This window comes from Streptomyces sp. NPDC051320, from assembly GCF_040682175.1.
Classification (GTDB): Bacteria; Actinomycetota; Actinomycetes; order Streptomycetales; family Streptomycetaceae; genus Streptomyces.
The window spans coordinates 681011-791387 of record NZ_JBFBAL010000001.1 but is presented as its reverse complement, the minus strand read 5'-3'; the positions used below and the strand labels follow the sequence as shown (position 1 = coordinate 791387).

At 69.7% G+C, this 110377-nt stretch carries 115 protein-coding genes and 3 pseudogenes (2 of these 118 cut by a window edge); 68 read left to right on the top strand and 50 right to left on the bottom strand.

Features of this window, described 5'->3' with window-relative positions:
- Positions 1–728, bottom strand: partial view of a class II fumarate hydratase gene (locus tag AB0M87_RS03850; RefSeq protein WP_365849811.1) — the 5' portion only. Its footprint begins 661 nt before the window's first position; 728 of the gene's 1389 nt are visible here — the first part of the coding sequence; the start codon lies at positions 726–728; its stop codon lies off the left edge, out of view.
- Positions 729–865: 137 nt separating this feature from the next.
- On the bottom strand, positions 866–2533 hold the full coding sequence (locus AB0M87_RS03845) for a fumarate hydratase (RefSeq protein ID WP_365849810.1): 1668 nt from the start codon (positions 2531–2533) through the stop codon (positions 866–868).
- A gap of 156 nt (positions 2534–2689) precedes the next feature.
- On the opposite strand from AB0M87_RS03845, the gene AB0M87_RS03840 reads away from it, so the two are divergent.
- Entirely contained in the window at positions 2690–3364 is a 675-nt protein-coding gene (locus AB0M87_RS03840; protein WP_365849809.1) for a DUF1707 domain-containing protein, read from the top strand.
- Between the two features lie 120 nt (positions 3365–3484).
- Positions 3485–3850 (top strand): WhiB family transcriptional regulator, encoded by a 366-nt coding sequence (locus AB0M87_RS03835; protein WP_365849807.1) that lies wholly within the window; start codon positions 3485–3487, stop codon positions 3848–3850.
- A gap of 161 nt (positions 3851–4011) precedes the next feature.
- Here AB0M87_RS03835 and glpX read toward each other — a convergent pair whose 3' ends face one another.
- Positions 4012–5043, bottom strand: a complete 1032-nt coding sequence (gene glpX, locus AB0M87_RS03830; RefSeq protein ID WP_365849805.1) for a class II fructose-bisphosphatase — start codon at positions 5041–5043, stop codon at positions 4012–4014.
- A 126-nt stretch (positions 5044–5169) separates the two neighbouring features.
- On the opposite strand from glpX, the gene AB0M87_RS03825 reads away from it, so the two are divergent.
- Complete coding sequence (locus AB0M87_RS03825; RefSeq protein ID WP_365849804.1) at positions 5170–5739, top strand: DUF4245 domain-containing protein; 570 nt, start codon at positions 5170–5172, stop codon at positions 5737–5739.
- Positions 5740–5835: 96 nt separating this feature from the next.
- Here the strand turns inward: AB0M87_RS03825 and AB0M87_RS03820 are convergent, their stop codons facing one another.
- The 5 genes from AB0M87_RS03820 to AB0M87_RS03800 form a co-directional block, all read right to left on the bottom strand.
- Complete coding sequence (locus AB0M87_RS03820; protein WP_365849802.1) at positions 5836–6426, bottom strand: malonic semialdehyde reductase; 591 nt, start codon at positions 6424–6426, stop codon at positions 5836–5838.
- A gap of 133 nt (positions 6427–6559) precedes the next feature.
- Positions 6560–6784, bottom strand: coding sequence for an exodeoxyribonuclease VII small subunit (locus AB0M87_RS03815; protein WP_365849801.1), 225 nt, complete (start codon positions 6782–6784; stop codon positions 6560–6562).
- A gap of 61 nt (positions 6785–6845) precedes the next feature.
- Positions 6846–8117, bottom strand: coding sequence for an exodeoxyribonuclease VII large subunit (xseA, locus tag AB0M87_RS03810; protein WP_365849800.1), 1272 nt, complete (start codon positions 8115–8117; stop codon positions 6846–6848).
- Between the two features lie 96 nt (positions 8118–8213).
- Positions 8214–8432 (bottom strand): hypothetical protein, encoded by a 219-nt coding sequence (locus AB0M87_RS03805; RefSeq protein ID WP_365849798.1) that lies wholly within the window; start codon positions 8430–8432, stop codon positions 8214–8216.
- 412 nt (positions 8433–8844) lie between these two features.
- Positions 8845–10236 (bottom strand): APC family permease, encoded by a 1392-nt coding sequence (locus AB0M87_RS03800; RefSeq protein ID WP_365849796.1) that lies wholly within the window; start codon positions 10234–10236, stop codon positions 8845–8847.
- Between the two features lie 62 nt (positions 10237–10298).
- On the opposite strand from AB0M87_RS03800, the gene AB0M87_RS03795 reads away from it, so the two are divergent.
- Together AB0M87_RS03795 and ppgK are read left to right on the top strand one after the other, a co-directional pair.
- On the top strand, positions 10299–11279 hold the full coding sequence (locus AB0M87_RS03795; protein ID WP_365849795.1) for a 4-hydroxy-3-methylbut-2-enyl diphosphate reductase: 981 nt from the start codon (positions 10299–10301) through the stop codon (positions 11277–11279).
- 103 nt (positions 11280–11382) lie between these two features.
- Positions 11383–12120, top strand: coding sequence for a polyphosphate--glucose phosphotransferase (gene ppgK, locus AB0M87_RS03790; RefSeq protein ID WP_365849793.1), 738 nt, complete (start codon positions 11383–11385; stop codon positions 12118–12120).
- Positions 12121–12195: 75 nt separating this feature from the next.
- Here ppgK and AB0M87_RS03785 read toward each other — a convergent pair whose 3' ends face one another.
- Positions 12196–12576, bottom strand: coding sequence for a DUF6542 domain-containing protein (locus AB0M87_RS03785; protein WP_365849899.1), 381 nt, complete (start codon positions 12574–12576; stop codon positions 12196–12198).
- Between the two features lie 321 nt (positions 12577–12897).
- Here AB0M87_RS03785 and ychF point away from each other — a divergent pair, with 321 nt between their 5' ends.
- The 3 genes from ychF to AB0M87_RS03770 all read left to right on the top strand — a co-directional run bounded on the left by ychF (position 12898) and on the right by AB0M87_RS03770 (position 16721).
- Positions 12898–13986 carry a redox-regulated ATPase YchF gene (ychF, locus tag AB0M87_RS03780; protein ID WP_365849792.1) on the top strand — a complete coding sequence of 363 codons (1089 nt, stop codon included), beginning with the start codon at positions 12898–12900 and terminating at the stop codon, positions 13984–13986.
- Between the two features lie 146 nt (positions 13987–14132).
- Entirely contained in the window at positions 14133–15551 is a 1419-nt protein-coding gene (locus tag AB0M87_RS03775) for a DUF234 domain-containing protein (RefSeq protein ID WP_365849790.1), read from the top strand.
- Positions 15552–16223: 672 nt separating this feature from the next.
- The gene (locus AB0M87_RS03770) at positions 16224–16721 is read left to right on the top strand and encodes an NUDIX domain-containing protein (RefSeq protein WP_365849788.1); all 498 of its coding nucleotides are present in this window, start codon (positions 16224–16226) and stop codon (positions 16719–16721) included.
- Between the two features lie 260 nt (positions 16722–16981).
- On the opposite strand, the gene AB0M87_RS03765 is transcribed toward AB0M87_RS03770, so the two are convergent.
- The 5 genes from AB0M87_RS03765 to AB0M87_RS03745 all read right to left on the bottom strand — a co-directional run bounded on the left by AB0M87_RS03765 (position 16982) and on the right by AB0M87_RS03745 (position 19823).
- The gene (locus tag AB0M87_RS03765) at positions 16982–17245 is read right to left on the bottom strand and encodes a type II toxin-antitoxin system RelE/ParE family toxin (protein ID WP_365849787.1); all 264 of its coding nucleotides are present in this window, start codon (positions 17243–17245) and stop codon (positions 16982–16984) included.
- A gap of 7 nt (positions 17246–17252) precedes the next feature.
- Positions 17253–17519, bottom strand: coding sequence for a type II toxin-antitoxin system Phd/YefM family antitoxin (locus tag AB0M87_RS03760; RefSeq protein ID WP_365849786.1), 267 nt, complete (start codon positions 17517–17519; stop codon positions 17253–17255).
- Positions 17520–17807: 288 nt separating this feature from the next.
- Positions 17808–18626 carry an SAM-dependent methyltransferase gene (locus AB0M87_RS03755; RefSeq protein ID WP_365849785.1) on the bottom strand — a complete coding sequence of 273 codons (819 nt, stop codon included), beginning with the start codon at positions 18624–18626 and terminating at the stop codon, positions 17808–17810.
- 82 nt (positions 18627–18708) lie between these two features.
- Positions 18709–18960: a DUF397 domain-containing protein gene (locus tag AB0M87_RS03750; protein WP_365849783.1), complete on the bottom strand. Its 252-nt coding sequence runs from the start codon at positions 18958–18960 to the stop codon at positions 18709–18711.
- Positions 18957–19823: a helix-turn-helix transcriptional regulator gene (locus tag AB0M87_RS03745; protein WP_365849781.1), complete on the bottom strand. Its 867-nt coding sequence runs from the start codon at positions 19821–19823 to the stop codon at positions 18957–18959. Before AB0M87_RS03745 ends, AB0M87_RS03750 begins: the two co-directional genes overlap by 4 nt.
- Before the next feature lie 536 nt (positions 19824–20359).
- On the opposite strand from AB0M87_RS03745, the gene AB0M87_RS03740 reads away from it, so the two are divergent.
- Positions 20360–20764 (top strand): ATP-binding protein, encoded by a 405-nt coding sequence (locus AB0M87_RS03740; RefSeq protein ID WP_365849779.1) that lies wholly within the window; start codon positions 20360–20362, stop codon positions 20762–20764.
- Between the two features lie 209 nt (positions 20765–20973).
- Positions 20974–21354: a hypothetical protein gene (locus AB0M87_RS03735; RefSeq protein ID WP_365849777.1), complete on the top strand. Its 381-nt coding sequence runs from the start codon at positions 20974–20976 to the stop codon at positions 21352–21354.
- 226 nt (positions 21355–21580) lie between these two features.
- Here AB0M87_RS03735 and AB0M87_RS03730 read toward each other — a convergent pair whose 3' ends face one another.
- The 4 genes from AB0M87_RS03730 to AB0M87_RS03715 form a co-directional block, all read right to left on the bottom strand.
- On the bottom strand, positions 21581–22012 hold the full coding sequence (locus tag AB0M87_RS03730) for a hypothetical protein (protein ID WP_365849776.1): 432 nt from the start codon (positions 22010–22012) through the stop codon (positions 21581–21583).
- Between the two features lie 20 nt (positions 22013–22032).
- Positions 22033–22293 carry a hypothetical protein gene (locus AB0M87_RS03725; RefSeq protein ID WP_365849775.1) on the bottom strand — a complete coding sequence of 87 codons (261 nt, stop codon included), beginning with the start codon at positions 22291–22293 and terminating at the stop codon, positions 22033–22035.
- Entirely contained in the window at positions 22290–22652 is a 363-nt protein-coding gene (locus tag AB0M87_RS03720; protein WP_365849774.1) for a DUF2089 domain-containing protein, read from the bottom strand. The genes AB0M87_RS03725 and AB0M87_RS03720 overlap by 4 nt, the downstream gene beginning before the upstream one ends.
- Before the next feature lie 151 nt (positions 22653–22803).
- Positions 22804–23847, bottom strand: coding sequence for an SMP-30/gluconolactonase/LRE family protein (locus AB0M87_RS03715; RefSeq protein WP_365849772.1), 1044 nt, complete (start codon positions 23845–23847; stop codon positions 22804–22806).
- 105 nt (positions 23848–23952) lie between these two features.
- Between AB0M87_RS03715 and AB0M87_RS03710 the strand changes: the two genes are divergently transcribed.
- Together AB0M87_RS03710 and AB0M87_RS03705 are read left to right on the top strand one after the other, a co-directional pair.
- The gene (locus AB0M87_RS03710) at positions 23953–24459 is read left to right on the top strand and encodes a MarR family transcriptional regulator (RefSeq protein ID WP_365849771.1); all 507 of its coding nucleotides are present in this window, start codon (positions 23953–23955) and stop codon (positions 24457–24459) included.
- A gap of 64 nt (positions 24460–24523) precedes the next feature.
- A complete protein-coding gene (locus AB0M87_RS03705) occupies positions 24524–25171 on the top strand; it encodes an excalibur calcium-binding domain-containing protein (RefSeq protein WP_365849770.1) in 648 nt (215 codons plus the stop codon).
- Positions 25172–25313: 142 nt separating this feature from the next.
- On the opposite strand, the gene AB0M87_RS03700 is transcribed toward AB0M87_RS03705, so the two are convergent.
- Positions 25314–25649, bottom strand: a complete 336-nt coding sequence (locus AB0M87_RS03700) for a YkvA family protein (protein ID WP_365849769.1) — start codon at positions 25647–25649, stop codon at positions 25314–25316.
- Positions 25650–25882: 233 nt separating this feature from the next.
- Between AB0M87_RS03700 and AB0M87_RS03695 the strand changes: the two genes are divergently transcribed.
- Genes AB0M87_RS03695 through AB0M87_RS03685 form a run of 3 tightly spaced genes read left to right on the top strand, consistent with a single transcriptional unit; the run spans position 25883 to position 28326 of the window.
- Positions 25883–26350, top strand: coding sequence for a MarR family transcriptional regulator (locus tag AB0M87_RS03695; protein WP_365849768.1), 468 nt, complete (start codon positions 25883–25885; stop codon positions 26348–26350).
- Positions 26347–27765, top strand: coding sequence for an MFS transporter (locus AB0M87_RS03690; RefSeq protein ID WP_365849766.1), 1419 nt, complete (start codon positions 26347–26349; stop codon positions 27763–27765). Before AB0M87_RS03695 ends, AB0M87_RS03690 begins: the two co-directional genes overlap by 4 nt.
- A 9-nt stretch (positions 27766–27774) precedes the next feature.
- Complete coding sequence (locus AB0M87_RS03685) at positions 27775–28326, top strand: isochorismatase family protein (RefSeq protein ID WP_365849765.1); 552 nt, start codon at positions 27775–27777, stop codon at positions 28324–28326.
- 339 nt (positions 28327–28665) lie between these two features.
- Here the strand turns inward: AB0M87_RS03685 and AB0M87_RS03680 are convergent, their stop codons facing one another.
- On the bottom strand, positions 28666–29754 hold the full coding sequence (locus AB0M87_RS03680) for a threonine synthase (protein WP_365849897.1): 1089 nt from the start codon (positions 29752–29754) through the stop codon (positions 28666–28668).
- A gap of 162 nt (positions 29755–29916) precedes the next feature.
- On the opposite strand from AB0M87_RS03680, the gene AB0M87_RS03675 reads away from it, so the two are divergent.
- The 5 genes from AB0M87_RS03675 to AB0M87_RS03655 all read left to right on the top strand — a co-directional run bounded on the left by AB0M87_RS03675 (position 29917) and on the right by AB0M87_RS03655 (position 34754).
- Positions 29917–30669: a GntR family transcriptional regulator gene (locus AB0M87_RS03675; RefSeq protein WP_365849764.1), complete on the top strand. Its 753-nt coding sequence runs from the start codon at positions 29917–29919 to the stop codon at positions 30667–30669.
- A 192-nt stretch (positions 30670–30861) separates the two neighbouring features.
- Positions 30862–31041, top strand: coding sequence for an SPOR domain-containing protein (locus AB0M87_RS03670; protein ID WP_365849762.1), 180 nt, complete (start codon positions 30862–30864; stop codon positions 31039–31041).
- An 80-nt stretch (positions 31042–31121) separates the two neighbouring features.
- Entirely contained in the window at positions 31122–31547 is a 426-nt protein-coding gene (locus AB0M87_RS03665) for a (deoxy)nucleoside triphosphate pyrophosphohydrolase (RefSeq protein ID WP_365849760.1), read from the top strand.
- 133 nt (positions 31548–31680) lie between these two features.
- Entirely contained in the window at positions 31681–32085 is a 405-nt protein-coding gene (locus AB0M87_RS03660) for an ATP-binding protein (RefSeq protein ID WP_365849759.1), read from the top strand.
- 155 nt (positions 32086–32240) lie between these two features.
- On the top strand, positions 32241–34754 hold the full coding sequence (locus tag AB0M87_RS03655) for a SpoIIE family protein phosphatase (protein WP_365849757.1): 2514 nt from the start codon (positions 32241–32243) through the stop codon (positions 34752–34754).
- Positions 34755–34772: 18 nt separating this feature from the next.
- Here the strand turns inward: AB0M87_RS03655 and AB0M87_RS03650 are convergent, their stop codons facing one another.
- Positions 34773–35726, bottom strand: coding sequence for an aldo/keto reductase (locus AB0M87_RS03650; RefSeq protein WP_365849755.1), 954 nt, complete (start codon positions 35724–35726; stop codon positions 34773–34775).
- A 168-nt stretch (positions 35727–35894) separates the two neighbouring features.
- Between AB0M87_RS03650 and AB0M87_RS03645 the strand changes: the two genes are divergently transcribed.
- Complete coding sequence (locus AB0M87_RS03645) at positions 35895–36473, top strand: TetR/AcrR family transcriptional regulator (RefSeq protein WP_365849896.1); 579 nt, start codon at positions 35895–35897, stop codon at positions 36471–36473.
- 46 nt (positions 36474–36519) lie between these two features.
- Here AB0M87_RS03645 and AB0M87_RS03640 read toward each other — a convergent pair whose 3' ends face one another.
- On the bottom strand, positions 36520–37140 hold the full coding sequence (locus AB0M87_RS03640; RefSeq protein WP_365849754.1) for a hypothetical protein: 621 nt from the start codon (positions 37138–37140) through the stop codon (positions 36520–36522).
- 96 nt (positions 37141–37236) lie between these two features.
- On the opposite strand from AB0M87_RS03640, the gene AB0M87_RS03635 reads away from it, so the two are divergent.
- Positions 37237–38286 (top strand): hypothetical protein, encoded by a 1050-nt coding sequence (locus tag AB0M87_RS03635; RefSeq protein ID WP_365849753.1) that lies wholly within the window; start codon positions 37237–37239, stop codon positions 38284–38286.
- An 18-nt stretch (positions 38287–38304) separates the two neighbouring features.
- On the opposite strand, the gene AB0M87_RS03630 is transcribed toward AB0M87_RS03635, so the two are convergent.
- The 4 genes from AB0M87_RS03630 to AB0M87_RS03615 form a co-directional block, all read right to left on the bottom strand.
- Positions 38305–39075 carry a succinate dehydrogenase/fumarate reductase iron-sulfur subunit gene (locus AB0M87_RS03630; RefSeq protein WP_365849751.1) on the bottom strand — a complete coding sequence of 257 codons (771 nt, stop codon included), beginning with the start codon at positions 39073–39075 and terminating at the stop codon, positions 38305–38307.
- Positions 39072–41009 (bottom strand): fumarate reductase/succinate dehydrogenase flavoprotein subunit, encoded by a 1938-nt coding sequence (locus AB0M87_RS03625; protein ID WP_365849750.1) that lies wholly within the window; start codon positions 41007–41009, stop codon positions 39072–39074. The genes AB0M87_RS03630 and AB0M87_RS03625 overlap by 4 nt, the downstream gene beginning before the upstream one ends.
- A gap of 34 nt (positions 41010–41043) precedes the next feature.
- Positions 41044–41868, bottom strand: coding sequence for a hypothetical protein (locus AB0M87_RS03620; RefSeq protein ID WP_365849748.1), 825 nt, complete (start codon positions 41866–41868; stop codon positions 41044–41046).
- Positions 41869–42039: 171 nt separating this feature from the next.
- Positions 42040–42336 (bottom strand): hypothetical protein, encoded by a 297-nt coding sequence (locus tag AB0M87_RS03615; RefSeq protein WP_365849746.1) that lies wholly within the window; start codon positions 42334–42336, stop codon positions 42040–42042.
- A 302-nt stretch (positions 42337–42638) separates the two neighbouring features.
- Here AB0M87_RS03615 and AB0M87_RS03610 point away from each other — a divergent pair, with 302 nt between their 5' ends.
- The 7 genes from AB0M87_RS03610 (at position 42639) to AB0M87_RS03580 (ending at position 53584) form a co-directional block, all read left to right on the top strand.
- The gene (locus AB0M87_RS03610) at positions 42639–44804 is read left to right on the top strand and encodes an ABC transporter family substrate-binding protein (protein WP_365849744.1); all 2166 of its coding nucleotides are present in this window, start codon (positions 42639–42641) and stop codon (positions 44802–44804) included.
- Positions 44805–44991: 187 nt separating this feature from the next.
- The gene (gene typA / locus AB0M87_RS03605; RefSeq protein ID WP_365849742.1) at positions 44992–46863 is read left to right on the top strand and encodes a translational GTPase TypA; all 1872 of its coding nucleotides are present in this window, start codon (positions 44992–44994) and stop codon (positions 46861–46863) included.
- 476 nt (positions 46864–47339) lie between these two features.
- Positions 47340–48368, top strand: a complete 1029-nt coding sequence (locus AB0M87_RS03600) for an ABC transporter permease (protein WP_365849741.1) — start codon at positions 47340–47342, stop codon at positions 48366–48368.
- Positions 48369–48467: 99 nt separating this feature from the next.
- Entirely contained in the window at positions 48468–50267 is a 1800-nt protein-coding gene (locus tag AB0M87_RS03595; RefSeq protein ID WP_365849739.1) for an ABC transporter substrate-binding protein, read from the top strand.
- Between the two features lie 114 nt (positions 50268–50381).
- Complete coding sequence (locus tag AB0M87_RS03590; RefSeq protein WP_365849738.1) at positions 50382–51359, top strand: ABC transporter permease; 978 nt, start codon at positions 50382–50384, stop codon at positions 51357–51359.
- 10 nt (positions 51360–51369) lie between these two features.
- Positions 51370–52434, top strand: coding sequence for an ABC transporter ATP-binding protein (locus AB0M87_RS03585; RefSeq protein ID WP_365849736.1), 1065 nt, complete (start codon positions 51370–51372; stop codon positions 52432–52434).
- 25 nt (positions 52435–52459) lie between these two features.
- Positions 52460–53584 (top strand): dipeptide ABC transporter ATP-binding protein, encoded by a 1125-nt coding sequence (locus tag AB0M87_RS03580; protein ID WP_365849735.1) that lies wholly within the window; start codon positions 52460–52462, stop codon positions 53582–53584.
- A 222-nt stretch (positions 53585–53806) separates the two neighbouring features.
- On the opposite strand, the gene AB0M87_RS03575 is transcribed toward AB0M87_RS03580, so the two are convergent.
- Together AB0M87_RS03575 and AB0M87_RS03570 are read right to left on the bottom strand one after the other, a co-directional pair.
- The gene (locus tag AB0M87_RS03575; protein ID WP_365849734.1) at positions 53807–54244 is read right to left on the bottom strand and encodes a cytidine deaminase; all 438 of its coding nucleotides are present in this window, start codon (positions 54242–54244) and stop codon (positions 53807–53809) included.
- Between the two features lie 235 nt (positions 54245–54479).
- The gene (locus tag AB0M87_RS03570; protein WP_365849732.1) at positions 54480–54935 is read right to left on the bottom strand and encodes a hypothetical protein; all 456 of its coding nucleotides are present in this window, start codon (positions 54933–54935) and stop codon (positions 54480–54482) included.
- A 513-nt stretch (positions 54936–55448) separates the two neighbouring features.
- Here AB0M87_RS03570 and AB0M87_RS03565 point away from each other — a divergent pair.
- The 6 genes from AB0M87_RS03565 (at position 55449) to AB0M87_RS03540 (ending at position 62277) form a co-directional block, all read left to right on the top strand.
- A complete protein-coding gene (locus AB0M87_RS03565; protein ID WP_365849730.1) occupies positions 55449–57086 on the top strand; it encodes an ABC transporter substrate-binding protein in 1638 nt (545 codons plus the stop codon).
- 77 nt (positions 57087–57163) lie between these two features.
- A complete protein-coding gene (locus AB0M87_RS03560) occupies positions 57164–58087 on the top strand; it encodes an ABC transporter permease (RefSeq protein WP_365849728.1) in 924 nt (307 codons plus the stop codon).
- Positions 58080–59048, top strand: a complete 969-nt coding sequence (locus AB0M87_RS03555) for an ABC transporter permease (RefSeq protein ID WP_365849726.1) — start codon at positions 58080–58082, stop codon at positions 59046–59048. Before AB0M87_RS03560 ends, AB0M87_RS03555 begins: the two co-directional genes overlap by 8 nt.
- Positions 59049–59060: 12 nt before the next feature.
- Positions 59061–60038 (top strand): ABC transporter ATP-binding protein, encoded by a 978-nt coding sequence (locus AB0M87_RS03550; protein WP_365849724.1) that lies wholly within the window; start codon positions 59061–59063, stop codon positions 60036–60038.
- Positions 60028–61167, top strand: a complete 1140-nt coding sequence (locus tag AB0M87_RS03545) for a dipeptide ABC transporter ATP-binding protein (protein ID WP_365849723.1) — start codon at positions 60028–60030, stop codon at positions 61165–61167. The genes AB0M87_RS03550 and AB0M87_RS03545 overlap by 11 nt, the downstream gene beginning before the upstream one ends.
- Positions 61168–61254: 87 nt before the next feature.
- Positions 61255–62277: a hypothetical protein gene (locus AB0M87_RS03540; RefSeq protein WP_365849721.1), complete on the top strand. Its 1023-nt coding sequence runs from the start codon at positions 61255–61257 to the stop codon at positions 62275–62277.
- A 35-nt stretch (positions 62278–62312) separates the two neighbouring features.
- On the opposite strand, the gene AB0M87_RS03535 is transcribed toward AB0M87_RS03540, so the two are convergent.
- Positions 62313–64448, bottom strand: a complete 2136-nt coding sequence (locus AB0M87_RS03535; RefSeq protein ID WP_365849719.1) for a prolyl oligopeptidase family serine peptidase — start codon at positions 64446–64448, stop codon at positions 62313–62315.
- A 271-nt stretch (positions 64449–64719) separates the two neighbouring features.
- Between AB0M87_RS03535 and AB0M87_RS03530 the strand changes: the two genes are divergently transcribed.
- The 8 genes from AB0M87_RS03530 (at position 64720) to AB0M87_RS03495 (ending at position 72095) form a co-directional block, all read left to right on the top strand.
- Positions 64720–64914, top strand: coding sequence for a hypothetical protein (locus AB0M87_RS03530; protein ID WP_365849717.1), 195 nt, complete (start codon positions 64720–64722; stop codon positions 64912–64914).
- 74 nt (positions 64915–64988) lie between these two features.
- Complete coding sequence (gene mshB, locus AB0M87_RS03525) at positions 64989–65894, top strand: N-acetyl-1-D-myo-inositol-2-amino-2-deoxy-alpha-D-glucopyranoside deacetylase (RefSeq protein WP_365849716.1); 906 nt, start codon at positions 64989–64991, stop codon at positions 65892–65894.
- A gap of 61 nt (positions 65895–65955) precedes the next feature.
- Entirely contained in the window at positions 65956–66363 is a 408-nt protein-coding gene (locus AB0M87_RS03520; protein ID WP_365849714.1) for a DUF6113 family protein, read from the top strand.
- Positions 66364–66527: 164 nt separating this feature from the next.
- On the top strand, positions 66528–68489 hold the full coding sequence (locus AB0M87_RS03515; protein WP_365849713.1) for a hypothetical protein: 1962 nt from the start codon (positions 66528–66530) through the stop codon (positions 68487–68489).
- A gap of 174 nt (positions 68490–68663) precedes the next feature.
- Positions 68664–69608, top strand: a complete 945-nt coding sequence (locus AB0M87_RS03510) for an ABC transporter ATP-binding protein (protein ID WP_365849711.1) — start codon at positions 68664–68666, stop codon at positions 69606–69608.
- Complete coding sequence (locus AB0M87_RS03505) at positions 69605–70345, top strand: ABC transporter permease (protein WP_365849709.1); 741 nt, start codon at positions 69605–69607, stop codon at positions 70343–70345. Before AB0M87_RS03510 ends, AB0M87_RS03505 begins: the two co-directional genes overlap by 4 nt.
- A complete protein-coding gene (locus tag AB0M87_RS03500; protein ID WP_365849707.1) occupies positions 70342–71493 on the top strand; it encodes a sensor histidine kinase in 1152 nt (383 codons plus the stop codon). The genes AB0M87_RS03505 and AB0M87_RS03500 overlap by 4 nt, the downstream gene beginning before the upstream one ends.
- Positions 71490–72095, top strand: a complete 606-nt coding sequence (locus tag AB0M87_RS03495) for a response regulator transcription factor (protein WP_365849706.1) — start codon at positions 71490–71492, stop codon at positions 72093–72095. The genes AB0M87_RS03500 and AB0M87_RS03495 overlap by 4 nt, the downstream gene beginning before the upstream one ends.
- Positions 72096–72103: 8 nt before the next feature.
- On the opposite strand, the gene AB0M87_RS03490 is transcribed toward AB0M87_RS03495, so the two are convergent.
- Positions 72104–72592: a DUF2000 domain-containing protein gene (locus AB0M87_RS03490; protein WP_365849704.1), complete on the bottom strand. Its 489-nt coding sequence runs from the start codon at positions 72590–72592 to the stop codon at positions 72104–72106.
- A gap of 49 nt (positions 72593–72641) precedes the next feature.
- On the opposite strand from AB0M87_RS03490, the gene AB0M87_RS03485 reads away from it, so the two are divergent.
- A complete protein-coding gene (locus AB0M87_RS03485; RefSeq protein ID WP_365849703.1) occupies positions 72642–73460 on the top strand; it encodes an AraC family transcriptional regulator in 819 nt (272 codons plus the stop codon).
- On the opposite strand, the gene AB0M87_RS03480 is transcribed toward AB0M87_RS03485, so the two are convergent.
- Both AB0M87_RS03480 and AB0M87_RS03475 read right to left on the bottom strand, forming a co-directional pair.
- Positions 73453–74298: a transglutaminase-like domain-containing protein gene (locus AB0M87_RS03480; RefSeq protein WP_365849701.1), complete on the bottom strand. Its 846-nt coding sequence runs from the start codon at positions 74296–74298 to the stop codon at positions 73453–73455. The genes AB0M87_RS03485 and AB0M87_RS03480 overlap by 8 nt on opposite strands.
- 32 nt (positions 74299–74330) lie before the next feature.
- Positions 74331–75326: a GNAT family N-acetyltransferase gene (locus tag AB0M87_RS03475; RefSeq protein WP_365849699.1), complete on the bottom strand. Its 996-nt coding sequence runs from the start codon at positions 75324–75326 to the stop codon at positions 74331–74333.
- A gap of 113 nt (positions 75327–75439) precedes the next feature.
- On the opposite strand from AB0M87_RS03475, the gene fdxA reads away from it, so the two are divergent.
- Positions 75440–75760, top strand: a complete 321-nt coding sequence (gene fdxA / locus AB0M87_RS03470; protein WP_003985062.1) for a ferredoxin — start codon at positions 75440–75442, stop codon at positions 75758–75760.
- A gap of 108 nt (positions 75761–75868) precedes the next feature.
- Positions 75869–76966 carry a succinyldiaminopimelate transaminase gene (dapC, locus tag AB0M87_RS03465; protein WP_365849698.1) on the top strand — a complete coding sequence of 366 codons (1098 nt, stop codon included), beginning with the start codon at positions 75869–75871 and terminating at the stop codon, positions 76964–76966.
- Positions 76967–77084: 118 nt separating this feature from the next.
- On the opposite strand, the gene AB0M87_RS03460 is transcribed toward dapC, so the two are convergent.
- Positions 77085–77381, bottom strand: a complete 297-nt coding sequence (locus tag AB0M87_RS03460; RefSeq protein WP_365849697.1) for an ATP-binding protein — start codon at positions 77379–77381, stop codon at positions 77085–77087.
- A 377-nt stretch (positions 77382–77758) separates the two neighbouring features.
- The gene (locus tag AB0M87_RS03455; RefSeq protein WP_365849696.1) at positions 77759–78688 is read right to left on the bottom strand and encodes a hypothetical protein; all 930 of its coding nucleotides are present in this window, start codon (positions 78686–78688) and stop codon (positions 77759–77761) included.
- Positions 78689–78786: 98 nt separating this feature from the next.
- On the opposite strand from AB0M87_RS03455, the gene dapE reads away from it, so the two are divergent.
- Entirely contained in the window at positions 78787–79866 is a 1080-nt protein-coding gene (gene dapE, locus AB0M87_RS03450; protein WP_365849694.1) for a succinyl-diaminopimelate desuccinylase, read from the top strand.
- A gap of 65 nt (positions 79867–79931) precedes the next feature.
- Positions 79932–80687, top strand: a complete 756-nt coding sequence (locus AB0M87_RS03445) for a TIGR00730 family Rossman fold protein (protein ID WP_365849692.1) — start codon at positions 79932–79934, stop codon at positions 80685–80687.
- A 250-nt stretch (positions 80688–80937) separates the two neighbouring features.
- Here AB0M87_RS03445 and folP read toward each other — a convergent pair whose 3' ends face one another.
- The gene (gene folP / locus AB0M87_RS03440; protein ID WP_365849690.1) at positions 80938–81798 is read right to left on the bottom strand and encodes a dihydropteroate synthase; all 861 of its coding nucleotides are present in this window, start codon (positions 81796–81798) and stop codon (positions 80938–80940) included.
- A gap of 139 nt (positions 81799–81937) precedes the next feature.
- On the opposite strand from folP, the pseudogene AB0M87_RS03435 reads away from it, so the two are divergent.
- Positions 81938–82216: pseudogene (locus AB0M87_RS03435) on the top strand (DivIVA domain-containing protein); the annotation flags it as partial.
- A 23-nt stretch (positions 82217–82239) separates the two neighbouring features.
- Complete coding sequence (locus AB0M87_RS03430) at positions 82240–82830, top strand: DNA-3-methyladenine glycosylase I (RefSeq protein WP_365849688.1); 591 nt, start codon at positions 82240–82242, stop codon at positions 82828–82830.
- Positions 82831–82851: 21 nt separating this feature from the next.
- On the opposite strand, the gene AB0M87_RS03425 is transcribed toward AB0M87_RS03430, so the two are convergent.
- A complete protein-coding gene (locus AB0M87_RS03425) occupies positions 82852–83652 on the bottom strand; it encodes an enoyl-CoA hydratase-related protein (RefSeq protein WP_365849687.1) in 801 nt (266 codons plus the stop codon).
- Between the two features lie 315 nt (positions 83653–83967).
- Between AB0M87_RS03425 and AB0M87_RS03420 the strand changes: the two genes are divergently transcribed.
- Positions 83968–84135, top strand: coding sequence for a DUF3117 domain-containing protein (locus tag AB0M87_RS03420; protein WP_003966491.1), 168 nt, complete (start codon positions 83968–83970; stop codon positions 84133–84135).
- A 76-nt stretch (positions 84136–84211) separates the two neighbouring features.
- Here the strand turns inward: AB0M87_RS03420 and AB0M87_RS03415 are convergent, their stop codons facing one another.
- Positions 84212–84877 carry an O-methyltransferase gene (locus AB0M87_RS03415; protein WP_365849685.1) on the bottom strand — a complete coding sequence of 222 codons (666 nt, stop codon included), beginning with the start codon at positions 84875–84877 and terminating at the stop codon, positions 84212–84214.
- A 127-nt stretch (positions 84878–85004) separates the two neighbouring features.
- Here AB0M87_RS03415 and sigE point away from each other — a divergent pair, with 127 nt between their 5' ends.
- The 5 genes from sigE to AB0M87_RS03390 all read left to right on the top strand — a co-directional run bounded on the left by sigE (position 85005) and on the right by AB0M87_RS03390 (position 89621).
- Positions 85005–85778, top strand: coding sequence for an RNA polymerase sigma factor SigE (gene sigE, locus AB0M87_RS03410; protein ID WP_365849684.1), 774 nt, complete (start codon positions 85005–85007; stop codon positions 85776–85778).
- Entirely contained in the window at positions 85775–86668 is an 894-nt protein-coding gene (locus tag AB0M87_RS03405) for a zf-HC2 domain-containing protein (protein WP_365849683.1), read from the top strand. The genes sigE and AB0M87_RS03405 overlap by 4 nt, the downstream gene beginning before the upstream one ends.
- An 85-nt stretch (positions 86669–86753) precedes the next feature.
- A complete protein-coding gene (locus tag AB0M87_RS03400; RefSeq protein WP_365849682.1) occupies positions 86754–88361 on the top strand; it encodes a trypsin-like peptidase domain-containing protein in 1608 nt (535 codons plus the stop codon).
- Between the two features lie 109 nt (positions 88362–88470).
- On the top strand, positions 88471–88926 hold the full coding sequence (locus tag AB0M87_RS03395; RefSeq protein WP_365849681.1) for a sec-independent translocase: 456 nt from the start codon (positions 88471–88473) through the stop codon (positions 88924–88926).
- Positions 88927–89009: 83 nt separating this feature from the next.
- Positions 89010–89621 carry a hypothetical protein gene (locus AB0M87_RS03390; RefSeq protein ID WP_365849679.1) on the top strand — a complete coding sequence of 204 codons (612 nt, stop codon included), beginning with the start codon at positions 89010–89012 and terminating at the stop codon, positions 89619–89621.
- Positions 89622–89697: 76 nt separating this feature from the next.
- Here the strand turns inward: AB0M87_RS03390 and AB0M87_RS03385 are convergent, their stop codons facing one another.
- From AB0M87_RS03385 to AB0M87_RS03375, 3 genes are read right to left on the bottom strand one after another with little or no spacing between them, the layout of a single operon-like run.
- Positions 89698–90831: an Mrp/NBP35 family ATP-binding protein gene (locus AB0M87_RS03385; protein ID WP_365849677.1), complete on the bottom strand. Its 1134-nt coding sequence runs from the start codon at positions 90829–90831 to the stop codon at positions 89698–89700.
- Between the two features lie 43 nt (positions 90832–90874).
- Positions 90875–91396 carry a DUF1003 domain-containing protein gene (locus tag AB0M87_RS03380; protein WP_365849675.1) on the bottom strand — a complete coding sequence of 174 codons (522 nt, stop codon included), beginning with the start codon at positions 91394–91396 and terminating at the stop codon, positions 90875–90877.
- A complete protein-coding gene (locus tag AB0M87_RS03375) occupies positions 91386–92702 on the bottom strand; it encodes a CBS domain-containing protein (RefSeq protein ID WP_365849673.1) in 1317 nt (438 codons plus the stop codon). Before AB0M87_RS03375 ends, AB0M87_RS03380 begins: the two co-directional genes overlap by 11 nt.
- 174 nt (positions 92703–92876) lie before the next feature.
- Between AB0M87_RS03375 and AB0M87_RS03370 the strand changes: the two genes are divergently transcribed.
- Positions 92877–93608, top strand: a complete 732-nt coding sequence (locus AB0M87_RS03370; protein WP_365849672.1) for a hypothetical protein — start codon at positions 92877–92879, stop codon at positions 93606–93608.
- An 80-nt stretch (positions 93609–93688) separates the two neighbouring features.
- On the opposite strand, the gene AB0M87_RS03365 is transcribed toward AB0M87_RS03370, so the two are convergent.
- Positions 93689–94207, bottom strand: coding sequence for a hypothetical protein (locus AB0M87_RS03365; RefSeq protein WP_365849671.1), 519 nt, complete (start codon positions 94205–94207; stop codon positions 93689–93691).
- Positions 94208–94254: 47 nt separating this feature from the next.
- The gene (locus AB0M87_RS03360) at positions 94255–95370 is read right to left on the bottom strand and encodes a magnesium and cobalt transport protein CorA (RefSeq protein ID WP_365849669.1); all 1116 of its coding nucleotides are present in this window, start codon (positions 95368–95370) and stop codon (positions 94255–94257) included.
- A 448-nt stretch (positions 95371–95818) separates the two neighbouring features.
- Between AB0M87_RS03360 and AB0M87_RS03355 the strand changes: the two genes are divergently transcribed.
- Complete coding sequence (locus AB0M87_RS03355; RefSeq protein ID WP_365849668.1) at positions 95819–96403, top strand: suppressor of fused domain protein; 585 nt, start codon at positions 95819–95821, stop codon at positions 96401–96403.
- 17 nt (positions 96404–96420) lie between these two features.
- On the opposite strand, the pseudogene AB0M87_RS03350 reads toward AB0M87_RS03355, so the two are convergent.
- A pseudogene (locus tag AB0M87_RS03350) lies at positions 96421–96602 on the bottom strand (MFS transporter); the annotation flags it as partial.
- Between AB0M87_RS03350 and AB0M87_RS03345 the strand changes: the two are divergent.
- The 4 genes from AB0M87_RS03345 to AB0M87_RS03330 all read left to right on the top strand — a co-directional run bounded on the left by AB0M87_RS03345 (position 96561) and on the right by AB0M87_RS03330 (position 99094).
- A complete protein-coding gene (locus AB0M87_RS03345; protein ID WP_365849667.1) occupies positions 96561–96692 on the top strand; it encodes a hypothetical protein in 132 nt (43 codons plus the stop codon). The pseudogene AB0M87_RS03350 and the gene AB0M87_RS03345 sit on opposite strands and share 42 nt — an antisense overlap.
- A gap of 141 nt (positions 96693–96833) precedes the next feature.
- The gene (locus tag AB0M87_RS03340) at positions 96834–97469 is read left to right on the top strand and encodes a DUF6758 family protein (protein ID WP_365849666.1); all 636 of its coding nucleotides are present in this window, start codon (positions 96834–96836) and stop codon (positions 97467–97469) included.
- A gap of 83 nt (positions 97470–97552) precedes the next feature.
- The gene (locus tag AB0M87_RS03335; protein WP_365849664.1) at positions 97553–98416 is read left to right on the top strand and encodes a PHP domain-containing protein; all 864 of its coding nucleotides are present in this window, start codon (positions 97553–97555) and stop codon (positions 98414–98416) included.
- A 72-nt stretch (positions 98417–98488) separates the two neighbouring features.
- Complete coding sequence (locus AB0M87_RS03330; RefSeq protein ID WP_365849662.1) at positions 98489–99094, top strand: MarC family protein; 606 nt, start codon at positions 98489–98491, stop codon at positions 99092–99094.
- A gap of 81 nt (positions 99095–99175) precedes the next feature.
- Here the strand turns inward: AB0M87_RS03330 and AB0M87_RS03325 are convergent, their stop codons facing one another.
- Entirely contained in the window at positions 99176–99328 is a 153-nt protein-coding gene (locus AB0M87_RS03325; protein WP_365849660.1) for a hypothetical protein, read from the bottom strand.
- Between the two features lie 243 nt (positions 99329–99571).
- Here AB0M87_RS03325 and AB0M87_RS03320 point away from each other — a divergent pair, with 243 nt between their 5' ends.
- Positions 99572–100462 (top strand): NYN domain-containing protein, encoded by an 891-nt coding sequence (locus AB0M87_RS03320; protein WP_365849659.1) that lies wholly within the window; start codon positions 99572–99574, stop codon positions 100460–100462.
- Between the two features lie 67 nt (positions 100463–100529).
- On the opposite strand, the gene AB0M87_RS03315 is transcribed toward AB0M87_RS03320, so the two are convergent.
- The gene (locus AB0M87_RS03315; RefSeq protein WP_365849657.1) at positions 100530–101405 is read right to left on the bottom strand and encodes an alpha/beta hydrolase; all 876 of its coding nucleotides are present in this window, start codon (positions 101403–101405) and stop codon (positions 100530–100532) included.
- A gap of 134 nt (positions 101406–101539) precedes the next feature.
- Positions 101540–103312 (bottom strand): annotated as a pseudogene (locus AB0M87_RS03310) (DEAD/DEAH box helicase); the annotation flags it as partial.
- 300 nt (positions 103313–103612) lie between these two features.
- On the opposite strand from AB0M87_RS03310, the gene AB0M87_RS03305 reads away from it, so the two are divergent.
- Complete coding sequence (locus tag AB0M87_RS03305) at positions 103613–104338, top strand: ferritin-like fold-containing protein (protein ID WP_365849655.1); 726 nt, start codon at positions 103613–103615, stop codon at positions 104336–104338.
- A 72-nt stretch (positions 104339–104410) separates the two neighbouring features.
- Here the strand turns inward: AB0M87_RS03305 and AB0M87_RS03300 are convergent, their stop codons facing one another.
- From AB0M87_RS03300 to AB0M87_RS03285, 4 genes are all read right to left on the bottom strand, one after another.
- Entirely contained in the window at positions 104411–104677 is a 267-nt protein-coding gene (locus tag AB0M87_RS03300) for a hypothetical protein (protein WP_365849654.1), read from the bottom strand.
- Positions 104678–104885: 208 nt separating this feature from the next.
- Complete coding sequence (locus AB0M87_RS03295) at positions 104886–105113, bottom strand: DUF3107 domain-containing protein (protein ID WP_365849653.1); 228 nt, start codon at positions 105111–105113, stop codon at positions 104886–104888.
- Between the two features lie 140 nt (positions 105114–105253).
- Complete coding sequence (locus AB0M87_RS03290; protein ID WP_365849652.1) at positions 105254–105895, bottom strand: TetR/AcrR family transcriptional regulator; 642 nt, start codon at positions 105893–105895, stop codon at positions 105254–105256.
- A 140-nt stretch (positions 105896–106035) separates the two neighbouring features.
- Positions 106036–106260: a hypothetical protein gene (locus AB0M87_RS03285; protein WP_365849651.1), complete on the bottom strand. Its 225-nt coding sequence runs from the start codon at positions 106258–106260 to the stop codon at positions 106036–106038.
- 115 nt (positions 106261–106375) lie between these two features.
- Between AB0M87_RS03285 and AB0M87_RS03280 the strand changes: the two genes are divergently transcribed.
- The 4 genes from AB0M87_RS03280 to AB0M87_RS03265 all read left to right on the top strand — a co-directional run.
- On the top strand, positions 106376–107341 hold the full coding sequence (locus AB0M87_RS03280; RefSeq protein WP_365849650.1) for an alpha/beta hydrolase: 966 nt from the start codon (positions 106376–106378) through the stop codon (positions 107339–107341).
- A gap of 8 nt (positions 107342–107349) precedes the next feature.
- Positions 107350–108600: a DUF3152 domain-containing protein gene (locus AB0M87_RS03275; protein WP_365849649.1), complete on the top strand. Its 1251-nt coding sequence runs from the start codon at positions 107350–107352 to the stop codon at positions 108598–108600.
- A 67-nt stretch (positions 108601–108667) separates the two neighbouring features.
- Positions 108668–108763, top strand: a complete 96-nt coding sequence (locus tag AB0M87_RS03270) for an Ms4533A family Cys-rich leader peptide (protein ID WP_365849647.1) — start codon at positions 108668–108670, stop codon at positions 108761–108763.
- 161 nt (positions 108764–108924) lie between these two features.
- Positions 108925–110377, top strand: partial view of an ABC transporter substrate-binding protein gene (locus AB0M87_RS03265; protein WP_365849646.1) — the 5' portion only. Its footprint extends 263 nt past the window's final position; 1453 of the gene's 1716 nt are visible here — the first part of the coding sequence; its start codon is at positions 108925–108927; the stop codon falls past the right edge of the window.

Genomic DNA, 110377 nt, shown 5'->3' with positions numbered 1-110377 from the left:
GCGATGACCGCGGCGGAGAAACCGGCCGGGGTGTTGATGCCGGTGCCCACCGCCGTACCACCGAGCGGCAGTTCGGCGAGGCGGGGGAGGGAGGCGTGCAGCCGCTCCACGCCGTAGCGAATCTGCGCGGCGTAGCCGCCGAACTCCTGGCCCAGGGTCACCGGTGTCGCGTCCATCAGGTGCGTACGCCCGGACTTGACCACATCGGCGAACTCCTCGGCCTTGCGCTCCAGCGAGGCCGCCAGATGCTCCAGCGCGGGGACGAGGTCGGCGGTCACGGCCGCCGTCGCAGCGATGTGGATGGAGGAGGGGAAGACGTCGTTCGACGACTGCGAGGCGTTGACGTGGTCGTTCGGGTGCACCGCGCGGCCGAGCCGCTCGGTGGCGAGGGTCGCGACGACCTCGTTCATGTTCATGTTGGAGGAGGTGCCGGAACCGGTCTGGAAGACGTCGATGGGGAACTCCGCGTCCCAGCGGCCCTCGGCCACCTCGTCGGCCGCCTCCTGGACCGCTCCGGCGATGTCCTTGTCGACCACTCCGAGCTCGGCGTTGACCTTGGCGGCCGCGGACTTGATCCGGGCCAGCGCCTCGATGTGGGCCCGCTCCAGGTGCTGCCCGGAGATGGGGAAGTTCTCCACCGCGCGCTGCGTCTGCGCACGCCACTTGGCGTCCGCGGGCACCCTTACCTCGCCCATGGAATCGTGCTCGGTCCGGAACCGCTCAGTCATGACGTGCCTCCCGCTCGGGTCATACCTCCGCCTCGGACAGCAATGTCCTGCAGGAGCGTGTTCCCGGTCGGGCGCAAAGGATCGCCCCTCCTACCGCCGGACGGCGGTAGGAGGGGCGATCGGGGAGCGGGGCCCGGTTACGCCTGACCGGGCGCCCGCACCGGGATGTTCAGGATGGTCGGGGACTCGGCAGGGGCCCGGAAGAAGTCGTTGCCCTTGTCGTCGACCACGACGAAGGCCGGGAAGTCCTCGACCTCGATCTTCCAGACGGCTTCCATACCCAGCTCCTCGTACTCCAGGACCTCGACCTTCTTGATGCAGTCCTGGGCCAGTCGCGCCGCGGGGCCGCCGATCGAGCCCAGGTAGAAGCCGCCGTGCGCGTCGCAGGCGTCGGTCACCTGCTGGGAGCGGTTGCCCTTGGCGAGCATCACCTTGGAGCCGCCGGCCGCCTGGAACTGCGCCACGTAGGAGTCCATCCGGCCCGCCGTGGTCGGCCCGAACGAGCCGGAGGCGTAGCCCTCGGGCGTCTTGGCCGGTCCCGCGTAGTAGACCGGGTGGTCCTTGAGGTACTGCGGCATCTCCTCGCCCGCGTCGAGCCGCTCCTTGATCTTGGCGTGCGCGATGTCGCGGGCCACGACCAGCGGTCCGGTGAGCGAGAGCCGGGTCTTGACCGGGTACTTGGTCAGCTCGGCCAGCACCTCGTCCATCGGCCGGTTGAGGTCGATCTGCACGACGTCGCCGCCCGCGTCGAGGTGCTCGTCCGTGGTGTCGGGCAGGAAGCGCGCCGGATCGGTCTCCAGCTGCTCCAGGAAGACGCCGTCCGCGGTGATCTTGGCGACGGCCTGGCGGTCGGCCGAGCAGGACACGGCGATGGCGACGGGCAGCGAGGCACCGTGGCGGGGCAGCCGGACCACCCGGACGTCGTGGCAGAAGTACTTGCCGCCGAACTGTGCGCCGATGCCGATCTTCTGCGTCAGTTCGAAGACCTTCTGCTCCAGGTCGGTGTCCCGGAAGCCGTGCCCGGTCGGCGAGCCCTCGGTGGGCAGCTCGTCGAGGTAGTGCGCCGACGCGTACTTCGCCGTCTTCAGCGCGAACTCGGCGGAGGTGCCGCCGACGGTGATCGCCAGGTGGTACGGCGGGCAGGCGGCCGTGCCCAGCGAGCGGATCTTCTCCTCCAGGAACGTCATCATGGACGCCTCGTTGAGGACGGCCTTGGTCTCCTGGTAGAGGAACGACTTGTTGGCGGAGCCGCCGCCCTTGGCCATGAAGAGGAACTTGTACGCGCCGCCGTCGGTCGCGTACAGCTCGATCTGCGCGGGCAGGTTCGAGCCGGTGTTCTTCTCCTCCCACATGGTGAGCGGGGCCATCTGCGAGTAGCGCAGATTGAGCTCGGTGTACGCGTCGAAGATGCCGCGCGAGAGGGCCTCCTCGTCGCCGCCCGCGGTGAGCACGTTCTGCCCGCGCTTGCCCATCACGATCGCGGTGCCGGTGTCCTGGCACATCGGGAGCACCCCGGCCGCGGCGATGTTCGCGTTCTTCAGCAGGTCGAGGGCGACGAACTTGTCGTTCGACGAGGCCTCGGGGTCGTCGACGATCTTGCGCAGCTGGGTGAGGTGGGCCGGCCGCAGGTAGTGCGAGATGTCGTGCATGGCCTCGGCGGCGAGCTTGCGCAGGGCCTCCGGCTCGACCTTGAGGAACGTACGCCCGTCGGCCTCGAAGGTGGCGACGCCCTCGGCGGTCACCAGCCGGTACGGCGTGGTGTCCGCCCCCACGGGGAGCAGATCGGAGTACGCAAACTCTGGCATGACGGGCCATTCCTCACTCGGCAGACGCGGCTGGCCTCCATCGGCCCAGCGCTCACCAGCGTAGGACCCCGCGCGGAGCGGTCGGCTGTGAGGTAGGGCTCAGTTCGCGGCGCGGGGCCCTAGTCGCGATCTATCGCGTTTGGGTACGCTGAGCCGGTGGACCTCGAAAAGCACCCTCAGCAGCCGCCGCCCCCCGTAGGTATCCGCGCGTCCGACGCCGATCGCGACCGGGTCGCGGACATCCTCCGGGATGCCCTGGCCGAGGGCCGTCTGGATGCCGACGAGCACGCCGAGCGGATCGACTCCGTCTACCGCGCCAAGACCCTCGCCGAGCTGGAACCGCTGGTCCAGGACCTGCCGGCGGTCGGCGGGCGGCGTGAGCCCGTCGGCGGGGCGGCGTACGCACCCGCGGACGCCACGGACGCGGCGCCGGTCACGGCCGAGAATCTGATCGCCGTCTTCTCCAGCTCGACCCGCAAGGGCCGCTGGCGCGTCGGGCGCAGGACCAACGCCTTCTCGCTGTTCGGCAGCGTGGAGATCGACCTCACCGAGGCGCTGTTCGAGCAGCGCCTCACGGTCATCAACGCCACGGCGATCTTCGGCAGCGTCGAGGTCCGCGTCCCGGAGAACATCACGCTGCGCGGCAGCGGCACCGGGGTCTTCGGGAACTTCGAGGTGCGCACGCTGGAGTCGGAGGATCCGCAGGCGCCGGTGGTCGTGGTGAACGGCTGCTCGGTCTTCGGCAGCATCGAGGCGAAGCCGAAGCGCGGCAAGCTGATCGCCGACCTGCACGACCACATCCAGCAGAAGCTCCGCAAGCACCTGGGCTAGCAGCGGTCATCGGTGGCCGGTCTTGGCGGGCGCTTCGGAACTCCGTGCATAGGCGCATGCACAGCGGGTAGGGAGCCCTGCATCGTCTCTCGCTCGCGAAGCCGTCGTCAGGAGTAGACCGTGCTGCATCCGCCGCATCAGTCCGTGCAGGTCGCTGCCGTCCCGTCGCAGCGCGGCCCCCGGGAGGATCAGGCAGGGCCCTGGCATGCCGACGCGGTGTGCCGCCGCGACGAGGCGGGGCTGTTCTTCGCCCCGTCCAAGGAGCCGACCGCCGCCCGGCTCGCCCGCGAGGAAGCGGCGAAGCGGGTCTGCGCCCGCTGCCCCGTGATGGTCGAATGCCGGGAGCACGCGCTGCTCCAGCCGGAGCCGTACGGGGTGTGGGGCGGCCTCACCGCGGCCGAGCGCAGAGTGGTGCTCGCCCGGCGCAGGCGGCGCGAGGTCGAGCTGCGCAGCGCCATACCGGACCCGATGGCCCAGGCCGGCTGACCGGCCGGATACCGGGCCGGGAACCTGACGGGCCGGGAAGCCGCCGGGCCGGAACCTGACGGAGAAAGAGCGAGGGGCGCCCCCGGCCGCACACCGGGGGCGCCCCATCTCGCGCGTACGGACGCCGTTGTCCGTACGGGTCTGCTCAGCTCCGGCCGGCGCTACTTGGCGCGGTCGAAGTCCACCGTGCTGTAGGCGCGCAGCTTCGACAGCCGGTGCGTCGAGTCGATCTGGCGGATGGTGCCGGACTTGGACCGCATCACCAGCGACTGGGTCGTGGCGGTCTCGGCCCGGTAGCGCACCCCGCGCAGCAGCTCGCCGTCGGTGATGCCGGTGGCGACGAAGAACACGTTGTCGCCGCTGACCAGGTCGGTCGTCGACAGCACCCGGTCCAGGTCGTGACCGGCGTCGATCGCCCGCTGCCGCTCGGCGTCGTCCTTGGGCCAGAGCTTGCCCTGGATGGTGCCGCCGAGGCACTTGATGGCACAGGCGCTGATGATGCCTTCGGGCGTGCCGCCGATCCCCATCAGCAGATCGACGCCGGTGCCCTCCCGGACGGCCATGATCGAGCCGGCCACGTCGCCGTCGGAGATGAACTTGATCCGCGCGCCGGTCTCCCGGATCTCCTTGACGATGCCGTCGTGGCGGGGACGGTCGAGGATGACAACGGTCACATCCTCCGGCGTCGAGTGCTTCGCCTTGGCGACCCGGCGGATGTTGACCGATACGGGGGCGTTGATGTCGACGAAGTCGGCCGCCTCCGGTCCGGTGACCAACTTGTCCATGTAGAAGACCGCGGACGGGTCGAACATGGAGCCGCGGTCGGCGGCCGCCAGTACCGCGATGGCATTGGGCATGCCCTTGGCGTTGAGCGTGGTGCCGTCGATCGGGTCGACTGCGATGTCGACCTCGGCACCGGTGCCGTCACCGATGTGCTCTCCGTTGAAGAGCATCGGGGCTTCGTCCTTCTCGCCCTCCCCGATGACGACGACGCCGTTCATCGACACGGTGGAGACGAGAGTCCGCATCGCGTTGACCGCGGCGCCGTCCGCGCCGATCTTGTCGCCGCGTCCCACCCAGCGGCCTGCGGCCATGGCGGCGGCCTCGGTGACCCGGACGAGTTCCAGGGCGAGGTTGCGGTCGGGGGCCTCCGGGGAGACCTCGAGCTGGGAAGGGAGGTGATGCTCGGTCATCGGCACGCACCTTTCTGATACGGCGACGGCCGTATGTAGAGGGTTCGTTCGATTCTATCCTCCGGTCGCCAGAATGAGCAGAGGACCCCACGGATGAGCGTGACGGTGACCTGAGACCATGGGGGAGTGGCAGCTACCCGAGGCAAGCAGACGGTGCGCGGACTGGTTCAGTCGATGGCGGTGATCGGCGCCGTCGTCGCGTGCATCTACGTATTCGTACCGCATGGTGGCAGTTCCGAACCGACCAAGACGGTCGACTACCGCGTCGAACTGCTTTCCGCCCAGCGCGCGGCCCCCTACCCGGTGGAGGCGCCGGTGGGGCTCTCCGCCAAGTGGAAGCCGACATCGGTCTCCTACGCGGAGCAGGACGGCAACGCCTGGCACCTCGGGTTCCTGGACCCGGAGGGGCAGTACGTCGCGGTCGAGCAGTCCAGCGGGGACGCGGAGAAGTTCGTGACGACGGTGACCCGGGACGCGTCGAAGACCGCGAAGACCCAGCAGGTGGACGGCAAGAGCTGGCAGCGCTGGAAGGGCCCGAAGTACGACGCACTGGTGCGCCAGGACAAGGGCTCGACGACGGTGGTCATGGGGACCGCGCCGTACGACCAACTGGCGGAGATGGCTTCGGCGCTGCAGGCGAAGGGCAAGCCGGCGCAGAGCTCGACGAGCGGAACTCCGGACGAGCAGAGCTCCTGACAAGCAGAGCTCCTGAAAAGCGGAGCGCTTGAGATACGGCGGAAGGCCGCCGTTCCCCGAGGGGAGCGGCGGCCTTCCGCTTGCTGCGGGCCGTACTCAGGCGGTGGTGACGACCTCGTCGTAGGCGAGCCGCGGGCTGCGCGGGAACCAGGCGTCCTCGCCCGGCTTGCCGATGTTGACGATCATCAGCGGGGTGTGGTCGTCGTCCAGGAACTCCTTCTGGACGGCGGCGAAGTCGAAGCCCGTCATCGGCCCTGCGGCAAGACCGGCGGCGCGGACACCGACGATGAAGTAACCGGCCTGCAGCGCGGCGTTCAGCGTGGCGGCCTGCTCGCGGACCGGACGCTCGGAGAAGAACGCGTCCTTGGCCTGCGGGAAGTGCGGGAACAGCTGCGGGAGCTCCTCGTGGAACTCGTTGTCCGCGGAGAGGATCGCGACCAGCGGTGCGGTGCTGGTCTTCGGCCGGTTGCCCTCGGCCATCAGCGGCACCAGGCGCTCGCGCGCCTCGGGGGAGCGGACCAGGGTGACCCGCAGCGGCGACTGGTTGAAGGCGGTCGGCCCGTACTTGACCAGGTCGTAGATCGCCTGCACCTGCTCCTCGGTCACCGGCTCGTCGGAAAACGTGTTGGCGGTGCGGGCCTCACGGAAGAGGAGGTCCTGGGCGGCGGGGTCGAGAACGAGCGACATCTTTCGTACCTTCCGGACATGCGGTGGATCAAGCGATGCTCCGACTGTACGGCCGCGATGTATTAAGTTTCAACTAAATCGAATGCCGGGTGACGGGCCTCACATGCCGCCCCGCCCGCGTGGCCGGCCCCCGCTACTCCTCCTCCGCTTCCGCACCCGCGAGCGCCGCGTCCAGGCGCGCCCGCGCCCCCTCCAGCCACCCCCGGCACACCTTCGCCAGCTCCTCGCCCCGCTCCCACAGGGCGAGGGACTCCTCCAGCGTCGTGCCCCCGGCCTCCAGCCGGCGCACCACGTCGATCAGCTCGTCCCGAGCCTGCTCGTATCCCAGCGCCGCTTCGTCCGGCTTGGCCTCGGCCATCTCATCCACCCTGAACTCGCCCCATCCGGCTCTTCCCGTTCATCATCCGGTGACCGCCCTGCTAACCGTCATGCGGTGACTGCCCCTGAGACTGCCCGTTCGACTGCCCCGGCAGCGCATCCCCGTGCGAAGCGACAGCGACATGCAACTCCCCGCCGGACACCCGGGCCCGCAGCGGCTCCCCGTCCGAGACGTCGTCCGGCGACCGCACCACCGCACCGTCCGCCCGCTGCAGCACCGCATATCCCCGCTCCAGCGTCGCCGCGGGGGACAGCGCGACCACCCGGGCGCGGGTGTGCGAGAGCTCCGAGTCCGCGCGGTCGAGCAGATGCCGCAGGGTGCGTCTGCTCCGGTCGACGAGTGCGTCGACCATCTCCTCGCGCTCCTCCACCATCCGCTGCGGCCGCTCCATGCACGGCCTGGCCAGCGCGGCTGCCAGGCCACGCTGCTCCCGGTCGAGCAGGCCGCGCAGCGTCCGCAGCGAGCGGTCCCGCAGCAGCCGCACCCGGTCGAGTTCCTCGCCGACGTCCGGCACGACCTTCTTCGCGGCATCCGTCGGCGTCGAGGCCCGCACGTCCGCCACCAGGTCCAGCAGGGGTGAGTCCGGCTCGTGACCGATCGCCGACACGACGGGTGTCTGGCAGTCCGCCACGGCCCGGATCAGCTGCTCGTCGGAGAACGGCAACAGGTCCTCCACGCTGCCGCCGCCCCGGGCCACGACGATCACGTCCACGTCCGGCAGCCGGTCGAGCTCCTGCACCGCATCGACCACCTGAGGCACCGCGTGGACGCCCTGCACCGCCACATTCCGTACCTCGAACCGCACCGCCGGCCACCGCCGGCGCGCGTTCTCCAGCACGTCACGCTCGGCCGCCGACGCCCGGCCGGTGACCAGCCCGATCAGCTGCGGCAGGAAAGGCAGCGGCCGCTTGCGGTCCAGGGCGAACAGCCCCTCACCGGCCAGCGCCTTTTTCAGTCTCTCCAGCCGGGCCAGCAGCTCACCGATACCGACCGGCTTTATCTCCACGGCCCGCAGCGAGAGCTGCCCCCGCGGCGCATACCACTCCGGCTTCGCGTACACGACGATCCGGGCGCCCTCCGACACCACATCGGCAACCGCGTCGAACACCTGACGGAAGCAGGTCACGGACACCGAGATGTCGTACGACGGATCGCGCAGCGTCAGGAACACCACGCCGGCGCCCGGCCGGCGCGAAAGCTGGGTGATCTGACCCTCCACCCACACGGCACCGAGCCGGTCGATCCATCCACCGATCAGCCGCGACACCTGCCCCACCGGCAGGGGGGCATCCGCGGACGTGTTCACAGCCATGGTTGCGAGCGTATAGGCCGCCTCGGACAACCCGGCAGTGCCGAACGGCGCGTAGCCCGGACCTGGACGGCCCGGGCTACGCGCTGTGGACTCTGCTCAGACGGTGGGGACGAGCCCCGTGAGGCCGCCGGCCAGGCCGGTGAGGCCGGTGAGCGCCGATATGTCGGCGCCGCCCTGGGTGGAGAGGCTGAAGCCGGCCGGCACGAGGCCGTCGACGCCGCCCGCCACGGTCACGCCGCCGCCGACGCCGCCGGACATGGCGTCCAGCTCGTTCTCGGAGATTTCCTGGGTCGCAATCTGGAAGGCCGAAGTCATGAGGTGCGTTCCCCTTCGAGTGGCATACGAGTGGCATGAGAAATGGGTGCGACCGCTCCCCTGACCGGCGGACCGGTCAGGCTGCGATCGCGGGAAGTGGTGCGTCACCGGGCGCCGACGGGCGTGATCCGTCACCGGGCTTCCGCACCGCGAAGAGCAAAGCATGGGCGAGGCCCGCAAAGCCAACATGCTGGATTGCTCCCGTGAATCTCTTCTTCTCGGGCGGCAGTTCACGTGTCGGTTCGTCCATGAAGTGGTGGCACATTCTCCGCAGCACCGAAAGGTGCGCGTTTCCGGCCCTTCACACGCGGGCCGATCGGCCGGGTCCTCCCCCGCGGGCGGCGTGACCTGGTGGTCGGTACGCCAAGAAGCAGCGAAGATCGTGTGGCGCCCGAGTGATCGGTGTGCAGATTCACTTCGGTGGTCGGACCCGGTCCGGCGTTTCGGACGAGTCCCGCCGCAGCGTCACGAACACCATCACCAGCCCCACCACCAGCCATACCGCTCCCACCACCAGCGCCGCCCCCGACGCCTCCCAGATCACCGCGACGATGATGGCCGCCCCCACCACCGGGGCCACCACATGCCGCCACCACCGCACCGGACCGCCCAGCCGGCGCACCGCGAACCAACCCACCACCGAGGCGTGCAGCAGGAAAAAGGCGGTCAGCGCCCCGATGTCGACCACCGACACCAGCCGGTCGAGGCCGTCGTCGCGCCGGGCCGCCCACACCGCGGCCAGCAGCGTGATCACCGCGGCCAGCGACACCGCGATCCGCGGCACCCCCGAGGAGGCGCTCACCCTCGACAGCAGCCGCGGCAGCCGCCGCTCCCGGCCCATCGCGAAGAGCAGCCGGCCCGCGGCGGCCTGACCCGCCAGCGCGGCGAACGCGGCACCGATCGCCTTGCTCACCGCTACCAGGTCGTGCAGCCAGCTGCCGACGGCCGCATCCACCGTGTCGTAGAAGGCCGAGCCCTGGGCGACCGGCTTCGCAGCCAGTTGCGACGACGACAGGGGCTCGAGCACCGCCGCCAGATACGACTGCACGATGAACAGCACCCCCGCGAGCACCAGACAGAACAGCACCGCCCGCGCCACCCGCGCCGAACCCCCGGTGACCTCCTCCGCGAACGCGGCGATCGCGTCGAACCCCAGATAGGAGAGCACCGCGATCGAGACCGCCCCCACCACGGCGCTCATGGAGAACCCCGCGTCGCCGGTGAACGGGGTCAGCCAGCCGCGCCGCTCCGCCCCCTCCGCGAGCACCACGACGGCCGCCGCCACGAACACCACCAGCGCCACGATCTCCAACGCCAGCACCGCGAAGCCCACCTGGGCGGCCGCCTTCACCCCCCAGAGATTCAGCAGCGTGGTCACCACCACGGCGATCGCCGTCCACACCCACCGCGACACCGAGGGCACCAGCGAGTTCATCGCGATCCCGGAGAACAGGTACGCGACCGCGGGGATCAGCAGATAGTCGAGCAGCGCCATCCACCCGGCGATGAAACCCGGGCCCCTGCCGAGTCCCTTGGTGGCGTAGGCGAACACCGAACCGGCTCGCGGAACGACCCGCACCATCTGTGCGTAGCTGAACGCGGTGAAGGCCATGGCGACGGTCGCCAGCACGTAGACCAGCGCGACGGCACCCTGCGACTTCGCGTCGAGCGTCCCGAAGATGCCGACCGGGGCCATGGGCGCGATGAAGAGCAGCCCGTAGACCACAAGGTCACGGAAGCCCAGCTCCCGCCGTAGGGTCGGCTCCTTCACCGCGCTGCTCGCACCACCGCTGTCCGTAGTCATGCAGGCAGTCTTCCCGCAATGCGGCACCCCGGCCCCTCCTGCACGGCCTTACGATGGACGGCATGACTGCTACGACCGCCCGCCGTGTCCTCCTCGCCGCGCCCCGTGGGTACTGCGCCGGCGTGGACCGTGCCGTGATCGCCGTCGAGAAAGCCCTCGAGCAGTACGGTGCGCCCGTCTACGTGCGCAAGGAGATCGTCCACAACAAGTACGTCGTGCAGACCCTGGAGAAGAAGGGCGCCGTCTTCGTCGACGAGACGCAGGAGGTCCCCGAGGGCTCCATCGTGGTGTTCTCCGCGCACGGTGTCGCACCGGTCGTCCACGACGAGGCCGCCCAGCGCAAGCTCGCCACCATCGACGCCACCTGCCCGCTGGTCACCAAGGTCCACAAGGAAGCCGTCCGGTACGCGAACGACGACTACGACATCCTGCTGATCGGTCACGAGGGCCACGAGGAGGTCGTCGGCACCAGCGGAGAGGCGCCCGAGCACATCACGCTGGTCGACGGACCCGAGGACGTCGCCAACGTCAGCGTCCGCGACGAGTCGAAGGTGGTCTGGCTCTCCCAGACAACCCTCTCGGTCGACGAGACGATGGAGACGGTCGACGCACTGAAGACCAAGTTTCCCCAGCTGATCTCGCCGCCCAGCGACGACATCTGCTACGCCACCCAGAACCGCCAGACCGCGGTGAAGCAGATGGGCTCCGACGCCGATCTGGTCATCGTCGTCGGCTCCAAGAACTCGTCGAACTCGGTACGGCTGGTCGAGGTCGCCCTCGGCGCCGGCGCCCGCGCCTCCCACCTCGTCGACTTCGCCGGCGAGCTCGAAGAGGCCTGGCTGGACGGCGTCACCACGGTCGGTGTCACCTCCGGTGCCTCGGTCCCGGAGATCCTGGTCGACGGCGTACTGGACTGGCTGGCCGCGCGCGGTTTCGGCGACGTGGAGATCGTGAAGGCCGCCGAGGAGTCGATCACCTTCTCGCTGCCCAAGGAGCTCCGCCGCGACCTGCGCGCCGAGGCGGCCGAGCTGTCCGGCGAGTAGCGGCCGGGCCGGGGCCGCTGTGCACAGGCCGCGGCAAGGCAGCCATCCGCTACGTACAGCCATCCGCTACATAACGGCCTGCTCCGCGTCGTAACGTTGGGCCATGCAGATCTTCGGTGTGGACATCGGCGGATCAGGGATCAAGGGCGCTCCCGTTGACCTGGACCGCGGAGACCTGGCCCAGGCCCGCCACAAGGTGCTGACCCCGCATCCGGCCACCCCCGACCGCATCGTCGACGGCGTGGTCGAGGTCGTCCGGCATTTCTCCTGGTCCGGCTCGGTGGGGATCACCTTCCCCGGTGTCGTGACGGACGGCACCGTCCGCACCGCGGCCAACGTCGACCGGAGCTGGATCGGCATCGACGCGGCGAAGCTCATCAGCGACCGGCTGAGCCTGCCCGTCACCGTGCTCAACGACGGCGACGCGGCAGGCATCGCGGAGATGACCTTCGGAGCGGGCAGCAAGCGCAAGGGCACCGTCATCCTGCTCACCTTCGGCACCGGCATCGGCTCGGCGGTCTTCCACGGCGGCAGCCTGGTACCCAACACGGAGCTCGGCCACCTCGAACTGCACGGCCACGACGCGGAGACCCGCGCCTCGACGAAGGCCAAGGAGGACGAGGACCTGAGCTGGCAGCACTGGGCGCACCGGGTGCAGAAGTATCTGGCCCATGTGGAGATGCTCTTCTCGCCGGAGCTGTTCATCATCGGCGGCGGCGTGAGCCGCAAGGCGGAGAAGTTCCTTCCGCTCATCGAGGGCATCAGCGCCGAGATCGTCCCCGCCCGGCTGCAGAACAACGCGGGCATCGTGGGTGCGGCGATGGCGGCGTCCAGCGGCTGACCGTGCCCGACCGCCCTGCCCGGGTCAGCGGCCCAGGTCAGTGGCCGGGGTCGGCGGTCCGGAACCCGGTCCCCGTCAGCGGTAGCGCCGCCGGATGTGCAGTACCTTCCGTACGCTCGCGATGACCCCGGCGACCAGCGTCCCGCCGTACAGCCAGCCCGCGTTCAGCGCGAGGACGGTGATCAGAGCCGTGATCCGGCCGCCGAGCCCCCCGCTGTCGGTGATCGGCAGGGCGCCGAACGCGAAAGCGATCGGCACGCTGATCGGCGCGGTGACCAGGTCGGCGGTGCGCACCCACAGCGCGGTCAGCGCGCCGACCGGCACGAAGAGCAGCCCGTACATCAACGGTGCGCCGTCGAACAGCAGCGAGTCCAGGCAGCCGACCATGAACATCACCGCACAGGAGAACAGCCCGCCGCCGAGGCCGGTCAGCCGTGGATTGGGCATCCGCCGCATCGCCAGCACCACGGGCGGCACCGGCCGCCCCGCTCGGGACGCGGATGCCCGGTAGACGGTCGCGGGGGCTGTCGTCGTCGCCGCGATTCTCTTGTCGGGGGGCCCGTCGGGCCGAGAGGTACGCATACTCGGTTGCTGCTCCACCGGACCACGTTAGGTCGCAAGGTGGGAGGAATCCGGCGTTGGACACGCCCTTTGGACGAGCTTGGCGATGCGTTCGACGCCACGGGGCGCCGAGCCGCGCACGACACGCCCGTAAACTGGGGGATCGGCCCACCTCCGGGCCGAGTCCATCAGCTCTCGCTACGGGAAGTCGCCAACGTGTCGCTCACGATCGGAATCGTCGGTCTGCCGAATGTCGGCAAGTCGACCCTGTTCAACGCCCTGACCAAGAACGACGTGCTGGCGGCCAACTACCCGTTCGCCACCATCGAGCCGAACGTCGGCGTCGTCGGTGTCCCCGACGCCCGCCTGACGAAGCTCGCCGAGGTCTTCGACTCGCAGAAGACCATCCCGGCGACGGTCGACTTCGTCGACATCGCCGGCATCGTGCGCGGCGCCTCGGAGGGCGAGGGCCTGGGCAACAAGTTCCTGGCGAACATCCGTGAGTCCGACGCGATCTGTCAGGTCATCCGCGCCTTCAAGGACGAGAACGTCGTCCATGTGGACGGCAAGGTCTCGCCCAAGGACGACATCGAGACCATCAACACCGAGCTGATCCTCGCCGACCTGCAGTCCGTCGAGAAGGCGATCCCGCGCCTGCAGAAGGAATCCCGCCTCCAGAAGGACAAGGTCGCGGTCCTCGCCGCGGTCGAGGCCGCCCAGAACATCCTCGAGGCGGGCGACACCCTCTTCGCGAAGGGCATCACCGCGTCCACCGAGCAGGGCCGCCTCCTGCACGAGCTGCACCTCCTCACCACCAAGCCCTTCCTCTACGTCTTCAACGTCGACGAGGACGAGCTGGTCGACGAGGACTTCAAGAACGAGCAGCGCGCCCTGGTCGCCCCCGCCGAAGCGATCTTCCTCAACGCCAAGATCGAGTCCGAGCTGATCGAACTCGACGACGAGGAGGCCCTCGAACTCCTCCAGTCCATGGGCCAGGAGGAGCCCGGCCTGGCCACCCTCGGCCGCGTCGGCTTCGCCACCCTGGGCCTCCAGACCTACCTGACGGCAGGCCCCAAGGAGTCCCGCGCCTGGACCATCAAGAAGGGCGCGACCGCCCCCGAGGCGGCCGGTGTGATCCACACCGACTTCCAGAAGGGCTTCATCAAGGCCGAGGTCATCTCGTTCGCCGACCTGATGGAAACCGGCTCGGTCGCCGAGGCCCGCGCGAAGGGAAAGGCCCGCATGGAGGGCAAGGACTATGTGATGCAGGATGGGGACGTGGTGGAGTTCCGGTTCAATGTCTAGCCGGTGACTTGGCACCAATCCCCGGGCTGAGGCGGCCTCCGAATATGAGCAGAGCCCGTGACCGAGAGCGACAACTGGCGAAGGCCATGCGCTAACCTCTATGTTACTAACATCGTTGTTAGTGGCGTGCGTGGAGGTCGACGGGCGTGGTGGATTTCGTAGGCCGTCGGCAGGAGCTGGCGACGCTGGAGCGAGAGCTGCAGAAGGTGGCGGCAGGGGTCGGCGGGCAGCGGCCCGGTCGGTCTGTGATGCTCCGTGGGCGGCGCCGGGTGGGCAAGTCGCGACTGGTTGAGCGGTTTGCGGAGCACTCCGGAGCCCCGTTCTTGTTCTACGCGGCGACCGGTGCGTCCCCCAGGGATGATTTGGCACGGCTGGCCCGTGACGCCCAAGCGTCGACGCTGCCGTTGGCGGGGCTGGTGGCAGCCGCGCGGCCGGAGAGCTGGGACGCCGCGTTCGATGTGCTGGCTGCGGCCCTGCCCGCCGACCGGGCGAGCGTGCTGGTCATCGACGAGGTGCCGTACCTGATGGACGCCGATGGCGCCTTTGAGGGGATGCTGCAACGGGCCTGGGACCGGGTACTGGAGACCAAGCCGGTGCTGCTGGTTCTCATTGGCTCCGATCTGTCGATGATGGAGGCTCTGAACAGCTATGGACGCCCCTTCCATCAGCGCGGCCGGGAGATGGTGCTGGGGCCGCTGAACCCCGCTGAGGTGGGGAGGATGCTCGATCTGGAACCGGCGGAAGCCTTCGACGCCGCGCTGGTCACTGGCGGGCTGCCGCTGATCTGCGCGGAGTGGTCGCGAGGGGAGGGGCTGTGGGACTTCCTCGGCGAGGCGCTGAGTGATCCGGTCTCGGCCCTGCTGGTGTCCGCCGAGCGCTCGCTGGCTGCCGAATTCCCCCCGCAAGCCCAGGCGCGTACAGTGCTGGCGGCCATTGGGAGTGGTGAGCGGACCTTCACCAACATCGCCCGTGCAGCCGGCGGGATCGGGGCCACGCCGCTGCAGCGAGCGCTGGAACTGCTTACCGACAAACGGATCGTCGCCGCAGAGCTGCCCGTATCACTGCGTCCGTCGAAGGATCGCCGCTACCGGGTGACAGATCCCTACCTGCGGTTTTGGCTGTACCTGCTCGGCCCCTCCATGGAGGAGATCGAACGGGGGCGAGGTGATCTGACCTTGGCGCGCATCCGGGAGAACTGGACCAGCTGGCGCGGCCGGGCCGTCGAGCCCCTTGTCCGGGAGGCCCTGGCGCGGATACTGCCCGACGACCGGCTCCCCGCCGCGCCCGCGGTGGGCGGCTATTGGACCCGCACCAACGACGTCGAGATCGACATCGTCGGGGCGGACCGCGCCCCCATCGCCAAGGAGCTTCTCTTCGTGGGTTCCATCAAGTGGCTGGAGCAGTCACCCTTCGACCGGCACGACCTGGCCGCTCTCCATCGACACCGGGCCGCCCTCACCGACGAACCCGTTCCCGTCGTGGCGGTCTCGCGCAGCGGCGTCGACTCTCCGGGCCTCGATGCCGTCTACGGCCCCGGTGACTTGCTTACCGCTTGGCCGCTGTGAGTGGTGGATTGCAGGCGAGGCGCGGGAGTTGGTGAGCGCGATCAGGCCGCAGATGTTGAGGAGAAGTCCCTCGGACATCGACCCCTTGCCGACGCTGTTGTGTGGCGTTGGCGATCCTGAGCCCTCTCGTACTTTGTCGTGAATCCCGTGCTGGGATGGTTCTGGGATGACGCCGCATACCTGCAGGTCAAAGCCTTGTGGTGGAGTTCCGTTTCAACGTCTCATACGTTCGGCGAAAGTCTGTCTGATTTGCTGCGGGGTGGGTTGGGCGGCCTTTGTGGTCCGCATGGAGTGCGCGGCTGATGTCTTGAGCTGGCGCATCTCCGATCGGCCGACGAGCGCGGGCCGCCAGGACCCGCGTCGGAGCCGGCGGGGCGACTGCGATGCTGGGCAGGCAGCTCAACCGCTTACGGACGCTGCCAGGCGTCGCCCGTGCAGGTGGACCCTCACAGATGAGGCGGGTCCGCGGGGCAGGACACGGGCCCGCCTCCGCGCGGTTGCGCCCTTGGCGGCGCTAGAGGGCGTCCATGGCTTCATTCGTGCGCGACTGCAGGGCCGCCCACTCCCGTACCTCCACGAGGTGGCCGCCGCGTTCCCGGTGCCGCTGATCTCGCCCACCGTGCCCGGGACAGCCCTTAGCATGCCCAACGACCGCCCGCCGAAGGGAACACCGTGGCCCAGCAGACCGACGACTGCTCCCAAGCCCTCGAGCCGGCGCTCGAATCGATGACCCTGCTGGTCGCGGCCGTCATCGTCCACGACAAGGTCACCCACCGCGTCGTCCTCCTCCAACGCAGTGAGAACGCCAAGTTCGCCCAGGGCATGTGGGACCTCCCCGTCGGCAAGAGCGAGCCCGGCGAACCCATCACCGAAACCGCGGTCCGAGAGCTCTACGAGGAGACCGGTCTCATCGTGGAGCCCGGGTCCCTCAAGGTCGCCCACATCATCCACAGTGCCCGGGGCGTCGAAGCCCCCAACGGCTTCCTCACCCTTGTCTTCGCCGCCGACGAATGGACTGGCGAGCCGGAGAACCGCGAACCCCGCAAGCACTCCCAGGTCCGCTGGGTCGACGCCCATGCCATCCCTGAGGCGTTTGTCCATACAACCGCCCATGCTCTTCAGAAGTACCTGAGCGGAAGTTTTCAGGTATCGCTTGACGGGTGGAGTTGACCTCGGTCTTGCATGACAGTTTCAAAGCAGTATTTGTCGCGTCATGCATTAATTTCGTCAAACTCTTTGGAGCATGACACCAGGGGTTATCGATGGACCTGTCTTCAGTCCGCCGGCTTGGCTCCGGCTGTGTCCACCCGTTGGCGAAGGCGCAGCGGAGGTCCGCCCACCGGCGCTGCTCGGCGGGGGCGTAACCGGTGTGGTCGCGGAGGTGGAGGGGGTGGGCGATCGACAGCCCGCAGTGAGCCGCGGACGGGACCTCACGTCTCGTAGACCGTGGAGCGGTGTCCGACATGAACGACCCACACGATCAGCTCGCCGTTGTCGATGGTGTACATGACGCGGTAGTCGCCGACCCGGAGGAGACGGCGCTCGGGTTGGGACACGAGCGCCGTGGTGCTGAACCCGAGCGGGTCGCTCTCCAGTTCCGTCAGCTTGGCCAGGATGCGCAGCGCCATGTCGCGGGGGACTTTGCGAAGCTCGGCCTGCGCCTCGGGCCGGAAAACGGTGCGGTACTCACTCACGCCGGTCTCATTCACTGCGTGCCAGCGTCTCCTTCATGATGTCCTCGATGGGGGCGCCGGCCGAGCGGTTCGCCATCCGCTCGTCGATGATGCGATTGATCTCGCGCTCTTCCCACTGTTGGTACTTGTGCAAGACATCGATCGAGACGACGGCGGCGACTTCTTTTCCTCGTCGCGTGATCACGGTGGGCTGGTCATCGCGATCGGCTCGCTCGACGACTTCGGCAAGGTGCGCGCGGACGTCACGGATGGACTCTATGGGCATCTGCGTCATGCGCCCAAGGGTACCGAGTGTTCCATGTGTACACAACGGTGGCGGGGGTGAGCTCGAGTGAGTGCGGGCCAGATGCGTCGGGGGGTGCGCAAGAGGGCCTCAGAGCAGCATGGTGCTGGGACGGGGCCACCGTGCTGGGGTAGCCCCTCCGGAACTGCGTTGTCTCAGGTGGGAGCTCTGTATGACGGATTCCGCTTCGACAAGTAGCGGATCCCCTACCCCCAGTCGCTGATCTGGCAAACGTGCAGGTGGGAAGGGCTCCGACTCCTCGGAGCCGGGCCCTTCCGGCTAGCGTTTGATGCCTACGCCTGCCAACAGACTGATCTGGGCGTCCGCGATCTCCGGACCGTCCGTGGCCGGTTTGCCGGGCCGCCAGCGGTGGCAGCAGCAGATGCCGGGCTCGATCAGGTCGAGCCCGTCGAAGAAGCGGCTGACCTCGCTGTGCGAACGGAACTGCACCGGCGACCCGGAGTTCGTGTAGGCCTCTGCGACCTGGTTCCAGGTGTCGGGGTCGAAGTCGGGCGTGCAGTGGTTCATGGCGAGGGCGCTGCCCACCGGGAGCGGGTCGAGCAGTTGGCGGACGATGCTGTACGGGTCGTGCGGGTCGGTGATGAAGTGCATGAGCGCGTTGAGGGAGAGGGCGATGGGCTGGTCGAAGTCCAGGACCCCGGCGTCCTCCACGGCGCTCAGCAGTGCCTCGGGGTCGGTGGCGTCGGCCTCGACGTAGGCCGTGCGTCCCTGCGTCGTACTGCGCATGAGGCGTTCGGCGTACTTGAGGACGAGGGGATCGTTGTCGGCGTACACGACGCGGGCCTCGGGCACCACGGACTGGGCGATCTGGTGCAGGTTGGGCTCGGTCGGGATGCCCGTGCCGATGTCGAGCCACTGGCGGATGCCGTGCTCCTGCGCCAGCACATGGGTGGCCCGCTGCATGAACGCGCGGTTTTCGCGGGCGGTCAGGTAGAGACCCGGGTGGGCCTCAGCGGCTGCCAGGGCCGCCGCCTCGTCGATTTCGAAGTGGTCCTTGCCACCGAGAAAGTAGTCGTACATCCGGGCCGAGTGCGCCCTGCTCGTGTCGAGATCCCGGCCGGCGTGCCTGGTGGTCATGTTCTCCCCTTCACGTGTGTGTCTGTCGGCCCGCAGGCCGGGAACGGGACCGGTGTCGTTGTCCCTGCTGCCCACCGCCGGTTCACCCGGCGGTCAGGTGATCGGCCAGGCCCTCCTTGACTCCGCGGACGAACGCGGCGATCTCCTCCGGCGCGTAGATCAGCGCCGGACCGGCCGGGTCCGTCGACTGCCGGACGGCCACGCGGCCGTCGGTGAGTTGTTTGGTCTCGACGCACTGACCGCCGTTCGGTCCGCTCCAAGGGCGTTCCCAGCCCTGTTCGCCGAGATCGCGGGCCGGCATGCCGTTGTAGACGCCCTCGCCGGTGGTCGTCATGAGTACTCCTTGCGCATGCGGTTCAAGAGCGCCTTGCTGTCCTCCGACGACGTCAGCAGCGCCATGCGGGAATGCGCCTCGAGATGGGAGACGACGTCCGCGCGCTGGTCGAGGTAGACGGACGCCGACAGGAGTTCGCTGTAGACGATGTCGGGCAACTCGGGTTCCTCGAACCGGAAATACGTGAACGGGGCGCACGCGCCGACATGCGCACCCGCGGTGAAGGGCACGATGTCGAGGCTGACGTGCGCGAGCTCGGAGACGTCAAGGAGCCGCTCGAGCTGCTCTCGCATCACCTGAGGGCTGCCCACCGCCCGGTGCAGGACGGCTTCCTCCATGACCACCCACAACGTGGGCGCGTCCTTTCGCTCCAGCAGGCTCTGGCGGCGCAGCCGCAACTCCACGCGGCGTGTGAGCTCCTCCTCGCTGCCGTTCGGCAAACCGCCGCGCAGCACGGCGCGCGCGTAGTCGGGGGTCTGCAGAAGGCCGGTGACGTACTGGGGTTCATAGGTGCGGAGGGTCTTGGCGCCGGTCTCCAGGCTGACGTAGGCGGTGAACCAGCTGGGGACGGCGTCGCGATAGGAGTGCCACCAACCGGGCTTGTTGGCCTGCTCGGCCAGGTCGATGAACTCGTCGATCTCCTCGCGGTCCGCGCCGAAGGTCTCCAGGAGCTTCTCCACGTAGAGAGGCTTCAGTGCGACCTCGGCCTTCTCCAGCCGGCGGATCGTCAGGGCCTTGACGCGCAGTGCCTTCGCCGCGTCCTCCAGCGAGGCACCGGCGCCAACCCGCATGTCCTGTAGCCGGCGGCCGAGGATCATGCGCAGGACTGTCGGCGCGCTGGTGCCGGAACGGGCTTCGCTCACGCCCAAACCTCCTGAGGGTCCGTCAATAAGTCCATTCTGACACTGACTTGATCCGGACGCCAGGGTGATACCCGTGCTGCTGAAATTATCACCAAGTCGGTTGCAGTGTGAGTGCGATCACGCGCATAGTTGCTGTGTGAGCGGTCAAGTCGCACCTCTGACGCAGGATCCGGCCCGGACGGCAGGCGTGAGGCTGATGCCGTCGTTCGGTCCCCCACCGCCGGGCGCTTGCCTCGGCATACGCCTCTCACTGCTCGAGTTGCAGCCCGAACCCCCACGCCGCGCCCGCCCCCGAAGGGCACTGGAAGGCGACATCCGTGACTCTGCCCCTGTCCTCAGCCCCGGCCTCGACCCCCGCTTTAGGTCCTGTCCGGCCGATCTTCGCCGGGCCCGGAACGCCTGGCACCGCACCTCGCCGCGTTGCCGAAATGCCCACGGGAAACCACCCTGCGGACACTTCGGCGCCTTGCGATGCACCGCACCGGACGCCCCGGGCTGATCCGACTAGATCGACCGGACAGGAACTGGTCAGGACCGTGGCGCGCCGGGAGTACTGGTTCGGCCTGCCCGGCCTGCGTACCAGCGCGAGATCCGCCCGCGACACCGTGCGCGACCGGCTCCGTGCTTGGAAGCTGCCCGGCGACACATGCTGCGACGCGGTGCTGCTGGTCTCCGAGCTGACCACGAACGCTGTACTCCACACCGACAGCGGTCAGGTCCTGTGCGGCCTCACGCTGACCGGCGAGGAGCGGCGCCTGCGCATCGAACTCCACGACGAGGGCAGTACGCCGGTCCGCCCGCCCGAGCGCCACGCCGGCCCCGGTGAGGAGAACGGGCGAGGGCTGTTCCTCGTCCAGCAACTCGCGGACAGCTGGGGCTCCGCCCGGTCGACGCGGGTCGAAGGCCGGTTCGTCTGGGCAGAGTTGACGGCCCACCCGTGACGCCGTGGACATCGGACGGCGCCGAACGCGGCGCGCATCCCGGCAGCGCCGGCCGGGATGCCGCGTGGCCGGAATGCAGCGCGGTCGGGAACCGGCCGGTTGCGCACCGGACCACTGCTCCGTCCAACGGCGGCGACCGCACGGCCCCGCTGCATCTCCTTCGCGCGGCGGGCGACCCCTTCTCCCCGACCCCTCCACAGAAGGCGCCCATGACTCCGCACGGTGAAACCGCCTCTCCCGTCGTGCTGTACGTATGCGCCGACCGAGCCCCGAGCCCGCCCGGGGAAGCCACGCAGCGCGCGCAGACAGAAGGCCGCGCGTTCGCCCGGGAGCGCGGACTGACGATCGCCGAGGTCGTCACCGACACGTACGGGGAGCCCGACCCGGCCCAGCGCAGAGGGTGGCGTCGGGTGAGACAGCTGGCACAGACGGGCCACGTCACCGCGGTGCTCGTCCGCTGGCCCAGCGCCATCGCCCCGGAGTCCGCGCGCGAACTCCGGCACCGCGAGGCCGCCTGGCTCCGCGATCAGGGCGTGCGCGTCCGGTACACCTGGGCGCCTTTGTCATCGCGGGGCGTCGAGGCCCGGTGATCCCGCCCGGCGGGGTCGCGCGTTGCAGGCATGCGCGGTGGGCGCGGCGCAGAGCCATCACTTGATCATTCTTGCGCGGCTCGTTATCGCTACTGACCCTGGCGGCTGGTCTTGCCTCGGATGGCCTGACCCGTGCGGCGGACCGGGCCACATCCGCGTGGTCGTGAGCGCCCACCGCGACGCGTCGAACGCCTGCGGCTGCCGACCGGCCGCCGCCGTGACGGTGTCACTCGCAGAAGACCTGGACCTTTCCGTCCGGGTCGTCGACGTCGACGACGACGTCGTCGAGCTGCTCGATGAACTCCTCGAGGTGCTGCGGCTTGAGCTCGGTGAGGTCGATCGGTACCCCTGACCTTTTCAGCTCAGCGTTGGCCCTGGTGAGCGCCTGCGGGGGGAGAAGGCTCGCGAGCCGGACCCCGGCGCGCAGCAGCTGCAGCGGGATCTGGATGTTGACCCGGCTCGGCCCGTCGCCGTCTGCGGGGTCCTCCGAACTCACCACCACGCGCAGGTACTTGGGTCGGGGTTTCGCGCGGGTGGCGGTTCCCTGCGGCGACTCGGGCTGTTGCCGTGCGAGGGCGTCGATCAGCCGCTCGGCCTCGTCCGCGGTGATCTCGCCCTCGCCCAGCATCTGCAGGATCTGGCGGCGCTGCTCGTTCATCGATGCTCTTCCCCTCTGACTCATCGGATGCTTACCAGTACGGCCGTTCGGCCCTGCTCAATCTCGAACCGGGTGCCGGGCAGCGCCCACAGCAGTTGCCCGACGCCGCGCAGCGCGCCCACTGGGCTCACTCGGAGGACGAGGCACGCGACCAGTCCGGCCGGCACGATCAGCAACAGCAGCGGTGACAGCACCAGCAGTACCGGCAGGACCGGGACGTACAGCCGTCGCCATCGGCCGTCGGAACGGCGATGGCGCACCGTCACCAGGTGGGGCATCATCGGGACTTCTCCAGCTCGGCCAGCGCCTCCTGGACGCTGATCTCCCCCTGCCGCAGGCGGTCCACGACGTCGGCGCCGGTGGGCGCCGGGTCGGTATCGACGAAGTCGAGACGCTCGGCGATCCGGTTCAGGCGGGACTTGATCGTCGGGTAGCTCACCCCGAAGATCCGCTCCATCTCCTTGATCGAACCGTGTGACCGTACGAACGCGGTGATGAACACCTGATCATCGCCGCTGAGTTGGGCCAGCTGGGGCGGCTCGAACGGACCCTCGATCGCAATGCCGCTGCCGGCGAGGCGGACCCGTTCGACCACGAACGGCCGGCCGTGCGTCAGGTCCGTCAGTTCCTGCCAGTCCACCCTCGGCTCCCTCGCTCTCGGTGACGCGCTCACTGTTCATTTGTATATTGGCTTTATTAAGTCGTCAATGCATTAACATTGATTTTTATCAGTGGATCTTCAAATATCCGGAGATCGCGGTCGGCTGGTGTGCTTCACGGCCGGGCGAGCGTCAGATCCCGTTCACCGCCGCGACGGTGAACGGGGGCTGTGGCGTCCCCTGCCCCAGCGGGCCGCCCTTGTCGAACTGTGAGCGAACGACGAGCAGGCGCCCGCCCTGGTGGACCAGGGTGGTGGGGACCTGGAGGGCGGCATCGGTGATCTGCCGCTCCCGGTGTGCCCGGGTGCCGTCGGCGGAGATGCGCCAACGGCTGATCGCGTTGCCGGTGTTGTGAGCCACCCAGAGGGTCTTCCGGCGCAGTTCGAGTCCGTCGGCCAGCGGCATGCTGCCGCCCTGCAGATCGACCCGGGCGATGGCGCCGGACCGAAGGTCGAGACGGTAGAGGTCGCCGCCGGTCGAGTCGGCGGTCAGCAGATAACGGCCCGATGGGTCGGAGACGATGCCGTTGAGGGTGTACGCGTCCGGCGCATGCGGGGCGAGCGCGCCGGCGAGATCGAAACCAACGGTGAGCGTGGCGCGTCCGTCGTGCGCCTCGGCGCTCGCCAGTTGGCGGGGAGTGACGCGGTAGACCACCGCTCTGGAGCTGTCGGTGAGATAAGCGCTGCCGTCCGGGGCGATGGCCAGGTCGTTGACGAAGGACGCGTCGCTGCCGGGCACGTCGAACCGGGCGAGCAGGGCGCGGGTCCGCAGGTCGTAGACGGCGACGCCCGCGGTGGAGTCGATGACCCACAGGCGGCCGGCGCGGTCCACCTTCAGGCCGTTGGCGGTGTTCCTGCCGTCGGCGCCGGCGCCCAGGTAGACCTTCGCGGCGGGGTGGCCGGGGGTGATCCGGTAGACCGCGCCGGTGCCGAACGAGCCCACGTAGACATCGCCGGTTCGCGGATCGCGGGCTATGCCTTCCGGGTACGCGCGGTCACCCGGCAGCCGGTACGCGGTGTGGATCCCGGGATGCGTACTGCTCCGGACCTGCCCGGCGACCTGGGCCCGGTCCGTGGACCGGGGCGGCGCGGCGTGAGCGGCGGCGGTCAGTGGCAGAAGGGTGGCCAGCGTCAGGACGGAGACGGTCAGGGGGTGGTGCCGGAGATGACGGTGCATGGTGCCTCTCGCTGTCTGTAGGAGGGTGTATTTGAGGTCTAACTCTAATTAGAACCCTAATGCTCGTCAAGGTCCTCATGTCGATACGGTCGTTACGATGCGGTCATGACGTCCATGCCTGCCGCCGAGCGCATCGGCTCGCACATCAAGCGCGCCGAACAGGCCCTCGCCTCGACCAAGCAGGCCGTGCTCAAGCCGGCCGGACTGACCGTCGCGCAGTACGGGGCCCTGCTGTTTCTCTCCGAGCAACCGGGCGCCTCGGCCGCCGGGCTGGCCAGGGCGTGCGGGGTCACGCCGCCGACGATGAACACCGTGCTGAAGAATCTTCAGGAGCGCGGCCTGATCGTGCGCACCCGGCATGAACTGCACCGGAACGTGCTGGAGACCCGGCTCACCGACGAGGGGGAGCGGGTCGTGGCCGACGGTGACTCCCGGGCCGTCCCGGTCGAACGCGCCCTCGCTGCTGAGTTCACCGCCGAGGAACGGGAGTCGCTCATCGCCCTGCTCGGCCGCTGCGTGGACCTCCTCGAATCGGTCAGGCCTGCTGAGAGCTTCGCTCGGCCCGAGCGCCGGCCGCCGAGTGGAGGCCGGCGCGGAACCGGCGGACCATGAGGGCAGCCGGGCTCGCGTTCGCGCGATCGCCGACGGTGAACCGACGAACGGTTGGGAGATCGGCATGTCGGACCGCAGAGCCCTTTTTCTTCTCGCCGCGTTCCTGCTGGCGGCGCCGGTCGCACTGGTCGGCTGCGGCGGTACGGATTCCTCGTCGACACCGTCCGGAGCCGCCACCGTCACCCGGACCGTGAGCAGCCCCGCCGCGCCGTCGTCCCGGGCCACGGTCACGGTCCAGCCGCCCGCGTCCACGCATACGGCGCCGCCGGCCGGCCGGTCCGCCGCCGATACGGTCACCGCGTACTACGCCGCCATCAACGCGAAGGATTTCCGGACGGCGTGGAACATGGGCGGGCGGCACTTCGCTCCGTCGTACAGTGCGTTTGTGGCGGGGTTCGCCGGGCTGGCGCACGACGATGTCACCGTGCTGTCGAGCAGTGGCCACACCGTCACGCTGGAGCTCGAAGCGGTGCAGACGGACGGCTCGGCCAAGGTGTTCGAAGGAACCATGTCGGTGTCCGGCGGGGAGATCACCGGCGCGAACATCCACGAAGTGACCGGGCCCGAGCCGACCGGACCGGCCTCCTACAAGAACTGCACCGACGCTCATCGGCACGGCGTGTACGACATTCCGCGCAGCAGCCCCGCCTACCGACCGGCGCTGGACCGGGACGGCGACGGCATCGCCTGCGAGCACTACGAAGGCAACTGACCGCAGGCTGCCGGGCGCCCGTGGCGGGTTCGGTCAGCAGCCCCGCAGTACGACCTGGCTCCGACCGTTGAACGCCGCCAGGCACAGCACCTTGCGCGGGGCGGCATGAGGACCCCCAGCGGAGTGTCGGCCATGCGTTGGATTAGCGGGCCGGCGGCTGCCCCACGGTGCCAAAATTCGCGGACGCATGTCCAGGGTCCCGGGCGGATACCCGCCGCGCCGCCCCCTGGAGGGAGTGCAGTGCGAACAGCAGTACGCCGATGTCGTCCAGCAGGATCGGATCCGGCAGCAGGTCGACCGGACTGACGGTGTAGATCAGGGCGCCCCAGAAGGCGAGCTTGTTGTGGAGCGGGATGCCCGCGTCGCGCAGGTGACGGCGGGCGCGGACCAGGCGGATCGCGAGGACGACCGTCAGCGCCAAGGTCGCGAGGAACGCGAGCGCGGCGACCACGAGCAGCGCTTCGGTGGAGTGGCTCATGGAGGTACGGATTCCCGCTGGGCGGGGAGCCACGCCGGGGCGGACGTCGCGCCGGGTGATCGTTCGGAGACGGTGCGGCATGGTCGGTCGCGATCCGGGAGAGAGGGCCCGGCCGCGGTTCGCACGAGGAGATCGATCGGTCGCGGTCCGCAAGAGGAGATCGCCCGGTCGCGGTCCGGAAAGATGGACAGGGCAACTTGCAAGGCTGCCTGCCGAAATCGTACGGTGGCGACATGGTCGACCACCCCGCCGACAGCCCCACCGAACATGCCGCCACCCCCACCTCCGCCCAGGTCGCAGCTGAACTGGCGGTAGCGCTCGGGCGAGTGGCACGCCGACTGCGGCAAGCGTCGCCGGACCTCGAGCTCACGCATTCCCAGCGGTCCGCGCTCGCCCTGCTCGACCGGGAGGGCCCGTCCACCACCGCCGCGCTGGCGCGCGCCGAGCTGGTGCGGCCGCAGTCGATGCGGTTGACCGTCGGGGCGCTGGAGAGCCAGGGGCTGGTGGCGCGGGCGCCGGACCCCACCGACGGACGGCAGGCCGTCATGTCGGTCACCGAGCTCGGCCGCCGCACCTTGGCGGGTGTGCGGGCCGACAAGCGGGGCTGGCTCACCCGGGCCATCGACGAGGAACTGGACGAGACCGAGCGCCGCACGCTCGCCGACGCGGTGGCGTTGCTCGAACGGTTGGTGCACCGGTGAGGACAGCCGCCGGGACGCAGCGACAGCAGGCACCGGTCGCCCGAAGGGACCCGGATGCCGGGGCCGGGGCCGGGTTCGGGGCGCGGCTGACGGCCCCGCTGCTGCTGGGGTCGCTGCTCAATCCGCTCAACACCACCATGATCTCCACCGCGCTGGTGGCGATCGGCCATGACTTCGGGATCGGAGCCGCCAGGACCGTATGGCTGGTGTCGATCCTCTACCTCGCCAGCGCCGTCGCCCAGCCGGTGCTCGGCAGACTCGCCGACTCGATCGGGCCGCGCCGGGTCTTCCTGGCCGGTCTTGCCGTGGTGGCCGCCTCCGGCCTCGTCGGCATGCTGGCCCCGGATTTCGGCTGGCTGATCGCCTCCCGGCTGCTGCTGGGGGTCGGTACGTCCGCCGCCTACCCCGCCGCCATGGCCGTACTGCGCGCCGAGTCGCGCAGGCTCGGCCGGCCAACCCCGCGTACCGTCCTGGGCCGGCTCTCCTTCGCTGCGCTCGGCAGCGCGGCGGTGGGACCCACCCTCGGTGGGCTGCTGGTCGGCACCTGGGGGTGGCGCGCCATCTTCGCCGTCAACGTGCCGCTCGCGCTGATCGCCTTCGGCTGCGCGGTCGCCTGGATCCCCAAGAACGACCACGCCGCGGCGCCCGGCGAGCCGGCCGGGCTCGATGCGCTCGGCATCGTGCTGTTCAGCGGGGCGCTCACCGCGCTGGTCTTCTTCCTGCTCGGCCTCGCCCATCCGGCCTGGTGGCTGCTGATTCCGGTGGCCGCGCTCTCCGCCGTCCTCACCTGGTGGCAACTTCGCTGTCCGCGGCCCTTCATAGACCTGCGGATGCTCGGCCGCGACCACGCGCTGGCCCGCACCTACCTGCGCCACGGCCTCGCCTACCTGGTCATCTACTGCGTGATGTACGGCTTCACCCAGTGGCTGGAGGAGGGCCGCGGTTTCTCCTCGCTGCACACCGGGCTGCTGATGCTGCCGATGTCCGTGACCGCGCTGGTCTGTTCGCTGGTCGGGGCCCGTACGAAGGGGATCCGCGCCCCGCTCACGATCGCGGCCGTACTGCTCACCGCGGGCAGCGCGGTGCTGCTCTTCGCCTCCGGCGCGACCCCGCTCGCCGTGCTGCTGCTCGCCGGGGCGTGCTTCGGCATCCCGCAGGGGCTCATCGGCACCAGCAACCAGGCCGCGGTGTACCAGCACGCGCCCGCCGACGCCGTCGGCTCGGCGGCGGGGCTGCAGCGGACCGCGCAGTATCTGGGCGCCATCACGGCGTCCAGCCTCATCGGCCTGGCCTACGGGCAGCGGGCCGACGACGGCGGCCTGCACCTGATGGCCGCCGTCTCCCTAGTCCTCGGTCTGGCGCTTGTCGCCCTGACCGTCTCCGACCGGGCGCTCCGTACCCGCAACCGAAAGTGAGCCATCTCCATGACTGCCACCACCCTTGACCCGAAGACCGCGCTGATCCTGGTCGATCTGCAGAAGGGCATCGTCGGGCACCCGACCGTGCATCCGGCCGAGGAGGTCGTCGAGCGGGCCGCACGGCTGGCCGCGGCTTTCCGCGAGCACGACCTGCCGGTCGTGTTGGTACGGGTCACCGGCGGCGCCCCCGGCCGCAACGAGGGGACCGGCCGGCAGGGCACGCCGCCCGCCGACTGGGCCGAACTCGTCCCCGAGCTGAACCGGCAGGACAGCGACATCGTCGTCACCAAGCAGACGTGGGGAGCGTTCTACGGGACCGACCTCGACATGCAGCTGCGGCGGCGGGGGATCACGCAGGTGGTCGTCGGGGGCATCGCCACGGCGATCGGTGTCGAGTCGACGGCGCGGTCGGCGCATGAGCGGGGGTATCACGTGACGATCGCTACGGACGCGATCACCGACCTGGATGCGGAGACGCATCGCAACTCGGTGGAGCGGGTGTTTCCGCGGCTCGGCGAGACGGACACCACCGAGGCGATCGTCAAGTTGCTGGGCTGAGTCGGGTGTGGGGGCGGGGATGGGCAGTGGCCGCTGCGCGGAGCTTGCCCCTCCCCGCCCCTCCCCGCTGTGACATCGTGCGGCTCCGCGACGCGGGGGCTCCGCCCCGGCCCCCGGTTCTCAAACGCCGGACGGGCTGGGTGGGGCCGAACCGGCTGGATCGGGTTGGGCGGGCAGAAGTGGGCTCGGCAGGCAGGAGTGGGTTGGGCAGGCTGGATCGGGCCGGGCGGGCCGGGGGTCGGACGATGGGCTGGGTGGCCGTACGGACGAGGGTCCCCGGGGACGGCTGGGGCCGCTCAGGGCGGATGGCTCAGCGGCAGGCAGAGCCGGCCCCGTAGTTCATGCCAGTCCCGTCTTCGCCCCCGCGCCGCACAGCGGCACCACGGCCCGGCGCGCCCCGAGCGGCTCCGTCGCCATCGCCGCCCAGCAGGCCACGCCGGTCGGCTCGACGAACAGGCCGCGTGCTGCCAGGTCCAGCTGGGCGGCGCGGATCCGGCCCTCCGGCACGGTGAGGAACGTACCGCCGGAGTCCCTTACCGCTGCGAGGATCTGGCGGGCGCGCGGTGGGCGGGGGATGGCGATGCCTTCGGCCAGGGTGGGGGCGGTGGCTGTTTCGGCGGGCAGGTCGTCGGCTCCGGCGTGGAAGGCCGTGGCCAGCGGCGAAACCGCCTCGGCCTGGACCGCGTAGAGCGCGGGGCGTTCGGTGATCAGGCCGAGGGAGTGGAGTTCGGCGATCGCCAGGGAGGCGCCCAGCAGCAGCGTGCCGTTGCCGACGGGGACGACGATCACCTCGGGGAGCCGGCCGCCCAGGTCCTCCCAGAGTTCGTAGACGTACGTCTTGGTGCCGTGCAGGAAGTACGGGTTGAAGACGTGCGAGGCATAGAAGGTGCCGGGCGCGTCGGCCGCGGTACGGGCGGCGGTGGCAGTGGCCTCCCGGTCGCCGGGGACGAGTTCGACGCGCGCTCCGTGGGCCCGGATCTGCTCGGTCTTCTTGGCGGACGTCGCAGCCGGTACGTACACCGTGCAGGGCAATCCGGCGCGTGCACAGTACGCGGCGACCGCCGTTCCTGCGTTGCCGCTGCTGTCGGCGACGACCCGGCGCGGGGCGAGCCTGCGGGCGAGTTCGGCGAGCATCACCGCGCCGCGGTCCTTGAAGGAGAGCGTCGGCATCAGGAAGTCGAGCTTGGCAGAGACTGCGTCGGTGAGCGGTACCAGCGGCGTGCGGCCCTCGCCGAGAGTGACGGGGACCGGACCGTGCAGCGGCAGGGCCTCCTCGTACCGCCAGAGCGAGCCGACCCGCCCGCCGAGCGAGCCGAGCGGGACGGCCTCGGCATCGAAGTCCAGGTCCCAGGGGCCCCGGCAGCGGGGGCAGCACCAAGGGGCCGTGTCGACGGGGGCGGTGGTGGCGTCTGCGGGGCAGCGATACAGGGGCGGCTTCACCAGGCGAGCGTAATCGTGGGGGGCATACTGCCGGTAAGCCCCCGCATGAAGAGGGGTCATCGCTTTGAGTAAAGCCATGGCCTTCGCTTGCGGTCGACAACCTACGGTTGCCACGCTGTTGCGGTCTGTCAATCTTAGGGGGAGTGGCCAGTGTCTTTCGGTGAGCAGCCGGCCTATCTGCGCGTCGCGAGCGATCTTCGGCAGAAGATCACCGACGGCTCGCTGGCACCGCACACCAGGCTGCCCTCGCAGGCCCGCATCAGGGAGGAGTACGGCGTCTCCGACACGGTCGCCCTCGAAGCGCGCAAGGTGCTGATGGCCGAGGGGCTCGTCGAAGGGCGGTCCGGCTCGGGGACCTACGTCCGCGAACGGCTCGTCCCGCGTCGTATCGCCCGATCCGGGAACCGGATGGCCACGGGCGCGACTCCGTTCCGCCAGGAGCAGGCCGACGAGCGCGCGCAGGGCACCTGGGAGTCCGGCAGCGAACAGGACGCCGCCGGTACCGACATCGCACTGCGGCTCTCCGTCTCGCCGGGGGCGCGGGTGATGCGCACCCGGTATGTCTATCGCGACGCCGGTGAGGTGATGATGCTCTCGACCTCCTGGGAGCCCCTGGAGATCACCGGGCGTACGCCGGTGATGCTGCCGGAGGAGGGCCCGCTGGGCGGTTGCGGGGTCGTGGAGCGGATGGCCGCGATCGACATCGTGGTGGACAACGTGGTCGAGGAGGTCGGCGCCCGGCCCGGTCTCGCGGAGGAACTGCTCGTCCTGGGGGGCGTGCCCGGCCATGTGGTGGTGGTCGTCTCCCGCACGTACTACGCGTCGGGGCGGGCCGTGGAGACCGCGGACATCGTGGTGCCGGCCGACCGCTACCGCATCGCGTATCACCTGCCGGTGAGGTGACGGCAGGGAGGCGTTCGGGTCCCGCTGGGGTGGTGTGTGCGGTCTGCAGAGTGCAGAGTGGCCGAATCCGTATCTCTTTGTGTAAACACGTATCCGCTCCGTAAAGGTCAGGCGTACGCTCGGGCATATGCAGAACGCGGTTTCCAGGGGACTCTCAACGACCTGCACGCCGGCGCGACACAGGGGCGCACGATGACGGACAGTGCCGCCCTGCTGCCGTGGCAGGTGATACGGCAGGACGACAACGGCAACCGCTATCGCGTCGGCCAGTACGCGACCAGGGACGAGGCGCAGCGGATCGCCGACACGCTCGATGGCCGGGGGCACAAGCAGCTGTACTGGGTGGAGCGCATCGGCCAAGTCGTCCAGTAGGTCCAGGTCCTTCAGCAGGGCCGGTCGTTCAGTACCCCGGTCGGTCGGGAGGCTCTCCGTCCGATCGGTAGGCTGGCGCGATGGCGGACCGGGTAGTCGTGGGTGGAGCCCTGTACGACGGGGGCAGGCTGCTGGCCGCGCGCCGCAGCGCCCCGCCCGAACTGGCGGGTCGATGGGAGTTGCCGGGTGGCAAGGTCGAGCCGGGGGAGAGCACCGAGCAGGCGCTGGTGCGTGAGCTGCGCGAAGAGCTGGGCGTCGAGAGCGAGGCTCTGGAGCGCATTCCCGGCGAGTGGCCGCTGAAGGAGGGCTACGTCCTGCAGGTGTGGACGGCCAGGCTGGTGGCCGGCGAGGCGCGGCCGCTCCAGGACCACGACGCGCTCCGCTGGCTGGGCCCGCAGGAGATCGACGCGGTCGACTGGCTGGACCAGGACCGGCCCGCGGTGGCTGAGGCCGCGCGGCGGCTGGCGGCGGGGCGGGGCGGCGGCGAAGAGCCGGGTAGCAGCTGAAAGCTGCCGAAAATACGGTGCGTTCAGCGCGAAAGGCTCCCTGGTCGGCGAAGATCGATATTTTGCGGTGAATATGGGGTATGAGCTGATTAATCCCGCAAAACGGACGCACCTCCGTCGTTGGCCTTGGGAAGTGATCGGTGTGCTCGACCCCGAAGGTGGCTGCGTCGAGTGGACCTTCCCCGCCGAACCGGGCGCCGTACGCATCGCCCGCCGGTCGGTCCGGGACGCGCTGCTCGGCTGGCGGCTCGACGGGGACCTGGGGGACGTCGCCGCGCTGCTGGTGAGTGAACTGGTGACCAATTCCCTGTGCCATGGCTCCGGGCCGATCGGGGTCCGGGTGGCGCGGCTGGATCCGGCCATTCTTCGGTTCGAAGTCTCCGATACCCATCCGGAACCGCCCCGGGAACGTGCGGCGGGACCCGAGGACGAGGGCGGCCGGGGACTCCAACTGGTCGCGTGTTCCGCGCAGCGATGGGGCACCCGGCGCGGCAGATCGGGCAAGACGGTGTGGTTCGAGCTGGCTCAGCCTGGTTAGGAGTGTGTTGGGACATCGATCGCAGCAGCCTTGTCCGAAATCGACTGAGACCGTGCTGTGATCGTGAACGCCGTGCCGGTTGGGGCCGTAGTGCTGAATACTGCGGTAGCCACCTGGGCCGGTCCGGTGCGTGGTGAGCTGGAGGGGACGGTCGCGTGAGCGATATATCTGGTGCGACGGGCGATGTCGTATGGCAGAGCAGTCCGCCCGGCTCGATCTATGACTACATCAGGGTGGCCTCGTTCTCCATCGGCCCCGACGGGCTGGTGGAGCAGTGGAGCCGGCGGGCCGAGGAGCTCTTCGGCGTGCCGGCCCGCGAGGCCGTCGGCATGGACCCGGTCGAGGCGTTTCTGCCGCCGGAGCTGCGCGGGAGAAGCCACGGCAGAGTTGCCGAAATACTCGACGGCAAGGAGTGGACGGGCACCGTTCCGTTCCGGCTGCCCGATCAGGACGGGGCCCACGGGCTCGCTGAGCTGTATGTGATGCCCAGTGAGACGGCGAGCGGTGAGCGCGCGGCGGTGTGCATCGTGGTCGACGTCAAGGTGCTGCGTCACATCGAGGCCGACCTCGCATCTTCACAGGCGATATTCGGCCAATCCCCTTTCGGTTTCCTCTTGTTCGGCACGGACCTCACGGTGCAGCGGGTCAACAGCCGCTTCGCCGCGATCTTCGGGGACGGTGTCAAGGCGCACCGCGGCCGTACGGTCCACGACTATCTCGCCCGCTCCGAGGCCGACCGGATGACCGCAGCGCTCAAGCGGGTCCTGGAGACCGGCGAACCCGTCACCGACCTCCAACTCGCCGGATCGCCGCCGGGCGCCTCGGAACGCCGGCAGTGGTCGCTCAACCTCTACCGGGTCAACAGCGGATCGGGGCGGCCCATCGGTGTCGCGGGTCTGGGCACCGATGTCACCCGCCGTCACGTGCAGGCCCGCGAGGCGGCCAGCGCCCGCCGTAACCTGGCCCTGCTGAATGAGGCAGGCGCCAGGATCGGGAACTCTCTCGATCTGGAGACCACCGCACGAGAACTCCTCGATGTGGCGGTGCCCGGCTTCTGCGACCTGGCGTCGGTGGACCTGTACCAGGGACTGCTCGAGGGTGACGAGTCCACGAAGGGCAGCGCCGACGGCAGTGCCGAGCTGCGCCGGGTGGCTTTCGCCAGCGCCGTCTCGGACATCCCGCTGCCGCGCACCGAGGACGCGCCGACGCTCGGCGCGGTCCACCGGTATGCCTTTCACTCGCCCTGCGCGGGAGCCCTGCGCACCGGAAAGGTCCAGTCGGTTCCGGGCGCCGACGGCAGCCCGGTCCGCTCCACGCTCGCCGTGCCGATGGTCGCCCACGACACGGTGGTCGGGTTGGCCCAGTTCTCCCGCACCAAGGGCAGCGAGCCCTTCGGGGAGCGGGACCGGGCCCTCGCCGTGGAACTCGCCGCCCGCGCCGCCGTCTGTATCGACAACGCGCGGCTCTACCGGCGCGAGCACGAACGTGCCCTGATCCTGCAGCGTTCGCTGCTGCCGCCCGGCGACCCCGAGGCGGCCGGACTCGACATCGCCTGCCGCTACCTGCCGGGCAATACCGCGACCGAGGTCGGCGGCGACTGGTTCGACGTCATCGAACTGCCCGGCCACCGGACCGCGCTGGTCGTCGGCGACGTCATGGGCCACGGACTGCGCGCCGCCGTCGCCATGGGTGAACTGCGCACTGCGGTGAGGACGTTGGCACTGCTGGACCTGGAGCCGGCCGAGGTGCTCGAAGCACTCGACGAGATCGCCCGCGGTCTCGGCACGCCGAGCGGCACCCAGCAGGCATCCCGGGCGGCCCACAAGTCCCGCGAGGCGGATCTCTCCGAGGTCTATCTGGCGACCGCCGTCTACGCGGTATACGACCCGGTCACCCGGCGCTGTACCTTCGCCAACGCCGGCCATCTGCCGCCCGTCCTGGTCGAACCCGGCCAAGAGGCCCTGCTGCTGGACGTTCCGCCCGGGATGCCGCTCGGCGTCGGCGGCGAGCCCTTCGAGGAGGTCGAGGTCGAGATCCCCGAGGGCGCGCTGCTGGCTCTCTACACCGACGGACTCGTCGAATCCCGTGACCAGCCGCTCGACGAGGGCCTGCGCGCCTTCCGCGGTGCGCTCACCCACTCCGAGCGTCCGCTCGAAGACGTCTGCGACCACGTCCTCACCACCCTGGACACCGGCCACGGCGAGGACGACATCGCCCTCCTGATGGCCCGGATCCAAGGTCTGCCGGCCGGCTCGGTCGGCGACTGGCGCCTCCCCCGCGAGCCACGCTCGGTGGGCCGGGCCCGCGAACTGGCCCGCGCCCAGCTGGTGTCGTGGGACCTGGATGATCTGGTCGACACCACCGAACTCCTGGTCAGCGAACTGGTCACCAATGCCCTGCGGTACGGCGAGGGCGAGATCAGGCTGCGGCTGCTGCTCGACCGCACCCTCGTCTGCGAGGTCTGGGACGCCGGACTGGTCCAACCGCGCAGGCGCCGGGCCCGTGACACCGACGAGGGTGGCCGCGGGCTGCAACTGGTCGGCATGCTCAGCGCGGCCTGGGGTTCCCGCCGCACCCCGCGCGGCAAGACCGTCTGGTTCGAGCTCGCCCTCCCGGACGGGGCGCCGGCCGCGGAGCTGAGCGTGGAGCAGCTGCTGAGCATGTTCTAGCGCCGCTCCCGGCGGAGCTCACCCGGTCGCCGGCAGCGCGACGGCCGCCGAGCGCGTCGGGACGGCGTCCAGCGCGGCAAGCGTCGCGTCGTCGAGGGCGATCGTGCCCGCGGCGATGTTCGCCTCCAGGTGGTCGGGGTCAGCGGTACCGGGGATGAGGAGCACGTTCGGGGCGTGCCGAAGCAGCCAGGCGAGGCCGATCTGCGGCGGGGTGCTGCCGAGCGCCTGACCCGCCGCGCGGACCGCCGGCTCGTCGGTCACCTTCGGCATGCCGGCGAACGCGCTGCCGAGCGGGAAGTACGGTACCCAGGCGATTCCCTCGGCGACGCAGAGCGCGAGCATGTCCTCGTCGTCACGCGTCACGAGGCTGTACGCGTTCTGCACGCAGGCGATGCCCGCCGGGATCGCCCGGCGCAGCCCATCGACGGTCACGCTGCTGAGCCCGATCGCGCCGATCTTTCCCTCGTCGCGCAGCGCGACCAGCTCGGCGAGCTGATCGTCGATGTCGACCACCTGGTCGCCCTCGGCCCGCAGGCCGGGCCCGGAGTCCGCACGGCGCAGGTTCACGAGCGCGAGCTGGTCGACGCCGAGGCCGGCGAGGTTGTCCTCGACGCTCGCCCGGAGTTCCTGGGGCCGCTGGGCGAGCCGAATCCGGACGGGACCGCCGGTGTCCGGGTCGGCGCCGACCTTAGTGACGACGAGAACGCCGTCCGCGGGGCGGATCGCCTCCCGGATGAGCCCGTTGACGAGACCATCGCCGTAGAACTGGGCCGTGTCGATGTGGTCGACGCCGAGCTCGACCGCGCGGCGCAGCAGGGCGATGGCCGCCGGACGGTCGCCGTGCAGGCGCTCGAGCTGCATCGCCCCGTACCCGATACGCGAAACGGGGCGGCCGGCGAGCAGGGCCGAGCCCCCCGGGCGTGGAGCGCCGGTGGCGGCGGTATCGGCAGAAGGGGTGCTGCTGGATGTCATGGCGATCCCGTTCTCGTGCGACGATGAGGGAAGCGGAGGGCCCTCCGTTCATTCGACTGTAGCACTACCGGAGGTGCCTCCGTTTTGAGTCCGCCCGAACCGACGCCCCCCGGCGTCCCCACCGACCAGCCCACCGGCGCCGAGCCGCCACCGCGTGCCGAGCCCCCGCTGCGGGCCGACGCACGGCGTAATCGCGAGAAGCTCGTCGCTGTCGCCCGCGCCGCCTTCGCGGCCGCCGACGACACCGTCCCGCTCGAAGGCATCGCCCGCGGGGCCGGGGTGGGAATCGGCACGCTCTATCGCCACTTCCCCACCCGCGAAGCACTCGTCGAGGCGGTCTACGCCGCCGAACTCGACGATGTCGCCACCAGCGCCCCTGCCCTCATCGCCGAGCTCCCGCCCGAGACCGCGCTCCGCGCATGGATGGACCGCTACGCCGCGTTCGTCGCGGCGAAACGCGGGATGATCGACACCCTCCGCGCCGGCTGGGCTTCGGGCCGCATCGCGACACCGGCCACCCGGGAGCGCATCACCACCGCTATCGGAACGCTGCTCGACCAGGGCGTACGAGCGGGCGCGCTGCGCGCGGACGTCGAGCCCGATGACGTCACCACCATGCTCGTCGGGGTGCTCCTCGCCACGGCGGCCGACGGCGATCCGGGGCAGACCGGACGGCTGCTCGACCTCGTCGTCGACTCCCTGCGCCCACGGGGCGAAGCGGTGGACCTCCCTGACCGAAGGGAGTAGCGAGGGGGCGGGAGGCAGCACCGCACCTCCCGTTCACAGCTCCGGTTCACGGCTCCCGGCGCAGCGCCTCCGCGGCGAGGTGCTGTTCGGCCTCGGTGCAGAGCGCGACGATCTCGTCGAGCATCCGCCGCTTGGTGGTGTCGCTCTCCGGCGGGGTGTCGTCCAGCTGTCGGCGGAGCCGGACGGCGGTGCTGAGCCGGTTGCCCGCGAAGGTCAGGGCCTCGGTGAAGGGCAGGGCGGCCTCCTGGCCGAACTGAGCGGTGACGACGGCGAGTTCCTCGGTGTTATGGCGGATCGCCTGCTCCGTCCCGGCCAGCAGTCGCCTCGCCTCGGAGTCCAGCCGATGCAGCGGGGCCTGCGATGGCTGCGCCGGTTCCCCGGTACCGGTCCAGCCCTGCTGCAGCCGGCTGCCGGCCGGTGTGGTCCTGGTCTCGGCGCGCCGCTTTCTGCGGGCATAAGCGAAGATCGCCAGGCCGCCGGCCAGCAGTACCACCAGCAGCGGCACCAGCAGTGAGCTGATCCCGGTGTCGGCGCCGCCGTCACCGGATTCGGCGGCCGCGCGGGCGCCCGGAGCCGCCGCCAGCAGCAGGCCCGCCGTAACGAGCGCGACCGACGGAACGGGCGGCACGGCGGTATGCGGCCGGGTGGATACGTCGGACGGCGTCACAGTGGGGAGCGTATGACCGTCCCCGGCCGACCGCGACCGCAGATCCGGCATCACCTACGCTGTGGGGCCGGTACGGCGGAGCTCGTGGGGGCATCGGTGCAGGCGAAACGATTCGGCGCGGTCTTCACACGTTTCGGACGTGTTCGGGTCCGCAGATGGCTGAAGTGGACGGCGCTCGCACTCGCCGTGCTGATCGTGGTCCCGATCCTCACCGCGGGTGTCGCGCTGCGGGTCAATGACGCGGGGGACTACCGGGACGGCACCCGCACCCGTGGCCGGGACGCGATCTGGCTCGGCCACGCCTGGGTCGACGGCCGCAAGAAGGCCGCCGATGTGGACGCCCTGGCGGCGCGGCTCAAGGGGACCGGGCTGCGCGACCTGTACGTCCATGCGGGCCCCCTCGAGCACAACGGCACCCTGCCCGCCGCCCGCTACGCCCGGGCGAAGTGGCTGATCGACGCGGTGCACCGCAAGCTGCCCGGCGTCCGGGTGCAGGCCTGGCTCGGCGACGAGCTCAACACCGAGAGTCCCGACGGCCTCGACCTCGACAGGGCCGCGTCGCGCAGCGCCATGGTGGTCTCGGCGCGGCAGATCATCGGCACCGGGTTCGAGGGGGTGCATTTCGACCTGGAGCCGCTGCACTCCGGCGACCGCCACTACCTCGCGCTGCTGGACCGGCTGCGGAAGCTCACCACGGACCGCGGGGTGCTGCTCTCGGTGGCCGCTCACCAGATCGACCCGCTGCCCGCCTTCCACACGGCCGCCGGGGCCGTCACGGGCCACCCCAAGTGGTGGTCGCAGCAGTTCTTCGGGGAGGTCGCCCGCCGGGTCGACCAGATCGCGGTGATGTCGTACGACACCGGGCTGCCGTTGCAGAGTCTGTACGGCGGTTACGTCGCCGAGCAGACCACCCTGGCCCTCGAGGTCACCCCCAACACGACGGATCTGCTGATGGGGCTGCCCTTCTACCACGAGACCAGACCGGGCCACATCGGGTCCGCCGAGACCGTCGCGGCGGCGGTCCGCGGGGTGCGGCTGGCGCTCGGCCGCGAGGATCCAGACCGGGCACACTTCGGCGTCGCGCTCTACGTCGACTTCGCCGCCACGGAGACCGACTGGACGTCCTACCGCAAGGGCTGGAACTGAGTGGTCCGCTCCGCGTGACTACTTCCCGCGCCGGCCGATCCGGTTCCCCAGCCAGACCAGCGGATCGTACTTCCGGTCGGCCGCCCGCTCCTTGAGCGGGATCAGCGCATTGTCGGTGATCTTGATGTTCTCGGGGCAGACCTCCGTGCAGCACTTGGTGATGTTGCAGTAGCCAAGACCGTGCTCGTCCTGCGCGCTGCGCTTCCGGTCGAGGCCGGTCTCGGCGGCCGCGTCCAGCGGATGCATGTCCAGCTCGGCGATCCGCATCAGGAAGCGCGGCCCGGCGAACGCCGCCTTGTTCTCCTCGTGGTCGCGCACCACATGGCAAGTGTCCTGGCACAGGAAGCACTCGATGCACTTGCGGAACTCCTGGGGACGCTCCACGTCGATCTGCTGCATCCGGTACTCGCCGGGCGGCACGCCCTCCGGCGGTACGAAGGAGGGCACTTCGCGCGCCTTGGTGTAGTTGAAGGACACATCCGTCACCAGGTCCCTGACCACGGGAAAGGCCCGCAGCGGGGTCACCGTGATGGTGTCCGCGCGGTCGAAGACCGACATCCGGGTCATGCACATCAGCCGGGGCCGGCCGTTGATCTCCGCGCTGCAGGAACCGCACTTGCCTGCCTTGCAGTTCCAGCGCACCGCGAGATCGGATGCCTGGGTGGCCTGGATGCGGTGGATGATGTCGAGCACCACCTCGCCGTCGTTCACCTCGACGGCGTAGTCCTGCAGCTCCCCGCCGTCGGTGTCCCCGCGCCAGACCCTGAACTTGGCTTCGTACGAACTCAACTCTGGAGCTCCTCTTCGGCGAGGTACTTGACCAGCTCTTCCTTCTCGAAGAGGTCAAGCAGGTCCTGACGGATCGGCACGGTGTTCTGCCTGACAAGGGTGATCCGACCGCGCGCCGGGTCGTCGGTCGCCGGGTCCGCCGGGGGCTCGGCGAGCCGGCACAGCAGGTTGACGCCGCGCCAGCTGCGCTCCATGGCCGGACAGTCCTCGCGGGTGTGGCCGCCACGGCTCTCGGTCCGCTCCAGCGCGGCGCGGGCGATGCACTCACTGACCAGCAGCATGTTCCGCAGGTCGAGCGCGAGGTGCCAGCCGGGATTGAACTGCCGGTGCCCCTCGACGCCGGCCCGCCCGGCCCGGCCGCGCAGCGCCGCCAGCCGTTCGAGGGCCTCCTCCATCTCGCCCTGGCGGCGGATGATGCCGACCAGATCGTTCATGGTCTGCTGGAGTTCCTGGTGCAGGGTGTACGGATTCTCCGGCAGCTCCCCGTCCGTGGGGTCCGCCGCCTTGAAGGGCCGCAGTGCCTCGGCCGCCGCCGCGGCGAGCTGGGCCGCGTCGATCGACGGACGGGCGCCGGCCGCGGTCTCCCGCGCCGCGTGCTGGGCCGCGTGCAGCCCGGCCCGGCGGCCGAAGACCAGCAGGTCGGAGAGGGAGTTCCCGCCGAGCCGGTTCGAGCCGTGCATGCCGCCCGCGACCTCACCTGCCGCGTAGAGACCGGGCACCGCGAGGGCGGCGGCGGTGTCGGACTCCACCGCGATGCCGCCCATGACGTAATGGCAGGTGGGGCCGACCTCCATGGCCTCGGCGGTGATGTCGACGTCGGCCAGCTCTCTGAACTGGTGGTACATCGAAGGCAGCCGGCGCTTGATCACCTCGGCGGACATCCGGGTCGACACATCGAGGTAGACGCCCCCGTGCGGAGAGCCGCGCCCCGCCTTCACCTCGGAGTTGATGGCGCGGGCCACCTCGTCGCGCGGCAGCAGCTCGGGCGGGCGCCGGTTCTGGTCCGGGGAGTCGTACCAGCGGTCGCCCTCCTCCTCGGACTCGGCGTACTGCTCCTTGAAGACGTCCGGCACGTAGTCGAACATGAAGCGTTTGCCCTCGCTGTTGCGCAGCACCCCGCCGTCCCCGCGCACCGACTCGGTGACCAGCAGTCCCTTCACCGAGGGCGGCCAGATCATGCCGGTCGGGTGGAACTGCACGAACTCCATGTTGAGCAGCGGCGCCCCCGCGAGCAGGGCGAGTGCGTGACCGTCGCCGGTGTACTCCCAGGAGTTCGACGTCACCTTGAAGGACTTGCCGATGCCGCCGGTGGCGAGGACCACGCTGGGCGCCTCGAGGACGAAGAAACGGCCGGACTCGCGTTCGTAACAGAAGGTGCCGGCGACCTTCTCGCCCTCCTTGAGCACCCGGGTGACCGTGCACTCCTGGAAGACCTTCAACCGGGCCTCGTAATCGCCGAACTCCCGTTCGTCCTCCTGCTGGAGCGAGACGATCTTCTGCTGGAGGGTGCGGATCAGTTCCAGACCGGTGCGGTCGCCGACGTGCGCCAGACGCGGGTACTCGTGGCCGCCGAAGTTGCGCTGGGAGATCTTGCCCTCGGGCGTCCGGTCGAAGAGCGCCCCCCAGGTCTCGAGTTCCCAGACCCGGTCGGGCGCCTCCTGGGCGTGCAGCTCCGCCATCCGCCACTGGTTGAGGAACTTGCCGCCGCGCAGGGTGTCGCGGAAGTGCACCTGCCAGTTGTCGCCGGAGTTCACATTGCCCATGGAAGCGGCGATACCGCCCTCGGCCATCACCGTATGGGCCTTGCCGAAGAGCGACTTGCAGATCACGGCGGTGCGGGCGCCCTGTTCGCGGGCCGCGATGGCGGCGCGCAGCCCGGCACCGCCCGCGCCCACCACTACGACGTCCCACTGCTGCGGGTCGAGCTGTGTCATGCAGAGCCCCTGCTCGTCAGAACCATCAGAACCATCAGAAGAACCGCGGATCGTCGAAGACGCCGGACGCGACCAGATAGACGTAGAAGTCGGCGACCCCGACGCTGATCAACGAGGCCCAGGCGAGCTGCATGTGACGGGCGTTCAGTTTGCTGACCCACCCCCACAGCCGATAGCGGACCGGGTGTTTGGAGAAGTGTTTGAGGCGGCCGCCGACGATGTGCCGGCAGGAGTGGCAGGAGATGGTGTACGCCCAGATCAGCGCGATGTTGATCAGGAAGACCAGAGAACCGAGCCCCATATGGCCCCACCGGTAGTGCGTGTCGCGGAAGGAGAGCACGGTGTCGTACGTCAGGATCCCGGCGACGATCACCGCCGCGTAGAAGAAGTACCGGTGGATGTTCTGCAGGATGAGTGGGAAGCGGGTCTCGCCGCTGTACTTCCGGTGCGGCTCGGCGACGGCGCAGGCCGGTGGGGACGCCCAGAAGCCCCGGTAGTAGGCCTTGCGGTAGTAGTAGCAGGTCACCCGGAAACCCAGGGGGAAGATCAGCACCAGCAGCGCGGGGGAGATAGCCCACCAGCTGCCGAAGAGGTCCCAGTTGGGGCCGTGCCGCATGGTCTCGCAGTTGCTCGCGAGACAGGGGGAGTAGAACGGCGACACATAGGGCGCCGAGTAGTAGTCGGTGTTCGCGAAGGCCCGCCAGGTCGAGTAGACGACGAAGGCGAGCAGCCCGGCGGCGGTGACGGCGGGTGCCAGCCACCAGCGGTCGGTGCGCAGGTGCCGGGCGCTGATGGCGGCGCGCGAGGCGTCGCGCACGCCCGTGTCCAGCCGGGGCTGTGGTTCCGTGCCAGTTGCCAACGGGGACTCCAGTCGAAGTCGGAGGCGAGGCGCTCGACGCCGACGCGCCCCCGCGCCGGACGTGCGCGTGCCTCAGGTGCGCCCGGCACCCGACGGTCTCTCGACGTCGGGTGCCGGACGACGTCAGGTCATGCTCGGCGCCAGGTGCGCTGTGGTGTCAGGTGGGCCGGGTCAGGGGGCGTGCCGGTCGCGGGCGCCGATGCCCTCATCGTCCATGTCCTCGGCCGACGACCACAGCTTGCTGTCGTACGGCGTGTCGGGGATGGACACCAGGTCGGGGCCGACCCGGGCGTGGGCCGCGGGCACGGCTTCACGCAGCAGCGCCAGGCTCTCCCGCAGATGGCCGGCGTCGGTACGGACCCGCCGTATCTCCAGGCCACTGCCGAGCTGTTGCTCCAGGACGCCCAGCGAGCGGACCAGAGCGTCCAGAGATCGTTGTACGGCTGTCAAATCATCCTGCAGAGTCATGACTTGCCTCACTTCCGCTGGTGCGGACGGCAAACGATCGTGCGTCGGAGAGTCTCGCGCCTCACATCCCCGCTTGTGAAGGGTGATGCACCGGATTCCCGGCGCACGGGGTTCCGTACGCCCCCCATTGCGCCGCACGGGTGGGGTTCGGGCGGCGCACCGACGTGTCTCCCACGGACCAGGCGAGGCCTCCACTTCAGTGAAGGGGTCATACGTGTGATCAAAATCAAATGCCACCATACCCGAAGATTCTTGTTCATTCCCTAGCGGAGTGGACGGAGTCCGCCCCGGAGGTATCAGCCATGTCCCACGTCGGCGTTTCACACGGGAGAGCAAAGCGGCGCAGCGTCGCGCTCCTCGCCACCGGTGTACTGGCGCTGCCCGTGCTGGCCGGCTGCGGCGGGAGCAACGACCACGGAGGCAACGCCACAGCGACCGCCCCCGACATGGCCACGGCGGCGCGGCAGCTGGTGGCCGACGGCGGCACCCTGCACTGGGCCGTCGACACGATGCCCGTCACGCTGAACACCTTTCAGGCCGATGCCGACGCGTCGACCGCACGGATCGCGGGCGCGGTACTGCCCGCTCTCTTCACCCTCGACTCCTCGGGCCGTCCGCAGCGCAACGCCGACTACCTGGAGTCGGCGGACGTGATCAAGACCGAGCCGAAGCAGGTGGTCCGCTACCGGATCAACCAGAAGGCGGTCTGGAGCAACGGCCGCGAGATCGGCGCCCCCGACTTCGTCGCCCAGTGGCGTGCGCTGAGCGGCAAGGACTCCGGGTACTGGACGGCACGTAACGCCGGATACGACAGGATCGAGAAGATCGAGAAGGGCAAGGACGACCTGGAGGTCGAGGTCACCTTCGACAAGCCCTACGCCGACTGGCGCTCTCTCTTCTCCCCGCTGTATCCGAAGGAGGTCACGGGCACCCCCGCCTCCTTCAACGAAGGGGCCCGGAAGAAGCTCGCCGCCACGGCCGGACCGTTCACCATCAAGTCGACGGACCGGGACGCCGGTGAGGTGACCCTGGTACGCAATCCGCACTGGTGGGGAGACCGGGCCAAGCTCGACTCGCTGGTCCTGGACGCCGTGTCCACCGGCGAGCGCACCACGGCGCTCACCGCGGGCAGGCTCGACGTCGCGGAGGTCGACGTCCCGGTCGCCCGGCGGATCGCGCTGGCCGCCAAGGACGGGAACGGCCTGCAGCCCTTGGCGCACGGCCCCGGCAGTGACGTGAAGCCGGCCGACGCCATCATTTCCTGGGCCGTGGCCCATGGAGCCGACGGCCCCAAGGCGGCGGCAGCCGCGAGCAAGGCCCGCGAACAGACGCAGCAGGCCCGCAAGGACTATGCCGAGCAGCAGAAGGCCCTGAGCGGCTACACGCTCCGCAAGTCCCTGGAGCCCGCCTACACCCAGCTCGCCATGAACGGCAGCTCCGGCCCGCTCGCCGATCAGCGGGTACGCCGGGCGGTCGCCAGGGCGCTGGACCGTCAGGAGATCGCGAACGAGGTACTGAAGCCGCTCGGTCTGCCCGCGAAGCCACCCGGCAGCCATCTCGCGCTGGCCGGTCAGCGGGACTACAAGGACAACAGCGGCGCCGTCGGGGGCCATGACACCGCGAAGGCCTTGGCCCTGCTGGCAGACGCCGGCTGGACGGCCGAGGGCGCCCGGGAGACCACCGAGAAGAGCAAGGCCGGAAGCAAGGCCGACTCGGAGAAGGCCAAGAAGGCCGAGAAGTCGGCAAAGGAAAAGGTCGACAAGGAAAAGGCCGGCGGAGAGAAGGCCGACAAGGCGGCGAAATCCCCGGCGGACGACTCGAAGGCCGGCAGCGCGTCCGGGGACCAGAAGCACCAGGTGGCGGGAGCCTATGCGCCCATGGGCACCCAGGCCCCGGCGGCCGCGGCCGCCGCGCCGGCCGTCGTCGGCAAGAAGGGCAAGCCGCTCAGCCTGCGTTTCGTGCTGCCCACCGGCCCCGGGTCGGAGCAGCTGAACGCCGTCGGCGCCCAGATCACTCAGATGCTGGACGCCGTGGGGATCCGTACCGAGGTCATCAAGGTGGACGGAGCCGCCTACTTCAAGGACCACATCGCGTCCGGCGACTACGACCTGGGGCTCTACTCCTGGCCCGCCACCGCCTACCCGGCCACCGACGCCCGCCCGATCTACGCCAAGCCGGGGGTGGCGTCCGACGGATCGCTGCTGGTCGACCAGAACTACACCCGGGTCGGTACGGACCGCATCGACCAGCTCCTCGACCGTGCGGCCGGCGAGCTGGACCAGGGGACGGCCCGGGACCTGGTCGAACAGGCGGACGCCCGCATCTGGGCCGCCGCAGGATCGATCCCTCTCTACCAGCGTCCGGAGCTGGTGGCCGTGAAGCCGGCCGTCGCCAATGCCGGGGCGTTCGGCTTCGCGACGCCCCGCTATCAGGACATCGGCTTCCTGAAATCCGCCAAGAAGTCCTGACCCGCAAGCCCCGACGAAGAAGCAGCTCGATGGCCTTGCCCGCCGACCCCTCGGCGGGCAAGTTCGTGCCCGGGAAGCCCCGGACGCGCAGGCCCCGTACCATGGGACTAGCCGTGGCGCGTCCGCCCGGCGGGCGTACCAAGGACAGACGCCGCATCCCACGAGCTGAGAGAAGCGCAAGCCACCCATGCCCACGCGCCACGACATCCGTAACGTAGCCATCGTCGCCCACGTCGACCACGGCAAGACCACCCTGGTCGACGCCATGCTCAAGCAGGCCGGCGCCTTCGCCGCGCACGCCGCCGAGCACCTCGACGATCGCATGATGGACTCGAACGACCTGGAGCGTGAGAAGGGCATCACGATCCTGGCCAAGAACACGGCCGTGAAGTACCACCCTAAAGATGGCGGCGACGTCATCACCATCAACATCATCGACACCCCGGGCCACGCCGACTTCGGCGGCGAGGTCGAGCGCGGCCTCTCGATGGTGGATGCGGTCGTTCTCCTCGTCGACGCCTCCGAGGGACCGCTGCCGCAGACCCGCTTCGTGCTGCGCAAGGCGCTGGACGCCAAGCTGCCGGTCATCCTCTGCGTGAACAAGACGGACCGCCCGGACTCCCGGATCGACGAGATCGTCAACGAGACGTACGACCTCTTCCTGGATCTGGACGCCGACGAGGACCAGATCGAGTTCCCGATCGTCTACGCGTGCGCGCGCGACGGTGTCGCCTCGCTGACCAAGCCGGAGGACGGCACCGTCCCGGCCGACAGCGAGAACCTGGAGCCGTTCTTCTCCACGATCCTCTCCGCGGTCCCGGCCCCGGAGTACGACGAGGACGCCCCGCTGCAGGCGCACGTCACCAACCTCGACGCGGACAACTTCCTCGGCCGTATCGCGCTCTGCCGCGTCGAGCAGGGCGAGCTGAAGAAGGGCCAGACCGTCACGTGGATCAAGCGTGATGGCACGATGTCCAACGTCCGGATCACCGAGCTGCTGATGACCGAGGCGCTCACCCGCAAGCCTGCCGAGAAGGCGGGCCCCGGAGACATCTGCGCCATCGCCGGTATCCCGGACATCATGATCGGCGAGACGCTGGCCGACACCGAGAACCCGATCGCGCTGCCGCTGATCACGGTCGACGAGCCCGCCATCTCGATGACCATCGGTACCAACACATCGCCGCTGGTCGGCAAGGGCGGCAAGGGCCACAAGGTCACCGCCCGGCAGGTCAAGGACCGCCTGGACCGCGAGCTGATCGGTAACGTCTCGCTCCGCGTCCTGGACACCGAGCGCCCCGACACCTGGGAGGTCCAGGGCCGGGGCGAACTCGCGCTGGCCATCCTCATCGAGACCATGCGCCGTGAGGGCTTCGAGCTCACCGTCGGCAAGCCGCAGGTGGTCACCAAGCAGATCGAGGGCAAGACGTACGAGCCGATCGAGCGCATGACCATCGACTCCCCCGAGGAGCACCTCGGCGCCATCACCCAGCTGATGGCGACCCGCAAGGGCCGCATGGAGACGATGACGAACCACGGTTCGGGCTGGGTCCGGATGGAGTGGATCGTCCCGTCCCGCGGTCTCATCGGCTTCCGTACGGAGTTCCTGACCCAGACCCGGGGCACCGGCATCGCGCACTCCCTGTTCGAGGGCCACGAGCCGTGGTTCGGTGAGCTGCGCACCCGTCACAACGGCTCGCTGGTCGCGGACCGCGCGGGCGTGGTGACGCCGTTCGCGATGGTCAACCTCCAGGAGCGCGGTGTCATCTTCACCGAGGCCACCACCGAGGTATACGAAGGCATGATCATCGGCGAGAACTCGCGCGCCGACGACATGGACGTGAACATCACCAAGGAGAAGAAGCTCACCAACATGCGTGCGGCCTCCGCCGACACCACCGAGAACGTGGTGCCGGCCAGGAAGCTGTCGCTGGAGCAGTCGCTGGAGTTCTGCCGCGACGACGAGTGCATCGAGGTCACCCCGGAGACCGTGCGCATCCGCAAGGTCGTCCTGGACCAGAAGGAGCGCGGCCGCAGCGCCTCGCGCGCCAAGCGCTGACAACTGGCGCCCCGTCAGCATCATGCCCGGCCCCCTACCGCAACGGTGGGGGGCCGGGCGTGTTCGTCAACTTCTTTTGTCGTTCCTACCGTCCGGATAGCGACCGCCGATCACCGGTGATTGTGTGAACGGTCCGTTTCGCGGGTGTCTGTCTACGCTTATTTTGTCCAGATTTCGGCGGAGAGAGGGCGACTGATGTTGTCAAACCGAGACTCTTTAAGTGTGGTTTGGAGCCGTGTCGTACCCAATAGTTGACTCCACCGAGCTCGGGTCAATGGGTCATGCGCAGTGGGGGGCGCCGACTTACGAGCACACTCGGGGCATCTGATGAGCTTGCTGGCATGGGGGTCAGCGCGCGTAGAAGATGCCCTTCTCGCAGTGATTAAGTGGACTCATGAGGAGGGCCCCATGCGTGGTGCCAAAAGCGCCAAATGGGTAGGGCGCACGGTCATCGTCCCGGCGGGGGACGAGCGATCGTGACAAGTCCAGTACAGGCAGAGGAAACCCGGCCATCAGCCTCCGACGGGGAGGCGACGCCGAAGGAGGGCGCGCCGGGGCCGGAGCAGGCTGCCGGGCTTTCGCCCGGTCAGCTGATGTGGCGTCGCTTCAAGCGGGACCGCACCGGCGTGGTGGCCGCGATTATCGTCATCTTCTTCTTTCTGGTCGCGATCCTCGCACCGGTGATCAAGATGGCGTACGGCAAGGACCCGTACACCCTCTACGGGCAGGACGATCTCAACCTGCTCGACGAGTTCAACATGCCGACCGGCACTTTGGGCGGTATGTCGGGAAGTCACTGGTTCGGCATTGAGCCCAACCTCGGTCGCGATGTGTTCATGCAGCTCGTTTACGGCATGCGCACCTCGATCTACACGGCACTGGTCGCGACCATTCTGATGGTCATCGTGGGTGTGCTGATCGGCCTCGTCGGCGGCTTCCTCGGTGGCAAGATCGACTACTGGCTCGGCCGGCTGACGGACTTTCTGCTGGCCTTCCCCAGCCAGCTGTTCTTCATCGCCTCGATGCCGGTGGTAACCGCCGCGTTCGTCCGTCCGGACGAAGAGACGCCCACCTGGCTCCGTGCCGCGGCCATCGTCCTCGTGCTGTCGTTCCTGGGGTGGATGGGTCTGTCCCGTCTGATCCGGGCGGCCACGCTGACCCTGCGCGAGCGGGAGTTCGTCGAGGCGGCAAGGATCGCGGGCGCTTCCCCCTGGCGCATCATCCGCAAGGAGCTGCTGCCGAACCTGATGACACCGATCCTGGTGCAGGCGACGCTGCTGCTTCCTTCCACGATCCTGTCGGTCGCCTTTCTCTCCTACGTCGGCGTCGGCTTCGTCGAACCGACGCCGGACTGGGGGCGGATGTTCTCCATCGGCAGCGGCATCTTCGAGCAGGACCCGGCTTACATGTTCTTCCCGGGTCTCGCGATGGTCGTCTTCGTCGTGGCGTTCAACCTTCTCGGCGACTCCGTCGCGGATGCGTTCGACCCGAAGTCCGGACGCTGATCGTCCCGCAGAGGGGAAGCTGCCACACAGGCGCCGGCCCAGACCGGAACAGCCAGGCAGCACAGTTGGATCACTACTGACAGTTAGGTACTCATCATCATGAGGATCTTTGGCACGCGCAGGACCCGTGCTGCCGTCATCGCACTGGCGGCCGGCTCACTGGTGCTGACCGCCTGCGGCGGTAACAGCGACAGCGGCACGAAGGACAAGAGCAAGAGCCAGAGCGACGCCGCCAAGCAGTCGCAGGCCGTGACCTACGGCGACGCCGCGGCCTCCACCGGCCCCGCGGCCCCGGTCCCCGGCGCCAAAACAGGCGGCACGATGTCGGTCTATCAGGAGACCGACTTCTCCCACCTCGACCCGGGCCAGAGCTACGTCAGCGACACCAAGATCCTCGACCGGCTGCTGCAGCGCGGACTGACGCAGTTCAGCGAGGACGCCAACGGCAAGCTCACCGTTGTCGGTGACCTGGCCACCGACGCCGGCAAGCAGACGGACGGCGGCAAGACCTGGACCTACACGCTCAAGAGCGGCATCAAGGACCAGAACGGCAACGAGATCACCTCGGCCGACATCCGCCACTCCATCGAGCGGCTGTACGCGCCGTTCATCACGGACGGACCGACGTACGTCCAGCAGTGGCTGTCGGGTGCGGGGTCCGCCTACCGCAAGGCGCTGCCGGACGGACCGTACAAGGGCAAGCACCTGCCCGACTCGGTCCTCGCCACGCCGGACGACAAGACGATCGTCTTCCACTTCAAGGACGCCGAGCCCGACCTCCCGCAGGCGCTCACGATGACCGGCTACTCGGTGGTCCCCGAGAAGGGGGACACCAAGCAGAAGTACGACACGGCCCCGGTCTCGACCGGCCCGTACAAGATCGCCGACTTCAAGCCCGGCAAGTCGATGACGCTCGTCAAGAACACCAACTGGGACCCGAAGACGGACTCGGTGCGCCACCAGTACGTCGACGGTTTCAACATCGGCTTCAACCACGACGACGACGACCAGACCAAGACGCTTCTGGCTGACCGCGGTGACGCCAAGAACGCCATGATGTTCACCGGTCAGGTCGGCACCAACGAGGTGAAGTCCGTCGTCACGAACTCGGCCGCGATGAAGCGCACGGTCCAGGGCTACGCGCCCTACGTCTGGCAGCTGAACTTCAACATGGACCGGATCAAGGACAAGCGGATCCGCGACGCCATCACCTACGCCATGCCGAGCGCCCAGATGTACAAGCTCGACGGCGGTGCGTACGGCGGCGAGGTCGCGACCGGTCTGATGGCTCCGACCGTCCCCGGCTACGAGAAGGGTTACGACCCCTTCGGCAAGCTCAAGAAGCCGAACGGCGACGTCGCCAAGGCCAAGAAGCTGATCAAGGAGGCAGGCGCCGTCGGCAAGAAGGTCGTCTACGCCTTCGGCAACACCCCGGTCCGTCAGCAGCAGGCAGTGGTCATGACCAACCGCCTCAAGGAGATCGGTCTCGACCCGGTCAAGAAGCCGGTCGACAGCGCCACCTGGTATGAGCAGATGGGCAAGGTCAAGAACGGCATGGACCTGTACATGACCGGGTGGGGTCAGGACTGGCCGTCCGCCTCCACGGTCATCCCGCCGTCGTACGACGGCACGACGATCCAGGACGGAGCTTCGGACTACTCGCACGTCAACGACCCGAAGATCAACGCGGCCATCGCCAAGGCGCTGAAGATCACGGACCCGGCCGAGGCACAGAAGGCCTGGACCGCGATCCACCACGACCTCGTCGAGCGGGTCAACCCGGCCGCCCCGGTGTACTTCACCAAGGTGTTCCAGATCTTCGGCTCCAACGTCGGCGGTCTGCGCTACTCCTCGGACAGCAGCTACGTCGACGTGACGCGCGTCTTCCTGAAGAAGTAGGCACCGCCCAGGCCGGCCCCCGATGGTGCGCACCCGGCGGAGTGCGCACCATCGGGGCGTCGGGCCTCGCTCACGATCCCCTCATAGCCGCCGTCCTGAGAGCAGCTACCTGCCATGTTTCAATTCCTCATTCGCCGGTCCGTCGGCGCGGTGCTCATCCTCTTCCTGATCAGCGCCTTCACATACTTCATGTTCTTCGCCGTCCCACAGGACCCTGCTCTGCTCGCCTGTGGCAAGAACTGCACTCCGGACGCCCTGGCGGTCATCCACAAGAACCTGGGCCTCGACCAACCGGTGGCGGTGCAGTTCTGGCACTACGTCGTCGGCATCTTCGCCGGGCGCGACTTCCCGGTCGGCCACTGCTCGGCGCCGTGCTTCGGTATCTCCTTCAACAACCAGCAGCCGGTGTGGGGAACGATCATGGATCGCTTCCCGCTCACTCTGTCCCTCTCGGTCGGCGGACTCATCGTCTTCCTGGTCGTGGGCCTGGGCGCCGGAATGATCGCCGCCTGGAAGAAGGGCACCACCATCGACAAGGTGTTCAGCTCCGCGTCGCTGGTGCTGAACTCCCTGCAGATCTACTTCCTCGGCCCGGTCGTACTCCTCATCTTCGTCTTCAGCACCGGCTGGCTCGACAAGCCGAAGTACGTGCCGATCAGTGAGGATCCGGCCGGCTGGTTCATGGGTCTGCTCATCCCGTGGTTCGTCATCTCGATCGTCTTCACGGCGCAGTACACCCGTATGTCGCGCGCGACGATGATCGAGCAGTTGCAGGAGGAACACGTCAGAGCGGCCCGCGCCAAGGGCATGAGCAGCAGCTACGTCTTCTTCCGCTACGCGTGGCGCGGTTCCCTCATCCCGATCGTCACCATCTTCGGGATGGACCTGGGTGCTCTGTTCGGTGGCGCGATCGTCACGGAATTCACCTTCGGTCTCCCGGGAATCGGGCGGCTGGCGGTCGACTCGGTCCGTGACAAGGACCTGCCGCTGACCATGGGCGTGATGATCTTCAGCGCCGCATTCATCCTTCTGTTCAACGTCATTGTGGACGCCGTGTACGCGTTCATCGACCCGCGCGTGCGTCTGTCCTAGGAGCCCGACCGTGACCACACTCACCAAGACCGAGGGCGCACCGCCTCCCACCGGTTCGAACGCGTTCCTGTCGGTGCGGGACCTGCGGGTTCAGTTCTCCACCGAAGAGGGCATCGTCAAGGCGGTCGACGGGCTCTCCTTCGATCTCGAGCGCGGCAAGACACTCGGTATCGTCGGTGAATCCGGCTCCGGCAAATCGGTGACCAACCTGAGCATCCTGGGTCTGCATTCTCCGCAGAACACCACCATCACCGGAGAGATCCTGGTGGACGGCCAGGACGTCACCGATGTGTCGCGCAAGGAGATGGAGAGTCTCCGCGGCAACAAGATGGCGATGATCTTCCAGGACGCGCTGACCGCGCTGTCGCCGTACTACACGGTCGGCCGGCAGATCGCCGAACCGTTCGTGAAGCACACCGGCGCCTCCAAGAAGGAAGCCCGGGCGCGAGCCATCGAGATGCTCGGCAAGGTGGGCATTCCCGACCCGAAGTCCCGGGTGGACGACTATCCGCACCAGTTCTCCGGGGGTATGCGGCAGCGCGCGATGATCGCGATGTCGCTGGTGTGCAACCCGGAGCTGCTGATCGCCGATGAGCCCACCACGGCGCTGGACGTCACGGTCCAGGCGCAGATTCTGGACCTGCTCAAGGATCTCCAGCAGGAGTTCGGGTCCGCGATCGTGCTGATCACCCACGACCTGGGTGTCGTGGCCAACGTCGCTGACGACCTGCTGGTGATGTACGCGGGACGAGCCGTCGAGCGTGGCAGTGTGCGCGAGGTGCTCAAGAGCCCGCAGCACCCGTACACCTGGGGCCTGCTCAGCTCGATGCCGAGTCTGGGCTCCGACGTGAACGAGCCGCTGCGGCCCATCCCCGGTACGCCGCCGAGTCTGCTGAACCCGCCCACCGGCTGCCCGTTCCATCCGAGGTGCGAATTCGCCGAGCTGGTGGAGAACAGCAGCCGCTGCGTGCACGAGCGGCCCGTGCTCGCGGAGGGACGAGCTTCCGCGTGCCACCTGACGGCGCAGCAGAAGCAGCAGATTTTCATCGAGACGATTCAGCCCCGGCTGGGCTGATGTACCGGCGAGTGGGGCTACGAACATGAGTGAGAAGAACACGAAGACCGCCTCCACCGAGGCGGCCGAGCCGCAGCGGGATCCGGTTTCGTCCGAGCCGCTGCTGGAAGTCAAGGAGCTGACCAAGCACTTCCCGATCTACGGCGGGTTTCCCATCAAGCGGAAGGTCGGTGCCGTCCAGGCGGTCGACGGTGTCTCGCTGAACGTCTACCCCGGCGAGAGCCTGGGCCTGGTCGGTGAGTCCGGATGCGGTAAGTCGACCACGGGCCGGCTGCTCACCCGGCTGCTCGAACCGACGGGCGGCTCCATCACGTATGCCGGCCAGGACATCACCCACGCGAGCCGCAAGCAGCTGGCGCCCATCAGGTCCGAGATCCAGATGATCTTCCAGGACCCGTACGCGTCGCTGAACCCCCGGCAGACGGTCGGCAACATCATCGCCAGTCCGATGGAGATCAACGGCGTCAACCCGCCGAACGGCCGGGAGGCCCGGGTACGGGAGCTGCTGGAGATCGTCGGGCTCAACCCGGAGCATTACAACCGCTTCCCGCACGAGTTCTCCGGCGGTCAGCGCCAGCGCATCGGAGTGGCCCGTGCTCTGGGACTGCAGCCGAAGCTGATCATCGCGGACGAGCCCGTCTCCGCCCTGGACGTCTCCATTCAGGCGCAGGTCGTCAACCTGCTGCAGGATCTCCGGCGGGACCTGGGCATCGCGTTCGTCTTCATCGCTCACGACCTGTCCATCGTGCGGCACTTCTCGCAGCGCGTCGCCGTCATGTACCTGGGCAAGCTGGTGGAGATCGCGGACCGTGACTCGCTCTACAACGGGCCGCGCCACCCCTACACCCATGCCCTGCTCTCGGCGGTACCCGAGACGGACATCGACGTGGCGAAGCGGGAGCGGATCCGGCTCGCCGGCGACGTCCCGTCGCCGATCATGCCCCCGTCCGGCTGCCGCTTCCGTACACGCTGCTGGAAGGCGCAGGACAAGTGCGCCACCGAGGAGCCACCGCTGGTTCAGCTCGCCGGCAGCCGTGCCGGGCACCTGACCGCCTGCCACTTCCCGGAGGAGCCGACGATCGCGCCGCGCGACGAGGACGTTGTCCTCGACCCGGGCCTCGTCAGCATGGAGAAGGGCTCCTCGGAGTAACCCACCGCGTAACGCGTTGCCGAAGCCCCGCGGACCGGTCACCGGTCCGCGGGGCTTCGCAGTGGCGCAGAGTGACCACGCGCACCGTCCGGCCCCCCGGCCGGAGATCTCCGGCCGCATCAGGGCAGCACAGCGCGGATACGAGCCGGCGGCCGGCGCCCCGCAGGGCTTGCTGAGCCTTGCCGCGGCAGGCAGCGTTCGCTCTGTTTCCGCCCGGCGGTGTCAGCTCGTGCTGAGCGGTCCAGCGTCCTCGGTGTCGAGCTGGTGGTCGGCCCAGACGTAGCTTTCGGGAAGCAGGTCGGCGATGGACATGGCTCGGAGGCGGTCGCCTGTGCCGACGATGACGTTGATGGCCGGGAAATAATCGAGAAGGATCTGGCGGCACCGTCCGCACGGGGGCACTACCCCGCGGTCGCGGTCGCCCACGGCAACGATGGTGTCCAGGTCGTAGGCGCCCTGGGTGGCCGCCGTGCCGATGAGGACCAGCTCGGCGCAGGGGCCTCCGGTGAAATGGTAGGCGTTCACCGCGGTGATGATGCGACCGTCCCGGGCGCGGGCCGCGGCCGCCATGGTGTGGTTGTCGCCCCGGCAGCGCGTGCGCGCGACGTGGGCCGCGGCGTGGATGAGTTCGTGATCCACGGTGTGGGTTCGCCTGGTCATTGCCCTGCCCTTCGTGAAGTCTCGGAGACGTCGGCCTCGCGCTTTCACGAGGTGCGCTGTCCGCTGTTGGGTGACAGGGGCCTCCGTCGGGCCACCGGCCTGCCCCCATCGATTCTGCACATCGAAAACGGTCCGCCGAAGCAGCCGGCGGACCGTTATGAGATCGAGGTCAGCCCCTGCAGAACCCTGAACGGTGCAATGCACTCACGTATCGGTCCTGAGGGTAACTGTCACTTCATGCCTTGACGACCCACTGCATCTGTGACTTGTTGCTCGTCCTTGTGCCGCAGATGACCTTGCCGCTGACTTCCTTGAACATGCCGCATTTTGCCGATCCGATATACGTCGTGTCGCCATTACGCAGACTGTTGAGCGAGACGACCTGCGCCTTGGAACATCCTCGGCCGTACGCCGGCTTGTTCTTCCCTGAATGCGCGAGGCACCAGCCGCCGTACTGGTTCCCAATGTTCGCGAGCTTGGCGCCCACGTTCGACCAGTATTGTTTGTCCGTCTTCTTGCAGGTGGCCAGCGTGACTTTCTTGTCGACCCCGTTGAACTGGAGGCACTTTCCAGTGGCTTTGTTCACCAGGTGATGGGAGCCCCACGCCGACGCGGGTGCGGCCGGGCCGAAAACGGTGAACGCAAGGGTGAGTGCGCCGCTCGCGATGGCGATCCTGCTGATCGTTTTCATCGGAATTCCCCCGAGGAGTTGTCATGGATGCAGTGGTCAACTGAGAAGAGTGTGGCATCGAGATCGATCTGCACGAAGCGAGTTGATGAACAATTGAGGTTGGGTTTCTGCCCACTGTCGTGGTCGCGAGCAGGCGGAATTCCATGAGTGCGGAGCCGGACTGTGTCTGGCCGTCGAGTCGGCCCTGCGGAGATCGAACCCCTATTCGGACGCTGCGTTTTTGACCGTGCCCTCGTGGCCGTGACGGGTTGCTCGCTGCGGCCGGGGTGCATCGATCTGTGGATGAGAACCGGGTCGGATGCCGCAGAGAAGTGGGCCCGCGGCTCGGCATTTCGGCGGAGGCGGGGACCGGGACGCCGACGTCCGCTGAAAGGCATGTCCTTTCCGTCATGCGGGGCATCCGGGCGGTTCTGGTGACGGATGGACACAGATGGCCGCAATGAGAGTGCATGGGCATCGGTATGAGGCGATATTGGGCTCAAAGTACGACCTGATACCTAGAGGAGGCACTCCATGCGCGGAGCCACACACGCCAAGTGGGCCGCCTGCGCGGTCGTTGTCGCTCTCGCGGCGACGGCCTGCGGAGGCGGTGGGGGCAGCGGCAGCGGCGGCGGTGGCAAGGGTGGTGGAGTCCTCAGTTCCTCGTGGGGCGACCCGCAGAATCCGCTGGAGCCCGCGAACACCAACGAGGTGCAGGGGGGCAAGGTCCTGGACATGGTGTTCCGGGAGCTCAAGAAGTACGACCCGAAGACCGGCAAGGCCACCAACATGCTGGCCCAGAAGATCGAGACCAGCGACTCGACCAACTTCAAGGTCACCATCAAGAGCGGCTGGACGTTCAGCAACGGCGAGAAGGTCACCGCCAAGTCCTTCGTGGACGCCTGGAACTACGGCGCCGACCTGAAGAACAACCAGAAGAACGCCTACTTCTTCGGGTACATCGACGGATACGACAAGGTCCACCCGGACAAGGGCAGCGCCACGGCCCAGAAGCTGTCCGGGCTGAAGGTCATCAACGACCGGACCTTCACCATCAAGCTCGACCAGAAGTTCTCGACCTTCCCGGACACCCTCGGGTACGCCGCCTTCGCGCCGCTGCCCACCGCGTTCTTCACCCACCACGACGCCTGGCTGAAGAAGCCGATCGGCAACGGTCCGTACACCGTGCAGTCGTACACCAGGGGCTCGAAGATGAGCCTGCGTAAGTGGGACAAGTACCCGGGGCCCGACAAGGCGCAGAACGGCGGGGTCGATCTCAAGGTCTACACCGACAACAACACCGCCTACACCGACCTGACGGCGGGCAACCTCGACCTGGTCGACGATGTGCCCGCCGCGCAGCTCAAGAACGTCAAGTCCGACCTGAACGGCCGGTACCTGAACACCCCGGCCGGCATCATCCAGACGTTGTCGTTCCCCTTCTACCGCACGCCGTGGAACAGCGCGAAGGCGAAGAAGGTCCGGATCGGTCTGTCCATGGCGATCAACCGGCCACAGATCACCAAGACGATCTTCCAGAACACCCGCACCCCGGCCACCGACTGGACCTCCCCGGTCCTCGGTGCGGCCGGCGGGTACAAGGCCGGCCTGTGCGGCGCCTCCTGCAAGTACAACCCCACCGAGGCCAAGAAGCTGATCAAGGAGGGCGGCGGCCTGCCCAACGGCCAGATCTCGATCGCGTACAACGCGGACACCGGCTCGCACAAGGAGTGGGTCGACGCCGTCTGCAACAGCATCAACAACTCCCTCGGCAACGACAGGGCGTGCGTCGGCAAGCCGGTCGGCACCTTCGCCGACTTCCGCAACCAGATCACCCAGAAGAAGATGACGAGCCTCTTCCGGGCCGGCTGGCAGATGGACTACCCGCTCATCCAGAACTTCCTGCAGCCGCTGTACTACACCAACGCCTCGTCCAACGACGGTCACTGGAGCAACAAGCAGTTCGACAGCCTGGTCGACAAGGCCAATGCCGAGACCAACACCGCCACCGCCGTCAAGACCTTCCAGGACGCCGAGAAGGTGCTCAGGGACGAGATGGGAGCCATCCCGCTCTGGTACCAGAACGGCAGCGCGGGCTACTCGGACCGGATCACCAACGTCGCGCTCAACCCGTTCAGCGTCCCGGTCTACAACGAGATCAAGGTCAAGTGACGCCTGAAGGGGCATAGGACCCGGCGCTCCGAGCGCCGGGCTCCGGCACCTTCCATCGACGACCCCGGGAGCCCTTCATGGGACGTTATGTGATCAGGCGTCTGCTGCAGATGATCCCGGTCTTCATCGGTGCCACGCTGTTGATCTTCCTGATGGTGAACGTGATGGGCGACCCCGTCGCGGGACTCTGCGGGGAACGTGCGTGCGACCCGGCCACCGCCGCGCAGCTGCGCAAGGAGTTCGGGCTCGACAAGCCGGTGTGGCAGCAATACGCCACCTACATGGGCAACCTCTTCACCGGTGACTTCGGTACCGCCTTCAACGGTCAGAAGGTCACCGAACTGATGGGCACCGCCTTCCCCGTCACCATCCGGCTCACCATCGTGGCGATCATCTTCGAGATCATCATCGGCATCCTGTTCGGCGTGATCACCGGGCTCAACCGCGGACGCTCCATCGACACCACCGTCCTGCTGCTCACCCTGCTCGTCATCTCGGTCCCGACCTTCGTCACCGGCCTGCTGGCCCAGTTGCTGTTCGGGGTGAAGTGGGCGGTCATCAAACCAGCGGTCTCACCGGAGGCCCCGTTCAACGAGCTGATCCTGCCCGGACTCGTGCTGGCCTCCGTGTCGCTGGCCTACGTGACCCGGCTGACCAGGACGTCGATCGCGGAGAACAAACGCGCCGACTACGTGCGCACGGCGGTGGCCAAGGGACTGCCGAAACGCCGCATCATCGTCCGGCATCTGCTGCGCAACTCACTCATCCCCGTGGTGACCTTCATCGGTACCGACATCGGCGCGCTCATGGGCGGCGCCATCGTCACCGAGCGGATCTTCAACATCCACGGCGTGGGTTACCAGCTCTACCAGGGCATCGTCCGCCAGAACACCCAGACCGTCGTCGGTTTCGTCACCATCCTGGTCATCGTCTTCCTGGTGGCGAACCTCGTCGTCGACCTCCTCTACGCCGTTCTCGACCCGAGGATCCGTTATGCCTGAGTCGCAGAATCCCGACGAAGCGATCGCCGCCACCGGCGCCGGGGGCGGCACCGACCTCGCGATGAGCGAGGGCAGCACGCTGGAGCGCGGACCCGGTGGCGGCGGCCCCGACGACCGGGCGCGCAGTCTCTGGTCCGACGCGTGGCGCGACCTGCGCCGCAACCCGATCTTCATCATCTCGGCGCTGATCATCCTCTTCCTGGTGGTGATCTCGATCTGGCCCCAGTCCATCGCCACCCAGAACCCGCTCGCCTGCGACCTCGCGAAAGCGCAGGAAGGCCCCCAGCCCGGACACCCCTTCGGTTTCACCGGCCAGGGCTGCGACGTCTACACCCGTACGGTCTACGGCGCCCGGCAGTCGGTGACGGTCGGCGTCTGCGCCACCGTCGGGGTGGCCGTCATCGGCAGCATCCTGGGCGGGCTCGCCGGGTTCTTCGGCGGCGCGGGGGACGCGATCCTCTCGCGGATCACCGACATCTTCTTCGGCATCCCGGTGGTCCTCGGCGGTCTGGTGCTGCTGTCCGTCGTCACCAGCAGCACGGTCTGGCCGGTGGTCGGTTTCATGGTGCTGCTTGGCTGGCCGCAGATCGCCCGTATCGCGCGGGGTTCGGTCATCACCGCCAAACAGAACGACTACGTCCAGGCGGCGCGGGCCCTGGGCGCCTCCAACTCCCGGATGCTGCTGCGCCACATCACACCGAACGCGGTGGCGCCGGTGATCGTGGTGGCGACCATCGCGCTCGGTACCTACATCTCGCTGGAGGCGACCCTCTCGTTCCTCGGGGTGGGGCTGAAACCGCCCACGGTCTCCTGGGGCATCGACCTCTCCGCCGCCTCCCCGTACATCCGCAACGCCCCGCACATGCTCCTCTGGCCGGCCGGTGCGCTGGCCATCACGGTGCTCGCCTTCATCATGCTCGGCGACGCGGTACGCGACGCCCTCGATCCCAAGCTGCGCTGAGGAGTACCGCCCATGTTGCTCGAAGTGCGCGACCTGCACGTGGAGTTCCAGACCCGCGACGGGATCGCCAACGCGGTGAACGGTGTCGACTACACGGTGGACTCCGGTGAGACGCTCGCGGTGCTCGGTGAGTCCGGGTCCGGCAAATCGGTGACCGCTCAAGCGATCATGGGCATTCTCGACGTACCACCGGGCCGCATCGCGGGCGGCGAGATCATCTTCCAGGGCCAGGACCTGCTGAAGCTCAAGGAGGCGGAGCGCCGGAAGGTCCGCGGCGCCAAGATGGCGATGATCTTCCAGGACGCGCTCTCCTCGCTCAACCCGGTGCTCAGCGTGGGTGAGCAGCTCGGCGAGATGTTCGTCGTCCATATGGGCATGTCCCGCAAGGACGCCAAGGCCAGGTCCGTCGAACTGATGGACACGGTGCGCATCCCGGCGGCCAAGGAGCGTGTCAACCAGTTCCCGCACCAGTTCTCCGGCGGTATGCGCCAGCGCATCATGATCGCCATGGCGCTGGCCCTGGAGCCCGACCTGATCATCGCGGACGAGCCGACCACGGCCCTGGACGTGACGGTCCAGGCCCAGGTGATGGACCTGCTGGCGGAGCTGCAGCGGGAGTACCACATGGGGCTGATCCTGATCACCCACGACCTGGGCGTGGTCGCCGACGTCGCGGACAAGATCGCCGTGATGTACGCGGGGCGCATCGTCGAGACGTCCCCGGTCCATGAGATCTACAAGCGCCCCGCACACCCCTACACCGAGGGTCTGCTCGCATCGATCCCCCGCCTGCACCAGAAGGGCCAGGAGCTCTACGCGATCAAGGGACTGCCGCCCAACCTGCTACGCATCCCGCCCGGCTGCGCCTTCCACCCCCGCTGCCCGCGCGCCCGGGAGGTGTGCCACACCGATGTGCCACCGCTGTACGTGGTGAACGAGGAACGCCGCAGCGCCTGCCACTTCTGGGAGGAGACGATCGATGCGCAGTGAACACTCGGGGCGCAAGCAGGCGCCGGAAGAGGGCGAGGCGGCACGGGACCTGATGGCGAAGTCGCGGGCGGAGACCGCGTTCGCCGGCGGCGAGCACATCCTGGAGGTCCGCGACCTGGTCAAGCACTACCCGCTCACCCAGGGAATCCTGTTCAAGCGGAAGATCGGAGCGATCAAGGCTGTCGACGGGGTCTCGTTCAAACTCAGCCAGGGCGAAACGCTCGGCATCGTGGGGGAGTCCGGCTGCGGCAAGTCGACGGTCGCCCGGCTCCTGGTGAACCTGGAGGCACCGACGGCCGGCACCATCCGGTACAAGGGCGAGGACATCACCAAGCTCTCCGGGCGCGCCCTGAAGGCCGTGCGCCGGAACATCCAGATGGTGTTCCAGGACCCCTACACCTCGCTCAATCCCCGGATGACGGTCGGCGACATCATCGGGGAGCCGTACGAGATCCACCCCGAAGTGGCCCCCAAGGGTGACCGGCGGCGCAAGGTCCAGGACCTGCTCGACGTCGTCGGCCTCAACCCGGAGTACATCAACCGCTACCCGCACCAGTTCTCCGGCGGCCAGCGCCAGCGCATCGGTATCGCCCGCGGTCTCGCGCTCAACCCCGAGATCATCGTGGCCGACGAACCGGTCTCCGCGCTCGACGTGTCGGTGCAGGCACAGGTCATCAACCTGCTCGACCGGCTGCAGAAGGAGTTCGACCTGGCGTACGTGTTCATCGCGCACGACCTGTCGATCGTGCGGCACATCTCCGACCGGGTCGGCGTGATGTATTTGGGGCGGATCGTCGAGGTCGGCTCGGACGCCGAGATCTACGACCACCCGACGCACCCCTACACCCAGGCCCTGCTCTCCGCGGTCCCGGTGCCGGATCCGGAGGCCCGGGACCGCCGGGAGCGGATCATCCTGTCCGGTGATGTCCCCTCGCCCGCCGACCCGCCGTCCGGGTGCCGGTTCCGCACCCGCTGCTGGAAGGCGCAGGAGCGCTGCGCGCTGGAGGTTCCCGCGCTGGCCGTCCCTGCCGTGTTCCGCGAGGCGCAGGGGCCGGTACACCACGACTCGGCGTGCCACTTCGCCGAGGAGAAGCAGGTGGTGGCGCCGGAGACGAGCGAAGGTCACTGAAACGGAACGCGGACGTCCGGCGGGCCCTTCGCACGGGTCTCGCTGTTTCGCTTGTTCAACCGTCGTAGCGCAGTGGAGTATCACCGCGTGATACTCACTCGAGGCGCGCGGACCACCGGCGCGGTCGTCTGCGCCCTGCTGGCGCTGACCGTGCTGTGCTGGGTCGTCAGGGACCTCTCCACCGCCGACGGACCGGTCCAGCTGTGGCGGTTCTGGGAGGCCGGGCCCTCGGGGATGGCGCAGGCATCCCTGACCACCACGCTCTACGACCTGATGCTGGTGGTGGTGTACGCGGTCGTCGCAGTGGCGGCGCTGCGTTCGCCGGTCGCGGGTTCCGCGCTGGTGGCGGCGGCGGTGGTGACCCTGGTGCTCAGGGTCCCGGGGCTCTGGGTGCAGAACGCCGACTGGATGGGTCACTGGTCCTCCGACGAACTGCGGTTCCGCGCACTGGTGTCCACGCTGATCGCGCTCGCCGGGGCGTTCGCCCTGATCATCACGGTGGCGGCCGGACGCAGGCCGGCCGACGGCGCGCAGCGGGCGCTGCCGACCCCGCCGGGGCGCGGGCCCGCGGTCACCGCCGGCCTGCTGCTTCTGCTCGCCGCGCTGGTCGGGGCCGGCTGGGAGATCTACTGGATACGCACCCTGCTGCTGGGCGTCGACCCGAAGGTGTACAGCTATCGGTTCACCGGCCAGGAGGGCATCTTCATGCCCCTGCTGGGCGTGCCGGCGGGGTGGCTGGCCGTGCTGATGACGCTGCTCCGGGTGGTGGCGGCTATTGGGGCCTTCGCCCGTGCTCCGTTCGCCCGGCCGCTGGGTATGGTCGCAGCCGCGGGGCTGACCGCGTCCGGAGCGCTCAGCTCCTCGCTCGCGCTGCGCCTCCATCTCTTCTCGCATTTCGCGGACCGGGGGCTGCGGGACCAGCTGTCCCTCCTCACCGGGGTGTTCGCCCTGGTGGCGGGGGTGGTGGTGCTGGTGCTGCTGGCCATGAAGGGCGAAAGTGTCACCGCCCGCCGGCCGCAGCCGTTGTGGCAGCAGCCGGCGGGACAGGGCGGCGGTTTCGGTCCCCCGCTCTCTCCGCCGCCACCGTCGTCCCCGCCGCCGGGATGGTGACCGGGGCGGGGACGCGAACCTCAACGGCCAGGGTGTTACTCGGGCCGCGCTGCCGCCAAGGAGCGCTTGAGGAAGTCCACTTGGAGCAGCAGCAGATTCTCCGCCACCTGCTCCTGGGGCGTCATATGAGTGACCCCGGACAGCGGCAGCACCTCGTGCGGGCGGCCGGCGGCGAGCAGGGCCGACGAAAGCCGCAGGGTATGGGCCGCGACCACGTTGTCGTCCGCCAGACCGTGGATGATCATCAGCGGTCTGGCGGGGCTCTGCGGTGCGGAAAGCCCGTCGTCGGTGACCAGTGAGCTCGCCGCGTACGCCTCGGGCCGCTCGGCCGGGTCGCCGAGATAGCGCTCGGTGTAATGCGTGTCGTACAGCCGCCAGTCGGTGACCGGCGCGCCCGCGACGGCCGCGTGGAAGACGTCGGGACGGCGCAGCACCGCCAGCGCGGCGAGGTAGCCGCCGTACGACCAGCCCCGGATCGCGACCCGGTCCAGGTCGAGCGGGAAGCCCTGCCCGGCCAGGCCGTGCAGGGCGTCGATCTGGTCGTCGAGGGTCAGCGGGAAGTTGCCGCTGATCGCCTTCTCCCACGCGGGGGAGCGACCCGGGGTGCCCCGGCCGTCCGCGACGACCACCGCGAAGCCCTGGTCGGCGAACCACTGCGAAGTGAGATACGGGTTGTGCGCGGCGAGCACCCGCTGGCCGTGCGGCCCGCCGTACGGATCGAGCAGCACCGGAAGCCTGCCGTCGGTGTCCCGGTGTCCGGTGGGGAGCAGGACGGCGCACGGAATTCTGCGTGCGCCCCCCTCGGTGAGTTTCACGCGGGGGTTAAGGCCCGGATCTTCCGCGAACGAGGCCACGGTGGCCACCTCCTTCCCGGTCCGCAGCACCCGTGCCGTGGAGCCGGGCAGTTGGGGACGAGCGGACACCAGGACCGTCAACTCGCCGGAGCGGACCGCCGAGTGCACTCCGACGTCCTCCGAGACACGGGCGACGCCCAGTTCATTGACCCGGTAGACGTGGATCTCGCCGGTCTCCGGCTCGGCCGCCGCCTCGCCCGCCGACGCCGAAATCAGGATGTCGTCAACCGAGATGTCCAGCACCGCCCGAACGTGCAAATCCGGTCCGGTCAGCAGCCGGTCGCCGACGGCGAGCACCCGTGCGCCCCCTTCGTCGGCGATCCGCACCAGGCCACCGGCCGGCGCCCAGGCAGGCACCCCGAGGCAGAGGTCGAGCCACACCTCGTCCTCGTCGACATGGACCGTCCGGGTCGCGCCCGATTCCGTGTCGACTCCGAGGTACAGCTGGCTGCGCTGGTCACGTGCCTGCACCAGAAGAAGGGGAGCGCCGCTCTCCGACCAGTGCACACCCGCCAGATACGGATACCGGGCGCGGTCCCAGACCACCTCGGTCCGGGAGCCGTCCAGCGCGTACAGATACAGCCGCACCTCGGCGTTGGGCGTGCCCGCCGCCGGGTAGCCCACCTCGGCGGGCGCACGGTCCGGATGCGCCGGATCGGCGATCCACCAGCGCTTGACGGCGCTGTCGTCGGCCCGGGCGACCAGCAGCCACCGCGAGTCCGGCGCCCACCAGTAACCGCGGTTGCGGTCCATCTCCTCGGCGGCGATGAATTCCGCGAGCCCGTACGAGGTGTGCTCGTCCTCCGGCTCGGCCAGCGCCCCGTCCCCCTCGCCGTCCGACCCGACGACCCGCAGGGCGCCGCGGCTCACGTAGGCGATACGGCGGCCGTCGGGGGAGGGGCGGGGGTCGAGCACCGGCCCCGGCACCGGGATCTCCCGGGTGGTCCCGGCCCGCAGCTCGGCTGTGAACAACCGACCGGACAGCGCGAAGGCGGCCAGCTCGACCGCCGCGTCGACCGCATACCCGACGATGCCGGCCGAGCCTTCCCTGCTCCGTTCGCGGCGGGCCCGCTCCTGGGCCGACAGCCGTTCGACGGTCCCGCCGAGCAGGGCGTCCGGGTCGGCGGCGACCCGCTCCCGGGCGCCCTGCCCGAGGTCGAGCACCCAGAGGCGGTTGGCGCGGTCGGTGCCGGAGGGAGAACGCAGGAAGATCACCCGCTCCCCGTCGGGCGACACGGTGAAGGCGCGCGGCACACCGAGTGAGAAGCGCTGAGTCCTGGCGAACCGGCGCGGGAAGGACAGCTGTTTCGACGTCATGCGGTCGAACTTAGACCGGCCGGAGTGATGCGGGTGTGCAGTTTCCGGGCCGGTGGTGCCTGCCGCGTCCCGGGACCGGTGGGGCGGGCGGGTCAGACCGGGGGCACTTGCCGACCGATGTTGTCGGCTGCGCGTGCATGCGCCCCTCGTGCTCCGGTGCATCGATCATGCAGAGCTCCGGATAGTTATGATCCGTAGCGCTAGGTGGGTATGACGCTACCGGCAGTGGTGGCCATGTCCTTGGACCGTACGCAAATGGAGGTGAACCGTCATGGCACTCTCGATCTCGGCGGTCGTGCTGCTGGCGATCATCGTCGTGCTGCTGGTGAGGAAGTCCGGGCTCAAGGCCGGGCACGCCATGGTGTGTGCGCTCCTCGGCTTCTACCTGGCCAGTTCGTCCGTGGCGCCCACCATCCATGACCTGACCACCAACGTGGCGGGCATGATCGGCGGTATCAAGTTCTAGGGTCTGCCGTGGCGTGCTCCCCGGTGCCATGCCGCGCGGCCGGTCCGTGCCGGAACGGCTCGTAGGCTGTCCCCATGGTTTCCCCGACGGATCTCCCCGCGCGGCGTCTGCTCCTGGTGCATGCGCACCCCGACGACGAGTCGATCAACAACGGCGCCACCATGGCCGCCTACGCGGCCGAGGGAGCCCACGTCGCGCTGGTGACCTGCACGCTGGGCGAGGAGGGGGAGATCATCCCGCCCGCGCTCGCCCATCTGGCCTCCGACCGGGACGACGCCCTGGGTGAGCACCGCATCGGTGAGCTGGCCGCTGCCATGCGGGAGCTGGGCGTAGCGGACCACCGCTTCCTGGGCGGTCCCGGCCGGTTCCGCGACTCCGGGATGATGGGCGTCGAGCAGAATCGCCGCGAGCGCGCTTTCTGGAACACAGCGGTGGACGACGCGGCTCCGCATCTGGTCGAGGTCATCAGGTCGCTGCGCCCGCAAGTGCTGGTGACCTATGACCCCAACGGCGGTTACGGCCACCCCGACCACATCCAGGCGCACCGCGTCGCGATGCGCGCCGCCGGACTCGCGGCCGAACCGGGTTACCGGCAGGACCTCGGAGAGCCGCACGTGATCGACAAGGTCTACTGGAACCGGGTGCCGCGTTCGGTGGCCGAGGAGGGCTTCGCGCGACTGCGGGCCGCCGGTACGCGATTCCCCGGCATCGCCGAGGTCGGCGATGTGCCGGGGGTGGTGGACGACGCACTGATCACCGCGGAGATCGACGGCACCGCGTACGCGGCGGCCAAGTCCGCCGCGATGCGCGCCCATGCCAGCCAGATCGCGGTGGACGGACCGTCCTTCACCCTCTCCAACGACCTGGGGCAACCACTCTTCGTGCGGGAGTACTACGAACTCGTACGGGGCGCCTCCGGGGCGCCTGACGGCGAGCGCGAGACTGATCTCTTCGCCGGAGTCCCCGGAGCGGACGCCTGACCACGGAGACCGCGTGCGAGGGCACAACAGACCGACGAGAGCAGCCGAGGAAAGCGAACATATGGTTACGAACCACACCGGCACCGGCATGGCGGCACCGCTGAACGGCGGACGGGTCGCCGGTTACGCCGGCCTGCTCGTCCTGGGGGCGCTGACCGGCGTTGCGGGCGCTCTCGTGCAGGGCGACTGGTTCCCCGGCGGCCTGGTGCTCGCGCTGCTCGGTGCCGCGGCGCTGTTCTACGGCGGCAGACTCACCACCGGCACCGGCGTCGGGGTAGCGGCGCCCGCCCTGGGCTGGCTGATCGCGGTGATCCTGCTGACCGCCACCCGCCCGGAGGGTGACTTCGTGTTCGGTGCCGGCGTGGGTTCCTACGTGTTCCTGCTCGGCGGGATGGTGGCTGCTGTGATCTGCGCCACGCTGCGTACCCCGGCGTGGTCGGCTTCCGGCTCTGCCCGACCTGGTAAGTGATGTGCCGCTTCGCCCGGTGAACCGGAGGCCCTCGACGCACTTTCGGAACCTTGCATTCCACTGGGCGGGGGGTGCGGAACCGTCATGGCCAGTATGGTGGTGCGCGCCGCCGAACCTCCCGCACAAGTAAGAACGGGCGGCGGAGCCAACCGGGAGAACCTGCCTTGAGTCGTGAAACTGACAGTTCGTCCACCGGCCCCCAGGGGCGTGGCGGAGCCGCGTACCCCTCGGGTACGCCGCCGTACGGAACCCGCCAGTCTCCGGAGGACGCCGCGTCCCCGGCAGCGGCCGCCCCGCCGCAGCCGGAAGAGCCCAGGACCGAGACCACGCTGACCACGCGTATCCGGATCAACATCCCCGGCTCGCGGCCGATTCCGCCGGTCGTCATGCGTACCCCCATGAGCGATATTTCCGACGGTCCGGATCCGGAGCGCACGGGGTCCACCCCGCGCCCCCGGGAGCCCGAACCTGAGCCGGTGGCCGAGGAGCCGACGGCCGAACAACGGCCGACGAGCGACTGGTTCGCGCCGCGGAAGCCCGCTGCCGCCGCGGCGCCCGCCACCGCGGCCGAACCGGCCGATCCGGGCGCTACCGGTGACGGTCGACGTCCCGACCTGCCCTACTTCTCGGAGTCTGCGCAGCGCGGGTCCGGCCCCGTCGGGGCGGGCCCCACCGGGCCGACCACCGGCCCTGTCCTGGGCACCGGTTCGCTGAAGCCGCCGCTCGAAACCCGTCCGACCGGTTCATCGGGTGCCGTACCGCCGCCGATGTCCGACGACACCGCGGTGCTGACCCCGCAGCCACCGGCCCCCGGTTTCCCGTCGGCCAACGAGGGTTTCCCGTCGGCCGCCGAGGGCTTCCCGCCGGCCACCGACGGATTCTCACCAGCGGCCGACGGTTTTCCCGCGGCCGGGTATCCGGGGCCGCAGACCCCCGCGGGCGGCCTGGACGAGGACGGCCTGTTCGGTCCGAGCGGCGGCCATGTCTCGGGACACACGCTGAACAGCGGGATCCCGGTGGTCCCGCCGGAGCGCCGCGCGCCGTTCCCGCCGGGCCCAGCGGCCGGCCCTGGACCCCATGGCTCGGACGGTCCCGCGCCGTACTCCCCGTCGCCCTCGCCGACCCCCGCTGCCGCCCCGTCGCCCGGGCCCGCCGCGGTCCGTCCGGCCACGCCCGGCCGAAAGGGCCGCTCCAAGCTGGGGATGGCCGGCGTCGGTCTGGTGGTGCTGGCCGGAATCGCCTACGGCGCGGGCCTGTTGATGAACCACTCCGACGTGCCCAAGGGCACCACCGTGCTCGGCGTCGACATCGGCGGCGGCACCAGGGACGAGGCGGTCAACAAGCTGGACAGCGCGCTCGGCACGCGTGTCAACGCGCCGATCCCGCTCAGCGTCGACGGCCGGAAGACGGAGCTCAAACCGGCTGCCGCCGGTCTCTCCCTGGAGACCCAGGCGACCGTCCGGCAGGCCGCGGGCAGCGACTACAACCCGGTTTCGGTGATCGGTTCGCTCTTCGGGGGTGAGCGCGTCATCGATCCGATCCTGCCGACCGACCAGGAGAAGCTGAGCGCCGCGCTGAGCGACCTGGCGGGCGGGTCGGGCTCGGCTTCCGAAGGAACCATCAAGTTCGAGCCGGGCAAGGCCGTGGCCGTACCGGGCACGGCCGGCAAGGGGCTGGACGTCAACAAGTCGATGCTCGCCGTCCGGGACGCCTACCGTGCCCAGGTGCAGACCGGGACCGCCCGCACCGTCGTGCTGCCGGTCGTGACACGGCAGCCGACCATAAGTCAGACCGAGATCGACCGGGCGATGAAGGAGTTCGCGAAGCCCGCGATGTCGGGGCTCATCACCATCAAGGCGGGGGCCAAGCAGATCCAGTTCGGCCCCGAGAGGTCGCTGCCGAAGATCCTCTCCATGTCGGCGGTCAACGGTCGGCTGGTCGAGGTCTACAACAAGCCGGCCATCACCCAGCTGCTGGACGGCGTCTTCGACGGCATCATGATCACCAAGGGTGACGGCAAGAAGCACCAGGTCTCGGCCGACGACGTGGCGCACGCCGTGCAGACCGCGCTGCTCGGCAAGACCCCGGCGGAGCGTACGGCCACCATCGACCTCAACCCGAGCTGACAACCGCCTTGCGGCAGCCGCCGGCCGCCCCTGCCCCGAACACCGGGCAGGGGCGGCCGCGTACGGCCGGGCAGCCGCGTACGGCCGCGCCCGCACCGGATATGACATCTGTCATCGCCGAATCACGACAACCCGCTCTGCCGCCCGGCACCCGGACCGCGGGAAGCTGGCCGCATGACGAAGACAGCTGCTCCCACCACGGTGGTGAGCTTCGAGAAGGTGGACAAGAGCTACGGTCAGGTCCGCGCCGTGGCCGGTCTCTCGCTCCAACTGCACCCCGGCGAGACCGTCGCGCTGCTCGGCCCGAACGGCGCCGGCAAGTCGTCGACGCTCGATCTCCTGCTCGGCCTCCGCAACGCCGACTCGGGCACCGTCCGGGTCTTCGGCACGACACCCGAAGAGGCCATCAGGGAGGGCCGGGTCGGCGCCATGCTGCAGAGCGGCGGCCTGATGGAAGACGTAACGGTGCGCGAACTGGTCAAGCTCGCCTGCGATCTGCACCGCCACCCGCGTCCGGTGCACGAGGTGCTCGAGCGCGCCGGTATAACCGAGATCGGCGACCGCATGGTCAACAAGCTCTCCGGCGGTCAGGAGCAGCGGGTCCGCTTCGCCCTGGCGACGGCGGGTGACAACGATCTGATCGTGCTGGACGAGCCGACCACCGGGATGGACGTCTCCGCCCGGCACGCCTTCTGGGCCACCATGCGGGAACAGGCCGACCAGGGCCGTACGGTGCTCTTCGCCACCCACTACCTGGAGGAGGCCGACGCCATCGCGGACCGGGTCCTCGTCCTGCACAAGGGCCGGCTGCTGGCCGACGGGACCGCCGCCGAGATCAAGGCGAAGGCCGGTGCCCGCCGGATCGCCTTCGACCTCGACGGCGACATCGACGAGGCAACGCTGCGCGAGCTGCCCTTCCTGACCACGTTCTCGCTGTCCAACGCCGGCTCCGGCGCGGGGGCACGGCGTACGGTCCGCATCCAGTCCACCGACGCCGACGCGACGGTGCACGCGCTGTACGGCCTCGGGCTGTATCCGCACAATCTCGAAGTCGCGGGACTCGGCCTCGAGCAGGCCTTCGTCGCCATCACCGAGGCCGAGGAGGCCAAAGCAGCATGAGGACCCTGATCAAGCTCGAGATCACCCGCACCCTGCGGAACAAGAAGTTCATGTTCTTCTCGATCCTCTACCCCTCGATGCTCTACCTGATCATCGCGAGTGGAGCGTCCTCCAGCGACAAGGTGGACGGCACCGACCTCACCCTGCAGAACTTCTACGTGGTGGCGATGGCCTCGTTCGGCGCACTCACCGCGGTGCTGATGGGCAACAGCGAGCGCATCGCCAAGGAACGCGAGAAGGGCTGGGTCCGTCAGCTCCGGCTCACCTCGCTGCCGGGCCGCGGCTACGTCCTCGCGAAGATCGCCAGCGCGGGCGTGGTGACGCTGCCGTGCATCGTGGTGGTCTTCGTGGTGTCGGCCTTCGCCAAGCACGTCCGGTTCGACACCTGGCAGTGGCTCGCCCTGACCGGGGTCATCTGGGTCGGCAGTCTGGTCTTCGCCGCTCTCGGCGTGGCCATCGGCTACATCGCCACCGGTGACGCCGTCCGCCCCATCACGATGATCGTGTACTTCGGCCTGTCCATCCTCGGCGGCCTCTGGATGCCGACGGCGATCTTCCCGCAGTGGCTGCAGAACGTCGCGGAGTGGCTGCCCACGCACGCCTACGCCGCCCTGGGGCAGTCCATCGAACTGGGCGGTTCACCGCACGCCAAGGACGTCGGCATCCTCTTCGTCTACTTCCTGCTCTTCGCGGGCGGCGCCGCCTGGCTGTACCGGAAGGACACACTGAAGGCGTGAACGAGGAACGAGAGGTCCGGATCGGCAGGGTGCCGGCGAACATGCGGCAGGCCGGCGCGAAGATGCTGTGGATCGGCATCTGGCTGGTCTTCATGAGTGCTCCGCTGGGCAAGCTGCTGGACGGCGGCTACAGCACCTCGCAGGAGGCGCTCGGCTGGAGTGGCCTGGTCGTCTTCGTGGCCGCCTATCTGGTCCTCGTCTTCCGGCAGACCGCCCGTACCTTCTCGGTCCGGGTGGTCTACGGCAGCCTGGCCCTTCTCGCCGTGCTCGCCGTGGGGCTCACCCTCTCGCTCGGCTCCGCCTGGCTGGTCCTCTTCGTGTACGTGGCGGTGAGCTGCGGGGCGGTCCTGCCGTTGCGGACGGCCACCTGGGGGATCCTCGGTGTCAGCGCGCTGATGTGTCTGCTCGCGCTCGCCGGCGATGATGCCGCCGACAGGATCGGCTCGCTCATCGTCCCGGCCCTGCTCGGCGGCTTCGCGATGACCGGGGTGCGGCAACTGGTCCGTACGACGGTCGAGCTGAAAGCGGCCCGCGTCACGGTCGCCCAGCTGGCGGCCAACGAGGAACGCCTGCGGATGGCCCGCGACCTCCACGACCTGCTCGGCCACTCCCTTTCGCTGATCACCCTCAAGTCCGAACTGGCCGGCCGGATGCTGCCGGACCACGCCGACCAGGCGGCGGCGCAGGTCGCCGACATCGAACAGGTCAGCAGGCAGGCGCTGACGGACGTACGGGAAGCGGTCACCGGCTACCGCCGCCCGACCCTGCCCGGCGAACTGGCCGGCGCCCGCACCGCACTCGCCGCGGCCGGTGTCACCGCCGACCTGCCCGCCGACTGCTCCGTCGACGACCTCACCACCGACCAGGAGACGGCGCTGGCCTGGGCGCTGCGTGAGGGGATCACCAACGTCGTACGGCACAGCGGAGCCAAGCGGTGCACGGTCTCCCTCACCGCCCGACAGACCCTCGACGGCCGCCGCTGCGAACTCAGGATCGCCGACGACGGCCGGAACGCCGTCCTCGCCGCGCGCGGCAACGGGCTCACCGGACTGACGGAACGCCTCCACCAGGTCGGCGGCTCGCTCGATACGGAAGCCGACCGGGGCTTCGTCCTCACCGTGCGGGTCCCTCTAGGATCCGGCACATGATCAGGCTCTTGCTCGCTGAGGACCAGTCGATGGTCCGGGAGGCCCTCGCCGCGCTGCTCGGTCTCGAGCCGGACTTCGAGGTGGTCGTCCAGGTGGCCCGGGGCGACGAGGTGCTGGCCGCGGCGCGGGCCCATGCGGTCGACGTCGCGCTGCTCGACATCGAGATGCCGGGGATGACCGGCATCGAGGCGGCGGCCCAGCTCCAGCGCGAGTTCCCGGCGCTCAAGGTCGTCGTCCTCACCACCTTCGGCCGCCCCGGTTATCTGCGACGGGCCATGGAGTCGGGCGCCCATGCCTTCCTGGTGAAGGACGCCCCGGCGGCCCAACTGGCCGACGCGGTGCGGAAGGTGCTGGCAGGCGCCCGGGTCATCGACCCGACCCTGGCCGCCGCCGCCCTCTCGGACGGAGCGAATCCGCTGACCGCGCGCGAGCGCGACGTGCTGCGCGCCGCGGCGGACGGCTCCACCAACGCGGAGCTGGCCGCCGCGCTCCACCTCTCCCAGGGCACCGTCCGCAACTACCTCTCGACCGCCATCCAGAAGCTGACGGCACGCAACCGGGCGGAGGCGGTGCGGATAGCCCGCGAGAAGGGCTGGCTGTAGCGCCCCGCTCAGGCGTGCATGCGGGCACCCTTCAGTACTTTGTCCACCGCGTTGCGCGGCCCGTACACGGCCAGCCCCACCAGGTCGAGCTGATCCCGGGGCACCGCTCGTACCGCCGCACGGTTGTCCCGGTCGTTGCCGGTCGCGAACAGGTCCCGGGTGAAGACCGCCCTCGGCAGGGCGCGGGACAGCACCCGGCCGTGCGCGGTCGTGAGCGTCTCCTTCGAGCCCTCGAAGATCAGGACCGGCTGCCGGAACATCGGCAGGTAGGCGGTGTCGTCGGCGTCCGCGTACGGCTCGCCGACCACTTCGGGCACGGCCGAGCCGAGGCCGCTGACCAGGAAGGCCGTCACATTCAGCCGCTGCCACGGCTCCAGGTCGTCGCGCAGCAGGACGGCGATCTTGGTGTCGAATCGGACTGCGGCTTCGCGGGCCGGGGTTTCGCTGGATGCGGCTTCGCGGAGCGCGGCATCGCCGGCGGGGGTGTCGGTTCTCATGGTTCGAGACTGCCGAGTGCCGTGTCACGCCGTCTTGTACGTTTCTTGCATGGTGTCCCGGCAGGAGATCTCCGCATGGCGCCCGCCCGTCGCGGGGGTCGTGGAGGTCTTCCACGCCCATTTCACCGAGCACGCCTACCCGATGCACGTCCACGACGCGTGGACCCTGCTGATCGTCGACGACGGCGCGGTGCGCTACGACCTCGACCGGCACGAACACGGCACCCCGCACGACACGGTGTCGCTGCTTCCGCCGCACGTACCGCACAACGGGTCGCCGGCGACCCCGCAGGGCTTCCGCAAACGGGTGCTGTATCTGGACATGACGCAGCTGGACGCCGGTTTCATCGGCCCCGCGGTGGACGGTCCCGATCTGGTCGACCCGGTACTGCGTCGGCGCATCGGACAGCTGCACACCAGCCTGGCGCACCGGGGCGACGAGTTGGAGGCGGAGAGCCGACTGGCGCTGATCAGTGAGCGGCTGCGCGGGCATCTGCGGCCGGGCCTGGCGGCCCGCGGGCCGGAACCGGGCCGGGGTGTCGCCCGGACGCTGCGTGAACTGCTCGACGCGCGGCTGGTCCCCGGCGTGACCCTGGATGAGGCCGCCACCCTGGTGCACGCCCATCCCGCGCACCTGGTCCGGGCCTTCAGCGGGGCCTACGGCATCACCCCGCACCAGTACCTGATGGCCCGCCGGATCGACCGGGCCCGCCGGCTGCTGCTCGACGGGCAGCGACCGGGGGAGGTCGCGGTGGCCACCGGGTTCTACGACCAGTCCCACCTGACACGGCATTTCAAGCGGGTGGTGGGCACCGCGCCGGGACGCTACGCCCGCACCGGCATCCACGCTCGCCCCGGCGTCAGTTGAGCCTCGCCCGCGCGGATCTGGCCCGCTCCCGGACCGTCTCGGCGGCGGCCGGTTCCACCGCGGCGACGACCTCCGCGTACTCCTCCAGTTCGGTGGCGCCGCGCAGGAAGTCGCCGCGCTCCACCAGCAGCCGGGCGTGCTCGTAGCGCAACCGTGCGGGGTGTGCGGGGAGCAGCAGGGACAGTTCGACGGCCCACAGCTGCACGTCGGTCCGCTCCGGGCGGGCGGCCGCCCACGCGCGGATGTTGTTGAGGATGCGCAGGACGATCGCCGGCGGGTCGGCCGGAGCGAGCATGGACGGGTCGAGCGGCGCACCGGTGGCGCCGGTCACGAGCAGGCCCGCGTCCTGCTGGGTGAGCCGGCGGCCGCCGTCGGCCGGGTCGGCCAGGATCCGCTGCTCCGGCGGGTCGGAGGGATGGCCGAAGCCGACCACGAAGTGCCCCGGGAGACCGACCCCGTACACCGGGGCACCGGCCCGCCGGGCCACCTCCATCCAGACCACGGAGAGCAGGATCGGCAGGCCGCGGCGGCGCCGCAGTACCTCGTGCAGGAGCGAGGACTCCAGGTGCCGGTAGTCGGCGGCGGTTCCCCGGTAGCCGGCCCGGGCACCGAGCACCTCGGCCAGGGCCGGCGCCCAGTCACCGGCCGCGGTGATCCCGAAGGGCAGCAGTCCGGCGAGCCGGTCCAGTTCGATCTGGGCGGCATCGATACCGTCCTGGCCCAGCGAAGAATCGGCCTCGGTGCCCACCAGGAGACACAGCAGCGCCAGGTCGGGACGCGCCGCGCGGACCTCGTCGGCGAACTGCTGACGCCAGTCGGTGCGGTCCCCGTCGTTCATGTCGGTCTCCTCTGCCGTCCACCGGCCGCTGGTCAGGCGGAGCGGAAGTGGTGGTAGCTGTGGTGCGTCTCGAAGCCCATGCCGTCGTAGAGGGCGCGAGCGGCTGCGTTGTCCTCCTCGACCTGGAGCCAGGCCGCGGAGGCACCCTCGGCAAGCGCCGTGCGGGCGAGGGCGGTCATGACGGCGGTGGCGAGGCCCTGGCGGCGGGCCGCCGGATCCACCTCTATCGCCATGAAGCCCGCCCAGCGACCGTCGACGACGCAGCGGCCGATCGCCGCGGGCACCCGGCCGGTATCGGCGACCGAGGCGAACCAGGTGGACGGTCCGCCGGCGATCACCCGCGTCACCTCCGGACCCGGGTTCCGGAAACGCTGGTAGCGCGCCAGCCAGGCGTCGTCGAAGGAACGGGAGAGCACGACCCGCGAGATGTCCGCGTCGAGATCGCCCACCGGGGCCAGCGGCCCGGTCCTGATCAGCGCCGTCACCTCACGAGTCCAGCCGCGCCGCTCCACTTCCGCTGCCAGCACCTCCTGGGTGCCCTCGTGACCGGTGGCGATCTGCAGGTATGCGGGCAGGCCACGGGCTGCGTACCACTCGCGTACGTACGTGAGCGCCTCGTCCAGCGGGAGCCCCGGATCGCCGAGCGGGAGTACCGAATTGGCCCGGCGGGTGAAGCCCGCGGCGGCCCGGAGCTGCCAGTCGCCCAGCTGCTCGGTCTCCACCGGCGGCCAGGCGCGCGCGACGACCCGGGCCAGTTCGGCATAGCCGGCCGAAGGACCGCGTCTGCGGGCCGGTGCGGCCGGCACCGTCTTGCCCGCCACCAGCACCGATTCCGGGATGCGGACCGACACGCCCGACCGTTCTGTGATGGACAGCACACCCGCGTCCCAGGATGTGAGAACACCGACCGTGTCGGTGAACCTCCGACCACGCGCGGCCTCGCCGGTCAGCTGCCGGACTGATACCCGTTTGCCCACGTCATCAGGTGTAATTCGGACGTCGAGTCGACCGCCGGTGGTGAATTCCACAGCTCTCGCCACCCCTCCTGTTCGGATCGTGCCCAGGAACGGAGATACTAGGTGTGGGCATCGACGACGCCGCGCTCCCGCGCAGAGCAGCCCTACCGAGGAGGAACGACAGCGTGACTTACGTCATCGCGCAGCCTTGTGTCGACGTCAAGGACAAGGCGTGCATCGAGGAGTGCCCCGTCGACTGCATCTACGAGGGCTCCCGGTCCTTGTACATCCACCCGGACGAATGCGTCGACTGTGGTGCCTGTGAGCCGGTGTGTCCGGTGGAGGCGATCTTCTACGAGGACGACACCCCGGAGGAGTGGAAGGACTACTACAAGGCGAACGTCGAGTTCTTCGACGAGCTCGGTTCGCCCGGTGGTGCCTCCAAGCTCGGCCTGATCGAGCGCGACCACCCCTTCATCGCGGCGCTGCCTCCGCAGAACGGCTGAAGCCGAAGAGCCGGTCGCTCTCAAGCCCCTGGTCCCGTACGGCTCTACCGCCGTACGGGACCGCGGTGTTTGCCCGCAGCGCATGTCCGCACGAGAAAGTGAAGCACCGTGTCCGCACTCTCATCGCGTCTCCCCGCCTTCCCCTGGGACAAGCTCGAGCCGTACAAGGCGACGGCTGCCACCCACCCGGACGGCCTGGTCGATCTCTCCGTCGGCACGCCCGTCGACCCCGTTCCCGGGCTCGTGCGGGAAGCGCTGACCGCGGCGGCCGATTCGCCGGGCTATCCGACGGTGTGGGGGACCCCGGCGCTGCGCGACGCTCTCACCTCCTGGTGCGAGCGGCGGCTCGGCGCTCGCGAGGTCGCGCACACCAACGTGCTGCCGATCGTCGGCTCGAAGGAACTGGTGGCCTGGCTGCCCACCCAGCTCGGCCTGGGCGCCGGTGACCGGGTGGCCTTCCCCCGGCTCGCCTACCCGACGTACGAGGTCGGCGCGCGGCTGTGCGGCGCGGAGCCGGTGGCGTACGACGACCCGCTCGCACTCGACCCCGCGGGCATCGCGCTGCTGTGGCTCAACTCGCCGTCGAACCCGACCGGTCAGGTCCTCCCGCAGGAGGAATTGACCCGCATCGTCGCCTGGGCGCGCGAGCACGGGATCCTGCTCGCCAGCGACGAGTGCTATCTGGAACTGGGCTGGGAGGCCGACCCGGTATCGGTACTGCACCCGGATGTCTGCGGTGGCACCTACGAGGGCCTGGTCGCGGTCCACTCGCTGTCCAAGCGGTCCAACCTGGCCGGCTACCGGGCCGCGTTCCTGGCGGGCGACGCGGAGGTGCTGGGCGAGCTGCTGCAGATCCGCAAGCACGGCGGAATGATGACGGCCGCGCCGGTGCAGGCCGCCGTGGTCGCCGCGCTGGGTGACGACGTGCACGTCCAGGAGCAGCGGGCGCGGTACGCGGCCCGGCGGACGGCGCTCCGCGCGGCGCTGGAGTCGCACGGCTTCCGGATCGAGCACAGCGAGGCGAGCCTCTACCTGTGGGCCACCCGCGACGAGCCCTGCTGGCAGACGGTGGCCCACCTCGCGGAGCTCGGCATCCTGGTGGCGCCGGGTGACTTCTACGGCGTGGCCGGCGAGCAGTTCGTACGGGTGGCGCTGACCGCCACCGACGAGCGGGTGGCGGCTGCGGTGAAGCGGCTGGAAGGCTGAGTCCGGGCGGGCGCCGATCGCGCCTGCCGACACCGTGCCGAGCGCCCTGCCGACACCGTGCCGACGCCGTCGAGGCCCGAGAGAGCGGTGCTCTCTCGGGCCTCGACGTGTCAGTGCCTTACCGGCTCAGCGGCAGGCCCTTCACCGGCAGCTTGCCGGTGGGCAGGCCGCTCTTGCCGGCGATCGGCATGGCGGCGCTGCCGACGGTTCCGACGGCCTGGCCCGCGGCCGTGTGGGCCGTTCCGTCGACCGTGTTGCTCAGGCCTGCGCCGTCCAGTGCGGTCACACCGCCCAGGTTGGGGGCCTGGGGCAGTTCCGCGGCGCTTGCGGCGCCGGCCGCACCGACCACGGGGGCCGCACCCGCCGCGATGAGCAGCGCGGTACGGGCGATCCGACGGGTCAGGGAGAGGGACATGGTGCTCCTTGAGCGGGAGGGGAAAAGAAAGTCCGGCGTTCGGACGCTGTGACAACCGCTCGGGGGGAGGGGGAAGTTGCGGCGCCCCGGGTAAAGACTCTTTAATGCGTCGCATTATCTGTTTCGGCGAAAAACGGACAATTGCGGTCGCGCCCAAGTGGCTGCAGAACCGTCACTTCCCTTGGCTGCCAAGGGACTTCGGGATCATGCGCGACCTGGTGCGGAGCGCTTGCGGGACGCTCGCCGGGCGGGCCGGAAGGGACGCCTGCGGGGGACGGCTCGTGCGGATGTGCGATCTCGCCCAGCGCCAGTTCGCCGGCCCCATTTCGCCGGCCCCATTTCACCGGCCCCATTTCACCGGCCCCGTGCCATCGGCGCTATTTCACCAGCGCTATCCGGACCTCGCCGGTACTCCGCGCCGCCGGCCCCGCGGACTTCGGGGCAGTCCCCTTCCAGGAACTCCCGGCGGCGCCCGCCGTCCACTGCCGGCCCGCGTAGGAGACCCGGTCGATACGGAGCGCGGAGGAGTTGGCCACCGCCCAGTGCGCGAGTTCCCACCCGCGCCGGTTCGCGGCGCTCCGGTCGGCGGCCGAACCGGTCGCCGCCGAGCCGGTGGCCGGCACCGGCACGGTCACCTCGGAGCTCTGCCCGGACTGCCCGGCGGGCAACACGCCGGCCCCGAAGGCGCGGGTCAGCCGGGAGCGCACCTTCGCCGGATCGCCCGGCAGGGTGCCCTTCGCCGCCGAGCAGGTGAACGCGGCCGCCTTCCGGCCCGTGAGCGCGGACGCCAACAGCGTGGCGTCCGGCTCGTGTTTCGCGTACGCCTCAGGGAAAGCGCTGCGCTGTACCCGCTGCGCGGCGACCGTCAGCGGCAGCCGGGAGTAGCCGGGGACCTGGTCGAGGTGCTCGTAGAACTTCCCGGCCGCGTAGACCGGGTCGAGGATCTGCTTCGCGGTGCCCCAGCCCTGCGAGGGCCGCTGTTGGAAGAGCCCGAGCGAGTCGCGGTCACCGTGGTCGAGATCGCGCAGCCCCGACTCCTGCAGCGCCGTCGCCAGCGCGATGGTCACCGCGCGCTCCGGCATTCCGCGCGAGGTGCCGACGACGGAGATCGTCGCGGCGTTGGCGGCCTGTTCGGGGCTGAGCTCATAGGTGCGTCCGCCGGCCGTACCGGCGGTGCAGCGCGGCGCGCCACCGCCACCGCTGACGTACTTCGCGACCAGGTAACCCGCCACGGCGAGCAGGACGACGAGAGCGGCCGCTACCCGCAGGAGGCGGCCACGGCGGGGGGCGGCGGTGGGCTGGGACACGACGCCACCGTACTGGAGCGGACCCGACGGCCTGGCGCGCGATAGGGGGCGGGCTTGTGGCGTCCCCCGTCGCGCGCGGGGCCGTTAGGGTCTGAGCCATGTCCCGCATCGCACTTGACCTCACGCTCGACGCCCCCACCCTGACCGCCCGGCTTGTCGACTTCCCGTCCGAGAGCGGCACGGAGAAGCCCCTCGCGGACGCCGTCCACCAGGCGCTGAGCGCGCTGCCCCACCTGACGGTGGACCGCTACGGCAACAACGTGGTGGCCCGCACGAACCTCGGCCGGGCCGAGCGTGTCGTACTGGCCGGGCACCTGGACACCGTGCCGATCGCGGACAACGTCCCGTCCCGGCTCGACGAGGACGGCGTGCTCTGGGGCTGCGGGACCAGTGACATGAAGTCCGGGGTGGCCGTGCAGCTGCGGATCGCCGCGACGCTGCCCGAGCCCAACCGGGACCTCACCTTCGTCTTCTACGACAACGAGGAGGTCGCCGCCGAACTCAACGGCCTCAAGCACGTGGCCGAGGCCCACCCCGACTGGCTGGCCGCCGATTTCGCGGTCCTGCTCGAATCCTCCGACTGCGAGGTCGAGGGCGGCTGCCAGGGCACGCTGCGGGTGCTGCTGCGCACGAAGGGTGAGCGATCCCACTCGGCGCGCGCCTGGATGGGGTCCAACGCGATCCACGCGGCGGCGCCGATCCTGGCCAAGCTGGCCGCGTACGAGCCGCGCCGGCCGGTGATCGACGGCCTGCGGTTCCACGAGGGCCTCAACGCGGTACGGATCGAGGCGGGCGTCGCCAACAACGTCATCCCCGACGCCTGCACCGTGGTGGTCAACTTCCGTTACGCGCCGGACCGCAGCGAGGAGCAGGCCCTGGCGTACGTCAGGGAGTTCTTCGCCGACTGCGACATCGACGAGTTCGTCCTGGACGACCACTCCGGCGGCGCGCTGCCCGGCCTGTCCCACCCGGCGGCTGCCGCCTTCATGGCGGCGGTCGGCGGCACCGCCAGGCCGAAGTTCGGCTGGACGGACGTCTCCCGCTTCAGCGCGCTCGGTGTCCCCGCCGTCAACTACGGTCCCGGCAATCCACTGCTGGCGCACAAGCGTGACGAGCGGGTCGCGATCGCGATGATCTCTCAGGCCGAGGAACGACTCCGCGCCTGGCTGACGGCCTGATTTTCCCCGTTCGTCATCTGCTCGGCCCTACGCTTGCGGAACACGCACAGCGGAGGGAGCACAACATGGGCAACCCTGAGGGAGCACCGGCGCCGGAGGAACAGCGGCTCGGCCCGGTGGTGCGGCGCCGGGAGCAGGTCCAGCCCGGCACCACCGACCAGCGGCTGCTCGACACCCCCGAGGACGGCTCCGCGGACTGGGTGCACACCGACCCCTGGCGGGTCATGCGCATCCAGTCCGAGTTCGTCGAGGGCTTCGGCACCCTGGCCGAGCTGCCCAGCGCCATCAGCGTCTTCGGCTCGGCCCGCACGAAGGCCGGCTCACCGGAGTACGAAGCGGGCGTACGGATCGGCCGGGCCCTGGTGGACGCCGGCTTCGCGGTCATCACCGGCGGCGGTCCCGGCGCGATGGAAGCGGCCAACAAGGGCGCCAGGGAGGGCAACGGAATCTCCGTCGGGCTCGGCATCGAGCTGCCCTTCGAGCAGGGCCTCAACCCGCATGTCGACATCGGAGTGAACTTCCGGTACTTCTTCGTCCGCAAGACGATGTTCGTGAAGTACGCCCAGGGCTTCGTCGTCCTGCCCGGCGGCCTCGGCACCCTGGACGAGCTCTTCGAGGCACTGACGCTGGTGCAGACCCGGAAGGTCACCAAGTTCCCGATCGTGCTGTTCGGTACGGAGTACTGGGGCGGCCTGGTGGACTGGCTGCGGGGCACGGTCGTCGCGCAGGGCAAGGCCTCGGAGTGGGACCTGCTGCTCTTCCACGTCACGGACGACGTGGAGGAGGCGGTGGCGCTGGTGACGAAGGAGACGGGGTTGTAGCCGGGGACGGGTCCGCCTGCGGCGGGGCTTACGGGGCTCGGCCCCGTGCCCCGCTCCTCAAACTCCCCCGGACTCCGTCCGGGGGAGCCCCCAGGAGGGGCTGGTTCTCGCCGCCAGTATGGGTGGAGGTGGCTGCACGATGAAGCCGGCGTCAGCAAAATGAAGCCCGTCCTGGGGGCACCTCCCAGCGTTAGCTGGGGGAGTTTGAGGACAACGGGGTCCGGGGCGGAGCCCCGGGGTCAAGCCCCCGCTACGCCAGCCCGCGACGGGCCACCGCCGGTGGCCGGTGGCCGGCGATCGCCGCCACCATGTCCAGCACCTGGCGGGTCTCGGCAACCTCGTGCACCCGATACACCCGCGCCCCCAGCCACGCCGACACCGCGGTCGTCGCCAGCGTCCCCAGCAGCCGGTCCTTCACCGGCCGGTCCAGCGTCTCGCCGACGAAGTCCTTGTTGGAGAGCGAGACCAGCACCGGCCAGCCCGTCTCCGTCATCTCGCCGAGCCGCCGGGTCGCCTCGAGCGAGTGGCGGGTGTTCTTCCCGAAGTCGTGACCGGGGTCGATCATGATGCCGTCGCGCCGGACACCCAGCGAGACCGCCCGCTCGGCCAGGCCCACCGTCACCCGCAGGATGTCGGCCATCACGTCCTGGTACTCGGTGCGGTGCGGCCGGGTCCGTGGCTCCGCGCCGCCCGCGTGCGTGCACACCAGGCCGGCTCCGAACTTCGCCGCCACCTCGGCCAGCTGCGGATCCACCCCGCCCCAGGCGTCGTTGAGCAGGTCGGCGCCGGCTTCGCAGACGGCCTCGGCCACCTCGTGCCGCCAGGTGTCGACGCTGATGACCACATCGGGGTGGCGCCGGCGCACCTCGGCGACGAAGCCGACCGTGCGGCGGGCCTCTTCCTCGGCCGTGACATCCTCGCCGGGACCTGCCTTGACCCCGCCGATGTCGATGATCGCGGCGCCCTCCGACACCGCCTGTGCCACCCGGGCCAGCGCCGGCTGGTCGCGGAAGGTGGCCCCCTGGTCGTAGAAGGAGTCCGGGGTCCGGTTCACGATCGCCATGATCACCGGTTCGTGCGCGTCGAACTCGCGCCGTCCCAACCGCAACATCTCGCCGTATCCTCCTGATGCTCCTCTTCGCCTGTGACCTTACGCCGTCAGCTCTCAGCTGCCCGTGGCACGATCGGGGGCAGCACAGTTTCGACACCTGGGGAGAGGCGCGTCCGTGTTCTGGTTCTTGCTGATCGCGATGGTCGTGGTGGTCGCGGCGGTCACCCTCGCGGTGGTCGGCGACGGCGACGGCACCGTGTTGCCCGAGGTGTCGCCCGAACTGCCGACCGACCCGCTGCCGACCGCCCGCCCGGTGGCCCGGGCGGACATCGAGGCACTCCGGCTGCCGATGGTGGTGCGCGGCTACCGGATGGCCGACGTGGACGACGTACTGAGCCGGCTGGGCGCCGAGCTCGCCGAGCGGGATGCCAGGATCACCGAGCTCGAGTCGGCGCTCGCCGGCGCCCGGGCCGCCGCGGCCACCGACGAGGATCAGCGGCGATGAGCGCGGACGTGGTGGCCGGGCCCGACGGCAAGCTGCGGTGTCCCTGGGGGGTGTCAACCGAGGACTATGTCGCCTATCACGACACCGAGTGGGGCAAGCCGGTGCGCGGTGACGACGCGCTGTACGAGCGGCTCTGCCTGGAGGCGTTCCAGTCGGGCCTGTCCTGGATCACGATCCTGCGCCGCCGCGAAGGCTTCCGCACCGCGTTCGCCGGGTTCCGGATCGCCGGCGTGGCGGCCTTCACCGACGAGGACCGGGAGCGGCTGCTCGCCGACCCGGGGATCATCCGCAACCGCGCCAAGATCGACGCCACGCTCGCCAACGCCCGGGTGCTCGCCGGCTGGCGGGCCGGCGAGCTGGACGCGCTGATCTGGTCGTACGCGCCCGACCCCGCCACCCGTCCGGTGCCCCGCTCCGGGGCCGAGATCCCCGCGGTGACGCCGGAGTCCACCGCGCTGGCGAAGGAACTCAAGAAGCGGGGCATCCGCTTCGTCGGGCCGACCACGGCCTACGCTCTGATGCAGGCGTGCGGCCTGGTCGACGACCATCTCGCGCAGTGCTCGGCGCGGAGCACGCCGCAGGCCTGATACCGCAGGACGCGGCCTGCCTCAGCGGCCCAGGTACTTCGGCTTCGTCTTGTTGACGAAGGCCTCGACCGCGATGACATGGTCCTCCGACGCGCCGGCCCGCCCTTGGAGTTCGTCCTCCTTCTCCAGCGTCTCGGTCAGCGAGTGCCCCGCGCCGTAGGCGAGCGACTCCTTCAGCGCGGCATACGCCAGGGTGGGTCCCTCGGCGAGCGCACGGGCCACCGACAGGGCCTCGGCCGCCAGCTCGGCGGCCGGCACGAGCCGGTTGGCGATGCCCAGGTCGTACGCCTCCTGCGCGGTGAACGAGCGCGGGAACAGCAGCAGGTCGGCGGCGCGGCCCGGGCCGACCAGCCGGGGCAGCGTCCAGGAGACGCCGGAGTCGGCGGTCAGCGCGACGCCCGCGAACGAGGTGGTGAATTTCGCGTGGTCGGCCACCACCCGGTAGTCGGCCGCGAGCGCGAGGCCCAGTCCGGCACCGGCCGCGACACCGTTGACCCCGGCGACCACCGGTTTGGGCATCTCGGTGATGGCCCGCACGATGGGGTTGTAGTGCTCCTTCACGGTGCTCATGGTGGCGCCGCCGCCCTCGGCGCGGTCGGACCTGAGCAGACCGATGTGCTCCTTGAGGTCCTGTCCGACGCAGAAGGCGCGCCCGGCCGCGGTGAGCAGTACGGCGCGTACCTCACCGGCCGCCGCGGCGGTCTGCAGAGCATCGCGCAGCGCGACCTTCGCCTCGGTGTTCAGTGCGTTCATCGACTCGGGACGGTTGATCGTGATGGTCGCCAGTCCGTCGGTCACTTCGTAGCGCACGGTGTCCGCCATGGGCCCTCCACTGCTGCGTCGGCTGCTGATTGTGTTGGTTGGTCGTCCGGTGTTCAGCATGACGGAGATCATCCGTGGCGGACATGTGACCTGCGTCAAACGATGCTGGTCGAGAATGGTGCGGGAGGTGGCGGAGTATCGCAGGGGGAACGCCGAAATGAGGGGTTTTGAGGGTGCGCGTTGCGGAAGCGATGCAGACCGATGTTGGTCATCGGGTCCTGCCATGCGGGATAATGGCTGGGAAGCAATATGTTCGATGCCGGTGACACCTGGGTTGTCGGCTGCGATGAGCTGGTTTCAGGAAGGGGAACGAGCATGGCGGCCATGAAGCCGCGGACGGGCGACGGCCCGCTCGAGGTGACCAAGGAGGGGCGGGGCATCGTCATGCGCGTTCCGCTCGAAGGCGGCGGACGACTTGTTGTCGAGCTGACTCCGGACGAGGCCGATGCACTCGGCGACGCGCTGAAGAAGGTCGTCGGCTGAGCACCGACGCCCCCATGTTTTCACGACTGCCCCGGCTTCGGCCGGGGCAGTCGTGTGTCTGCGGCGATCAAGCCACTCAGCCGATGCGTACGGCGCAGAGCAGCCCGTCGCCCACCGGCAGCAGTGAGGGCAGCAGCTGCCGGCTCTCGCGCACCGCGCGCAGCAACTCCCGCAGATGCAGCACCTCGGCGGGCTGGGAGGCCGAGTCGACGGTACGGCCGTCCGCGAAGACACCCTCGAAGCACACCAGACCGCCAGGTCGCAGCAGACGCAACGATTCAGCGAGCACCTCCAGCGACTCCAGCCGGTCGCCGTCGCAGAAGACGAGGTCGTAACCGCCGTCCGCGAGGCGCGGCAGTACGTCCAGGGCGCGGCCCGGGATGAAGCGGGCGCGGTTGCCCGCGTATCCGGCGGCGCGGAAGGCCTCGCGGGCGAAGCCCTGCCGCTCGGGTTCCGGGTCGACGGTGGTCAGCACACCGTCCGGCCGCATGCCCTGCAGCAGGTAGATGCCGGAGACGCCGGTGCCCGTACCGATTTCCGCCACTGCCTTGGCGTCGGCCGCGGCCGCCAGCAGGCGCAGCGCCGAGCCGGTGCCCGGTGAGACCGAGGGCAGCCCGGCGTCGCGGGCCCGGTCCCGGGCCCAGCGCAGGGCTTCGTCCTCGGCGACAAAGGCGTCGGCGAACGCCCAGCTCGTCTGCCGGTTGGCGGTAATGGCCCTCTCCTGTCCCCGTAGTTGGCGCACTCGTGACTGTATCCGCTGCGCCCGGGAACCCGCAGATGGGACTGGGCGTTAGGAGAGGGCAGGGGGGACGCACATGAACGAGGATTTCGGCAATCAGTCTTATCCGGAGCTAACGGGCGAGGTGGCTATGGTAGGCACTCGACTGGACACCACCAGAGCCGATAGGGGAGGTGCGGCTGCGCCTGTGGACCGGGGAGGAGTGCTGCGGCGCTTTCTCAGGCCGTCGGGTGAGCCGAAATCCGTGACCGACATTGCTGACCACTCCACCGCTGCCCACTCCGCCCAGACAGCGACTTTCGCCTCGGACGCGGATACGCAGACATGGACCCCGCCCTCGTGGGAGGAGATCGTCAGCACGCACAGCGGCCGGGTCTATCGCCTCGCTTACCGTCTGACCGGCAATCAGCACGACGCCGAGGATCTCACCCAGGAAGTGTTCGTCCGCGTCTTCCGGTCGCTGTCGACCTACACGCCGGGCACCTTCGAGGGCTGGCTGCACCGCATCACCACCAATCTCTTCCTCGACATGGTCCGGCGCAAGCAGCGGATCCGTTTCGACGCGCTCGGTGACGACGCGGCCGAGCGGCTGCCGAGCCGCGAGCCCTCCCCGCAGCAGGTCTTCCACGACACACACTTTGACGCCGATGTGCAGCAGGCGCTGGACACGCTGGCTCCCGAGTTCCGTGCGGCAGTGGTGCTCTGCGACATCGAGGGCCTGTCGTACGAGGAGATCGCGGCCACCCTGGGCGTGAAGCTCGGCACCGTGCGCAGCAGGATCCACCGCGGCCGTTCGCACCTGCGCAAGGCGCTCCAGCACCGTTCGCCCGAGGCCCGCCGTGCGGAGCAGCGCGCGCTGGCCGGGGTGACCCCCGGCATGGACGGAGAGGATGGGACCGCGTGAGTGGATCCAGTCCGACCCCTGCCGAGCAACACCTCGGTGACCGGCTAGCAGCCCTGGTCGACGGAGAGCTGAACCATGACGCGCGCGAGCGGGTACTGGCTCACCTCGCCACCTGCCCCCGGTGCAAGACGGAGGCCGACGCCCAGCGCCGGCTCAAGAGCGTCTTCGCCGAGACCGCGCCGCCGCCCCCCTCCGAGGGACTGCTGGCACGCCTCCAGGGGCTGCCCGGCGGCCCCGGCGATGATCGGGGCAGCGGTGGACCGTTCGGCGGACGCTTCACGGACGAGTTCTTCGGCCCCGCCGGGAGACCCGACGACCGTGCCGCGGACCCCCGATTCGACGGCTTCGGCTATGTGCCCGAAGGGCCGCATGCCGGCCCGCCCGCCCCGGCCCTTCCGGACGGCGGCCCGGGCAGCGGATTCCGGATCCATCCGGTCGGCCGGTCCGGCCATGAGCGTTCGGCCTGGCGCGGGCGGAGATTCGCCTTCGCCGCGGCGAGCGCGGTGTCGCTGGCCGCGATCGCACTCGGCGGCACCCTGCCGCTCGACGGTTCTGGAGAAGCGGCCGCCCGCACCGACGTCAACGGCAACAACGTGACCCCGCTCAACGCCGCCCAGCCGGTCGGCATCAGCTCGGCCGCGGACCGCCGCAGACACGGCGACGGCGTCTTCACCATGGGTGGCCGCACGCAGGAGCAGGCCCTGCCGCCCTCCACGTTCGCCGCGGACCGCTCGGTGCCCGCCGTCGCCCCGACGCCCGTCCGGCCGCTGCTGTATTCACTCACCACCCCGCTGCTCAGGACCCCGCCGCCGGGCCCGGCGACCACGCCCGGGTCGGCGAAGCCGGCCCTTCCCTCCTCGTCGGGCCTGCCGGTTTCCTCGGCGCACTGAAGGCTTTCCGCCAAACCTGGTTGAATCCCTGGAGTGGTGCCTTCCACAAGTCACGTGGACCAGCGGCAGCAGGTGCGGGGAGAGCATGGACGACGGGACATCCACCGGAACCAAGGCCACCTGGTGGAGCAGCCCCGCGCCGGGGCGGCCGGTGCCGCGAGCGGCCGCGGCACCGCAAGCGGAGGCAACGACCGAGAGCCGAGCGCCAGAGGGCCGAGCCGCCGCGGACCACGCACCCGAGGGCACAGCAGAGCGCCCCGTACCCGACGTCATATCCGAGCGCCCGCAGGGTGCAGCCCCGGTCGGCCGGGCACAGCCCCTGCACGCCCCCGACCCCTACGGCACTCCGCCCTACGGCGGTCCAGGCCCCTGGGCGCCCGCGCCGCCGGTCCAGCGGCCGGTCCCGGCCCCGGCCCAGGGCACGCCGCTGCCGCCCCGGTACGGCCACCCCGGCCCCGTGCCGGCGCCCGCACAGCAGCAGCCCGTACCCCTGCCCGCGCAGCACACCGCACCGCACGGGCCACAGCCGTCCCAGTGGGCGCGGTACGACCCCTGGGGCGCGCCCCCGCCGCCACCCGCGCCCGCGAAGCCCCGCCGTTCCACGGTGCCGGCCATGCTGGTGCTCGCGCTGGTCGCCGCTGTGATCGGCGGCGGCGTCGGCGCGTACCTGGAGCGCAACGGGTCGATCACCGACGTCACACTGCCGCAGGCCGCCCGGGAGAGCCCGGTCCGCGCCCCCGACAGCATCGCCGGTATCGCGGCGCGGGCCCTGCCGAGCGTGGTCACCCTGCACGTCCGGGGCGGCAGCGAACAGGACACCGGCACCGGGATCATCCTGGACCGGGAAGGGCACATCCTCACCAACAACCACGTCGTCGAGCCCGCGAACTCGTCCGGGGACATCTCCGTCACCTTCAGCGGCGGCCAGAGCGCCAAGGCGGAGCTGGTCGGCAAGGACAGCGGCTACGACCTCGCGGTCGTCAAGGTCCCCGGTGTCTCCGGGCTCACCCCGATGCCCCTCGGCAACTCCGACAACGTCCAGGTCGGAGATCCGGTGGTGGCGATCGGCGCCCCCTTCGACCTCTCCAACACGGTCACCTCGGGCATCATCAGCGCCAAGGAACGCCCGATCACCGCGGGAGGCGAGAAGGGCGACGGCAGCGACATCAGCTACGTCGACGCGCTGCAGACGGACGCTCCCATCAACCCGGGCAACTCAGGCGGCCCGCTGATCGACGCCCGGGCCAGGGTGATCGGCATCAACAGCGCCATCCGCGGCGCCGACAACAGCGCGGACCCCGAAGGCAGCACGAGCGGCTCCATCGGGCTCGGCTTCGCGATCCCGGTCAACCAGGCGAAGCGGGTCGCCGAGCAGCTCATCAACACGGGCCACGCGACCCACCCGGTGATCGGCGTCACGCTCGACATGCAGTACGCGGGCGACGGGGCCCGGGTAGCGGCCAAGGCGAACGACGGCGGTCCCGCGGTGGCGGCCGGCGGCGCCGGAGCGGACGCGCGGATCGAACCCGGCGACGTCGTCACCTCGGTGGACGGCCTGCGGGTGCACAGCGGTGAGGAGCTCATCGTCAGGATCCGTGCGCACGAACCGGGCGACCGGCTGAGCCTCACCGTGCGGCGTGCCGGCCGGGACCGCACCGTGGTGCTGACGCTCGGCTCGTCGGGCGGCAACTGAACATCACCATCACCACGAGGTACCGTCCCGGCGGCTTCGCCGGGTACCGTGGTCGAGGCCCCGACCTACCCCGAACCGCGGGCCGCCGGAGAACACGAGGAGCAACCAGGTGTTCAATGACATAGGCCCACTCGAGATCGTGACGCTCGTGGTCCTCGCCGTGATCGTCTTCGGCCCGGACAAGCTGCCCAAGGTCATTCAGGACGTCACGCGGACGATCCGTAAGATCCGCGAGTTCTCCGAGAGCGCGAAGCAGGACATCCGCACCGAGCTGGGCCCCGAGTTCAAGGACTTCGACTTCGAGGACCTCAACCCCAAGACGTTCGTCCGCAAGCAGCTGATGGACAACGACGATCTGGGGCTGAAGGAGATCCGTAGCAGTTTCGACCTCAAGAAGGAGATCTCCGAGGTCGCGGACGCCGTCCAGGGCAAGGAGAGCGCCCCGGCGATCGCCCCCGCGAACGGCTCTGCGACGAATGGCGCGGCGACCGCTCCGGACCTGCTGAAGAAGCGTGTGAAGCTCGACACCGATGAGCGTCCGCCGTTCGACTCCGACGCCACCTGAGTATTCTCCAACTGTCCGGCAGTGAGGGCGCGCCCGTTGGGGCGGGCCGCTTCGGACACTGAGGATCGAGGAGGCGCCGGCACATGGAGACGACGAGTCGGACGGGGACACGGACGGTCGACGGCTATCTGAGCGCGCCCTTTTCCTGGTACGGCCTCGACGAGGCATTCACCGGACCACGCTGGCTGATGCAGGTCGGGATGACCGCCGACGGAAGCGTCCAGCACGGCTCCCTCGGACATGGCGACGAGCCGTCGGTGCGGACCGAGACCAGACCCGACAAGGAACGCTTCGCGGTGGTGGTCACCGTCGGTTCCAGTCCCGTGCAGCACAGCGGTGACGGCACCGGCGTCCTGGAGGCCACCTCGGTGGCGTCGGCGGCCTGGCTGGCCGGGTCGGGGCTGCTGGCCTACACCTGGCCCGCCCAGCTGGACCACGGGCTCCGCGACGAGTGGCTCGACCAGCAGACCGAGACCGCTTTCGAGCTGGCCGACGACCTGTCCGGCGCCGAATGGTCGGCCCTGACCCTGCCGGTGGACGGAGCACCGACCTCGTTCGCCTACCGCGAGTCCGAGTTCGGCTGGGTGCTCGCCGGCTCGGCGCGTGCAGGGGTGCACCTGGGGGCGTACGGGCGCGGAATGAGCGCGTACGGTCTGGGCTTCGCGGTGGCCAAGGACATCACGGCTTACACGTAGCCGCCGCTGTGCCCGGTGGGGCGCCCGCGGGGGGACCCCACCAATGGCCCAGCGGCGGCTCAGAACTTTTCGCTGCCTAGAACTTGTTGCGCGGTGTCACACCCAGCGACATGCCGGCGAGGCCGCGCTGGCGGCTGCTCAGCTTGTCGGCGATGGCACGGAGCGCCGCACCCGCGGGGGAGCCCGGGTCGGTCAGTACGACGGGCTTGCCCTCGTCGCCGCCCTCCCGCAGCCGTACGTCGATCGGGATGGAGCCGAGTACCGGCACCGTCGCGCCGGTGGTCTTCGTCAGGCCTTCGGCGACCTTCTGTCCGCCGCCGGTGCCGAAGACGTCGACCATCTCGTCGCAGTGCGGGCACGGCAGGCCGGACATGTTCTCGACGACGCCGACGATCTTCTGGTGGGTCTGCACCGCGATGGACCCGGCCCGCTCGGCCACCTCGGCCGCCGCCTGCTGCGGGGTGGTGACCACCAGGATCTCGGCGTTCGGCACCAGCTGGGCCACCGAGATGGCGATGTCGCCGGTGCCCGGCGGCAGGTCGAGCAGCAGGACGTCCAGGTCGCCCCAGTACACGTCCGCGAGGAACTGCTGGAGCGCGCGGTGCAGCATCGGCCCGCGCCACACCACCGGGGCGTTGCCCGGGGTGAACATGCCGATCGAGATGACCTTCACGCCGTTCGCCGACGGCGGCATGATCATGTTTTCGACCTGGGTGGGCGAGCCGTAAGCGCCGAGCATCCGGGGCACGCTGTGCCCGTAGATGTCCGCGTCGACCACACCGACCTTCAGGCCGTCCGCGGCGAGCGCGGCGGCCAGGTTGACGGTCACCGACGACTTGCCGACGCCGCCCTTGCCGGAGGCGACCGCGTACACCCGGGTCAGCGAGCCGGGCTTGGCGAAGGGCACCTCGCGCTCGGCGGTGCCGCCGCGCAGCGAGGACGCGAGTTCCTTGCGCTGCTCGTCGCTCATCACGTCGAGCTCGACGCTGACCGAGGTCACCCCTTCGACCCGGGCGACCGCGTCGGTGACGTTGGTGGTGATGGTCTCGCGCATCGGACAGCCGGAGACGGTGAGGTACACCGTGACAGCGACCGCACCGTCCGCTCCGATGTCGACCGACTTCACCATGCCGAGCTCGGTGATCGGTCGGTGGATCTCGGGGTCGTTCACTGTCGCCAGCGCTTCACGCACCGCGTCTTCCGTAGCCATGCGTCGATGGTACGGCGCCCACGGCCCTGACGGGGAAGGGCCGTCAGCGGTCGGCTTCGTCACTTTCCCGGGGGAATACCACGTGCCGGTCCGTCAGGTCCCTCATCAGGTCCTGGAGCTCGGAGCGGATCCAGTCGCGGGTGGCGACCTCGCCGAGCCCCATGCGCAGCGCGGCGATCTCCCGGGTGAGGTACTCGGTGTCGGCGATCGACCGCTCGTTCTGATTGCGGTCCTGCTCCAGATTGACCCGGTCCCGGTCGTCCTGGCGGTTCTGTGCGAGCAGGATCAGCGGGGCCGCGTACGACGCCTGGAGCGACAGCACCAGGGTCAGGAAGATGAACGGGAAGGGGTCGAAGCGCAGACCGGTGGGCGCCGTGGTGTTCCACATCACCCAGACGGCGATGACCACCGTCATCCAGACGATGAACCGCCCCGTCCCGAGGAACCGTGCGACCCGCTCGGACAGCCGGCCGAACGACTCCGGGTCGTACTCGGGCAGCCAGCGCCGCCGCCGCACGAGCGGCTGGTCCAGGCGGCTCCTGGCCGGTACCGGCTCACTGCCCATCGCGGGCCTCCGGGAGGGTCTCCGGCACGGCGGCCTGGTCGCCCGGGTCGCCGTGCTGGTGGTGGAAGTCCATCTCGCGCCAGTCGTCGGGCAGCAGGTGGTCGAGCACGTCGTCGACGGTGACCACGCCGAGCAGTGAGCCCTGCTCGTCCACGACGGGCGCAGCGACCAGGTTGTAGGCCGCCAGATAGCTGGTCACAGCGGGCAGCGTGGCCTCCGGGGACAGCGGCGGGAGGTCACTGTCCACGATCGCGGCGACCAGGGCGAACGGCGGATCGCGCAGCAGCCGCTGGAAGTGCACCGTGCCCAGGTATTTGCCGGTCGGCGTCTCGTCGGGCGCCCGGCACACGTACACCTGAGCCGCCAGCGCGGGCGACAGGTCCTGCTGCCGTACCCGGGCCAGCGCGTCGGCCACCGTGGCATCCGGACGCAGCACGATCGGTTCGGTGGTCATCAGACCGCCTGCCGTCCGCTCCTCGTACGAGAGCAGCCGCCGCACGTCGGCCGCGTCGTCGGGGCGCATCAGAGTCAGCAGCCGCTCCTTGTCCTCCTCGGGCAGCTCGCTCAGCAGGTCGGCGGCGTCGTCCGGGTCCATCGCCTCCAGTACGTCGGCTGCGCGCTCCTCCTTGAGCTTGCCGAGGATCTCGACCTGATCGTCCTCGGGCAACTCCTCGAGGACGTCGGCGAGCCGGTCGTCGTCGAGCGCGGCTGCCACCTCGGCCCGCCGCTTCGGCGACAGATGGTGCAGCACATTGGCGAGGTCGGCCGGGCGCAGCTGCTCGAAGGTGGCCACCAGGTTCTCGGCGCCCTGCCCCTCCTCCTCCAGCGAGAATCCGGTCACCCCCGACCACTCGACGGTCAGCGTCTCCCCCTTGCGCCGCAGCGCGCCGCCCTTGCCCTTGCGGACGAAGACCTTGTCGATCTCCCAGTCACGGCGGGCCGGCAGCTGCTGCACGGACACATCGAGGACGGTCACCTCCTCACCGGTCCCGACCAGGCTGACCCGCCGGTCGAGCAGCTCGCCGAGCACCAGCCGCTCGGTGGGGCGCTGCTCGAAGCGGCGCACGTTCAGCACACCGGTGGTGATGACCTGGCCCGACTCGATGCCCGTCACCCGGGTCATGGGCAGGAAGATCCGGCGTCGGCTGACCACCTCGACCACCAGGCCGAGCAGCCGGGGCGGCCGGCTGCCGACGCGCAGCATCGCGACCAGATCGCGCACCCGGCCCACCTGGTCGCCGTTGGGGTCGAACACCGCGACGCCGGCGAGGTGCGAGACGAAGATCCGAGGGGCGCCTGCCGCCATCCGCGCGCCTCCTCCGTGTCACCTTTTGCCATGTTCCAAGGGCTTCACGCTAGCCCGTCCTGATCGGTACCGCCCCGGCAGGGCGTCCGGATGGCTGGCTGCTCAAATTCGTAGTCCGCCCGGGTACGCTGCGGTCTGCTGTTGAGGACATACCGCATGAGAGGCAGTGCGCACGTGACTGCATTCCCCCCGGCCGCCCTGGCCCGCAGGGCAGCCCGCGCCGGCGTGCTGTGCGCCGCACTGGCGGTGTCGCTCGTCGCCTGCGGGGACGATCCGGACGCGGGGACGAACGGCGTCGGGAAACTCTCCGCCCCGCAGATCGAGACCCAGGCCCGCACCGCGGTGGACGGGGCCCATGCGGTGCGGGTGTCCGGCACGCTGGTCAGCAAGGGCGGCTCGTACAAGCTGGACATGCAACTCGCGTCGAACGGCGGCACCGGCTCCGTCACCTCGAAGAACAGCACCTTCGAGCTGCTGCGGATCGACGACGCCCTCTATGTGAAGGCCCCTGCGGACTTCTGGCGCCAGGCGGACGGCAAAGGCGGCGCGACGGCCGCCGAAAAACTCGACGACAAGTACGTGAAGGTCCCGAAGGGCGACCCCGCCTACGACCAGTTCCGCGGCTTCACCGACATGACCGCACTGCTGGACGGCCTGCTGGGCCTGCGGGGCTCCCTGGACAAGGGCGACCACACCAAGGTCGGCGGCGTCCGCGCCATCCAGATCACCGGCAGCGCGGGCAGCCGCCTCGACGTCTCGCTCAAGGGCACTCCGTACCCGCTACGGCTGGAACGGGCCGGCGGCGCGGGCGAACTGCAACTCGCCGACTGGAACAAGCACTTCGCGCTCACCGCACCGAGCAAGAACGACACGGTCGACTACGGACACCAGTTGCCCAGGACCTGAGGGTTGAAGGGGGCACATACAGCCGGTGTCGGCAATCAAGCCTGTCCGGCGTGTGAGGACACAGCGGGCCGCGGGCCGCGCTACCCCCGCCGGCCCTTCCGCTTGCGCCCCAGCAGCAACCGGTGCAGCGCCGCCGGCACCTCCCCCCGCGTCGTCGCGGACGTCACCGGTGGGGCGGCCGCCAGCGACCCCGACGGCAGCTCCGGACCGACGGCACACGGAGCCAGCCGGACCACCCGGCACTCCCGCCCCCAGCGGGCGACCATCGCCTCGCCGTCCGGCGCGTTCAGCCGCTTGCCCTTGAGCTCGGCGACGGCTGCCCGCCACTCCTCGGAGTCCGGCGCGAGTTCGGTCACCGCGGCGGTCCAGGACACCAGCCGCCCGCCCTTGTCCTTGCTGCGCACCGTGACGTCGGCCTCGGACCCGTCGGCCAGACCCGGCAGCGGCTGTTCACCGGGCCCGTCACCCACGAGCAGCACGGCGCCCTCGTGCCAGACGTGCCACAGCGCCCGGGTGGGACCGGTGCCCTGCACCCAGATGAGGCCGGACTTCTTGGTGGCCTCCTCGACGAGGGCCTGCTCCCGCAAGGTCGGTGTCATGCACCCAGCTTAGAAGGGTCGCAGTCACGCACGGCGGGGCGGCCGTTTCACAGCCACCCGTTCCGCTTGAGCGTCCGGTGGATGGCGAAGCAGATGACGAGGATGACGCCCATCACGCCTTCGTAGCCGTAGCGCCAGTGGAGCTCGGGCATGTGCTTGAAGTTCATGCCGTACACCCCGCAGATCATCGTCGGCACCGCGATGATCGCGGCCCACGCGGTGATCTTGCGCATGTCCTCGTTCTGCGCGACGGTGGCCTGCGCCAGGTTGGCCTGGAGGATCGAGTTGAGCAGTTCGTCGAAGCCGACGACCTGTTCCTGTACCCGCGCCAGGTGGTCGGCGACATCGCGGAAGTACTTCTGGATGTCGGGGTCGACCAGTCGCATCGGCCGCTCGCTGAGCTGCTGCATCGGCCGCAGCAGCGGTGAGACCGCCCGCTTGAACTCCAGCACCTCGCGCTTCATCTGGTAGATCCGCCCGGCGTCCGTACCGCGCGAACTGCCCTTCTGCGGCTCGGAGAAGACGTCGATCTCGACCTCGTCGATGTCGTCCTGCATCGCGGAGGCGACCGCCAGGTAGCCGTCGACAACCTGGTCGGCGATGGCGTGCAGGACAGCCGACGGGCCCTTGGCGAGCAGGTCGGTGTCCTCCTGCAGTCGGTGCCGCAGCGCGCGCAGCGAGCCCTGGCCGCCGTGCCGCACGGTGATGACGAAGTCCTGCCCGGTGAAGCACATCACCTCGCCGGTCTCCACCACCTCGCTGGTCGCGGTGAGCTCGGCGTGCTCGATGTAGTGGATGGTCTTGAACACGGTGAACAGCGTGCCGTCGTACCGCTCCAGCTTGGGGCGCTGGTGGGCGTGGACCGCGTCCTCGACGGCGAGCGGATGCAGTCCGAACTCGGCCGCGATACCCGAGAACTCCTCCTCGGTGGGCTCGTGCAGCCCGATCCAGGCGAAGCCGCCCGAGTCGCGCACCCGCTGCAGCGCCTCACGGGGCGTCAGGCACTCCTCGGCCCGCTCCCGCACCCCGTCGCGGTACACCGCGCAGTCGACGACGGCGCTGCTGGCCGAGGGGTCGCGGGTGAAGTCGTACTTGTTGTAAGCGGTGCTGCTCTTGCGCAGGGACGGGCGGACCGCTGCACGCAGGTCACGGATCATCGACATGGCGGGCTCCTTCACGGAGAGGCCGTCGGCGAGCGTGGTACTGCCCGGAATGGGGGCGTATGGAGGTATGGGTCTCATACGTCTCATACGTCAGCAAAGCGGGCGGAACCGCAGCATCGCGGTGACGGCGTTCGCTACAGACACGGATCAGGCAAAGCGAGGTGCTCTTCCGGCGTGCGAAATGCCATGAGACTCAGAGGTGTCGAGACTCGGAGGTTTCCCGGTGTGCGGGCCGGGTAAGCAGGTCTCGGGTCACTGAGAGCGCTGTGCGGAAGAGCGGCTTCTACTGCACGGTCGACTCGGATCTCGATCCACTGCAGTCCCACCTCCTCCGGCCGGTCCCCCGTGGGGGACGTTCATGCTGCCCTGACCAGCGGCCCAGACTACCAGTCTGTGGAGTGTCAAGCCCCCACTTTGCCTGTTCGATACGCGCTCTATGCTCGGGCGCATGGGAGATGTTCTTGTTCCGGTCGAGGCCCGACTGCGCTCTGCGCTGGGCGAACCGGACGCTCGCGCGGCTGTGACGTTCCTCGGCACCGACCGGATCGAGGTGCTGCGCTTCATCGACGGCGACATCGCCCGTTACGCCACGCTGGGGATGTCCGCCCACCCGATGGCCGACCCCACCGCCGTGCTCGCCGACCCGCTGCGGGGCCCCCGGGCGGAGCTGGTGCTCTCGGTACGCGCCGGAATCGCCGACACCGACCAGGTGCTCCGCCCGCTCGCCGTGCTCGCTGCCTCGCCGCAGGTCGAGGGCGTGGTGGTGGCGCCGGGGGCCTCGCTCGACGTGGGCGAACCGCTGTGGAGCGGCGCGCCCTTCAGCTCGGTGCTGGTGGCCGAGTCCGGGGGGCTCGTGGAGGACCTGGAGCTCGACGCCCCGCTGGACCCGGTCCGCTTTCTGCCGCTGCTGCCGATGACAGGCAACGAGGCAGCCTGGAAGCGGGTGCACGGCGCCCAGGAACTCGAGGAACGCTGGCTGGCGCAGGGCACAGACCTGCGCGATCCGCTGCGCAGGTCCGTACGGCTTGACTGATTTCCTTGCGGAAGCGGTCAGTTGGCGAAGGCCGACACCCCGTCCTCGGTGGTGTGCACCCCCGGAGCTCCTTCGCCTCGTGGCCCAGCGCCGAGCGCCGTACCAGGACCACGCCCGCGCCGAGCAGTGCGGTGAGGGCCGCGCCCACGAACGGGACGTGGATGTTGGTCCACTGCTCGATGTGCGGGGCGAGGAAGGGGCAGCGCCGGCCGGCGTTACCAGCGCGGCGGCGATCCTGCTGTACGAGTCCGCGCTCGGCCTCGGCATGGCGTGCGGGCCGCTTGTATGAGGCCGCCTAATAATTGCGCGATGCACCTATCGCCTCGGGGGGTACGGATGCGGCCGCAACGGCGGCCTCATGCGGCGCACCGCGCCCCGGACGGGTGATCGTCCTTGACGCGGCGACGGGTGGAGAGGACCGTTGAGGGTTATGAGGGGCGAACCCAGTTGCCCGAAGTGCGGTGGCCGGGTCAGGGCGCCCGGTCTCTTCGCCGACTCCTGGCAGTGCGACGTGCATGGAGTGGTCCATCCGTTGCAGCCGGTGGTCCCGCCCAGCGTCGAGGCTCTCGGTGTCGTCGTGCACCGGGCGCAGGTCCCGGTGTGGATGCCGTGGCCGTTGCCACTGGGCTGGTTGTTCACCGGGGTGGCCTGCGCCGGCGACGACCGCAGCGGCGGACGCGCCACCACGGTGGCCTGCTCCGGCCCGGGCCCGCTCGGCGGGATGGGCGAGCTGCTGCTGGTCGCCGAGGAGCTCGGCGTCGGCCTCGGCGCGCGGTACGCGGGCATCGAGGGCCCCGACCCGGGCCCGTACATCGACGTCGAGAAGCCCCCGCAGGCCAAGGTTCACGCCGCGGGCCGTCCGACCCCGCTCTGGAACGTCTCGGCCCCCGGCGACCGGGCCGTCTTCGCGGGCGAGGCCTGCGGGCTCTGGCTGTGGGCGATCCTCTGGCCCGAGCAGTCGGGACTGCTGATGTACGACGAGCTGGTGCTGACCGATCTGCGGGAGGCCGGGGCCGAGGTCGACCTGCTGCCCTGCGGTGCGCTGTCGCCGCGCATCCTGGGCTGATCCGCCGACCGGCCAGGACATGCCCGTGCGGCGGTTACCCTTGAGCGTCCCCCTGAAGTCCCTCAGCTCCGGAGTCCCGCGTCGTGCGCATCGATCTGCACACCCACTCCCGGGCTTCTGACGGCACGGACACCCCGGCTGAACTGGTACGGAACGCGGCCGCCGCCGGACTCGACGTCGTCGCGCTGACCGACCACGACTCCACCCGCGGCCATGCCGAGGCGATCGCCGCGCTGCCCGCCGGAGTGACCCTGGTCACCGGCGCGGAACTCTCCTGCCGCCTCGACGGCATCGGCCTGCACATGCTGGCCTACCTCTTCGACCCTGACGAACCGGAGTTCCTGCGCGAGCGTGAGCTGGTGCGGGACGACCGGGTGCCGCGGGCGCGGACCATGGTCCGCAAGCTGCAGGAGCTCGGTGTGCCGATTACCTGGGACCGGGTGTCGCGCATCGCGGGCGAAGCCTCGCTCGGCCGCCCGCACATCGCCACCGCCCTGGTCGAACTCGGTGTCGTCGAGAAGGTGTCCGACGCCTTCACCGCCGACTGGCTGGCCGATGGCGGACGCGCGTACGCGGAGAAGCACGAACTCGACCCCTTCACCGCGATCCGGCTGGTCAAGCAGGCCGGCGGGGTCACCGTCTTCGCGCATCCGCAAGCCGTCAAGCGCGGCCGGGTGGTGCCCGAGTCCGTCATCGCGGACCTCGCGGCGGCCGGACTCGACGGGGTCGAGGTCGACCACATGGACCACGACGAGCCGACGCGCACGGCGCTGCGCGGGCTGGCCGCCGACCTGGGGCTGCTGACCACCGGCTCCAGCGACTACCACGGCAGCCGCAAGTTCGTGGAGCTCGGCGCCTGCACCACCAGCCCCGAGGTCTACGGCGAGATCACCCGCCGGGCGACCGGTGCGTTCCCGGTGCCGGGCGCCGGCGGACACCCCGCGTAAGCCGGGCCTTCGAGCCTCAGCTCTTCACGTCCTCAGCTCTTCACGTTTCTTCACGCAAGCAAGGCCCTCACTGTGTTCGACGTTGCCGTTTTCGGATCCCTCTTTGTCACACTTTTTGTGATCATGGACCCACCGGGGATCACCCCGATCTTCCTCGCCCTCACCGCGGGCCGTCCCGCCAAGGTCCAGCGCCGGATGGCGTGGCAGGCCGTGGCGGTGGCCTTCGGGGTGATCGCCGTCTTCGGCGTCCTGGGGCAGCAGATCCTCGACTACCTGCACGTGTCCGTACCCGCGTTGATGATCGCCGGCGGCCTGCTGCTGCTTCTCATCGCGCTCGACCTGCTCACCGGCAAGACCGACGAGCCGACCCAGACCAAGGACGTCAACGTCGCACTGGTCCCGCTGGGCATGCCGCTGCTCGCCGGGCCCGGCGCGATCGTCTCGGTGATCCTCGCGGTGCAGCACGCGCACACAGCTGCCGAGCAGGCCTCGGTGTGGGTGGCGATCCTGGCGATGCATGTCGTCCTCTGGATGACCATGCGCTACTCGTTGCTGATCATCCGGGTGATCAAGGACGGCGGGGTGGTCCTGGTGACGCGGCTGGCCGGCATGATGCTGTCGGCCATCGCGGTCCAGCAGATCATCAACGGCATCACCCAGGTCATCAGGGGCAGCTGACCGCGGCCCGCACGCACGGCGCCCCCGTGCGGTGCTTGCTGCACGGGGGCGCTTCGTCTTCGTCTCGGGCGTCGTACGGTGTTACGACGCCGCGGCTTCGGCCGGGCGGATGTAGATGCGCTGGCCGATTGAGGCAGCCTGCTGCACGATCCGGTTGACGGAGGCGGCGTCTACGACGGTGCTGTCCACAGCGGAGCCATCGACATCGTCGAGTCGCATGATTTCGAAGCGCAAGGCTTCTCCCTTCGTCTGATCCTCCTGCTAGGAGAACTACTGATCACAAGTGGTTTGCGTGGTGAAAGTGCGGCACGCTCCGTAGGTCTCAACGCCTTGTCCTGAGCAAACATTCCCTACGCTAAAGAAAATTTTCGAGTGCCTAACGATGTCTTCGATGACGCGCCTTCCTACGTGCCGGCTACTGGCGGGTAGCGCGACGGCTTGTGCTCGCTGCGTGACGCCACAGAGAATGAGGCCCGTATGAACGACGATCCCGATATCGGCGCGCACCTGCAGCGCGCCAATGAGCTCCTGCAGCGCGTGCTCTCCGAGGTGTCGAAGACACCGTCCACCCACGCGATCTTTGTCGGCGCCGGATATGTGTACGCTGCGGCCGGCCTGCTGGTCACCGGCAACGAGGACCGCAGATCCTTCGACCTGGATGCCGAAGGCCTGATCGAAGCCTTCATCGACCGGGCCCGGACGATCTTCGCGGACAGCCGCCTGCTGCGTGTGTACTGGTACGACGGAGCCCGGCGCCGTATCCACACCCCGGAACAGCAGTCCATCGCCGAACTGCCGGACGTCAAGGTGCGCCTCGGCAATCTCAACGCCAACAACCAGCAGAAGGGCGTCGACTCGCTGATCCGCAGCGATCTCGAGTCACTCGCCAGGCACCGCGCGATCAGTGACGCGGCCCTGGTCGGGGGCGACGAGGACCTGGTGTCGGCGGTCGAGGCCGCGCAGGGTTACGGCGCACGGGTCCACCTCTGGGGCATCGAGGCGGAGGAGGGGCGCAACCAGGCCGAGCCACTCCTCTGGGAGGTCGACAGCCAGCGGACCTTCGATCTCGACTTCTGGAAGCCCTACGTCGTACGGCGTCCGGTCACCGTGTACGAGGACGGCACACCGCCGCCGTCCCGCGAGGACGTCCGCTTCATCGGCGCACAGATCGCGGCCACCTGGCTCTCCGAACGCGGCCGCCAGACGCTGTCCGAGCTGCTGCCCGGCCGCCCCTATCTGCCGGGCCCGGTGGACCAGGACCTGCTGGTCGAGGCGGAGAGACTGCTCCAGCGGTCACTGCGCGGACACGGTGACCTGCGCCGGGCGCTGCGGGACGGCTTCTGGAACCACCTGCAGTCACAGTACTGACGCATCCTGCGCTGACGCCTCCGTGCTGGCGTCTCCCCGGGCCGATCTGCCTCCGTGCTGATGCCGCTCAGGACTGGGCGTCCCAGAAGGCCGCCAACGCCTCAGCCGTCCGCACCGGGCGGTCCGTGTTGGGTGAGTGTTCGGCCCCCTCGATGACGGTGCGTCGTGCCCCGAGCCGTACGGCCATCGCGTCGAGCTGCGGCACCGGCCAGGCGTCGTCGCGTTCCCCGGACACCACGTGCTTGGGCAGGGGAAGGGCGGCCAGCTCGTCCACCCGGTCCGGCTCGACCGTCAGCTGCCGCCCGGTCGCCAGCAGCTGGGCCGGGTTGTGCTTCAGCCAGCGTGTGCGCAGCGCGTCCTCGTCCGGGGCGCGCCGGTCGTCCTCGGTCAGGCCGTCTGCCTCCTCGGCGTCCTGCGGCGCGTCCATCGCCCGCATCGCCTCCCACACCTGCCCCATGTCCATCACGGCCAGCGCATCGCTCAGCAGCTGCACCTTCCGGCACTGGGCCTCGGTGACCCTGGCCGGCCCCGACGACATCAGTGTCAGCGAACGGAACGGGCCGGGGTCGAGCAGTACGGCGGCCCGGGCGAGCTGGCCGCCGAGCGAATGCCCCAGCAGGTGCACCGGCCCGCCCAGAGCGGCGGTCTGCGCCAGTACGTCGTGAGCCAGTTCCTTCTGCGCGTAGGCCTCCTGACGGTCCGGCCCGGTGGACTCGTACTGGCCGCGCCCGTCGACGGCGATGACGCGGTAACCGGCGGCGGCCAGCGGTGGGAGCATCGCGATGAAGTCCTCCTTGCTGCCGGTGAACCCGGGCAGCAGCAGGGCGGTGCCCTTGAGCGGGGCGGCGGGGGGCGCCTCCAGCACGGCGAAGTTTCCGCGCGCGGTGGCCAGGGCGTGGGCGCGGGTGCCGGGCGGGGGCGTGAAGGTGGGCGGCCTGCTCATGTCATGAGGCTAGCCGTGCGGCACGCCTCCGCACCCCCGGGCCCCGGGCCGGACCCCGGACATGCCGGTGGCCCGGGCCCCCTGGGAGGAGGGCCCGGGCCACCGAGGGCCGGCAATCAGTCCTGCGACTGAGTCTTCGGCGCACGCGTCCGCCGCCGCCGCGGCTTCGCCTCGACCGCCTCGGCCGCGTCCGCGGGCGCAACGGCGGGGGCCTCGGCAGCGACCGCCACCTTCTTCGCCCGGGTACGGGTCCGCTTCGGCTTCACCGCGGCCTCGGCCTCCGCCGAAGGGGCCACCGCGGCCGGGGCCCCGGAGTCCTGGGTGCCCCCGTCCTGGGTCGCCGGGGCCTGGGTTTCGGAGGCCTGGGTGCCCGCGTCAGCGGCGCTCGCGCGGGTCCGGCGGCGGCGCCGCGGTGCACGCGGCTCGTCGCTCTGCTCGGCGGCCGGCCCGGCGGCCGGTGCGGCCTGCTCGGTCACGGCCTCGGCGGCCGCGCCGGTCTCCGCCAGCGGCGCACCGCCCCGGGTGCGCCGCCGCTGACGGGGCGCACGCGGCGGGCGCTCCTCCTTGGCAGGCGCGGGTACCGAGCCCCGGCGGCCACGGCCCCCGGTCTCGCCCAAATCCTCGACCGCTTCCGCGCCGAGCCCCGCACGGGTCCGCTCGGTGCGCGGCAGGACGCCCTTGGTGCCGACCGGGATGGAGAGCAGCTCGTAGAGGTGTTCCGAGGTGGAGTAGGTCTCCTCGGGATCGTCGAACGGCAGGTCGAGCGCCTTGTTGATCAGCTTCCAGCGCGGGATGTCGTCCCAGTCGACCAGGGTGATGGCGGTACCCGACTTGCCCGCTCGGCCGGTGCGGCCGATGCGGTGCAGGTAGGTCTTCTCGTCCTCGGGGGACTGGTAGTTGATGACATGGGTCACATCGTCGACGTCGATACCGCGGGCCGCGACGTCGGTGCAGACCAGAACGTCGACCTTGCCGTTGCGGAAGGCGCGCAGCGCCTGCTCGCGGGCGCCCTGGCCGAGGTCGCCGTGGACCGCGCCGGAGGCGAAGCCGCGGGTGGCGAGCTGCTCGGCGATGTCCGCGGCGGTCCGTTTGGTGCGACAGAAGATCATCGCCAGGCCGCGCCCGTCCGCCTGGAGGATGCGGGAGACGAGCTCCGGCTTGTCCATGGAGTGTGCGCGGAAGATGTGCTGGGTGATGTTCGCGACCGTCTGGCCCTCGCCGTCGGGCGAGGTGGCACGGATGTGCGTGGGCTGCGACATGTAACGCCGGGCCAGCCCGATGACGGCGCCGGGCATGGTCGCGGAGAACAGCATGGTCTGGCGTTTGGCCGGCAGCATGCTCATGATGCGCTCGACGTCGGGGAGGAAGCCCAGGTCGAGCATCTCGTCGGCCTCGTCGAGGACGAGCGCGCGGATGTGACCGAGGTTGAGCTTCTTCTGGCCCGCCAGGTCGAGCAGCCTGCCCGGGGTGCCGACGATGATGTCGACGCCCTTCTTGAGGGCCTCGACCTGCGGTTCGTACGCCCGGCCGCCGTAAATGGCGAGTACCCGGACGTTACGGACCTTGCCCGCGGTCTGCAGGTCGTTGGTGACCTGCTGGCAGAGTTCGCGGGTGGGTACGACGACGAGTGCCTGCGGGGCGTCGGTCAGCTTCTCGGGCTTGGCCCGGCCGGCCTCGATGTCCGCGGGGACGGTGACGCGCTCCAGCAGCGGAAGGCCGAAGCCGAGCGTCTTGCCGGTGCCGGTCTTGGCCTGGCCGATGACGTCGGACCCGGCGAGCGCGACGGGGAGCGTCATCTCCTGGATGGGAAAGGGGGACGTGATGCCGACAGCCTCAAGGGCTTCGGCGGTCTCGGTAAGAATGCCGAGGTCTCGGAACGTAGTCAGGGTGCTGCCTCTTCTGTGAGAAGCGGACCGAGGCGAACAAGGGGGTCGTACCGTGCCGACTAGCGCGGGACCACTGCCTTCGCTCAAGCGCTCGTGCCGCTGAGGGGGCCCCTCACATCGCATGGTGAGGGCGGTCGGGTGGAGCCGATCGGGCCACCGACCGGGCATCCTCATACGGATGGCATGCCAAAGAATTCGACAAGCGCATTACCACTGTACCCCCAAATTGCGCAGGCGTGTCGGGTGAATTGATAAGGAGACCGAGGCCACAGTGGACGGCCGGCCCCTTACCGACCACGTCGGCCCGGCTATTGTGCGGTCATGGAGACGCCTGACATCGCCAACGCACCCACCGGAATCGCCGCCCAGGACTGGGCAACGGCATCGGCCGACCCGAGGTACCACGCCGCAGTGGTGGACCTGCTCGGCGCGCTGGCCTACGGCGAGCTGGCGGCCTTCGAGCGGCTCGCGGAGGACGCGAAGCTCGCGCCGACACTCGGTGACAAGGCGGCCCTGGCCAGGATGGCTTCGGCCGAGTTCTCCCACTTCGAGCAGTTGTCGGACCGGCTCGCCGCGATCGACGTGGAGCCGACGGCCTCCATGGAGCCGTTCGCTCAGGCGCTGGACGACTTCCACCGCCAGACCGCGCCGTCGGACTGGCTGGAGGGCCTGGTCAAGGCGTATGTCGGCGACTCGATCGCGAGCGACTTCTACCGCGAGGTCGCGGCCCGGCTGGACACCGACACCCGCGAGCTGGTCCTTGCGGTGCTCGACGACACCGGCCACGGAAACTTCGCCGTGGAGAAGGTGCGGGCCGCCATCGAGGCAGACCCCCGAGTGGGCGGGCGCCTCGCGCTGTGGGCCCGGCGGCTGATGGGTGAGGCGCTGAGCCAGGCGCAGCGGGTGGTGGCCGACCGGGACGCACTCTCCACGATGCTGGTGGGCGGCGTCTCCGACGGCTTCGACCTGGCCGAGGTCGGGCGGATGTTCTCGCGGATCACCGAGGCGCACACCAAGCGGATGGCTGCGCTGGGGCTGGCGGCGTAGGACGGGGCCAGGACCGTCGACGGCGTCCGGCGTCGGCGGTGCTGGCGTCGGGGTGTGGCCGACGCGATTCCGTCAGACGGTGGCTGACCGCTGGATTCCGCGCAACGGCCGCAGCAGCAGCGAGAGGGACACCGCGCTCACCACCACCGCCCCCGCGAGAGTGCCGAGCGCGTGGCCGGGGTCCAGGGCCGAATGGGTGATCACGGCGCCGAAGAGCGCCCCCGTCGGCCCGGTGCCGAGCACCACCCGCCGGGACGGCAGTCGGGCGGCCAGTTTGTACGCTGCCGCCCAGGCCAGGGCGAGGCCGAGCATTATGGCACCAAGGGCTTCCCAGAGCATGTCTTCCCTCCCGCGAGCCAGGGCGAATCGGTGGCAGCCGGGTCCTACCCGATGCCTGTGAGACGCAATCCTTCCCCGGCGGCGGAACCGCTCGTACGGGAACGGCCCGGCGGTCGTGTTGACCGCCGGGCCGTTCCCGTCGTACTGATCATTCGTCCAGCTGGTATTGCCCACGGGCTTCCGACGTGCGGACCCCGGCCACCGGCCCCTACAGGGCGCCGAAGCCGACCCGGCGGGTCGCCGGTTCGCCGAGCTCCACGTAGGCGATGCGGTCGGCCGGAACCAGGACCTTGCGGCCCTTGTCGTCCGTGAGGCTGAGCAGCTGCACCTTGCCGGCCAGCGCGTCGGCTACCGCGCTCTCGACCTCCTCGGCGGACTGCCCGCTCTCCAGAACGATCTCCCGGGGTGCGTGCTGCACGCCGATCTTGACCTCCACGGCTATGTCCCTCCGACGGTCGTGCGGGTGCGCGGTCAGCCGCGCGGTACCCACCCCACCCTAGCCGGGCGTGGAGGCCGGAATGACGTCAGCGCTGCTCGCCCGCAGCGAACAAGATCCTTCGGCGCCGGCCGGTCCCCTCAGTGCTGATCGGTGCCGTGCAGCGGGAAGCCGGCGATCCCGCGCCAGGCCAGCGAGGTGAGGAGCTGTACCGCAGTGTCCCGGGGGATCCCGGAATCGCTGGACAACCAGTACCGGGCGACCACCTGGGAAACCCCGCCCAGGCCCACGGCTAGCAGCATCGACTCGTCCTTGGAGAGCCCGGTGTCACCGGCGATGACATCGGAGATCGCCTCGGCGCACTGGAGAGAGACCCGTTCCACCCGCTCGCGGACGGCGGGCTCGTTGGTCAGGTCGGATTCGAAGACCAGTCGGAACGCGCCACCCTCCTCCTGGACGTAGGCGAAGTAGGCGTCCATCGTCGCGGCCACCCGCAACTTGTTGTCCGTCGTCGACGCCAGCGCGGTGCGGACCGCCTCGAGCAGCGCCTCGCAGTGCTGGTCGAGAAGGGCGAGATAGAGGTCCAGCTTGCCGGGGAAGTGCTGGTAGAGCACCGGTTTGCTGACACCGGCCCGCTCGGCGATGTCGTCCATCGCCGCAGCGTGGTACCCCTGCGCCACAAAGACTTCCTGGGCGGCCCCCAGCAACTGGTTTCGCCGCGCGCGGCGCGGCAGCCGTGTCCCCCGCGGGCGCGCTGCCTCGGTCTGCTCGATGGCTGTCACGCCGCCTCCCAATGATTGAACAAGCCCAGTGGAACAAGCACACGCTGGTGCGTCGCTGCCCGCCATCGTACTTTTGGGTAACCCGGCTGTGTGGGGTCCGGACCGAGAATTTCACGGGTCGGACACCTGAGGAAGAGCGGTCAGCGGTAGTCGTCCTCGTCGAGAGGGACCACGCGCGTCTGTTCGCTGGCGTCCGCTTCATTGGCGGAAGCGGGATCGATGCCGGTCAGCGGGTCGTCCTCCTGGGGGGTGAGCTCCGCGCGCTGCTCCGCGCTGTCGGCCGGATCGGCTTCCCTGGAACCGGTCGGCTCGGTCGCTTCGTCCGTCTCGGTGGGTTCGATCGGTTCTCCGGGTTCGGTCGGCATGATGGCGTCCCTTCTCCCTCTCCTTACGAGGGTAGAAGCCTGTCCGCTGCGGCGCCACGCAGTCTGTGACGGCGAACACACGCTCGCCGGTGTGATCATCTCGTAACATCGCCCTATGTCTTCGACCGAGCTGCCGGGAATCGCGGCCGCCACCGCGGCCCCCAGAGCGAGTGCCGTACGGATCGCGGAGGGCGAGGACCTCCGGACCGTGACGTTGCCCGGGCTCACGCTGACGGTGCGCTCCCGGCCGCCCGCGCGCGCGGGGCTGCCCCCGGCGCTCCTGGTGCACGGGCTCGGTGGTTCCTCGCAGAACTGGTCGGCGCTGCTGCCGTTGATCGACGATCTGGTGGATGGCGAGGCACTCGATCTGCCCGGTTTCGGGGACTCCCCGCCGCCGGACGACGGCAACTACTCGGTCACCGGGCACGCTCGCGCGGTGATCCGCTACCTCGACGCGAGCGACCGCGGCCCCGTCCACCTCCTGGGCAACTCCCTGGGGGGCGCGGTCTCCACCCGGATCGCGGCGCTGCGGCCGGACCTGGTCCGCACCCTGACGCTGGTCTCGCCGGCCCTTCCCGAACTGCGGGTGCAGCGTTCGGCGGCACCCACCGGTCTGCTCGCGGTGCCCGGTGTCACGGCTCTCTACTCCCGGCTCACCAAGGACTGGACGCCCGAGATGCGCACCCGCGGGATGCTGGGGCTCTGTTACGGGGATCCCTCGCGGGTCAGCGACGAGGGCCTGCGCAACGCGGTCGCCGAGATGGAGCGACGGCTCGAACTGCCGTACTTCTGGGACGCGATGACGCGTTCCGCGCGTGGCATCGTCAACTCCTACACACTGGGCGGGCAGCACGGTCTGTGGCGCCAGGCGCGGCGGGTGCTGGCCCCTACGCTGCTGGTGTACGGAGGACGGGACCAGCTCGTCGGTTACCGGATGGCGCGCAAGGCGGCGACCGCGTTCCGGGGGGCGCGGCTGCTGACGCTGCCCGACGCAGGGCATGTGGCCATGATGGAATACCCCGAGGCGGTCGCCAGGGCCTTCCGGGAGTTGCTCGACGACTACGACAGCAGTAGGAGCTGATCCGGGGAGTGGGACGTCACAGCCGCCGGGGCGACGCGCCCCGGAGTGCCGAGGACACCGTCGGCGCGACCGGTGCCGGTGCGCCGCCGGCCGAAGCGGGCAGCGGACGGCGCAGGAGATCTTCCGAACGGCCGGGGCAGGTGCGCGGCGGACATCCCGAGCAGCCCGAGTGGGACAGGCCGGGCCCCGAGCGGTACGGCGTGCAGCACGGCCCGCGGATACCGGGACCGCGCCGGGAGTTCGTCGAGGCGTTCGAAGCCCCCGCCTTCGAAGCACCGGCGTCCGAGGCGTCATCGGCGGGCGGGCCCGTGCCGCGATCCGGGGAGGCCGGGCCGGTACTGACCGTGCCGAAGCCGGACCCGGCGCGTCGGCAGGAACCTGCCGGCCGGCCGATCGGGTCGCCCGGCGGTCCGGACGATCCCCAGGACTCCGAGAGCGGCGAGGGCGGCAAGGGCGGTAAGGGCCGCACCTTCACCGGGATCGCTGCCGCAGCCGTGATCACCGTGCTGGCGATCGTGGTGGCCGGGCAGGTCGCCGACGGCGGCGCGGGCCGCGACGATGCGCGGGCGTCGGGCGCGTTGAAGCGGGGGAGCGGCGCGGGCCCCGCCTCGCGCGGCGACGCCAGAACGGCGCCGGGCAAAGCATCCGCAGCACCGGCGACCTACGAGCAGAAGATGGCCAAGCTCTATCCGCTCGACCCGAAACTCGCCGCATCCGGTGCATTCGCCGTGGTACCGGGATCGGACAAGGCGCCCGGCAAGGGGCACAAGTACACCTACCGGGTGGATATCGAGAAGGGCATGGCGCTGGACGGCGCGCTTTTCGCGGAGGCGGTGCAGAAGACCCTCAACGACAAGCGGAGTTGGGCCCACAACGGCGACATGACCTTTGCCCGCATTTCCACCGGGCACCCCGATTTCGTGATGACTCTGGCGAGTCCGGTCACCACCGCGAAATGGTGCGCCAAGTCCGGCCTCGACACCCTCGACGAGAATGTGTCCTGCGATTCCGCCGCGACCGACCGGGTGATGATCAACGCCTACCGCTGGGCCCGGGGATCCAGCACCTTCGGTGACGCCAAGATCTTCGCGTACCGGCAGATGCTGATCAATCACGAGACGGGGCACCGGCTCGGGCACAACCATGTGACCTGCCGCACTCCGGGCGCGCTCGCCCCGGTCATGCAGCAGCAGACCAAGTCGCTGGACATCGGCGGAATCAAGTGCAGGGCGAACCCCTGGGTGTATCCCACAGCTTGAGACGGCCATCTCGGAATTCGCCGTATCCGCTTTGACATCGGACTTTACTTCGTTCATATTTCTCGGCATGTCGTACTGCCCTGTCGCCTCCGCACACACCGCCATAGAGCTGGTGCTGTTCGGCGTGACCGAGCACTGCGTCGCCGACATTCTCTGTCGCTGACGCCGTCTGCCCCGGCGCGCGCCGGCCTCTGTCCTGCCGCGCCCGGGCGTAACTCACCCGCAGGTGCGGCATGTTGTTTTCCCGGTCCTTCTCTCCGGTGTCCTGCCTGCGCGGATTCACCTTCCTCCTTTCCGCGTTACACCGAGAGGTCCGATTCCCCCATGCGTCATCTGTCCCCGCGCACAGCGTCCGTGGCGGCCGCGAGTCTGGTCCTGGCCATGGGCGCTGCCGCCTGCGCCGGGCCCAAGGACAGCGGCGGCGCCACGCCGCGCGCCGCAGGCAAGCCCCACAAGGGCGGCACCCTCAGCATCCTCAACAGCCAGCCCCAGACGGACTTCGACCCCGCCCGCCTGTACACATCGGGTGGCGGCAACGTCCCCTCGCTGGTCTTCCGTACGCTCACCACCCGCCACCGGGCGAACGGCGCCGCGGGAGCGAAGGTCGTCCCCGACCTCGCGACCGACCTGGGCAAGCCGAACAAGGACGCCACGGTCTGGACGTACACCCTCAAGGAGGGGCTGAAGTACGAGGACGGCACGCCCATCACCTCGGCCGACATCAAGTACGGCATCGAACGGTCCTTCGCCGCCGAGCTCTCCGGCGGCGCGCCCTACCTGCGCGACTGGCTGATAGGCGGGGACCGGTACCAGGGCCCCTACAAGGACAAGAAGGGCCTCGCTTCGATCGAGACGCCCGACGCGAAGACCATCGTCTTCCATCTGAACAAGCCCGAGGGTGAATTCCCCTACCTGGCGACGCAGACCCAGACGACCCCGGTACCCGAGGCCGAGGACACCGGCACCAAGTACGAGGAACACCCGCTCTCCTCGGGCCCCTACAAGGTCGTCAAGAACGAGAACGACGGCGAGCGGATCACGCTGGCGCGCAACCCCTACTGGTCGGCCAGGACCGACCCGGAGCGCAAGGCGTATCCGGACCGGATCGACGTACGCTCCGGTCTCGACTCCTCCGTCATCAACCAGCGGCTGGCCTCCTCGCAGGGCGCCGACACGGCCGCCGTGACCACCGACACCAACCTCGGCCCGGCCGAACTGGCGAAGGTCACCGGCGACAAGAAGCTCGCCGCGCGGGTCGGTACCGGGCACTTCGGCTACACCAACTACATCGCCTTCAACCCGAAGGTGAAGCCGTTCGACAACCCCAAGGTGCGCCAGGCGATCTCCTACGCGGTGGACCGCTCCTCGGTGGTCAACGCGGCCGGCGGTTCCGCGCTCGCCGAGCCCGCCACCACCTTCCTGCCGAACCAGAAGTCCTTCGGCTACACGCCGTACGACCACTTCCCGGCCGGGAAGACGGGGGACCCCGCCAAGGCCAGGCAACTGCTGAAGGAGGCCGGTTACCCGAAGGGGCTGACCGTCACTCTGACGCACTCCAACGCCAGGGACTTCGAGACCAGCCCGGAGATCGCCACCGCGCTCCAGGACGCCCTGAAGACGGCCGGAATCACCGTCAAGCTCAAGGGCCTCGAGGACAACGACTACAAGGACAAGACCAAGAGCGTCGCGACCGAGCCGGGCTTCTTCCTCGCTCACTGGGGTGCCGACTGGCCGTCCGGCGGTCCCTTCCTCGCTCCGATCTTCGACGGCCGCCAGA

Bases quoted from the DNA above. Each gene is read 5' to 3' on its own strand.
- mshB (WP_365849716.1), top strand. From the start codon at position 64,989: ATGGTTTCCCCGACGGATCTCCCCGCGCGGCGTCTGCTCCTGGTGCAT.
- AB0M87_RS03625 (WP_365849750.1), bottom strand. From the start codon at position 41,009: ATGACACAGCTCGACCCGCAGCAGTGGGACGTCGTAGTGGTGGGCGCG.
- AB0M87_RS03760 (WP_365849786.1), bottom strand. From the start codon at position 17,519: ATGACGCAGATGCCCATAGAGTCCATCCGTGACGTCCGCGCGCACCTT.
- AB0M87_RS03545 (WP_365849723.1), top strand. From the start codon at position 60,028: ATGCGCAGTGAACACTCGGGGCGCAAGCAGGCGCCGGAAGAGGGCGAG.
- AB0M87_RS03495 (WP_365849706.1), top strand. From the start codon at position 71,490: ATGATCAGGCTCTTGCTCGCTGAGGACCAGTCGATGGTCCGGGAGGCC.
- AB0M87_RS03390 (WP_365849679.1), top strand. From the start codon at position 89,010: ATGGAGACGACGAGTCGGACGGGGACACGGACGGTCGACGGCTATCTG.
- AB0M87_RS03460 (WP_365849697.1), bottom strand. From the start codon at position 77,381: ATGTCCCTCTCCCTGACCCGTCGGATCGCCCGTACCGCGCTGCTCATC.
- AB0M87_RS03705 (WP_365849770.1), top strand. From the start codon at position 24,524: ATGTCGGACCGCAGAGCCCTTTTTCTTCTCGCCGCGTTCCTGCTGGCG.
- AB0M87_RS03710 (WP_365849771.1), top strand. From the start codon at position 23,953: ATGACGTCCATGCCTGCCGCCGAGCGCATCGGCTCGCACATCAAGCGC.
- AB0M87_RS03485 (WP_365849703.1), top strand. From the start codon at position 72,642: ATGGTGTCCCGGCAGGAGATCTCCGCATGGCGCCCGCCCGTCGCGGGG.
- xseA (WP_365849800.1), bottom strand. From the start codon at position 8,117: ATGGCTGTGAACACGTCCGCGGATGCCCCCCTGCCGGTGGGGCAGGTG.
- AB0M87_RS03425 (WP_365849687.1), bottom strand. From the start codon at position 83,652: ATGGCGGACACCGTGCGCTACGAAGTGACCGACGGACTGGCGACCATC.
- typA (WP_365849742.1), top strand. From the start codon at position 44,992: ATGCCCACGCGCCACGACATCCGTAACGTAGCCATCGTCGCCCACGTC.
- AB0M87_RS03300 (WP_365849654.1), bottom strand. From the start codon at position 104,677: ATGCTCTGGGAAGCCCTTGGTGCCATAATGCTCGGCCTCGCCCTGGCC.
- AB0M87_RS03750 (WP_365849783.1), bottom strand. From the start codon at position 18,960: ATGACGACCACCGGCGAGGGCGTCTACAACGGCATGCCGGCCCGCGAT.
- AB0M87_RS03800 (WP_365849796.1), bottom strand. From the start codon at position 10,236: ATGACTACGGACAGCGGTGGTGCGAGCAGCGCGGTGAAGGAGCCGACC.
- AB0M87_RS03685 (WP_365849765.1), top strand. From the start codon at position 27,775: ATGACTGCCACCACCCTTGACCCGAAGACCGCGCTGATCCTGGTCGAT.
- AB0M87_RS03730 (WP_365849776.1), bottom strand. From the start codon at position 22,012: ATGAACGAGCAGCGCCGCCAGATCCTGCAGATGCTGGGCGAGGGCGAG.
- AB0M87_RS03610 (WP_365849744.1), top strand. From the start codon at position 42,639: ATGTCCCACGTCGGCGTTTCACACGGGAGAGCAAAGCGGCGCAGCGTC.
- ppgK (WP_365849793.1), top strand. From the start codon at position 11,383: ATGCAGATCTTCGGTGTGGACATCGGCGGATCAGGGATCAAGGGCGCT.
- AB0M87_RS03385 (WP_365849677.1), bottom strand. From the start codon at position 90,831: ATGGCTACGGAAGACGCGGTGCGTGAAGCGCTGGCGACAGTGAACGAC.
- AB0M87_RS03445 (WP_365849692.1), top strand. From the start codon at position 79,932: ATGGGCAACCCTGAGGGAGCACCGGCGCCGGAGGAACAGCGGCTCGGC.
- AB0M87_RS03805 (WP_365849798.1), bottom strand. From the start codon at position 8,432: ATGACTTCGGCCTTCCAGATTGCGACCCAGGAAATCTCCGAGAACGAG.
- AB0M87_RS03580 (WP_365849735.1), top strand. From the start codon at position 52,460: ATGAGTGAGAAGAACACGAAGACCGCCTCCACCGAGGCGGCCGAGCCG.
- AB0M87_RS03285 (WP_365849651.1), bottom strand. From the start codon at position 106,260: ATGCCGACCGAACCCGGAGAACCGATCGAACCCACCGAGACGGACGAA.
- AB0M87_RS03365 (WP_365849671.1), bottom strand. From the start codon at position 94,207: ATGACACCGACCTTGCGGGAGCAGGCCCTCGTCGAGGAGGCCACCAAG.
- AB0M87_RS03650 (WP_365849755.1), bottom strand. From the start codon at position 35,726: ATGACATCCAGCAGCACCCCTTCTGCCGATACCGCCGCCACCGGCGCT.
- AB0M87_RS03665 (WP_365849760.1), top strand. From the start codon at position 31,122: ATGGCGGACCGGGTAGTCGTGGGTGGAGCCCTGTACGACGGGGGCAGG.
- AB0M87_RS03695 (WP_365849768.1), top strand. From the start codon at position 25,883: ATGGTCGACCACCCCGCCGACAGCCCCACCGAACATGCCGCCACCCCC.
- AB0M87_RS03535 (WP_365849719.1), bottom strand. From the start codon at position 64,448: ATGACGTCGAAACAGCTGTCCTTCCCGCGCCGGTTCGCCAGGACTCAG.
- AB0M87_RS03555 (WP_365849726.1), top strand. From the start codon at position 58,080: ATGCCTGAGTCGCAGAATCCCGACGAAGCGATCGCCGCCACCGGCGCC.
- AB0M87_RS03815 (WP_365849801.1), bottom strand. From the start codon at position 6,784: ATGGCCGAGGCCAAGCCGGACGAAGCGGCGCTGGGATACGAGCAGGCT.
- AB0M87_RS03400 (WP_365849682.1), top strand. From the start codon at position 86,754: ATGGACGACGGGACATCCACCGGAACCAAGGCCACCTGGTGGAGCAGC.
- AB0M87_RS03795 (WP_365849795.1), top strand. From the start codon at position 10,299: ATGACTGCTACGACCGCCCGCCGTGTCCTCCTCGCCGCGCCCCGTGGG.
- AB0M87_RS03480 (WP_365849701.1), bottom strand. From the start codon at position 74,298: ATGAACGACGGGGACCGCACCGACTGGCGTCAGCAGTTCGCCGACGAG.
- AB0M87_RS03560 (WP_365849728.1), top strand. From the start codon at position 57,164: ATGGGACGTTATGTGATCAGGCGTCTGCTGCAGATGATCCCGGTCTTC.
- dapE (WP_365849694.1), top strand. From the start codon at position 78,787: ATGTCCCGCATCGCACTTGACCTCACGCTCGACGCCCCCACCCTGACC.
- AB0M87_RS03590 (WP_365849738.1), top strand. From the start codon at position 50,382: ATGTTTCAATTCCTCATTCGCCGGTCCGTCGGCGCGGTGCTCATCCTC.
- AB0M87_RS03510 (WP_365849711.1), top strand. From the start codon at position 68,664: ATGACGAAGACAGCTGCTCCCACCACGGTGGTGAGCTTCGAGAAGGTG.
- AB0M87_RS03520 (WP_365849714.1), top strand. From the start codon at position 65,956: ATGGTTACGAACCACACCGGCACCGGCATGGCGGCACCGCTGAACGGC.
- AB0M87_RS03505 (WP_365849709.1), top strand. From the start codon at position 69,605: ATGAGGACCCTGATCAAGCTCGAGATCACCCGCACCCTGCGGAACAAG.
- AB0M87_RS03820 (WP_365849802.1), bottom strand. From the start codon at position 6,426: ATGTCGCTCGTTCTCGACCCCGCCGCCCAGGACCTCCTCTTCCGTGAG.
- AB0M87_RS03735 (WP_365849777.1), top strand. From the start codon at position 20,974: ATGACTCCGCACGGTGAAACCGCCTCTCCCGTCGTGCTGTACGTATGC.
- AB0M87_RS03305 (WP_365849655.1), top strand. From the start codon at position 103,613: ATGGAGACGCCTGACATCGCCAACGCACCCACCGGAATCGCCGCCCAG.
- sigE (WP_365849684.1), top strand. From the start codon at position 85,005: ATGGTAGGCACTCGACTGGACACCACCAGAGCCGATAGGGGAGGTGCG.
- AB0M87_RS03340 (WP_365849666.1), top strand. From the start codon at position 96,834: ATGAGGGGCGAACCCAGTTGCCCGAAGTGCGGTGGCCGGGTCAGGGCG.
- glpX (WP_365849805.1), bottom strand. From the start codon at position 5,043: ATGACCGAGCATCACCTCCCTTCCCAGCTCGAGGTCTCCCCGGAGGCC.
- AB0M87_RS03320 (WP_365849659.1), top strand. From the start codon at position 99,572: ATGAACGACGATCCCGATATCGGCGCGCACCTGCAGCGCGCCAATGAG.
- AB0M87_RS03700 (WP_365849769.1), bottom strand. From the start codon at position 25,649: ATGAGCCACTCCACCGAAGCGCTGCTCGTGGTCGCCGCGCTCGCGTTC.
- AB0M87_RS03355 (WP_365849668.1), top strand. From the start codon at position 95,819: ATGGGAGATGTTCTTGTTCCGGTCGAGGCCCGACTGCGCTCTGCGCTG.
- AB0M87_RS03420 (WP_003966491.1), top strand. From the start codon at position 83,968: ATGGCGGCCATGAAGCCGCGGACGGGCGACGGCCCGCTCGAGGTGACC.
- AB0M87_RS03565 (WP_365849730.1), top strand. From the start codon at position 55,449: ATGCGCGGAGCCACACACGCCAAGTGGGCCGCCTGCGCGGTCGTTGTC.
- AB0M87_RS03375 (WP_365849673.1), bottom strand. From the start codon at position 92,702: ATGGCGGCAGGCGCCCCTCGGATCTTCGTCTCGCACCTCGCCGGCGTC.
- AB0M87_RS03725 (WP_365849775.1), bottom strand. From the start codon at position 22,293: ATGATGCCCCACCTGGTGACGGTGCGCCATCGCCGTTCCGACGGCCGA.
- AB0M87_RS03550 (WP_365849724.1), top strand. From the start codon at position 59,061: ATGTTGCTCGAAGTGCGCGACCTGCACGTGGAGTTCCAGACCCGCGAC.
- AB0M87_RS03280 (WP_365849650.1), top strand. From the start codon at position 106,376: ATGTCTTCGACCGAGCTGCCGGGAATCGCGGCCGCCACCGCGGCCCCC.
- AB0M87_RS03715 (WP_365849772.1), bottom strand. From the start codon at position 23,847: ATGCACCGTCATCTCCGGCACCACCCCCTGACCGTCTCCGTCCTGACG.
- AB0M87_RS03530 (WP_365849717.1), top strand. From the start codon at position 64,720: ATGGCACTCTCGATCTCGGCGGTCGTGCTGCTGGCGATCATCGTCGTG.
- AB0M87_RS03490 (WP_365849704.1), bottom strand. From the start codon at position 72,592: ATGAGAACCGACACCCCCGCCGGCGATGCCGCGCTCCGCGAAGCCGCA.
- folP (WP_365849690.1), bottom strand. From the start codon at position 81,798: ATGTTGCGGTTGGGACGGCGCGAGTTCGACGCGCACGAACCGGTGATC.
- AB0M87_RS03755 (WP_365849785.1), bottom strand. From the start codon at position 18,626: ATGACCACCAGGCACGCCGGCCGGGATCTCGACACGAGCAGGGCGCAC.
- AB0M87_RS03615 (WP_365849746.1), bottom strand. From the start codon at position 42,336: ATGACTCTGCAGGATGATTTGACAGCCGTACAACGATCTCTGGACGCT.
- AB0M87_RS03575 (WP_365849734.1), bottom strand. From the start codon at position 54,244: ATGACCAGGCGAACCCACACCGTGGATCACGAACTCATCCACGCCGCG.
- AB0M87_RS03670 (WP_365849762.1), top strand. From the start codon at position 30,862: ATGACGGACAGTGCCGCCCTGCTGCCGTGGCAGGTGATACGGCAGGAC.
- AB0M87_RS03595 (WP_365849739.1), top strand. From the start codon at position 48,468: ATGAGGATCTTTGGCACGCGCAGGACCCGTGCTGCCGTCATCGCACTG.
- AB0M87_RS03570 (WP_365849732.1), bottom strand. From the start codon at position 54,935: ATGAAAACGATCAGCAGGATCGCCATCGCGAGCGGCGCACTCACCCTT.
- AB0M87_RS03785 (WP_365849899.1), bottom strand. From the start codon at position 12,576: ATGCGGCGGATGCCCAATCCACGGCTGACCGGCCTCGGCGGCGGGCTG.
- AB0M87_RS03430 (WP_365849688.1), top strand. From the start codon at position 82,240: ATGAGCGCGGACGTGGTGGCCGGGCCCGACGGCAAGCTGCGGTGTCCC.
- AB0M87_RS03380 (WP_365849675.1), bottom strand. From the start codon at position 91,396: ATGGGCAGTGAGCCGGTACCGGCCAGGAGCCGCCTGGACCAGCCGCTC.
- AB0M87_RS03315 (WP_365849657.1), bottom strand. From the start codon at position 101,405: ATGAGCAGGCCGCCCACCTTCACGCCCCCGCCCGGCACCCGCGCCCAC.
- AB0M87_RS03270 (WP_365849647.1), top strand. From the start codon at position 108,668: ATGTCGTACTGCCCTGTCGCCTCCGCACACACCGCCATAGAGCTGGTG.
- AB0M87_RS03360 (WP_365849669.1), bottom strand. From the start codon at position 95,370: ATGTCGATGATCCGTGACCTGCGTGCAGCGGTCCGCCCGTCCCTGCGC.
- AB0M87_RS03845 (WP_365849810.1), bottom strand. From the start codon at position 2,533: ATGCCAGAGTTTGCGTACTCCGATCTGCTCCCCGTGGGGGCGGACACC.